Annotated in this window: 100 protein-coding genes, 1 tRNA gene and 2 pseudogenes (1 of these 103 running past the window's edge); 49 read left to right on the forward strand and 54 right to left on the reverse strand. The window is 74.3% G+C overall.

The window, feature by feature from the left end; all coding sequences use genetic code 11:
* The first annotated feature begins 117 nt into the window (after positions 1-117).
* Together ACFYVJ_RS19540 and ACFYVJ_RS19545 are read left to right on the forward strand one after the other, a co-directional pair.
* On the forward strand, positions 118-1,740 hold the full coding sequence (locus ACFYVJ_RS19540) for an FAD-dependent oxidoreductase (protein ID WP_388892986.1): 1,623 nt from the start codon (positions 118-120) through the stop codon (positions 1,738-1,740).
* A 172-nt stretch (positions 1,741-1,912) separates the two neighbouring features.
* Positions 1,913-2,584 (forward strand): FadR/GntR family transcriptional regulator, encoded by a 672-nt coding sequence (locus ACFYVJ_RS19545; RefSeq protein WP_388892988.1) that lies wholly within the window; start codon positions 1,913-1,915, stop codon positions 2,582-2,584.
* A 73-nt stretch (positions 2,585-2,657) separates the two neighbouring features.
* Here the strand turns inward: ACFYVJ_RS19545 and ACFYVJ_RS19550 are convergent, their stop codons facing one another.
* The 6 genes from ACFYVJ_RS19550 to ACFYVJ_RS19575 all read right to left on the reverse strand — a co-directional run bounded on the left by ACFYVJ_RS19550 (position 2,658) and on the right by ACFYVJ_RS19575 (position 9,654).
* On the reverse strand, positions 2,658-3,485 hold the full coding sequence (locus ACFYVJ_RS19550; protein ID WP_388892990.1) for an amidohydrolase family protein: 828 nt from the start codon (positions 3,483-3,485) through the stop codon (positions 2,658-2,660).
* Positions 3,486-3,487: 2 nt separating this feature from the next.
* Positions 3,488-4,453 (reverse strand): aldo/keto reductase, encoded by a 966-nt coding sequence (locus ACFYVJ_RS19555; RefSeq protein WP_388892992.1) that lies wholly within the window; start codon positions 4,451-4,453, stop codon positions 3,488-3,490.
* 10 nt (positions 4,454-4,463) lie between these two features.
* On the reverse strand, positions 4,464-5,525 hold the full coding sequence (locus ACFYVJ_RS19560) for an ABC transporter permease (protein ID WP_388892994.1): 1,062 nt from the start codon (positions 5,523-5,525) through the stop codon (positions 4,464-4,466).
* On the reverse strand, positions 5,522-7,162 hold the full coding sequence (locus tag ACFYVJ_RS19565) for a sugar ABC transporter ATP-binding protein (RefSeq protein ID WP_388892996.1): 1,641 nt from the start codon (positions 7,160-7,162) through the stop codon (positions 5,522-5,524). The genes ACFYVJ_RS19560 and ACFYVJ_RS19565 overlap by 4 nt, the downstream gene beginning before the upstream one ends.
* A 3-nt stretch (positions 7,163-7,165) precedes the next feature.
* A complete protein-coding gene (locus ACFYVJ_RS19570; RefSeq protein WP_388892998.1) occupies positions 7,166-8,212 on the reverse strand; it encodes a sugar ABC transporter substrate-binding protein in 1,047 nt (348 codons plus the stop codon).
* A 122-nt stretch (positions 8,213-8,334) separates the two neighbouring features.
* Positions 8,335-9,654: an enolase C-terminal domain-like protein gene (locus ACFYVJ_RS19575; RefSeq protein ID WP_388893000.1), complete on the reverse strand. Its 1,320-nt coding sequence runs from the start codon at positions 9,652-9,654 to the stop codon at positions 8,335-8,337.
* Positions 9,655-9,915: 261 nt separating this feature from the next.
* Between ACFYVJ_RS19575 and ACFYVJ_RS19580 the strand changes: the two genes are divergently transcribed.
* Entirely contained in the window at positions 9,916-11,136 is a 1,221-nt protein-coding gene (locus ACFYVJ_RS19580) for a PAC2 family protein (RefSeq protein WP_388893002.1), read from the forward strand.
* A gap of 19 nt (positions 11,137-11,155) precedes the next feature.
* On the opposite strand, the gene mshC is transcribed toward ACFYVJ_RS19580, so the two are convergent.
* From mshC to ACFYVJ_RS19600, 4 genes are all read right to left on the reverse strand, one after another.
* Positions 11,156-12,385: a cysteine--1-D-myo-inosityl 2-amino-2-deoxy-alpha-D-glucopyranoside ligase gene (gene mshC / locus ACFYVJ_RS19585; protein ID WP_388893004.1), complete on the reverse strand. Its 1,230-nt coding sequence runs from the start codon at positions 12,383-12,385 to the stop codon at positions 11,156-11,158.
* Positions 12,386-12,512: 127 nt separating this feature from the next.
* The gene (locus tag ACFYVJ_RS19590) at positions 12,513-13,445 is read right to left on the reverse strand and encodes an SCO1664 family protein (protein WP_388893006.1); all 933 of its coding nucleotides are present in this window, start codon (positions 13,443-13,445) and stop codon (positions 12,513-12,515) included.
* A complete protein-coding gene (locus ACFYVJ_RS19595) occupies positions 13,409-13,999 on the reverse strand; it encodes a DUF3090 domain-containing protein (RefSeq protein ID WP_388893008.1) in 591 nt (196 codons plus the stop codon). Before ACFYVJ_RS19595 ends, ACFYVJ_RS19590 begins: the two co-directional genes overlap by 37 nt.
* An 85-nt stretch (positions 14,000-14,084) precedes the next feature.
* A complete protein-coding gene (locus ACFYVJ_RS19600) occupies positions 14,085-14,810 on the reverse strand; it encodes a histidine phosphatase family protein (RefSeq protein ID WP_388893010.1) in 726 nt (241 codons plus the stop codon).
* A gap of 56 nt (positions 14,811-14,866) precedes the next feature.
* On the opposite strand from ACFYVJ_RS19600, the gene corA reads away from it, so the two are divergent.
* On the forward strand, positions 14,867-15,865 hold the full coding sequence (gene corA, locus ACFYVJ_RS19605; RefSeq protein WP_388893012.1) for a magnesium/cobalt transporter CorA: 999 nt from the start codon (positions 14,867-14,869) through the stop codon (positions 15,863-15,865).
* Between the two features lie 75 nt (positions 15,866-15,940).
* On the opposite strand, the gene ACFYVJ_RS19610 is transcribed toward corA, so the two are convergent.
* The gene (locus ACFYVJ_RS19610; RefSeq protein WP_388893014.1) at positions 15,941-16,732 is read right to left on the reverse strand and encodes a ferritin-like domain-containing protein; all 792 of its coding nucleotides are present in this window, start codon (positions 16,730-16,732) and stop codon (positions 15,941-15,943) included.
* 204 nt (positions 16,733-16,936) lie between these two features.
* Positions 16,937-17,986 (reverse strand): LLM class F420-dependent oxidoreductase, encoded by a 1,050-nt coding sequence (locus tag ACFYVJ_RS19615; RefSeq protein ID WP_388893016.1) that lies wholly within the window; start codon positions 17,984-17,986, stop codon positions 16,937-16,939.
* 123 nt (positions 17,987-18,109) lie between these two features.
* Between ACFYVJ_RS19615 and ACFYVJ_RS19620 the strand changes: the two genes are divergently transcribed.
* A complete protein-coding gene (locus ACFYVJ_RS19620; protein ID WP_388893018.1) occupies positions 18,110-19,117 on the forward strand; it encodes an aldo/keto reductase in 1,008 nt (335 codons plus the stop codon).
* A complete protein-coding gene (locus tag ACFYVJ_RS19625; protein ID WP_388893020.1) occupies positions 19,114-21,474 on the forward strand; it encodes a helix-hairpin-helix domain-containing protein in 2,361 nt (786 codons plus the stop codon). Before ACFYVJ_RS19620 ends, ACFYVJ_RS19625 begins: the two co-directional genes overlap by 4 nt.
* A gap of 113 nt (positions 21,475-21,587) precedes the next feature.
* Here the strand turns inward: ACFYVJ_RS19625 and ACFYVJ_RS19630 are convergent, their stop codons facing one another.
* Positions 21,588-22,346 (reverse strand): hypothetical protein, encoded by a 759-nt coding sequence (locus tag ACFYVJ_RS19630; protein ID WP_388893022.1) that lies wholly within the window; start codon positions 22,344-22,346, stop codon positions 21,588-21,590.
* 47 nt (positions 22,347-22,393) lie between these two features.
* Between ACFYVJ_RS19630 and ACFYVJ_RS19635 the strand changes: the two genes are divergently transcribed.
* Positions 22,394-22,582: a DUF5703 family protein gene (locus ACFYVJ_RS19635; protein ID WP_026276372.1), complete on the forward strand. Its 189-nt coding sequence runs from the start codon at positions 22,394-22,396 to the stop codon at positions 22,580-22,582.
* 258 nt (positions 22,583-22,840) lie between these two features.
* On the opposite strand, the gene ACFYVJ_RS19640 is transcribed toward ACFYVJ_RS19635, so the two are convergent.
* The 3 genes from ACFYVJ_RS19640 to ACFYVJ_RS19650 form a co-directional block, all read right to left on the reverse strand.
* A complete protein-coding gene (locus tag ACFYVJ_RS19640) occupies positions 22,841-23,605 on the reverse strand; it encodes a chaplin (protein WP_388893024.1) in 765 nt (254 codons plus the stop codon).
* 141 nt (positions 23,606-23,746) lie between these two features.
* Complete coding sequence (locus tag ACFYVJ_RS19645) at positions 23,747-23,980, reverse strand: chaplin (RefSeq protein ID WP_388893026.1); 234 nt, start codon at positions 23,978-23,980, stop codon at positions 23,747-23,749.
* Positions 23,981-24,163: 183 nt separating this feature from the next.
* Positions 24,164-25,534 carry a M20/M25/M40 family metallo-hydrolase gene (locus ACFYVJ_RS19650; RefSeq protein WP_388893028.1) on the reverse strand — a complete coding sequence of 457 codons (1,371 nt, stop codon included), beginning with the start codon at positions 25,532-25,534 and terminating at the stop codon, positions 24,164-24,166.
* 107 nt (positions 25,535-25,641) lie between these two features.
* Between ACFYVJ_RS19650 and ACFYVJ_RS19655 the strand changes: the two genes are divergently transcribed.
* Positions 25,642-25,729 (forward strand) — tRNA-Leu (locus ACFYVJ_RS19655).
* Positions 25,730-25,855: 126 nt separating this feature from the next.
* Here ACFYVJ_RS19655 and ACFYVJ_RS19660 read toward each other — a convergent pair.
* Positions 25,856-26,722, reverse strand: coding sequence for a GyrI-like domain-containing protein (locus ACFYVJ_RS19660; RefSeq protein WP_388893297.1), 867 nt, complete (start codon positions 26,720-26,722; stop codon positions 25,856-25,858).
* A 119-nt stretch (positions 26,723-26,841) separates the two neighbouring features.
* Here ACFYVJ_RS19660 and ACFYVJ_RS19665 point away from each other — a divergent pair, with 119 nt between their 5' ends.
* Entirely contained in the window at positions 26,842-27,603 is a 762-nt protein-coding gene (locus tag ACFYVJ_RS19665; RefSeq protein WP_388893030.1) for a phytanoyl-CoA dioxygenase family protein, read from the forward strand.
* A 171-nt stretch (positions 27,604-27,774) separates the two neighbouring features.
* Here the strand turns inward: ACFYVJ_RS19665 and ACFYVJ_RS19670 are convergent, their stop codons facing one another.
* Positions 27,775-28,098: a plasmid stabilization protein gene (locus ACFYVJ_RS19670; RefSeq protein WP_388893032.1), complete on the reverse strand. Its 324-nt coding sequence runs from the start codon at positions 28,096-28,098 to the stop codon at positions 27,775-27,777.
* A 164-nt stretch (positions 28,099-28,262) separates the two neighbouring features.
* Between ACFYVJ_RS19670 and ACFYVJ_RS19675 the strand changes: the two genes are divergently transcribed.
* Positions 28,263-28,658, forward strand: a complete 396-nt coding sequence (locus tag ACFYVJ_RS19675) for an SseB family protein (RefSeq protein WP_388893034.1) — start codon at positions 28,263-28,265, stop codon at positions 28,656-28,658.
* A gap of 97 nt (positions 28,659-28,755) precedes the next feature.
* Complete coding sequence (locus ACFYVJ_RS19680) at positions 28,756-29,130, forward strand: VOC family protein (protein WP_388893299.1); 375 nt, start codon at positions 28,756-28,758, stop codon at positions 29,128-29,130.
* A gap of 215 nt (positions 29,131-29,345) precedes the next feature.
* Here ACFYVJ_RS19680 and ACFYVJ_RS19685 read toward each other — a convergent pair whose 3' ends face one another.
* A complete protein-coding gene (locus ACFYVJ_RS19685) occupies positions 29,346-31,217 on the reverse strand; it encodes a transketolase (protein WP_388893036.1) in 1,872 nt (623 codons plus the stop codon).
* A gap of 456 nt (positions 31,218-31,673) precedes the next feature.
* On the opposite strand from ACFYVJ_RS19685, the gene ACFYVJ_RS19690 reads away from it, so the two are divergent.
* Entirely contained in the window at positions 31,674-32,519 is an 846-nt protein-coding gene (locus ACFYVJ_RS19690; RefSeq protein WP_388893038.1) for a SigB/SigF/SigG family RNA polymerase sigma factor, read from the forward strand.
* Positions 32,520-32,570: 51 nt separating this feature from the next.
* Here ACFYVJ_RS19690 and ACFYVJ_RS19695 read toward each other — a convergent pair whose 3' ends face one another.
* Positions 32,571-33,458, reverse strand: coding sequence for an SDR family NAD(P)-dependent oxidoreductase (locus ACFYVJ_RS19695; protein WP_388893040.1), 888 nt, complete (start codon positions 33,456-33,458; stop codon positions 32,571-32,573).
* Positions 33,459-33,551: 93 nt separating this feature from the next.
* Between ACFYVJ_RS19695 and ACFYVJ_RS19700 the strand changes: the two genes are divergently transcribed.
* Together ACFYVJ_RS19700 and ACFYVJ_RS19705 are read left to right on the forward strand one after the other, a co-directional pair.
* Entirely contained in the window at positions 33,552-34,241 is a 690-nt protein-coding gene (locus ACFYVJ_RS19700) for a TetR family transcriptional regulator (protein ID WP_388893042.1), read from the forward strand.
* Positions 34,242-34,325: 84 nt separating this feature from the next.
* Entirely contained in the window at positions 34,326-35,249 is a 924-nt protein-coding gene (locus tag ACFYVJ_RS19705) for an NADP-dependent oxidoreductase (RefSeq protein ID WP_388893044.1), read from the forward strand.
* Between the two features lie 68 nt (positions 35,250-35,317).
* Here ACFYVJ_RS19705 and ACFYVJ_RS19710 read toward each other — a convergent pair whose 3' ends face one another.
* The 5 genes from ACFYVJ_RS19710 to ACFYVJ_RS19730 form a co-directional block, all read right to left on the reverse strand.
* A complete protein-coding gene (locus ACFYVJ_RS19710) occupies positions 35,318-36,169 on the reverse strand; it encodes a PhzF family phenazine biosynthesis protein (RefSeq protein WP_388893046.1) in 852 nt (283 codons plus the stop codon).
* Between the two features lie 138 nt (positions 36,170-36,307).
* Complete coding sequence (locus ACFYVJ_RS19715) at positions 36,308-37,123, reverse strand: SAM-dependent methyltransferase (protein ID WP_388893048.1); 816 nt, start codon at positions 37,121-37,123, stop codon at positions 36,308-36,310.
* A gap of 141 nt (positions 37,124-37,264) precedes the next feature.
* Positions 37,265-38,134, reverse strand: a complete 870-nt coding sequence (locus ACFYVJ_RS19720; protein WP_388893050.1) for an RNA polymerase sigma-70 factor — start codon at positions 38,132-38,134, stop codon at positions 37,265-37,267.
* Complete coding sequence (locus tag ACFYVJ_RS19725; protein WP_388893052.1) at positions 38,131-38,700, reverse strand: carboxymuconolactone decarboxylase family protein; 570 nt, start codon at positions 38,698-38,700, stop codon at positions 38,131-38,133. The genes ACFYVJ_RS19720 and ACFYVJ_RS19725 overlap by 4 nt, the downstream gene beginning before the upstream one ends.
* 141 nt (positions 38,701-38,841) lie before the next feature.
* Positions 38,842-39,741 carry a hypothetical protein gene (locus ACFYVJ_RS19730; protein WP_388893054.1) on the reverse strand — a complete coding sequence of 300 codons (900 nt, stop codon included), beginning with the start codon at positions 39,739-39,741 and terminating at the stop codon, positions 38,842-38,844.
* Between the two features lie 70 nt (positions 39,742-39,811).
* Between ACFYVJ_RS19730 and ACFYVJ_RS19735 the strand changes: the two genes are divergently transcribed.
* Entirely contained in the window at positions 39,812-40,453 is a 642-nt protein-coding gene (locus ACFYVJ_RS19735; protein ID WP_388893056.1) for a helix-turn-helix domain-containing protein, read from the forward strand.
* Entirely contained in the window at positions 40,450-41,709 is a 1,260-nt protein-coding gene (locus tag ACFYVJ_RS19740; RefSeq protein WP_388893058.1) for an MFS transporter, read from the forward strand. Before ACFYVJ_RS19735 ends, ACFYVJ_RS19740 begins: the two co-directional genes overlap by 4 nt.
* Before the next feature lie 48 nt (positions 41,710-41,757).
* On the opposite strand, the gene ACFYVJ_RS19745 is transcribed toward ACFYVJ_RS19740, so the two are convergent.
* Positions 41,758-42,543: an IclR family transcriptional regulator C-terminal domain-containing protein gene (locus ACFYVJ_RS19745; protein ID WP_388893060.1), complete on the reverse strand. Its 786-nt coding sequence runs from the start codon at positions 42,541-42,543 to the stop codon at positions 41,758-41,760.
* Between the two features lie 92 nt (positions 42,544-42,635).
* Here ACFYVJ_RS19745 and ACFYVJ_RS19750 point away from each other — a divergent pair, with 92 nt between their 5' ends.
* Entirely contained in the window at positions 42,636-44,096 is a 1,461-nt protein-coding gene (locus ACFYVJ_RS19750) for an aldehyde dehydrogenase family protein (protein ID WP_388893062.1), read from the forward strand.
* A 37-nt stretch (positions 44,097-44,133) separates the two neighbouring features.
* Here the strand turns inward: ACFYVJ_RS19750 and ACFYVJ_RS19755 are convergent, their stop codons facing one another.
* Both ACFYVJ_RS19755 and ACFYVJ_RS19760 read right to left on the reverse strand, forming a co-directional pair.
* Positions 44,134-44,865, reverse strand: a complete 732-nt coding sequence (locus ACFYVJ_RS19755) for a CoA-transferase subunit beta (RefSeq protein WP_388893301.1) — start codon at positions 44,863-44,865, stop codon at positions 44,134-44,136.
* Between the two features lie 41 nt (positions 44,866-44,906).
* Positions 44,907-45,725: a CoA transferase subunit A gene (locus ACFYVJ_RS19760; RefSeq protein ID WP_388893064.1), complete on the reverse strand. Its 819-nt coding sequence runs from the start codon at positions 45,723-45,725 to the stop codon at positions 44,907-44,909.
* A gap of 152 nt (positions 45,726-45,877) precedes the next feature.
* Between ACFYVJ_RS19760 and ACFYVJ_RS19765 the strand changes: the two genes are divergently transcribed.
* Positions 45,878-46,606 carry a class I SAM-dependent methyltransferase gene (locus tag ACFYVJ_RS19765; RefSeq protein ID WP_388893066.1) on the forward strand — a complete coding sequence of 243 codons (729 nt, stop codon included), beginning with the start codon at positions 45,878-45,880 and terminating at the stop codon, positions 46,604-46,606.
* Between the two features lie 167 nt (positions 46,607-46,773).
* Positions 46,774-47,658: a helix-turn-helix domain-containing protein gene (locus ACFYVJ_RS19770; RefSeq protein ID WP_388893068.1), complete on the forward strand. Its 885-nt coding sequence runs from the start codon at positions 46,774-46,776 to the stop codon at positions 47,656-47,658.
* A gap of 36 nt (positions 47,659-47,694) precedes the next feature.
* Here ACFYVJ_RS19770 and rox read toward each other — a convergent pair whose 3' ends face one another.
* The 3 genes from rox to ACFYVJ_RS19785 all read right to left on the reverse strand — a co-directional run bounded on the left by rox (position 47,695) and on the right by ACFYVJ_RS19785 (position 50,973).
* Positions 47,695-49,122, reverse strand: a complete 1,428-nt coding sequence (gene rox, locus ACFYVJ_RS19775) for a rifampin monooxygenase (RefSeq protein WP_388893070.1) — start codon at positions 49,120-49,122, stop codon at positions 47,695-47,697.
* 171 nt (positions 49,123-49,293) lie between these two features.
* On the reverse strand, positions 49,294-50,283 hold the full coding sequence (locus ACFYVJ_RS19780; protein WP_388893072.1) for an Acg family FMN-binding oxidoreductase: 990 nt from the start codon (positions 50,281-50,283) through the stop codon (positions 49,294-49,296).
* A 30-nt stretch (positions 50,284-50,313) separates the two neighbouring features.
* Positions 50,314-50,973 (reverse strand): TetR/AcrR family transcriptional regulator, encoded by a 660-nt coding sequence (locus ACFYVJ_RS19785; protein ID WP_388893074.1) that lies wholly within the window; start codon positions 50,971-50,973, stop codon positions 50,314-50,316.
* A gap of 76 nt (positions 50,974-51,049) precedes the next feature.
* On the opposite strand from ACFYVJ_RS19785, the gene ACFYVJ_RS19790 reads away from it, so the two are divergent.
* Positions 51,050-52,525: a cytochrome P450 gene (locus ACFYVJ_RS19790; RefSeq protein WP_388893076.1), complete on the forward strand. Its 1,476-nt coding sequence runs from the start codon at positions 51,050-51,052 to the stop codon at positions 52,523-52,525.
* On the opposite strand, the gene ACFYVJ_RS19795 is transcribed toward ACFYVJ_RS19790, so the two are convergent.
* A complete protein-coding gene (locus ACFYVJ_RS19795) occupies positions 52,514-53,599 on the reverse strand; it encodes a DUF6777 domain-containing protein (RefSeq protein ID WP_388893078.1) in 1,086 nt (361 codons plus the stop codon). The genes ACFYVJ_RS19790 and ACFYVJ_RS19795 overlap by 12 nt on opposite strands.
* Before the next feature lie 192 nt (positions 53,600-53,791).
* Between ACFYVJ_RS19795 and ACFYVJ_RS19800 the strand changes: the two genes are divergently transcribed.
* The gene (locus tag ACFYVJ_RS19800) at positions 53,792-54,199 is read left to right on the forward strand and encodes a DUF1992 domain-containing protein (RefSeq protein WP_388893080.1); all 408 of its coding nucleotides are present in this window, start codon (positions 53,792-53,794) and stop codon (positions 54,197-54,199) included.
* Between the two features lie 384 nt (positions 54,200-54,583).
* A complete protein-coding gene (locus tag ACFYVJ_RS19805; protein WP_388893082.1) occupies positions 54,584-56,371 on the forward strand; it encodes a sulfatase-like hydrolase/transferase in 1,788 nt (595 codons plus the stop codon).
* Between the two features lie 60 nt (positions 56,372-56,431).
* Here the strand turns inward: ACFYVJ_RS19805 and ACFYVJ_RS19810 are convergent, their stop codons facing one another.
* Positions 56,432-58,174, reverse strand: coding sequence for a pyruvate dehydrogenase (locus ACFYVJ_RS19810; protein WP_388893084.1), 1,743 nt, complete (start codon positions 58,172-58,174; stop codon positions 56,432-56,434).
* Positions 58,175-58,341: 167 nt separating this feature from the next.
* On the opposite strand from ACFYVJ_RS19810, the gene ACFYVJ_RS19815 reads away from it, so the two are divergent.
* The gene (locus ACFYVJ_RS19815) at positions 58,342-59,529 is read left to right on the forward strand and encodes a thiolase family protein (RefSeq protein WP_388893086.1); all 1,188 of its coding nucleotides are present in this window, start codon (positions 58,342-58,344) and stop codon (positions 59,527-59,529) included.
* Positions 59,530-59,579: 50 nt separating this feature from the next.
* On the opposite strand, the gene ACFYVJ_RS19820 is transcribed toward ACFYVJ_RS19815, so the two are convergent.
* Positions 59,580-59,999 (reverse strand): hypothetical protein, encoded by a 420-nt coding sequence (locus ACFYVJ_RS19820; RefSeq protein WP_101425356.1) that lies wholly within the window; start codon positions 59,997-59,999, stop codon positions 59,580-59,582.
* A 103-nt stretch (positions 60,000-60,102) separates the two neighbouring features.
* Here ACFYVJ_RS19820 and ACFYVJ_RS19825 point away from each other — a divergent pair, with 103 nt between their 5' ends.
* The 7 genes from ACFYVJ_RS19825 to ACFYVJ_RS19855 all read left to right on the forward strand — a co-directional run bounded on the left by ACFYVJ_RS19825 (position 60,103) and on the right by ACFYVJ_RS19855 (position 68,727).
* Entirely contained in the window at positions 60,103-61,026 is a 924-nt protein-coding gene (locus tag ACFYVJ_RS19825) for an LLM class F420-dependent oxidoreductase (RefSeq protein ID WP_388893088.1), read from the forward strand.
* Positions 61,027-61,094: 68 nt separating this feature from the next.
* Positions 61,095-61,784 carry a DNA polymerase beta superfamily protein gene (locus ACFYVJ_RS19830; protein WP_388893091.1) on the forward strand — a complete coding sequence of 230 codons (690 nt, stop codon included), beginning with the start codon at positions 61,095-61,097 and terminating at the stop codon, positions 61,782-61,784.
* 310 nt (positions 61,785-62,094) lie between these two features.
* Positions 62,095-63,645: an ABC transporter substrate-binding protein gene (locus tag ACFYVJ_RS19835; RefSeq protein WP_388893303.1), complete on the forward strand. Its 1,551-nt coding sequence runs from the start codon at positions 62,095-62,097 to the stop codon at positions 63,643-63,645.
* 60 nt (positions 63,646-63,705) lie between these two features.
* Positions 63,706-64,647, forward strand: a complete 942-nt coding sequence (locus ACFYVJ_RS19840; protein ID WP_388893305.1) for an ABC transporter permease — start codon at positions 63,706-63,708, stop codon at positions 64,645-64,647.
* The gene (locus tag ACFYVJ_RS19845) at positions 64,647-66,665 is read left to right on the forward strand and encodes a dipeptide/oligopeptide/nickel ABC transporter permease/ATP-binding protein (protein WP_388893093.1); all 2,019 of its coding nucleotides are present in this window, start codon (positions 64,647-64,649) and stop codon (positions 66,663-66,665) included. The genes ACFYVJ_RS19840 and ACFYVJ_RS19845 overlap by 1 nt, the downstream gene beginning before the upstream one ends.
* A complete protein-coding gene (locus ACFYVJ_RS19850; RefSeq protein ID WP_388893095.1) occupies positions 66,662-67,801 on the forward strand; it encodes an oligopeptide/dipeptide ABC transporter ATP-binding protein in 1,140 nt (379 codons plus the stop codon). Before ACFYVJ_RS19845 ends, ACFYVJ_RS19850 begins: the two co-directional genes overlap by 4 nt.
* Positions 67,798-68,727, forward strand: a complete 930-nt coding sequence (locus ACFYVJ_RS19855; protein WP_388893097.1) for a dihydrodipicolinate synthase family protein — start codon at positions 67,798-67,800, stop codon at positions 68,725-68,727. The genes ACFYVJ_RS19850 and ACFYVJ_RS19855 overlap by 4 nt, the downstream gene beginning before the upstream one ends.
* Before the next feature lie 131 nt (positions 68,728-68,858).
* Here ACFYVJ_RS19855 and ACFYVJ_RS19860 read toward each other — a convergent pair whose 3' ends face one another.
* On the reverse strand, positions 68,859-70,079 hold the full coding sequence (locus ACFYVJ_RS19860; RefSeq protein ID WP_388893099.1) for an exo-alpha-sialidase: 1,221 nt from the start codon (positions 70,077-70,079) through the stop codon (positions 68,859-68,861).
* 230 nt (positions 70,080-70,309) lie between these two features.
* Here ACFYVJ_RS19860 and ACFYVJ_RS19865 point away from each other — a divergent pair, with 230 nt between their 5' ends.
* Positions 70,310-71,533 carry an MFS transporter gene (locus ACFYVJ_RS19865; protein ID WP_388893101.1) on the forward strand — a complete coding sequence of 408 codons (1,224 nt, stop codon included), beginning with the start codon at positions 70,310-70,312 and terminating at the stop codon, positions 71,531-71,533.
* Positions 71,534-71,581: 48 nt separating this feature from the next.
* Here ACFYVJ_RS19865 and ACFYVJ_RS19870 read toward each other — a convergent pair whose 3' ends face one another.
* The gene (locus ACFYVJ_RS19870; RefSeq protein WP_388893103.1) at positions 71,582-73,237 is read right to left on the reverse strand and encodes an FAD-binding dehydrogenase; all 1,656 of its coding nucleotides are present in this window, start codon (positions 73,235-73,237) and stop codon (positions 71,582-71,584) included.
* 151 nt (positions 73,238-73,388) lie between these two features.
* On the opposite strand from ACFYVJ_RS19870, the gene ACFYVJ_RS19875 reads away from it, so the two are divergent.
* The 5 genes from ACFYVJ_RS19875 to ACFYVJ_RS19895 all read left to right on the forward strand — a co-directional run bounded on the left by ACFYVJ_RS19875 (position 73,389) and on the right by ACFYVJ_RS19895 (position 78,162).
* The gene (locus ACFYVJ_RS19875; protein ID WP_388893105.1) at positions 73,389-73,787 is read left to right on the forward strand and encodes a YidH family protein; all 399 of its coding nucleotides are present in this window, start codon (positions 73,389-73,391) and stop codon (positions 73,785-73,787) included.
* Positions 73,784-74,092 (forward strand): DUF202 domain-containing protein, encoded by a 309-nt coding sequence (locus ACFYVJ_RS19880; protein ID WP_388893107.1) that lies wholly within the window; start codon positions 73,784-73,786, stop codon positions 74,090-74,092. The genes ACFYVJ_RS19875 and ACFYVJ_RS19880 overlap by 4 nt, the downstream gene beginning before the upstream one ends.
* A gap of 167 nt (positions 74,093-74,259) precedes the next feature.
* Entirely contained in the window at positions 74,260-75,627 is a 1,368-nt protein-coding gene (locus tag ACFYVJ_RS19885; RefSeq protein WP_388893109.1) for an MBL fold metallo-hydrolase, read from the forward strand.
* Positions 75,628-75,912: 285 nt separating this feature from the next.
* Positions 75,913-76,932, forward strand: a complete 1,020-nt coding sequence (locus ACFYVJ_RS19890) for a phosphotransferase family protein (RefSeq protein ID WP_388893111.1) — start codon at positions 75,913-75,915, stop codon at positions 76,930-76,932.
* 6 nt (positions 76,933-76,938) lie between these two features.
* Positions 76,939-78,162, forward strand: coding sequence for an acyl-CoA dehydrogenase family protein (locus tag ACFYVJ_RS19895; protein ID WP_388893113.1), 1,224 nt, complete (start codon positions 76,939-76,941; stop codon positions 78,160-78,162).
* A 70-nt stretch (positions 78,163-78,232) separates the two neighbouring features.
* Here the strand turns inward: ACFYVJ_RS19895 and ACFYVJ_RS19900 are convergent, their stop codons facing one another.
* Both ACFYVJ_RS19900 and ACFYVJ_RS19905 read right to left on the reverse strand, forming a co-directional pair.
* Entirely contained in the window at positions 78,233-78,826 is a 594-nt protein-coding gene (locus ACFYVJ_RS19900) for a TetR/AcrR family transcriptional regulator (protein WP_388893307.1), read from the reverse strand.
* A gap of 89 nt (positions 78,827-78,915) precedes the next feature.
* Positions 78,916-79,677 carry an SDR family oxidoreductase gene (locus ACFYVJ_RS19905; RefSeq protein WP_388893115.1) on the reverse strand — a complete coding sequence of 254 codons (762 nt, stop codon included), beginning with the start codon at positions 79,675-79,677 and terminating at the stop codon, positions 78,916-78,918.
* A gap of 182 nt (positions 79,678-79,859) precedes the next feature.
* Here ACFYVJ_RS19905 and ACFYVJ_RS19910 point away from each other — a divergent pair, with 182 nt between their 5' ends.
* Entirely contained in the window at positions 79,860-80,321 is a 462-nt protein-coding gene (locus ACFYVJ_RS19910; protein ID WP_388893126.1) for a MaoC family dehydratase, read from the forward strand.
* 18 nt (positions 80,322-80,339) lie between these two features.
* On the opposite strand, the gene ACFYVJ_RS19915 is transcribed toward ACFYVJ_RS19910, so the two are convergent.
* Positions 80,340-81,008, reverse strand: a complete 669-nt coding sequence (locus tag ACFYVJ_RS19915; protein WP_388893128.1) for a TetR/AcrR family transcriptional regulator — start codon at positions 81,006-81,008, stop codon at positions 80,340-80,342.
* Between the two features lie 184 nt (positions 81,009-81,192).
* On the opposite strand from ACFYVJ_RS19915, the gene ACFYVJ_RS19920 reads away from it, so the two are divergent.
* The 5 genes from ACFYVJ_RS19920 (at position 81,193) to ACFYVJ_RS19940 (ending at position 85,853) form a co-directional block, all read left to right on the forward strand.
* Positions 81,193-81,891: a TetR/AcrR family transcriptional regulator gene (locus ACFYVJ_RS19920; RefSeq protein ID WP_388893130.1), complete on the forward strand. Its 699-nt coding sequence runs from the start codon at positions 81,193-81,195 to the stop codon at positions 81,889-81,891.
* Positions 81,892-81,898: 7 nt separating this feature from the next.
* Entirely contained in the window at positions 81,899-82,411 is a 513-nt protein-coding gene (locus tag ACFYVJ_RS19925; RefSeq protein ID WP_388893132.1) for a DUF402 domain-containing protein, read from the forward strand.
* 153 nt (positions 82,412-82,564) lie between these two features.
* A complete protein-coding gene (locus ACFYVJ_RS19930; RefSeq protein ID WP_388893134.1) occupies positions 82,565-83,764 on the forward strand; it encodes a MalY/PatB family protein in 1,200 nt (399 codons plus the stop codon).
* On the forward strand, positions 83,761-85,299 hold the full coding sequence (locus ACFYVJ_RS19935; protein ID WP_388893136.1) for an amidase: 1,539 nt from the start codon (positions 83,761-83,763) through the stop codon (positions 85,297-85,299). The genes ACFYVJ_RS19930 and ACFYVJ_RS19935 overlap by 4 nt, the downstream gene beginning before the upstream one ends.
* Before the next feature lie 17 nt (positions 85,300-85,316).
* A complete protein-coding gene (locus tag ACFYVJ_RS19940) occupies positions 85,317-85,853 on the forward strand; it encodes a GNAT family N-acetyltransferase (RefSeq protein WP_388893139.1) in 537 nt (178 codons plus the stop codon).
* A gap of 195 nt (positions 85,854-86,048) precedes the next feature.
* On the opposite strand, the gene ACFYVJ_RS19945 is transcribed toward ACFYVJ_RS19940, so the two are convergent.
* The 4 genes from ACFYVJ_RS19945 to ACFYVJ_RS19960 all read right to left on the reverse strand — a co-directional run bounded on the left by ACFYVJ_RS19945 (position 86,049) and on the right by ACFYVJ_RS19960 (position 92,023).
* Positions 86,049-86,864 carry a ThuA domain-containing protein gene (locus ACFYVJ_RS19945; RefSeq protein ID WP_388893141.1) on the reverse strand — a complete coding sequence of 272 codons (816 nt, stop codon included), beginning with the start codon at positions 86,862-86,864 and terminating at the stop codon, positions 86,049-86,051.
* Entirely contained in the window at positions 86,861-89,092 is a 2,232-nt protein-coding gene (locus ACFYVJ_RS19950) for a PQQ-dependent sugar dehydrogenase (protein ID WP_388893143.1), read from the reverse strand. Before ACFYVJ_RS19950 ends, ACFYVJ_RS19945 begins: the two co-directional genes overlap by 4 nt.
* Before the next feature lie 383 nt (positions 89,093-89,475).
* The gene (locus ACFYVJ_RS19955) at positions 89,476-90,564 is read right to left on the reverse strand and encodes an alcohol dehydrogenase catalytic domain-containing protein (RefSeq protein WP_388893145.1); all 1,089 of its coding nucleotides are present in this window, start codon (positions 90,562-90,564) and stop codon (positions 89,476-89,478) included.
* A 40-nt stretch (positions 90,565-90,604) separates the two neighbouring features.
* Positions 90,605-92,023 carry an aldehyde dehydrogenase family protein gene (locus tag ACFYVJ_RS19960; protein WP_388893147.1) on the reverse strand — a complete coding sequence of 473 codons (1,419 nt, stop codon included), beginning with the start codon at positions 92,021-92,023 and terminating at the stop codon, positions 90,605-90,607.
* Between the two features lie 184 nt (positions 92,024-92,207).
* Between ACFYVJ_RS19960 and hmgA the strand changes: the two genes are divergently transcribed.
* The 3 genes from hmgA (at position 92,208) to ACFYVJ_RS19975 (ending at position 95,907) form a co-directional block, all read left to right on the forward strand.
* Positions 92,208-93,593 carry a homogentisate 1,2-dioxygenase gene (gene hmgA / locus ACFYVJ_RS19965; protein WP_388893149.1) on the forward strand — a complete coding sequence of 462 codons (1,386 nt, stop codon included), beginning with the start codon at positions 92,208-92,210 and terminating at the stop codon, positions 93,591-93,593.
* Positions 93,590-94,342: a GntR family transcriptional regulator gene (locus tag ACFYVJ_RS19970; protein WP_388893151.1), complete on the forward strand. Its 753-nt coding sequence runs from the start codon at positions 93,590-93,592 to the stop codon at positions 94,340-94,342. Before hmgA ends, ACFYVJ_RS19970 begins: the two co-directional genes overlap by 4 nt.
* A gap of 125 nt (positions 94,343-94,467) precedes the next feature.
* Positions 94,468-95,907: a type ISP restriction/modification enzyme gene (locus tag ACFYVJ_RS19975; RefSeq protein ID WP_388893153.1), complete on the forward strand. Its 1,440-nt coding sequence runs from the start codon at positions 94,468-94,470 to the stop codon at positions 95,905-95,907.
* A 15-nt stretch (positions 95,908-95,922) separates the two neighbouring features.
* On the opposite strand, the gene ACFYVJ_RS19980 is transcribed toward ACFYVJ_RS19975, so the two are convergent.
* A complete protein-coding gene (locus ACFYVJ_RS19980) occupies positions 95,923-96,138 on the reverse strand; it encodes a hypothetical protein (protein ID WP_388893155.1) in 216 nt (71 codons plus the stop codon).
* Positions 96,139-96,215: 77 nt separating this feature from the next.
* Positions 96,216-96,971 carry a TetR/AcrR family transcriptional regulator C-terminal domain-containing protein gene (locus tag ACFYVJ_RS19985; protein WP_388893157.1) on the reverse strand — a complete coding sequence of 252 codons (756 nt, stop codon included), beginning with the start codon at positions 96,969-96,971 and terminating at the stop codon, positions 96,216-96,218.
* 68 nt (positions 96,972-97,039) lie between these two features.
* On the opposite strand from ACFYVJ_RS19985, the gene ACFYVJ_RS19990 reads away from it, so the two are divergent.
* Positions 97,040-98,077: an ATP-binding cassette domain-containing protein gene (locus ACFYVJ_RS19990; RefSeq protein WP_388893159.1), complete on the forward strand. Its 1,038-nt coding sequence runs from the start codon at positions 97,040-97,042 to the stop codon at positions 98,075-98,077.
* Entirely contained in the window at positions 98,074-98,871 is a 798-nt protein-coding gene (locus ACFYVJ_RS19995; RefSeq protein ID WP_388893161.1) for an ABC transporter permease, read from the forward strand. Before ACFYVJ_RS19990 ends, ACFYVJ_RS19995 begins: the two co-directional genes overlap by 4 nt.
* 109 nt (positions 98,872-98,980) lie before the next feature.
* On the opposite strand, the gene ACFYVJ_RS20000 is transcribed toward ACFYVJ_RS19995, so the two are convergent.
* From ACFYVJ_RS20000 to ACFYVJ_RS20015, 4 genes and pseudogenes are all read right to left on the reverse strand, one after another.
* Positions 98,981-99,247 carry a hypothetical protein gene (locus ACFYVJ_RS20000; protein ID WP_078564210.1) on the reverse strand — a complete coding sequence of 89 codons (267 nt, stop codon included), beginning with the start codon at positions 99,245-99,247 and terminating at the stop codon, positions 98,981-98,983.
* 234 nt (positions 99,248-99,481) lie between these two features.
* Entirely contained in the window at positions 99,482-100,429 is a 948-nt protein-coding gene (locus ACFYVJ_RS20005) for a hypothetical protein (RefSeq protein WP_388893321.1), read from the reverse strand.
* Positions 100,430-101,362: 933 nt separating this feature from the next.
* A pseudogene (locus ACFYVJ_RS20010) lies at positions 101,363-101,872 on the reverse strand (helix-turn-helix domain-containing protein); the annotation flags it as partial.
* A gap of 116 nt (positions 101,873-101,988) precedes the next feature.
* Entirely contained in the window at positions 101,989-102,366 is a 378-nt protein-coding gene (locus tag ACFYVJ_RS20015) for a GntR family transcriptional regulator (RefSeq protein WP_101425325.1), read from the reverse strand.
* Positions 102,367-102,442: 76 nt separating this feature from the next.
* Between ACFYVJ_RS20015 and ACFYVJ_RS20020 the strand changes: the two genes are divergently transcribed.
* Entirely contained in the window at positions 102,443-103,348 is a 906-nt protein-coding gene (locus ACFYVJ_RS20020) for a GNAT family N-acetyltransferase (RefSeq protein WP_388893309.1), read from the forward strand.
* Between the two features lie 49 nt (positions 103,349-103,397).
* On the opposite strand, the pseudogene ACFYVJ_RS20025 reads toward ACFYVJ_RS20020, so the two are convergent.
* From ACFYVJ_RS20025 to ACFYVJ_RS20035, 3 genes and pseudogenes are all read right to left on the reverse strand, one after another.
* Positions 103,398-103,943 (reverse strand): annotated as a pseudogene (locus ACFYVJ_RS20025) (NUDIX domain-containing protein); the annotation flags it as partial.
* A 77-nt stretch (positions 103,944-104,020) separates the two neighbouring features.
* Positions 104,021-105,013 (reverse strand): penicillin-insensitive murein endopeptidase, encoded by a 993-nt coding sequence (locus tag ACFYVJ_RS20030; protein ID WP_388893163.1) that lies wholly within the window; start codon positions 105,011-105,013, stop codon positions 104,021-104,023.
* Between the two features lie 26 nt (positions 105,014-105,039).
* On the reverse strand, positions 105,040-106,800 hold the full coding sequence (locus tag ACFYVJ_RS20035; protein WP_388893165.1) for a glycoside hydrolase domain-containing protein: 1,761 nt from the start codon (positions 106,798-106,800) through the stop codon (positions 105,040-105,042).
* 206 nt (positions 106,801-107,006) lie between these two features.
* On the opposite strand from ACFYVJ_RS20035, the gene ACFYVJ_RS20040 reads away from it, so the two are divergent.
* Positions 107,007-110,348: a BTAD domain-containing putative transcriptional regulator gene (locus tag ACFYVJ_RS20040; RefSeq protein WP_388893167.1), complete on the forward strand. Its 3,342-nt coding sequence runs from the start codon at positions 107,007-107,009 to the stop codon at positions 110,346-110,348.
* A 57-nt stretch (positions 110,349-110,405) separates the two neighbouring features.
* Here the strand turns inward: ACFYVJ_RS20040 and ddaH are convergent, their stop codons facing one another.
* Positions 110,406-111,182, reverse strand: a complete 777-nt coding sequence (gene ddaH, locus ACFYVJ_RS20045) for a dimethylargininase (RefSeq protein WP_388893169.1) — start codon at positions 111,180-111,182, stop codon at positions 110,406-110,408.
* 21 nt (positions 111,183-111,203) lie between these two features.
* Positions 111,204-111,413, reverse strand: the end of a protein-coding gene (locus ACFYVJ_RS20050) for a hypothetical protein (protein WP_388893171.1). It continues 816 nt past the right edge of the window; only the last 210 of its 1,026 coding nucleotides appear in the window; the start codon falls outside the window, past its right edge; the stop codon is at positions 111,204-111,206.

Raw genomic sequence — 111,413 nt, forward strand, 5'->3', positions numbered from 1 at the left:
CCGCGCCGCCGAATGGACCCCCCGCATGGACCCCCACACCCGCGACCGCGAATACAACAACTGGCTCAAAGCAGTCCAGCGCACCATGGGCTGGATCGAAGACAAGGAGTAGCGGCGATGACTCTCCCGCAGACCGTCCCGGCGGCGATACCCGCACTCGGGACGCACCCGACTGCCGGCCGCACCCTCGGCCGCGCGGAGTCCCGGGATCTGCTCGACCGGGCCACGTACGACCTCCTGGTCATCGGCGGTGGGATCCTGGGCACCTCGGTGGCCTGGCACGCCGCCCAGTCGGGACTGCGGGTGGCGATGGTGGACGCCGGCGACTTCGCCGGCGCCACCTCGTCCGCGTCCTCCAAGCTCGTCCACGGCGGCATCCGCTACCTGCAGAACGGCGCGGTGAAGCTGGTGGCCGAGAACCACCACGAGCGCCGGGTGCTGGCCCGCGACGTAGCGCCGCACCTTGTCAACCCGCTCCCCTTCTATCTGCCGCTCTACAAGGGCGGCCCGCACGGCGCCGCCAAGCTCGGCGCCGGCGTCTTCGCCTACTCCGCGCTCTCCGGGTTCCGCGACGGCGTGGGCCACCTCATCACCCCCGGCCGGGCCGCCCGGGACATCCCCGCGCTGCGCACCGAGGGGCTGAAGGCGGTCGCGGTCTTCGGCGACCACCAGATGAACGACTCGCGGATGGCGGTCATGACGGTACGGGCCGCGGTCGGCGCCGGCGCCGTCGTCCTCAACCACGCCGAGGTCACCGGGCTGCGCTTCACCCACGGCCAGGTGACGGGCGCGGACCTGCGGGACCGGCTGAGCGGCGACGAGTTCGGCGTCGACGCCCGGCTGGTGCTCAACGCGACCGGGCCGTGGGTGGACCACCTGCGGCGCCTGGAGGACTCGGCCGCGGACCCCTCCATCCGGCTCTCCAAGGGCGCGCACATCGTGCTCAAGCGGCGGTCGCCGTGGCGCGCGGCGATGTCGACGTGGGTGGACAAGTACCGCGTCACCTTCGCGCTGCCGTGGGAGGACCAGTTGCTGCTGGGCACCACGGACGAGCCGTACGAGGGCGATCCGGCCGCCGTGCACCCGACCGAGGGCGACATAGCGCAGATCATCGACGAGGCGTCGCTCTCGGTGCGCGACGACGACCTGTCGCCCGACCTCGTGACGTACGCCTTCGCCGGGCTGCGGGTGCTGCCCGGCGGTCCCGGCGGTACGGAGCAGGCCAAGCGGGAGACGGTCGTCAGCGAGGGCGCCGGCGGGATGCTGTCGGTGGCGGGCGGCAAGTGGACGACGTACCGCCACATCGGCCGGATGGTGCTCCGCAAGCTCGCCAAGGAGCACGGCGGGGCGATCGCCGAGGACATGCAGCCGGTGAAGTCCCTGGTACGCCACACGCCGCTGCCCGGCGTGGCGAACCCCAACGCGGTCGCGCACCGGCTCCTCGTCGACCGCGACCCGGGACACCGCATGGCCCCGGACACCGCCCGCCAGTTGGCCACGCACTACGGCTCGCTGTCGTTCGACATCGCCCGCCTGGTGAACGAGAACCCGGACCTGGGCGAGCGCATCCACCCCGACGGGCCCGAGATCTGGGCGCAGGTGGTCTACGCCCGGGACCACGAGTGGGCCGAGACGGAGGACGACGTGCTGCGCCGCCGTACGACGGTGACGATCCGCGGCCTGGACACCGCCGACGTACGGGCCAGGGTGCGCGAACTCCTCGCGCGCAAGCCGGGCTGAGCCGCGCCGCGGGCCCGGAAGTCCGGGGGGAGAGGCGCCATGGGGGCGCCTCTCCCCTCCCCCGTTTCCGCCTTCCGCCGGATTCGCCGCCCTCCCCTGCTCCGCTCACCCGGGACGCAGGTCATAATGGAAGCGCGCAGACATCGGATGTCTGCGTCAGGGAGGGCGCGAGATGGCGGTCACGGACGAGGCGATCGAGAAGATCAAGGGAATGATCGTCTCCGGCAAGCTGCGGCCGGGCGACCGGCTGCCCAAGGAGAGCGAGCTGGCGGCCGAGCTCGGCCTGTCCCGGAACTCGCTGCGCGAGGCGGTGCGCGCGCTCGCGCTGATACGCATCCTGGACGTACGGCAGGGCGACGGCACCTACGTCACGAGCCTCGACTCCCAACTGCTGCTGGAGGCGATGAGCTTCGTCGTCGACTTCCACCGCGACGACACCGTGCTGGAGCTGCTCGCCGTACGGCGCATCCTGGAGCCCGCCGCCACCGCGCTGGCCTGCGCCGGCATCGAGGAGCCCGAGCTGGACGCGCTGGAGGCGGAGCTGGCGGAGCTGGGCGCCGACCCGTCCGTGGAGGAACTGGTCCGCGCCGACCTGGAGTTCCACCGCCGCATCGTGCAGGCGTCCGGGAACTCCGTGCTCAGCTCGCTGCTGGAGGGGCTGTCGGGGCCGACCGCCCGCGCCCGCATCTGGCGCGGTCTGACGCAGGAGGACGCGGTACGGCGCACGCTCACCGAGCACCGGGCGATCCTGGATGCGATGCGCAGCCGGGACGCGGAGGCGGCCAGGTCGTGGGCGACGGTGCACATCGCCAGCGTCGAGCAGTGGCTGCGCCGGACGCTGTGACCCGGGCGCCGGGAGCCGGGCCGGGAGGGGACGGGCCGGACGGCGGCCGCCCGCCGGGCCCGGCCGCCCCGCCTCAGTCCCCGAGGTAGAGCCGGCGGGCGTTGCCGCCGAAGAACGCCTCCCGCTCCGCCGCCGAGAGGTCCGCCACCGCCTCCTCGGCCAGCTCGACGACCCGCCCGTACTCCGCCGCCAGCGTGCACACCGGCCAGTCCGAGCCGAAGAGGATCCGGCCGGGCCCGAAGACGTCGATCACGTGCCGGGCGTACGGCAGCACGTCCGCCGGCCGCCAGTGCTCCCAGTCCGCCTGCGTGACCAGACCGGACAGCTTGCAGCTCACGTTGGGCAGCCGGGCCAGCCCCGCGACCAGGTCCGCCCACGGCTGCCACTCCCCCGCCGCGATCTGCGGCTTGCCGGCGTGGTCGAGGACGAACCGGGTGTGCGGCACCGCGCGGGCCGCGGCGATCGCCGCCGGCAGCTCGCGCGGCGTCACCAGCAGGTCGTACACCAGGCCGGCCTCCCCCGCGAGGCCCAGGGCCCGCAGCAAGTCGGGACGCTCCAGCCACCGCGGGTCGGGCTCGTCCTCCGCCTGGTGGCGCACCGCCCCGAGGCGCGGGGGCGTGCGGCGGAGGGTGTCCGCGTCCAGTCCCGGCGCGGTCAGGTCGAGCCAGCCGCAGACCAGCGCCACCGGCGGGTCCGGCTCCTCGCACAGCTCCAGCGTCTCCTCGTACGACGACGAGCTCTGCACCAGCACCGTGGCGTCGATACGGTGCTCCGCCAGGTGCGGCGCGAGGTCGGCCACGGTGAAGGTGCGCCGCAGCGGGTCGGCCCAGGAGCCGTCCATCCACGGCTGCGGGCGGCGGCTGATGTCCCACAGGTGGTGGTGGGCGTCGATCCGCGGCACGTTCAGCCTCCCGCGGCCGCGGGCAGCGGCAGGTCGGCGTCGAGCAGCCCGAGTTCGACGAGCGCGGGCCAGAGCGCGTCGGGGATGTCGTACGCGAACATCTCCGCGTTCTCCCGGACGTCCCGCGTCCGGGAGGCACCCGGGACGACGGAGACCACCGCCGGGTGCGCGAACGGGTAGCGCAGCGCCGCCGCCTTCAGCGGCACCCCGAACCCGGCGCACACCTCGGCGATCCCGCGCGCCCGCTCCACCACCTCGGCCGGCGCCTCGCCGTAGTGGAACCGCCCGCCGGGCCGCGGGTCGGCGAGCAGCCCGGTGTTGTAGACGCCGCCGACGACGACGGAGGTGCCGCGCCGCTCGCAGACGGGCAGCAGGTCGTCGTACGCGCTCCGCTCCAGCAGCGTCCAGCGGCCGGCGCACAGCACCACGTCGACATCGAGGTCGGCGACGAGCCGGCCCAGGTGGTCGCTGAAGTTCATGCCGAAGCCGATGGCGCCGACGACCTTCTCGGCCTTCAGCTCCGCGAGCGCCGCGAAGGCCGTCTCGTACACCTGCGGCAGGTGGTTCTCGACGTCGTGGAGGTAGGCGATCTCCACCCGGTCGAGCCCCAGCCGCTCCAGCGACGACTCCAGCGTCGCCCGGATCCCGTCCCTGCTCAGGTCCCACACCCGGCCGCGGGCCGGGGTGCCGACGAAGTCGTGGGCGGGCTCGGTCTCGCCCGGGCCGAGGGGCCGCAGCCGCCGGCCGACCTTGGTGGACACGGTGTACGAGTCCCGCGGCCGGCCCGCGAGCGCACGGCCGAGGCGCTCCTCCGACAGCCCGACGCCGTAGTGCGGCGCGGTGTCGAAGTAGCCGTAGCCGTGCGCGAACGCGGTCTCGACGATCTCCGCCGCGGTGGCGTCCGGCATCGCCCGGTAGAGGTTGCCGAGATTGGCGCAGCCGAGGCCGAGCCTGGGTATGGGGGGCATCCGCCGCCTCTCAGTCCTGTTTCTCGCCGCTGACGAACCGGGAAATGACCAGGGCCACGATGATGATCGCGCCGTTGAGGAACTTCGTCCACTCCGCCGGCACGCCCGCGAGCGTCATCACGTTGATGACGAGCTGGAGCGTCAGCACGCCGGTCAGCGCCCCGAAGAGCGTGCCGCGTCCGCCGCGCAGGCTGATGCCGCCGATGACCGCCGCGGCGAACACCTGGAAGATCATGTCCTTGCCCTGGCCGGCGGAGACCGAGCCGTAGTGGCCGGTGTAGAGGACGCCGGCGAAGGCCGCGAGCATGCCGCCGATGGCCAGCACGATCCAGGTGATGCGGTCGACGCGGATGCCGGCGGCGCGCGCCGCCTCCGGGTTGCCGCCGATGGCGTACAGCGCGCGCCCGTGCCGCAGGTAGCCGAGCATCAGCCCGCCGACGGCGTACAGGCCGAGGCAGACGTAGACGGCGGCGGGCACGCCGAGCCAGCTCTCCTTGCCGAGGTAGGCGAAGGACTCGGGCACCTCGATGATGGACTTGCCGCCCGTGATGCCCTCGTGCAGGCCGCGCAGCATGACCAGCATGCCGAGCGTGGCGATGAAGCCGTTGACTCTGAGCTTGAGGATGAGGAAGCCGTTGAAGAGCCCGATGACGGCGCCGACGAGGAGGCAGAGGAAGATCGACGTGCCGGACGGCAGCAGTTCGATGCCGGTGAACCGGCCGCCCTCGGCGGGCAGTACGAGCCAGAGCGCGATCACCGGCGCGACGCCGATCGTCGACTCCAGCGACAGGTCCATCCGGCCGCTGATGAGGATGAGGGCCTGCGCCAGGACCAGCAGCCCGAGTTCGGTGGACTGCTGGACGACGCCGATGAGGTTGTCGGAGGTCAGGAAGGCGGGCGAGACGATGAAGCCGATCACGCCGAGCACGAAGATGACGGGTACGAGCGAGAAGTCGCGCCAGCGGCCGAGGTCGATCTCCACCCCGCCGAGCTGCAACCGCGGCTTCTTCTCCACCGCCGCTCCGCCCTCGGCCGCGCCGGCCGGCGGCGCTGTGGACGTAGGCCGTGTCATGCTTGCTGCCCCTTTTCCTGCTGGTCCTGCTGGTCGGGCCGAACCGACTGGTCCGCCTGGTCTGGCTGTGCTTGTTGCTCCGGCCGGTCCGTGCCGCTGCCGGGATCCTGCTGCGGGTCGCGGGCTCCTGGTTCGATGCCCTCCATGGCGGCGACCAGTTCCCGGTCGGTCCAGCCGCCGGCGAACTCCGCGACCACCCGCCCGTGGAAGAGCGCGAGCACGCGGTCGCAGACACGCAGGTCGTCCAGTTCGTCGGAGACGATGACCGCGCCGCTGCCGCCGTCGGCCACCCGCCGGACGACGCCCAGCAGGGCGTCCTTGGACTTCACGTCCACGCCCGCGGTCGGCTTGATCGCCACGAGCACGCCGGGGTCCCGGGCGAGCGCGCGGGCGATCACGACCTTCTGCTGGTTGCCGCCGGAGAGCCCGTCGACGTCCTGTCCCGGCCCCGAGGTCTTGATGTCGAGCGACTCGATCATGCGCTGCGCGAACCGGCGGGTGCGCGAGGGCAGCACGGTGCCGTACGGGCCCAGTTGGTCGGCGACGGTGAGCGTGGCGTTCTCCGCGACGCTGCGCCCCGGTACCAGGCCCTGCTCGTGCCGGTCCTCCGGTACGTACCCGATGCCGGCCTCCAGCGCGTGCGGCACGCTGCCGGTGCGCACGGCGGTCCCGCGCACCTCGACCCGGCCGCCGTCCGGCGCCCGCATGCCGACGAGGGTCTCGCCGATCGCCGTGTTGCCGCTGGCGGCGGCGCCGGCCAGGCCGACGACCTCCCCGGCGCGCACGGCCAGGTCCAGCGGCTCGTACGCGCCGGCCACGGCCAGCGCGTGCGCCCGCAGCACGGGCTCGGCGCCGCTCGCCGCCGTCGCCTGCCGCGGGACCGCGGCGGGACCGGCGGCGCCGGCGGGCGCGCCGTCGCCGGTCATCGCGGTGACCAGGTCCTCCTTCGGCAGCCCGGAGACCGGCACGGTGAGGATGTGCCGGGCGTCACGGAAGACGGTGACGGTGTCGCAGAGTTCGTAGACCTCCTGGAGGTGGTGGGAGATGAAGAGGAAGGCGACCCCCTGCCGCTGCAGTTCGCGCAGCTTGCCGAAGAGCCGGTCGATACCGCCGGCGTCGAGCCTGGCGGTCGGTTCGTCGAGGATGATCAGCCGGGCGCCGAAGCTCAGCGCTCTCGCGATTTCCACGAACTGCCGCTGCTCGACGCCGAGATCCTTCGCCCGCGCCGAGGGGTCCACCTCCACGCCGTACGCCGCCAGCAGCTCGCGGGCGCGCGAGCGCAGCCCGCGCCAGTTGATGGCGCCGCCGCCGGTGTAGCGGTTGAGGAAGAGGTTCTCGGCGACCGTGAGGTCCGGGACGATCATGAGCTTCTGGTAGACGCAGGCGACCCTGGCGCGCCACGCCGCCGTGTCGCCGAACCCCGGCGCGGGCGCGCCGGAGAAGGTCACGGTGCCGGCGTCCGGCCGCTCCATGCCGGTGAGCACGGAGACGAGCGTGGACTTCCCGGCGCCGTTGCGGCCGACGAGGGCGTGTGCCTCGCCGGCCGCGACCTCCAGGTGCACGCCGTCGAGCGCGAGCGTGGGGCCGAAGCGTTTGACGACGCCGTCGGCGCGTACGGCGGGGGGCGCCGCGGGCACGGCTCAGCCCTGCTTTTCGAGCTGGTTGGCCCACAGCTCGGGGTCGTCGACGTTCTCCTTGGTGACCAGCGGGGCCGGCAACTGGTCCTCCAGGCCGTTCGGGATCTTGACGATCGTCGAGCCGTGGTCGGTCTTGCCGGGCTTGAACTCCTTGCCCTTCAGCGCCTGCTGGGCGTAGAAGAGCGCGTACTCGGCGTAGAGGTCGGCGGGCTGGGAGACGGTCGCGTCGATCTTCCCGGCGCGGATGGCGTCCAGCTCCTCCGGGATGCCGTCGTTGGAGACGATCGTGATGTGGCCGTCCTCGCCGGCGGGCTTGAGCATCCCCTTCTGCTCCAGCAGCGCCAGGGTGGGCTGCAGGAAGACGCCGCCGGCCTGCATGTAGATGCCGTCGATCGTCTTCTCCTTGGCCAGGACGCTCTGCAGCTTGGCGGAGGCGACGTCGCCCTTCCACTCGGTGGGCAGCTCGAAGACCTCCATGTCGGGGTACTTCTCGTCCATGCACTTCTTGAACGCCACCGAGCGGTCGCGGCCGTTGATGGAGGCCAGGTCGCCCTGGAACTCCACGACCTTGCCCTTGCCGCCCAGTTGCTCGCCGAGGTATTCGCACGCCTTGACGCCGTACGCCTCGTTGTCGGCCCGTACGACCATGTAGACGTCGCCCTTGTCGGGGCGGGTGTCGACGCTGACGACGGGGATGTCCTCCTCCGCCAGCCGCTCCAGGGTGGAGGCGACCGCGCCGGTGTCCTGCGGCGCCATGATGACGGCGTCGGCGCCCTGGTCGGTGAACGCCTGCACGTTGGCGACGAGCTTGCCGATGTCGTTCTGCGAGTTGGTGATCGGCAGGGCGTCGACCACGCCGTCCGAGACGCCCTTCTTCAGGTACTGGTGGTAGGAGTTCCAGAAGTCGCTGTCGGTGCGCGGCATGTCGATGCCGACCTGGCCGTCGCCGCCGGCCGCGTCGTTGCCGCGGTTGCAGGCGGTGAGCGGGGCGAGGGCGAGGAGTGTGGTGCAGGCCGCGACGGCCGTCGTGCGAAGTCTGCGAGTCAGCATGGGAGTCCCGTCCCGTCGTTCGTCTCGGGTATGCGGCTGGGGGGTTCGGCTCGGGCCGCGGCGGGCCGGGGAGCCGGCCGTGCGGCGTGGGGTGCGGTGTGCGGTGCGTCGGGCATGGGGGCTCAGCTCCCCTGTTCCCGCTCGGCCACGGCCTGCCAGACCGGTCCGTCCGGGTAGCGGTGCGCGGCCAGCGAATCGGGGAGCATGCGCGCGGAGAAGCCGGGGGCCTCGGGTGCGCGGTAGCGGCCGTCCACGACGACGGCCGGGTCGGTGAAGTGCTCGTGCAGGTGGTCGACGTACTCGATGACGCGGTCCTCGCGGGTGCCGGAGACGGCGACGTAGTCGAACATGGCCAGGTGCTGCACCAGTTCGCACAGGCCGACGCCGCCGGCGTGCGGGCAGACCGGCACACCGTGCTTGGCGGCGAGCAGCAGGATGGCCAGGTTCTCGTTGACGCCGGCCACCCGGGCGGCGTCGATCTGCACGAAGTCGACGGCGCCGGCCTGGAGCAGTTGCTTGAACATCACGCGGTTGGCGACGTGTTCGCCGGTGGCCACCTTCACCGGCTGCCCGGCGCGGACGGCGGCGTGGCCGAGCACGTCGTCGGGGCTGGTGGGCTCCTCGATCCAGTGCGGCGCGTACGGGGCCAGGGCGGTCATCCAGCGCACGGCGTCGGCGACGTCCCAGCGCTGGTTGGCGTCCACGGCGATGCGCACTTCCGGGCCGACGGCCTCGCGGGCGAGCCGCATGCGGCGTACGTCCGCGTCGAGGTCGCCGCCGACCTTCAGCTTGATCTGGCCGAAGCCCTCGGCGACGGCGGCCTTGGAGAGCTGGACGAGCTTCTCGTCGGAGTAGCCGAGCCAGCCGGGCGTGGTGGTGTACGCGGGGTAGCCCTCGGCGCGCAGCAGCGCGGCCCGCTCGGCGCGGCCCGGTTCCGCGGCGCGCAGCAGGGCCAGCGCCTCGTCGGGGGTGAGGGCGTCGGAGAGGTAGCGGAAGTCGACGAGGGACACCAGCTCCTCGGGGGTCATGCGGGACAGGAACTCCCAGACCGGCAGGCCCGCCTGTCCGGCGGCCAGGTCCCAGGCGGCGTTGACCACGGCGCCCGCCGCCATGTGGATCACGCCCTTCTCGGGGCCGAGCCAGCGCAGTTGGGAGTCGTGGGTGAGGGTGGTGCAGAGCTCGGCCAGCTCGGCGGCGGTACGCGGCGCGGGGCGGCCGACGACGTAGGGGGCGAGGGAGCGGATGGCGGCGGCGGTGACGTCGTTGCCGCGGCCGATGGTGAAGCAGAAGCCGTGCCCCTCGACGCCGGGGTCGTCGGTGCGGATGACGACGTACGCGGCGGAGTAGTCCGGGTCGGGATGCATGGCATCCGACCCGTCGAGCTCCAGTGAGGTCGGGAAGCGGATGTCGGAGACGTCCAAATCGGTGACAGTCGGTCGCATGCAGGCTTCCCTCGCGTCTGGAACATCGGATCTTTCAGCAGTCATCCGATGTATATCGGGGTGGGCTTGCCAACGTCCAGAGGCAGTGAGTGATTTATCCGTACTGACGAGCTGCCAACCCTCCTGAAGGTGCACACCTCGGATGAATCGGTACTCGTGCCGCACGGGATACGGCGCGCCGACGGGGAAGCCTTAGGCTGGGGGCCGCATGTTTCGGAGCACGTGGCCACAGGGGCCGTCACCGCCGGAAGGAGGCGCTGGGTGATCGAGCTGGAGGGGCTGCCCGAGCTGGTCGATCCGGTGATGATCTGCGCCTTCGAGGGCTGGAACGACGCCGGTGACGCCGCCTCCTCCGCGGTCGGCCACCTCGACCGGGAGTGGAAGGGCGAGGTCTTCGCGTCGCTGGACGCCGAGGACTACTACGACTTCCAGGTCAACCGGCCCACCGTCACCCTCCACGGCGGCGTACGGAAGGTCACCTGGCCCACCACGCAGTTGTCCGCGGTACGGATCGCGGACGCCGACGGCAAGGGCAACCCGCGGGACCTGGTGCTCGTCCGCGGCATCGAGCCCAGCATGCGCTGGCGCTCGTTCTGCAACGAGATCCTGGGCTTCGCCCACGAGTTGGGCGTGGAGCTGGTCGTGCTGCTCGGCGCGCTCCTCGGCGACACGCCGCACACCCGGCCGGTGCCGGTGACGGGGGTGACCTCGGATCCGGAGCTGGCGGTGTCCATGGATCTGGAGGAGACCCGCTACGAGGGCCCGACCGGGATCGTCGGCATCCTCCAGGAGGCGTGCACGCACGCGGGCGTGCCGACCGCGAGCCTCTGGGCCGCCGTCCCGCACTACGTCTCCCAGCCGCCCAACCCGAAGGCCACCCTGGCGCTGCTCAACCGGCTCGACGACCTGATCGGCGTGCGCATCCCGCTCGGCGAGCTGCCCGAGGACGCGCGGGCCTGGCAGTTGGGCGTGGACCAACTGGCCGCGGAGGACACCGAGGTCGCGGAGTACGTGCAGACGCTGGAGGAGGCGCGCGACACCGCGGAGCTGCCGGAGGCGTCGGGCGAGGCGATCGCCCGCGAGTTCGAGCGCTATCTGCGCCGCCGGGACCCGGGCGCGGGACCGTACCTGCGCGACCTCTCCGGGCCGCAGCCCCTCGCGGACCTCACGGAGCGGGAGGAGCCGCGGGCGCCGGAGGAGCGCGACGGGGACAGCGAGGACGACGAGGACGGCGGCGGTACGGACGCGGCGGAGGGCGCCGCGGAGCCGGAGGCCGACGGCGCCGGGAAGGACTCCGGGACCGCCGAGGACGACGGGGACACCGGGGCCGCGGAGGACGCGGACGCCACGGAGGGTCCGGACGGCCCGGACCGTAGCGCGGGCGACGGCGCCTCCGACGACGGCACCGACACCGATGCCGGGACCGGCGACCGCAAGCGCCCCGGTCGCGACGGCGAAGGCGAGGCCGGCGGCAAGGACTGACGCCGGCCCGCCCGTACCGCTACAGCGCCACGCCCAGCAGCGCGTCCACCGCCCGCGAGACCACGCCCGGCGCTCCCGTGTCCGTACCGCCCTCGGCGCGCTGCAGCGCCGCCCAGCGGTCCACGGCGGCCAGCGCCGCGGGCGAGTCCAGGTCCTCCGCCAGCGCGGCGCGGACCTCCTCCACGAGCCCTTCCGCGGGCGGCCCCTCGGGCCGGGAGACGGCATCGCGCCAGCGCGCCAGCCGCCGCTCCGCCTGCTCCAGCCCGTGGGCGGTCCACTCCCAGTCCGTGCGGTAGTGGTGGGCGAGGAGCGCGAGCCGTACGGCCACGGGGTCGACGCCGTCGCGGCGCAACTGGGAGACGAAGACCAGGTTGCCCTTGGACTTCGACATCTTCTCGCCGTCGAGGGCGACGAGCCCGGAGTGCACGTACGCCTTGGCGAAGGGGAACTCGCCCGTCAGCACCTGCGCGTGGGACGCGCCCATCTCGTGGTGCGGGAAGATCAGGTCGCTGCCGCCGCCCTGCACGTCGAAGGTCATGCCGAGGTGGTCGAGCGAGATGGCGACGCACTCGATGTGCCAGCCCGGCCGGCCGCGGCCCAGCGAGCCGCCGTCCCAGCTCGGCTCGCCCTCGCGGGCGGCGCTCCAGAGCAGCGGGTCGAGCGGGTTCTTCTTGCCCGGCCGGTCGGGGTCGCCGCCGCGCTCGGCGGACAGCTCCCGCATGGTGGCGGCGTCGAGCCCGGAGACACCGCCGAAGCGGGGGTCGGATTCGACCGAGAAGTAGACGTCGCCGTCGAGTTCGTACGCCGCACCGGCGTCGCGCAGTCGCTCCACGAGGGGCACGATCCGCGGTATCGCCTCCACGGCGCCGACGAACTCGCGCGGCGGCAGGTTCCGCAGGGCCGTCATGTCGTCGCGGAACAGGTCCGTCTCGCGGTCGGCGAGCAGGGTCCAGTCCTCACCCGTCTCGGCGGCCCGGACGAGCAGCGGGTCGTCGACGTCCGTGACGTTCTGGACGTAATGGACCTGCCGCTTGTTGTCCAGCCAGACGCGCTGCACGAGGTCGAACGCGGTGTACGTAGCCGCGTGCCCCATGTGGGTGGCGTCGTAGGGGGTGATACCGCAGACGTAGATGCGGGCCTCCGGGCCGGGATCGAGGGTGACGAGCCCTCCGGTCGCGGTGTCGTGGAGGCGGAGGTCGCGGCCGGTGCCGGGGAGCACCGGGACCTCGGGAGCAGGCCAGGCATGCATGTAAACGAGCGTAACCGGCGGTTGCCTGGTGAAACGACCCGGGCGGCGCGAGGCCGCGGATTCGGACAGGGGTGGGAGGGTTCGTACGGAATACGCCCGCGCGGCACGGGCGCGGGGACCGGCCGGGTCAGACCGGCGGCCAGGGGATGGCGGGCCACTCGCCGCTGGGCTCCGGGTGCCGTCCCGAGGCCAGCAGGGCGGCGGTACGGGCACGCAGCGCGGCCACCTCCGCCGCCGTGATCAGCGGCGCCAGCCGGGCCGCCAGCGGGCCCTCGGGGGCGAGCCCGGCCGCGAGCCGGTGCAGCACCGCGACGGCCTCGGCGGGCAGCGGCTCGCCTGCCCAGCCCCACAGCAGGGTGCGCAGCTTGTCGTCGGTGTGGAACGTCACACCGTGGTCGATGGCGTAGAGCCGGCCGCCGGCGGCGGGCAGCAGGTGGCCGCCCTTGCGGTCGCCGTTGTTGATCACGGCGTCGAGGACGGCGAGGCGGCGCAGCCGGACGTCGTCGGCGTGCACGAGCAGCGCGGGGCGGCCCTCGCCGGTCTCGGCGTAGCCGACGGCCTTCCAGCCGGGTCCCGGCTCGTCGCCCTCGACGAGGGCGAGCAGATCGGCTCCGCCGGGCGCACCCGTGTCGTCCCGTCCCGACTGCCCGTCCGTCCCGTCCGGTGCATCCGGTGCGTCCGTACCGTCCTGCTCGTCCTGCTCGTCCGCGGGCGGGATCCAGAGCTGGCACATGCCCTGGCCGAACGGGCCGTCCCGCAGCACCGTCGGCGGCACCAGCCCCCAGCCGGTGGCCTCCGAGACCTCGTACGCCGCGACCTCGCGCTGCGCCAGCGTGCCCTCGGGGAAGTCCCACAGCGGCCGCTCCCCCGCGACCGGCTTGTACACGCACTCCGCCGTGCGCCCGGCGTGGGCGACGGTGCAGAACAGGACCGCGTTCGACGCGCCGCGGATGCGCCCGGCGACGGTCAGCTCGCCGCCGGTGAGCAGCGCGCGGGCCTCGTCGGACGCCAGGGCGAGCGGGCTCACTCCCCCCGGCGGTATCCGTTCTGGCGCGGACATACGTGTCCCTCCGGGTCGAGCGGCAGGCTGCACAGCGGGCAGGGCGGCCGGCCGGCGTTCACCACGTCGTTGGCCCGCTTGGCGAAGGCGCGCGCCATCTGCCCGGTGAGGCGTACGCGCAGCATCGGCGGGCCGTTCTCGTCGTCCTGCAGCAGCGCCTCCTCGGCCGCCGCCAGGTCTTCGTCGGAGTCGGCGTCCAACTCGACCAGAGCCTGCGCCTCGACGACCATCCGCTCGCTCTCCGCGTCCCACGCCAGGGCCATCGTGCCGACCCGGAACTCCTCCTCGATGGGGGCGTCCAGGGGCGCGGTGTCGGACAGGTCGGCGGGGGCGACGGCCGGCACGTCGCTGGTGCCGCCGCTGCGCCGTACCACCTCGTCGAGAAGCTCGTCGATCCGCTGGGCCAGCGCGGACACCTGCGCCTTCTCCAGCGCAACGCTGGTCGTACGGCCGGACTTGGACGCCTGCAAGAAGAAGGTGCGGCGCCCCGGCAGCCCGACCGTGCCGGCCACGAAGCGGTCCGGCGGGTCGTAGAAGTACACCTCACGCGGCACGTGCTGCTCCGATTACTCGACTCCTGAACGGGATCCGCTGCGGGCCCGATCCGACCACCCTACTGCGCTTGCTGATCATCGGGGATCAACCGGCTCCGGCACCGCCACCGACCTCCGCGGCCGACGCGTCCGCCGCGCTTTCCCGCGCCCCGTCCGCCCCCGGCGCCGCCGCGGGAGGGGGCGGCGCGAGGCCGTCGAGCGACCCGCTGTCGCCGAGCCGGAGCACGAAGGGGCGCAGGGGCGTGTACCGGATCGCGGTGACGGAGGCGGGGCCGACGGCGATGCGCTGGAAGAGGTCCAGGTGCATCCCGAGGGCGTCCGCCACCACGGACTTGATGACGTCGCCGTGACTGCACATCACGTACAGCGCCTCCGGGCCGTGCTCGGCGAGCACGGTGGCGTTCCAGCCCCGTACCGCCTCGACGGCGCGCGCCTGCATCGCGCGCATCGACTCGCCGCCGGGGAACACCGCCGCCGACGGGTGCTGCTGCACGGTGGCCATCAGCGGGTCCTCCGCCAGCTCGGCGAGCTTGCCGCCGGTCCACTCGCCGTAGTCGCACTCGGTCAGCCGCTCGTCGACGTGCACCGGCAGCTCCGGGCGGGCGGCCAGCAGCGGCTTGAGGGTCTCGCGGCAGCGTTCGAGCGGGCTGGTGACCACGGCGGCGGGCGTCAGGGCGGCCAGCCGGGCGGGCAGCGCGGCGGCCTGCTCCGTACCGCGTCCGTCCAGCGCGACGCCCGGGCTGCGGCCGGCGAGCACGCCGTCCACATTGGCCGTGGACCGGGCGTGCCGGAGCAGGAGGAGGGTGGGCATGGCAGCCAGCGTACGTCCTGCGCGACAGGCGGCACGGTTCGGGAAAGAATGACGGTGTGATCGTCGACTGCGCGCTCTACCGGCACGGCCGGCGCGTGCCCGCGCCCGCCGACGTCCCGGCGGTGCTCGCGCAGGCGCGCGTCGACGAGGACACTTTCTGCTGGATCGGGCTCTTCGAGCCGTCGCGCGAGGAGTTCGACGACCTGACCCGGGGGCTCGGTCTGCACCCCCTCGCGGCGGAGGACGCGGTCACCGCGCACCAGCGGCCGAAGCTGGAGGTGTACGACGCGGCGCTGTTCCTCGTGCTCAAGCCCGTGCTCTACGACGACAGCACCGACACCATCACCGTCAGCGAGATCAACACCTTCGTCGGCGACTCCTTCGTGGTCACCGTCCGGCACGGCGAGGCGAACCCCCTCGGCCGGGTCCGGGCCCGGCTGGAGGGGCAGCCGGAGGTGCTGGCGCACGGGCCGACGGCGGTGGTGTACGCCGTGTGCGACGCCGTCGTCGACAACTACCTGGACGTCGCGGACGACTTCCACACCGACCTGGAGGAGCTGGAGGCCGAGGTCTTCCAGCCGAGCGGCCGCGACCCCGGCCGCTCGGCGGGGCGGATCTACGACTTCAAGCGGCAGGCGCTGGAGTTCCGCCGCGTCACCGGACCGCTGGCCGACCCGATCGCGCGGCTGGCGGGATCGGCGCTGCCGTTCGTCAACGAGCGGGCGCGCCCGTTCTTCCGCGACGTCGGCGACCACCTCATGCGCGTCAACGAGCACCTGGAGACCATCGACCGGCTGCTGTCCGACATCCTCGCCGCGCACCTCGCGCGGGTGGGGGTGCAGCAGAACGACGACATGCGGAAGATCTCCGCGTACGCCGCCATGGCGGCGGCGCCGACCGTCATCGGCAGCATCTACGGGATGAACTTCGACCACATGCCGGAGCTGCACTGGACGCTCGGGTACCCGGCGGTGCTGCTGGTGATGGCGTCGGTGGTGCTGTCGCTCTACGTGTTCTTCCGCCGGCGCGGCTGGCTGGGCAGCGGCGGGCGCTGAGGGCCGCGGCCCCGCGGCGGGGTGCCGTTCGTATCGTTCGCAGCGGCTGGGTCGGCTGGGTCGGGTGCGTTCGCGTCAGGCGAACTCGGCCGCGGTGCGCGGCGGCGGCCCGCCGAGGGCGTCGCGGAACTCCGGCATCCGCAGCCTGACCATCCGCCGCCAGCCGCCGGCGCGTTCGTACGCGTAGATCGCGTCGATGCCCGCGGACAGCAGCGCGCGCCTGGCGCGCGACCACTTCAGGATCCGCCCCATGTGCGCCATCACCGCGTGGCTCACGTCCCGGTACACCCGGATCTCCGCCAGCGCCGCCTCGCGCAGCGCCGCCTCGACGCGGCGGCCGTGGCCGTGCGCGGCCATGGTCAGCAGTTCCTCGTGGCAGTAGGCGAGGTGGTTGTCCTCGTCGTGGGAGATCATCCGCACCGCCCGGCCGATGTCCGGGTGGTCGCCGAAGTACCTGAGGAGCATCCGCATCTGGTCCGATGCCCGCTGCTCGGTGACCCTGCTGTGCGCGAGGTACGTGATGATGTCGGCCTCGGTGAGCTGCCCGTCCCGGCGGAGTCGGTCGTGGGCGAGGCCGATGCCGATGCCCTCCAGCAGCATCGTGTAGTCGGTCTCGGCGGGTACGGCCACCGGCTCCAGGCCGCGCTTCTTCATCAGGGCGTTGAAGATGCGGCCGTGCTTGTCCTCGTCGGCGCCGTGCCTGGCCACCTTGGGGGCCAGCTCCCGGTACGAGTCGGGGACGAGGTCGGAGATGCGGGCGTTCTCCCAGCCGCCCTGGGTCTCCCCGGCGGCGGCGATGGAGCAGAACAGCCGGAAGGTGTCGTCGTTGTCGAGGATCTCCTTGTACAGGTCCTTGGCCGAGAGCATGTCACCGTCGCCTTTCACTGCCGGAATACACCCGTATCCGAGTGAATGACGGGGATGGGCATGACGCAACACCCGCGGTGCGCACCATCCGCCATGCGGGCGATCCGTAACCGATGCGGGGGCGGCGCGTTGGGTGGATGACGGCCGTGGCGGGGAGGACCCCGAGCCCCCACCACGGCCGCCCGGTCCGGCCCGCGGGGGGGCTCAGGCGAGGCCGGCGCGCTCCAGCGCTTCCACCCCGGCGCGTACGCCCGCGATGCGCTCCTCCCGCGTGAACCCGGACGGCGCCAGCGACAGCGAGGTCACCCCTGCCTCGGCGTACGCCCCCATCCGGTCGGCGATCCGCTCCACCGGGCCGAGCAGCGTGGTGGCGTCGATCAGGTCCTGCGGCACGGCGGCGGCCGCGGCGGCCTTGTCTCCTGCGAGGTACGCGGACTGGATCTCGGCGGCCTCCCGCTCGTACCCCATACGGCCGGCGAGACGGTTGTAGAAGTTCTGCTTGGCGCTGCCCATGCCGCCGACGTAGAGGGCGGTGTACGGGCGGAAGACGTCGGCGAGGGCCGCCACGTCGTCGCCGAGGGCCAGGGGGACCGTGGGCACGATGTCGAAGCCCGCCAGCTCCTTGCCGGCCTTCGCCCGCCCGGCGCGCACGTGGCGCAGGGTGGTCTCCTCGGCGTGCTCGGGCGAGTAGAAGACCAGCAGGGCGCCCTCGGCGATCTCGCCGGTCTGCTCCAGGTTCTTCGGGCCGATGGCGGCGATGTAGACGGGGATGTGCTCCCGGACCGGGTGCACGGTCAGCTTGATCGGCTTCCCGGCCCCGTCGGGCAGCGGCAGCGTCCAGTGCTCGCCCGCGTACGACAGGCGTTCGCGCGACAGCGCCTTGCGCACGATCTCCACGTATTCGCGCGTGCGGGCGAGCGGCTTGCCGAACTCCACCCCGTACCAGCCCTCGGAGACCTGCGGCCCGGAGACGCCGATGCCGAGGCGGAAGCGGCCCTCGGTGAGCGAGTCGAGGGTGGCCGCGGTCATCGCGGTCATGGCGGGGGCGCGGGCCGGGATCTGGAAGATCGCGGAGCCCACGTCGATCCGCTCGGTCTTGGCGGCGACCCAGCTCAGCACGGTGGCCGCGTCGGAGCCGTACGCCTCGGCCGCCCAGCACACCTCGTAGCCGAGGCGGTCCGCCTCCTGCGCGACGGCGAGGTTGTCGGCGTCCATGCCGGCGCCCCAGTAGCCGAGGTTGATCCCGAGCCGCATGCGGGCCTCCCTGCTCTCCGGCGCCTCGCGCCGAGGTTTCGTACCGGTGGGTAATATATCTGTGCGACTCTAGCGCGGCGGTCCCCGCCGCGCAGCGCGCCGTCCCCAGTAATCTCAACGCCCATGGAGCACAGGCAACTCGGCCGCACGGGCCTTCGCGTCTCCCGCATGGGACTGGGCACCCTCACCTGGGGGCGGGACACCGGGGAGCCCGAGGCGGCCGGACTGCTGAAGACGTTCTGGGAGGCCGGCGGGACGCTCGTCGACACCGCCGACGTGTACGCGGACGGGGGCGCGGAGTATCTGCTGGGACGCCTGCTGGGGAACCTCGTGCCGAGGCGGGACATCGTCGTCGCCACGAAGGCGGGCAGCGTGCCCGACCCCGAGCGCCGCTTCGACACCTCCCGGCGGCATCTGCTGAGCGCGCTCGACGCCTCGCTGGAGCGGCTGGGCACCGACTACGTCGACCTCTGGCAGGTGCACGCCTTCGACCCGTACACACCGATGGACGAGACCCTCCAGGCCCTCGACACCGCCATAGCGAGCGGCCGGGCCCGCTACGCGGGCGTGAGCAACTTCAGCGGCTGGCAGCTCGCCAAGGCCGCGACCTGGCAGCTCGCGGGAGCCGCGGGCGGCGGCGCGGGCGCGGTCGGCGGGCGGACGCGGCTGGCGTCGACGCAGATGGAGTACTCGCTGCTGCAGCGCGGGGTGGAGCGGGAGGTGCTGCCGGCTGCGCTGGACCTGGGCGTGGGTCTGCTGCCGTCGTCGCCGCTCGGCCGGGGCGTCCTGACCGGCAAGTACCGCGACGCCACCCCGCCGGGGTCGCGGCTGGCCTCGGAGCACCTGGCGCCGTTCGTCACGCCGTACCTGGACGAGGAGGCGAGCCGGGTGGTCGAAGCGGTGACCACGGCGGCGGACGGCCTCGCGGTGACGCCGCTGGAGGTGTCGCTCGCGTGGGTACGGGACCGGCCGGGGGTGGCGGCGCCGCTGGTGGGGGCGCGCAACGCCGAGCAGTTGTCGGCGGCGTTGTCGGTGGAGGGTCTTACGCTTCCTGACGAGATCTGCGAGGCGCTGGACGACGTGTCGGCGCCCGTGCACCGCTATCCCGATCAGGACTGGAGCACGCTGTGAACGACGCACCGGAGGCCGCGGAGACGGCGGCGGGGGGCGGTACGGGGCCGGGGGCTGCGGGGGACGGCGGCGGGGGCACGGAGTCCGGGGCAGACGGGGCGCCCGGCGGGACCGGCGGGGACGAGTCGGGCGGGGGCGCGGAGACGGGCGCGAGTGCCGGGGGCGACGCAGGTACCGGGGCCGACGCGAGGGCGGCGGCCGGTGGGTCCGGCGAGGGCGCGGGCGGTGGCGAGGAGCGGCCCAGGCGGGCCGCTGCGCCCGTCGAGAGCGGGGCGGCGCTGACCGGGAAGGCGGCGGAGCTGATGGCCGCCGTGCGGGCCGTGGAGAGCGGCGAGCGGGACGCGGCCGCGTTCTTCTCCACGCCGGTGCGAGCGCCCCGGCCCGCACGGAGCGCGGAGCCGCCGGCCGGGGCGAGGACGGCGCCGGAGGCCGGTGGGGGCGCCGGGGCCGGAAGCGAGCGGGGGGAGCCGGTGCGGGCGCCGGAGCCGAGCGCCGAAGCGGTCGCCGCCGTACGGGTGTTGCTCGCCGGCGCGGGCGCTCCCGAGGATCTTGCGGCGCGGGTCGCGGGGCAGTTCGGCGAAGGTGCGGCGGAGTTGCTGCGTGCGGACCCGTGGCAGTTGCTCGCGGTGCCGGGCGTACGGCCGTCGCAGGCCGACGAGTTCGCCCGCGGGCTGCTGGAGTCCGCGGAGCCCGGCGACGAGCGCCGGGTGGAGGCGCTGGTGGGCTGGCTGCTGGCGCAGGCGGCCCTCAGGGGGCACACCGCGCTGGAGTTCCCGGCGCTGGCGGAGGCCCTGTCGGGGTACGGGGTGCCGGAGGCCGAGGAGGCGCTGCGCGACGCGGCGTCGACGGGCGGCGTGCTCGTCTTCGAGGAGCGCGAGGAGCCGCCCGCCGCGGCCCCCGCACCGGAGGGCGGTGAGGACGCCGAGGAGGAGATTCCCGTACGGCTGCTGCTCGGCCTGGAGCGCTACGCGATGGCGGAAGAGGGCCTGGCGGACGGCCTGTCCCGGCTCGTCAACACGTTCACCGCGCCCCCGGGTTCGGCGGCGGCCGACGCCGACGCCGACGCCGACGCCGACGCCGACGAACAGGGTGAGGACGCCGCCGTGCGCGTCGTCGGCGCCGATGCGTGGGAGGCCGCGGCCGGCACCGCACCGTCGCCGTCGGCCGCGGAGCTGATCCGTGCCGCCGCGGGCAGCGGGCTCGTGCTGCACAGCGGCGGCGAAGCCGCGCGCGCGGAGCCGGCGGCGCTGGTCGCCGCCGCCCGCGCCCTGGGGCTGCGCGCGTACGCGGCGGCCCACACCGACGACGGCCGCACCCGCCTGGCCGCTCTGCTCACCGCGGCGGCCACGGGCCCTGAGGCCGCCGCGGAGGGCCGCTCCGGAACGGGCGCGGGGGACCCGGCCGCCGGCGGAGCCGTGACCGTGCGCGGGCTGCTCTCCGGCCGGGAGGGGCCCGGGCGCGACGCCGACGGCCTGCTCGCCGTCGACGTCCTGGCCGTGCTGGACGCGCCGCAGCTCGACGCCGAGGCCGCCGCCGCCCTCGTCGAGGCCCTGCCCGACGGCGCCCGGCTGGTCCTCAGCGGCGACCCCGGGCTGCTGGAGTCCGCGGGCCCCGGCCGGGTCTACGCCGACGTGGCCGCCGCCCGGGTCTGCCCGCGGGTGACCTCCCGCACCCCCGACCCGGGGCCGATCGGCGAGCTGGTCTCCGGCGTCGGCGCCGGCGAGCTGCAGGCCGTGGCGGCGCCCGGCAAGGAAGTCGTGATCGTCCCGGTGCAGGACCCGGGCGAGGCGGTCCACCGCACGGTGCAGCTCGTCGCGGACTCCGTACCGCGCGCCCTCGGGGTGCCCGCCGCGGACACGCAGGTGATCGCCGTGGGGCACGGCGGCGCCGCGGGCACCCGGGTGCTGAACGCGGCGCTGAAGGAGCGGCTGAACCCCGGGCCCGGCGCGTTCGGCGGCTTCGACGCGGGCGACCGCGTCGTCTACGTCCCCGCCCCCGGCACCGCCGTGCCCGGACTGGTCACCTCCGGTGACGACGCCGGGCTGCACCTCGACTGCGGCGGCACCGCCGTCGTCGTCCGTCCCGACCGGGTCGCCGAGGCCGTACGGCACGGCTGGGCGCTGACCGCGCACCAGGCGGCGGGGCGGCGCTGGCCCGCCGCGGTGGTCGTGGTGCCCGGGGACGCGGAGGCGGCGCTGAGCCGCGCGTGGGCGTACACGGCGTTCAGCCGCGGCGAGCGGCACTTGTCCGTCGTGCACGGCGCGGGCCCCGTGCTGGCCCGGCGCCTCGCGGAGGTGCCCGCCCCGCGGCGTACGACACGGCTGCGCGGCCTGCTCGACACCCAGACGCGGGCCTGACCGCAGAGCCGGCACGGGGCGGCACCGGAGGGCGTCAGACAGCGCTGGACGGCGTCAGGCGGTACGGGGAGGGGCCCGGCGCGTCCGCGCCGGGCCCCTCGACAGCATCGTGCTCAGCGGCCCGTGTCCACCCGCTCCAGCTCGTCGTCGCCGTCGTCCAGGTCGTCGAGCGCATCGACCACCCGGTCGTCCTCGCGCACCTCGGCGTCCTCGTCCTCGATGTCCGCCTCGTCGTCCGCGTCGAAGTCGAGTTCGTCCTCGAACGACGCGCTGACGTCGAAGCGGCAGATGACCAGCTCGGGGTCGACCTGGTCGAACGGTGCCGACAGCCACTCCCCCGGCTCCGCCGGCTCCTCCGCCGCCGCCACCCAGACCGCGGAGTCGCCCTCGGAGAGGCCGAACTCCCGGTGCCGCGAGGCGATCTCGTCCGGTTCGAACTCACCGAAGAGCACGCCGACCGCCGCCGTCAGACTGCTGCCCACGGCCTCCCGGTCCCCGGTCTCGTCCCCGCCCGCGACGTCCGGGTCGAGGTCGGCGATGCGCTGTGCCTGAGCCAGCAGCCGGTGCGGCTCCGCCACGGTGTAGTCCCGGCGGATGAGGACGCTGAGCGCCCCCGGCTCGTCGGGCCCGGTGTAGGCGGGCAGCGTGTCGCTGCTGGGGATCTCGAAGGGGGTCACCTCGTCGTGGACCTCGTACAACACCTCGTCGTACGCCTCGGCTGCCGCTGCCAGCTCCTCGAAGGCGGCATAGACGGCAGAGCCCTCCTCGCCAGACCGGCGCTCGACCGCTTCGAGGTGGCGGTCGATCGCGGCTTTCAGCACCGACGCGGCGGCGCGTACCTCGGCAGCCGTAGGCTGCGCAGCATCAGACATAGTGCAGACGCTATCCGGAGCGAGGCACTTTCCGCACAATGGATGCGATGCCGGAATACGAGTTTCGTGATGTCTATGTGCCGCGGGGAGTCTCACGGGCCGCCGCGGCGAGGCTTCTGACCGACCAAGCCGAGTACGGGCACTGGGAGTTGCACCGGCTCCGGCTGTACCCCGACGGCAGCCGCAGGGCGCGGCTGCGGCGCCGGATCATCAGACAGGTGCGAGCGACGTGGTGAGCCCCGCGGAGGCGCATCCCTAGCGTGGACAAGCCGCTGACCTGCGGTTTCCACGTTGCCCAGGGGGCCGGCGCCGGACGGTGCCGGGCGAGGGCGGGGACGGGCGGGACGACCGAGACGGCGAAGGGGCGGGTCCGGCTGTCAGGACCCGCCCCTGCCGTCGGCTACTTGATCAAGGTGCCGGCCCTGGTCAGGCCGCCTGCCTGCCCAGGGTTGCCTACTTGATCACATTGCCGGCTTGATCACGTTGCCGCGTGCTCAGGCCGCGGACACGCGGGCGCGGCGGTAGAGCACCGCACCGCCCAGCAGCAGGCCGCCGCTGAGCGGGATGAGGGCGCCCACCGGGATCTCGGAGCCGGTCTCCGCGAGCTGCTCGACGGGCGCGCCCGCGTGCGTCTCGTGGTTCGGCGGGGTGTGGCTCCGGTCCTTGGGCTCGTCGGGCCGGTCCGGGGTGCCGGGCTGCTCGGGGGTGTCCGGCACGTCGGGGCGGTCCGGCACGTCGGGCCGGTTCGGCTCCTCCGGCGTCGGCGGCTCCTCGGGCTTGGGCGGCTTCGGGGTGTCCGGGGTGGCGCCGTTGCCGCACTCGTTGCCGAAGGCGGCGTTGCCGACGCCGACGACGTTCGCGGAGTTGCCGCACGCGTTCACCGGGACGTCCACGGGCGCCTGCACCGTGTTGCCGGAGAGCAGGCCCGGAGACTGCGACGACACGCCCTGGGCCGCGGCGCCGCCGGTGGCATGGCCGCCGGTCTCGCCGCCGGAGCCGGACTTCGTGCCGCCGCCGTCGTTGACGCACGTGTTGCCGTACGCGGGATTGAGCAGCCCGACGACGTTCACCGTGTTGCCGCACGCGTTCACCGGTACGTGCACCGGTGCCTGAACCGTGTTGCCTGAGGCGACGCCCGGGGAGTTCTGCGCGGCGCCCTCGGCGCCCGCGTCGGCCTGTGCCGCTGCGCCGCCTACGGCGACCAGCAGGCCGCCCGCGGCGGCGATGGTGAACAGGCCCTTCCTTGCGACATGTCGCATGGGTCTTTCCTGCCTTCTGAGCTCTGGGTACTCGAGCAGGCGGGCCGTCCCCGTCCCGCTCGTCCAAAAAGCCCGTCCGGCCCCGGGGCGCTGCAGCGCGCTCCGGGGCCGTACGGTCACACCCTTACGGGAGGTTCAACGTCACTTGTTGACGCAGGTGTTGCCGAACGCCGGGTTCAGCAGACCGACCACGTTCACGGTGTTGCCGCAGGCGTTCACGGGGATGTGAATCGGGACCTGGACGACATTGCCGGAGATCACGCCCGGGGACTGCACGGCAGCGCCCTGCGCACCCGAGTCGGCAGCGGCGACGCCGGCACCAGCCAGCATCAGACCGCCCGTGGCGGCCGCCGCGGCGACAACCTTCTTGATCATTCTTCCTCCTCATTGACGGTGCGGCCCCAGCAGCGGACCGCACCCAATGCAACGACGAGGGAGGTTTCGAGCTACGCGCTTATCGTGCCATTCACCCGTTTCAGTCCGTTTGGCACAGGTGGCCGATTCGACGGCATGTGCCACCTGTCCGCACCCGCGCTGCCACCGGAGAGAAACCCCGGCTCAGCAGGCGTCGAGGAACCGGTCCAGCACCCTGACGCCGAACTGCAGGCCCGCGACCGGCACCCGCTCGTCGACCCCGTGGAACATCCCGGCGAAGTCCAGCTCCGGCGGCAACTGCAGCGGCGCGAAGCCGAAGCAGCGGATGCCGAGGTCGTCGAAGGACTTGGCGTCGGTGCCGCCGGAGAGGCAGTACGGCACGGCGCGGGCGATCGGGTCCTCCGCCTTCAGCGCCGTCGCCATGGCCTCCACCAGCGCCCCGTCGAAGGTGGTCTCCAGCGCCTTGTCGGCGTGCACGTCCTCGCGCTTGACGCGCGGGCCGAGGATCCGGTCGAGGTCGGCGAGGAACTCCTCCTCGTACCCCGGCAGGAAGCGGCCGTCGACGTGCGCCGTGGCCTGCCCGGGGATCACGTTCACCTTGTAGCCCGAGCCGAGCATGGTGGGGTTGGCGGTGTTGCGGAGGGTGGCGCCGATGATCTTCGCGATGCCGCCGAGCTTGGCGAGGGTGGCCTCCATGTCCTCGGGGTCCAGCTCGACGCCGAGGGCGTCGCCGAGTTCGTCGAGGAAGCCGCGTACGGACTTGGTCAGCCGCACCGGGAACTCGTGCCTCCCCAGCCGGGCCACGGCCTCGGAGAGTTCGGTGATGGCGTTGTCGCGGTTGGTCATCGAGCCGTGCCCCGCGGTCCCGTCGACCGTCAGGCGCATCCAGTGCATGCCCTTCTGCGCGGTCTCGATGAGATACAGCCGCACGTCCTCGTTCACGGTGAACGAGAAGCCGCCGACCTCGCCGATGGCCTCGGTCACGCCCTCGAACAGCTCGGGCTTGGTGTCCACGAGGTGCCTGGCGCCGTAGAGACCGCCGGCCTCCTCGTCGGCGAGGAAGGCGAGCACGACGTCGCGCGGGGGCTTGCGCCCGGTGCGCAGCCGCTCGCGTACCACGGCGAGGGTCATGGCGTCCATGTCCTTCATGTCCACCGCCCCCCGCCCCCAGACGCAGCCGTCGGCGACCTCGCCGGAGAAGGGGTCGTGGGTCCAGTCGGCGGCGTTGGCCGGCACGACGTCGAGGTGCCCGTGGATGAGCAGCGCGGGACGCGAGGAGTCCTCGCCCTCGATCCGCGCGACGGTCGACGCGCGCCCGGGGTGCGACTCGAAGATCTCCGGCTCCAGCCCCACCTCGGCCAGCTTCTCCGCCACGTACTCCGCGGCCGCGCGCTCCCCCGGCCCGGAGTGGTCGCCGTAGTTGCTGGTGTCTATCCGGATCAGCTCACGGCAGAGGTCGACGACCTCGCTCTCCGCGCGCTCGACGGTGCCGCCACGGGCGTTCTCCGGCTGGCTCACGATGCCTCCCTGGCACGTTCGGGGTCCACGCCCCATCCTGCCCCGCCGGACCCCCCGACCCAACCCGCGGGGTGATCGCGGGCCCCCTCGGGTTTGCTAGGGTGTACCGCGTCGCAGCGGCTCCGCCCGCGCGGCATCCACCGGTCCAGGTGGCGGAATGGCAGACGCGCTAGCTTGAGGTGCTAGTGCCCGTATTAGGGCGTGGGGGTTCAAGTCCCCCCCTGGACACCATCCTTGTTCCGACCGTCGCGGATCTCCTTCCTGGCCGTCCCGCGTTCTCCGGGTACTTGATCACGCTGCGCCACGGGCGCTGCCGACGAGCGCAGGGGCGACGGCCGCGGACGCGGCTCGCCGGGATCAACCGGCTTCGCGTTCCACCGGCAGCCACAGCTCGGCATCGGCCTCGCTGCCGTCCGCCGACATCCGGGTGCGAAGGATCTCCGGCCCGGGGCGGCTCCGGTACGGGTTCGAGGGGAACCACTCGGTGAAAACGTCCCGCCACAGCGCCTGGATCGCCTCCGGTACCGGCCCCGAGGTGGTGAACACCGCCCATGTCCCGGCCCGCACGGGCAGCGTGGCCATGCCCTCCGGCGCGACCGCCGAGGTGGCGACCCCGTGGTAGTAGTCGAGGGAGGTGCCCTCCGCCCGGCTGGGATCGAGGTCGTCGCAGACCGCGAGAATGCCGTGCGGCTCCTGGTCGGACAGCTCCTCCAGCAACTCCCTCACCCGGTCGCCGGTCCCGCGGACGAAATCGATGATCGCCTGGTTCGGCCCCGAGTGCACGAGCGGCACCCGGGCCTTCGCCCCGACCACGTGGAACTCCGGCTTGTGCACGACGCGGTAGCGCATACTGCTGCTCCCGCCGACGATGAGGCGGAAGGTCATCCGGGGCTGGGAGCTGAGCGCCGCACCGGTGCGCCGCGCCTCGCCCGGCCCCACGCCGTGCACCGCGCGGAACGCCCGCGCGAACGCCTCCCCCGAGCCGTATCCGTACCGCACCGCGATCTCCAGCAGCGTCCGCTCCCCCGCCAGCACCTCCGCGCCCGCGACGGTCAGCCGACGGCGCCTGACGTACTCCGCCAGCGGCATCCCCGCGAGCGCCGAGAACATCCGCCGCAGGTGGTACTCCGAGGTCGCGGCGACCCGCGCCAGCTCGGCTGCGTCGACGGAGCCGTCGAGCCGCCGCTCGATGTGCTCCATGGCCTGATTGAGCCGCTCCAGCACGCTCGCCTCCAAGATCCCGGCCATCGATTCAATCAGGCGCGGGCCTGAATGCCGCACCCGAGAAAAGCGGTGCGGCAAGTGTCGGGTGACGGGGACGGCCGGCGCCTCACGATGGCGGCATGGACGACACGACCCTGGTATCCCGCTTCCTCAGCGACGGCTTCGTCAAGCTGGAGGGCGCCGTCGCGCCCCGCGTGGCAGCGAGCTGCGCGCGGCTGCTGTGGCGGGAGACCGGCTGCGACCCGGACGACCCGGAGACATGGACGCGGCCCGTGCACTGGGTCGGTGAGATGACACAGGGACCGTTCGCCGCCGCCCCCAACTCCCCCGCCCTGCACCGGGCGTACGACCTGCTGGCCGGCGTGGGCCGCTGGCAGCCGCGCTACTCGCTCGGCACCTTCCCGCTGCGCTTTCCGCACGCGGACGAGCCCGACGACGCGGGCTGGCACATCGAGGGCGGCTATGCGGTGGAGGGCGAGACCTGGCCCTTCACCAATCTCCGCTCCCACGGCCGGGCCCTGCTGATGCTGTTCCTCTTCAGCGAGGTGGGCGAAGAGGACGCCCCGACCCGGATCCGGGTCGGCTCCCACCTCGACGTGCCGAAGGTGCTGGAGCCGTACGGGGAGGAGGGCGCGAGCGGCCTGGCCATCGCGCCGGACCTCGTGGCGGCATCCGCCCACCGGCCCCTGGCCCTCGCCACCGGTTCCCCGGGGGACGTCTTCCTGTGCCATCCGTTCCTCGTCCACGCGGCGCAGCCGCACCACGGGGCACGACCGCGCTTCATGGCCCAGCCACCGCTGATGCCGGCCGCGCCGTACGCACTGGAGCGCGCCGACGGCGCGTACTCACCCGTCGAAATCGCGATCCGCAGGGCCCTGTGACAGCCCACCCCGGGCCGCCCGGCGGCTCCGTCGCGGTGAGTTCCTAGACGGCGGCTTCGACGGCCGTGCCGGCCTGAAGTGGTGGCGGCGCCGTTCGGTGCCGCCGGCCGTCCCCGGCGCCCGCCCGGCCGGGGCGGGGGGTTCGGCCGGGTGGGTGACGGGGGCCGGGGGTCAGCGGGAGAGTTTGCGTTTGAGCTGGGCCTTGTTCATCGAGGAGCGGCCGTGGATGTTGCGGCGCCTGGCCTCCGCGTAGAGCTGGTCGTACGTCGGCCCCGCGGCGCCGCCGTGGGAGCGGAGGCCGCCGCGGCGGGCGGAGGAGACGTCGCGGGTGGCAGTGCGGCTCGCGGTGCGGGCCTCGCCCGTACGGGCGCGCTCCTTGTTCACGGTGCGGGCCGCGATCTCCTTGGCCCGCGCCGGGGTGGCGCCGCGTCTCCGAGCGCCCTTCTCGATGTGCTCGTACTGGCGCTCCCGCTTGGCGCTGGATCCTCTCGGCATGGTTTCTCCCTGCTCGTGGTCGGTTCGACGCCCCCATCGTCAGCCATCTGGGATCCGTGATCAAACGGACAAAAACGTCAGTAGTGCGCTCCGGTTTCAGCCCGCCCGCCCGGGGAACCCGGGCCGAGACCGGCCTCCCGGCACCGCACAGCGAAGGGACACCCATGACGTACCACCCGAACGGTCAGCGCTCTGCCGCGCAGCAGGCGCTGCACACCGTCGTCGAGAACGGTCCGGACCAGGAAGCCCTGCACACGCTGGCCGAGAGCCGGGTGCTGCTGCCCGACCCGGATCCCGCAGCCGAGCCCCCCGGGCCGGCCGAAACGCTGAGCCTGCCGGTGGTGGAGCAGGGCGACGGCACCCGGCTGGTGCCGGTCTTCACCTCCCCTGACCGCCTGGAGCAGGTCTTCCCGGAGATCGAGCGCTACAACGCGGTCGGGCTCGGCGACCTCGCCCGCGGCTGGCCCGAGGACGGCCCGTCGCTGGTCGTCGACGCGGGTACGCCGGAAGAGATGGCCCTGACGGCCGAGGGCGTGCGGGAGCTGCTGGCCAGGGCCTGACCGAGGACTTCGACGTACGCCACCCGTGGGGCACCGGATTGAGCACGTGCCCCGCGGGGCATTCGGCGTGGGTCACGTCGCCGTCAAGGAGGTCGTCATGCCGGTCGCCACTTTTTGCCTGGTCGCGGTGGACTGCCCGGAGCCGCTCCGGCTGGCCGAGTTCTACCGGGGTCTGCTCGGGGGCGAGGTGAGTTCGCGCCGCGACGACTGGTGCGAACTCCTCGCGCCGGACGGCACCCGGCTCGCCTTCCAGCGCGCGCCCGGGCACCGCCCGCCGAACTGGCCGCGAGCCGACGACAACTCGCAGCAACTGCACCTGGATCTGCGGGTCACCGACGTCGAGGCGGCCGAGCGGCACGCGCTGGAGCTGGGCGCCCGGCCGCTGGACACCGACGACGACGGAGGCAGGCGGGACTTCCGCGTGTACGCGGACCCGGCGGGACATCCGTTCTGCTTCGTCTACGGGTCGTAAGCGGGCCGGGGCCGCACCCGATCACGGCCCCGATCACGACCCCGATCACGGCCCCGATCACGACCCCCGATCACGGCACGATCGCGGCACACGGTCCGGCCTCGGCCGAGGGCTGAGGCCGGACCGTTCCGCTCGCCGCCGATCCGGTGCCGATCCGGTGCCGATGCAGTGCCGATGCAGTGGCGATCCGCCGCCGATCCGGTGCCGCTCCCCCGTCAGACGGGCCTGGCGGCCTCCGCGTCGACGAGGTTGCGGGCCGCCGCCGCGATCGCCTCCGCGTCGATGCCCGCCGCCGCGAGCTGCTGCGTCCCCGTCGCCGAGCCGGGCATGGTGCGTACCGCCAGCCGGGCGAGCCGCGGGACTTCGCGGCCGTCGGCGAACACCTCGGCCACCGCGTCGCCCAGGCCGCCCTCCGGGCGGTGGTCCTCGACGGTGAGGATCCGGCCGGTCAGCTCCGCCGCCGCCCGCAGGGCGGCGACGTCGACGGGCTTGACGGAGTACAGGTCGAGCACGTGCGCCCCGATGCCCTCCGCGGCCAGCAACTCGGCGGCGACCAGTGCCTCGTGCACGGTGACCCCCGCCGCGGCGATGGTCACGCTGTCGCCGGGGGTGGCGCGCAGCAGCTTGCTGCCGCCGATCGGGAAGTCCTCGTCGGGTCCGTAGAGGACAGGCCGGGCGCCGCGCATGGTGCGCAGGTAGCGCACGCCGGTCAGCTCCTCGTCCGCCATGGCGGCGACGAGCCGCGCGGTCTGGTTGGCGTCGCAGGGGTGCAGCACCGTGCTGCCGTGCACGGCGCGGAACATCGCCAGGTCCTCCAGCCCCATCTGCGACGGACCGTCCTCGCCGATCGCGACGCCGGCATGCGAGCCGACCAGGCTGAGGTTCGCCCTGCTGACCGCGGCCATGCGCACGAAGTCGTGGGCGCGGGTGAAGAACGCGGCGAAGGTCGCCGCGAACGGTACCCAGCCGCACGCCTGCATGCCGACGCCCGCCGCGACGAGCTGCTGCTCGGCGATGTAGCACTCGAAGTACCGGTCGGGGTGCTCCTTGGCGAAGTACTCGGTGCGGGTGGAGTCGCCGACCTCGCCGTCCAGGGCGACGACGTCGGGCCGGGCCGTGCCGAGCGCCGCCAGCGCCTGGCCGTACGCGTCGCGCGTGGCCACCGGGTCCCCCACGTCGTACCGCGGCAGCAACGGATGCGGCGCCGCCGCGCGCGGCGGCGCGAGCGCGGGCGGCGGGGCGTGCGGCTCGACGCGCAGGTCGCTGGTGCCGCCCAGTTCGGCGATCGCCGCCTCGGGGTCCGGCAGGGGCTTGCCGTGCATGCCCTCCCGGTTCGCCACGGCGGCGACCCCGCTGCCCTTCACGGTGCGCGCGAGCACGGCCGTCGGCCGGTCGGTCACGTCCGCGGCCTCGGCGTACGCGGCGTCGACGGCGGCGACGTCGTGCCCGTCGACCTCGATGGTGTGCCAGCCGAACGCCCGCGCCCGGCGGGCGTACGCGTCCAGGTCCCAGCCGTGCCGGGTGGGCCCGCGCTGGCCGAGCCGGTTCACGTCGACGATCACGGTGAGGTTGCCCAGGTGCTCGTACCCGGCGTGCTCGAACGCCTCCCAGACCGAACCCTCGGCCAGCTCGCTGTCGCCGCACAGCACCCATACCCGGTACGGGAGGTGCGCGAGCCGCTTGCCGGCCAGCGCCATGCCGACGCCGATGGGCGGCCCCTGGCCGAGCGACCCGGTGGCCACGTCGACCCACGGCAGCATCGGCGTCGGATGCCCCTCCAGCCGGCTGCCCAGCTTCCTGAACGTCAGCAGTTCCTCGTCGTCGACGGCGCCGACCGCCTTGAAGGCCGCGTACAGCAGCGGCGAGGCGTGTCCCTTGGACAGGACCAGGCGGTCCGCTCCCGGGTGGTCGGGACGGTCGACGTCGTAGCGGAGATGCCTCGCGAGCAGCACGGCCATCAGGTCGGCCGCGGACATCGACGAGGTGGGGTGGCCGGATCCGGCGGCGGCAGCGGCCCGTATCGCGTCCACGCGCAACTGGCGACCGAGTGCCAGGGAGAGGTCCGGATCCACATCGGCGGAGGTCATGTCGTGCTCCTTGTCCGAGCGGTGTGTGCTGTCCCGGCCCGCGGGCACGGCGGCACGCCTGTCCGGTCACGTACGCGCCGTGCCCCGGCCGGACATTCCGGGTACCACGCTCCGGCGGGTCCTAACGGCCGATCTCGCGACGGCGCCGGACGGGCCACCGTGGGTGGCCGCGGGGTGGCCGAGTGCGATCCTGCGGCGGCCCCGGGAGGCGGGCCGGTGACCGTTCGTGCGGCGTGCCGTACCGGCGTATTCTGGAACAGGCCCTATGAGCCCCGTTTGCATCAGACGGCGTCGGGCAGGCGGCTCACGTGCTTCGGAGCAGAGGCACGCCGCAGGAGTTCACGGCCGCCCCGCCGCCGGCGCTCCGGCCGCGGCCGGTGTCCCGGTGAGCGGTGCCGTACGCCGTCGTCCTCCCCTGAGAATCGCACACGCACGACTCGCCCGAGGGAGGCCCCCGTGGCGCATGTCCGGGCAAGGAAAAAGCACCCGCACCACGACGCACCCGACACCTCCGCGCAGTTCCGCCGGCTCGCCGGGATGGCAGAAGGGCCGGACAAGGAGGCCCTTCGGCAGGAGGTCGTACGCGCGTGGATGCCGATGGCCGCGCGGCTGGCCCGCCGGTTCAGGAACCGCGGCGAGGCGCTGGAGGACCTGGAGCAGGTCGCGCACCTCGGCCTGGTGAAGGCGGTGCGGCGGTACGACGCGGGGCACAGCAGCGCTTTCGAGAGCTTCGCCGTGCCGACGATCGTCGGTGAGCTGAAGCGCCACTTCCGTGACCACATGTGGGGCGTCCACGTGCCGCGCCGCGTCCAGGAGCTGCGCAACCGCGTCCGCAGTGCGGGCCTGTCGCTGGCCGTCACGGCCGACGACCGGTTCCCGGCCACCGCGGACATCGCGGAGGCGGCGGGGCTGACCGAGGAGGAGGTGCGTACGGGCCTGGAGGCGTGGGAGAGCTACGCCACGCTCTCCCTCGACGCCGCCCTGCCCGGCACCGAGGACGGCTACTCGCTGCTCGACACCTTCGGCAGCACCGAGCCAGGCTTCGACCAGGCCGTGGACCGCGAGGCCGTGCGACCCCATCTGAGCCGGCTGCCGGAGCGCGAGCGCGAGATCCTCTACCTGCGCTTCTTCTGCGACATGACGCAGCGGGGCATCGCCGACCACCTGGGCATCTCGCAGATGCACGTCTCCCGGCTGATCAGCCACTCGTGCGCGCGGGTCTGCGAGCGCGTGGAGGCCGACCAGGCCGCCGCGGGCCGGACGCCCGCACCGGACCCGGTCGGCTCCGCCACCGCCGGGTAGTTCCCGCCCGGTGGCGTACGTCCCGCGGCCTACGGCGCCTCGACCGCCGCCTCACCGCGCTGCCGTTCCGCCGGCGGCCGGCGGGAAGGCGACCGGGTAGTCCTCGCCGGCGTCGGCCGACCGGCTCACCGCCTCCCAGGCGGCGGCTTCGGCGAGTTGGCCGCGCGAGTAGTCCTGGGCCATCTCCACCGCACCGGCGCCGATGATGAGGTGCGAGGGCAGCTCGGGCTCCCTGACGAGGCGGACCAGGATGCCGCCTGCGCGGTCCGGGTCCCCCGGCGCGGTGACCCCGGAGAACAAGCGCACCATCTCGCCGACCGTCGCCTCGTACTCCGGCGTGACGTCGGGGATCCGCATCGAGGAGCCGGCCCAGTCGGTCGCGAAGCCGCCGGGCTCCACGACCACGCAGCGGATCCCGAACGGCGCCGTCTCGGCGGCCAGCACCCGGGTGAAGCCGTCGACCGCGAACTTCGCCGCCTGGTACGAGCCGAGGCCCGGGTTGCCGCCGACCCGGCCGCCGATCGAGGAGAACTGCACGATCACGCCGCCGCCCTGCGCGCGCAGGAGGGGGACGGCCGCGGTGGAGACGCGGTAGACGCCCCAGAAGTTGGTCTCGAACTGCTTGCGGAAGTCGTCCTCGGGCGTCGTCTCGACCGCCGAGGCGTTGGCATAGCCGGCGTTGTTGACGACGACGTCGATGCGGCCGAAGCGGTCCGCGCCCGCCTGGAACGCCGCCTGGACGGCCGCGGCGTCCGTGACGTCGAGCGGCACCGGGAGGGCGCGGTCGCCGTACTTCCCGACCAGGTCGGCGAGTTGCTCAGGTCTGCGGGCCGTGGCGACGACCCGGTCCCCGGCCTCCAGGGCGGCGACGGCCAGGGAGCGGCCGAAGCCGCGCGAGGAGCCGGTGATGAACCAGGTGTGGGGCTGCGTCGTCTTCATGTCCCTAGCGAAACATGGTTGCGTTAATATCGCAACACCGTTGCGTTAGATTGACCCTGGGTATCGCAACCGCGTTGCGTTAAGCTGGGGACCGTGACCGGAACCGAGTTCGTACGTGCCCGCAGCCCCGAGGCCAAGCGCGCCCGCGAGGACGCGATCCTCGCCGCGGCCGCCCGGCTGGCCACCGAGCACGGGGTCCGGGAGGTGACCGTCACCGCGATCGCGGACGCCGTCGGCATGCACAAGTCGGCGATGCTGCGCTACTTCGAGACGCGTGAGCAGATCTTCCTGCGGCTGGCGGCCGACGCCTGGCACGCCTGGTCGCAGGACGTCCGCGCCGGCCTCGCGGACGTCCCGGCCGCCGCCGCGGACGACCCGCAGTGGGACGAGAGGGCCCGCGCGATCGCCGACTTGATGGCCGGGTCCCTGGTCGGCCGCCCGCTCTTCTGCGACCTGCTCGCGCACACCGCGCTGAACCTGGAGCGCAACGTCTCGCACGACTCCGTACGGTCCTTCAAGCGGCGGGCCATCGCCGAGGTCGACTCCATAGGCACCGCGCTCAGCGCCGTCACCCCGCTCGACGCCGACCAGGCACGCAGCGTCGTGACCACGGCCACCTCCATGGCGGGAGCCCTCTGGCAGATGGCCGCTCCGGGCACGCAACTGCGCGTCTTCTACCAGACCGACCCCGAGCTCTCGCACTCCGTCGTGGAGGTGCGGCCGCGGCTGACCGACATCCTCTCCGCGCTGCTCGCCGGCTACGCGGACCGCGGCGGCCGTTGAGAGACCGCTCGTCTCCTCCGGGAGAGCACCCACTGTTCAGAGCGGGCAGTCCTCCCCGGCTGCCCGGTGAGGAGCCGGAGACCTGTGCAAGCCATCACCGTCCGCGACCGTGACGCCGGCCCGGCAGGGATGACCCTGACCGACCTGCCGCATCCGCACGCCGCCGAGAACGACGTCATCGTGAAGGTGTACGCGGCCGGGTTCACCCCCGGCGAGCTGGCCTGGCCGGGCACGTGGACCGACCGCGCCGGCCGGGACCGGACACCGAGCGTGCCGGGTCACGAGCTGTCCGGCGTGGTCGCCGAACTCGGCTACGGGACCACGGGACTCACCGTCGGGCAGCGGGTCTACGGGCTCGCCGACTGGACCCGCGACGGCGCCCTCGCCGAGTACACCGCCGTCGAGGCCCGCAACCTCGCGCCGCTGCCCGCCGACGTCGACCACGTCACCGCGGCCGCCCTGCCGATCTCCGGACTCACCGCCTGGCAGGGGCTCTTCGACCACGGCGGGCTCACCACCGGGCAGACCGTGCTCGTCCACGGCGCGGCCGGCGGCGTCGGCTCCGTCGCCGTGCAACTGGCCCGCGAGGCGGGCGCCCGGGTGGTCGGCACCGGCCGCGCCGCCGACCGGGCCGCGGCCCTGGAGCTGGGCGCCGCCGCCTTCTTCGACCTGGACTCGGAGCGGCTGGAGGACGCCGGCGAGTGCGACCTGGTCTTCGACGTCATCGGCGGCGAGATCCTCGCGCGCTCCGCCGCGCTCGTCCGCCCCGGCGGCACGCTGGTGACCATCGCCGAGCCGGTCACAGTCAGGCCCGGCGACGGCCGGGCGGTCTTCTTCGTCGTGGAACCCGACCGTCACCGCCTCACGGACCTGGCGCGGCGGCTGCGGGACGGCCGGCTCAAGCCGCGGGTCGGGAGCGTGCGGCCGCTCGCCGAGGCGGCGGCCGCGTTCACCCCCGGCCGGCGTACCCCCGGGAAGACGATCATCCGGGTCGCCGGCGACGGCTGATCCTCCTCGCCGTCCTCGGACAGCGGCCGGCTGCCGCTTCCACGTGCCGTCGAAGGGCATGACCTCGGTCAGACGGTGACGGTGCCGCGGATGCAGACCGCGGTGGTGCCGCTGACCCAGACCGTGCCGTCCGGGTCAGCGGTGATCCCGATGCCGGCGGTCCTGCCCACCCGGGTGCCCTGCGAGACGCGGTAGGCGGCGGGGGCGGCCCCGGTGCCGGTGAGCCACTGGCCGACTGCGGCGTTCATGCTGCCGCACGCGGGGTCCTCGGGCACGCCCGCGCCGGGGGCGAAGGTGCGCATCTCGTAGCGGTACGGGGAGCCCTGGGGGTACGCGCCGATGGCGCCGACCATCGCGCCCGGAATGAGCGAGAGGTCGGGTTCGAGGGCGAGGACCTCCGCGGCGGTGGCCAGTTGGAGCACGGCCCAGCCGGGCCCGTTGTCGACCCACTGGTGGGCCACGACCCGCTCGCGCGTGATGCCGAAGGCGGCGACCGTACGGTCCAGATACGCGTCGTCGAGCGCCCCCTCGCGGATCCGGGGCGGCGCGGCGAACGCCAGCGAGTCCCCTTCGTGCCGTACGGTCACCAGGCCCGCGCCGCACTCCTGCACGATGCGGCCGGCCCGCCGCGGCCGGCCGCCGCCCTCCAGCCAGGCCCGCGCCGAGCCGAGGGTGGGGTGCCCGGCGAACGGCAGCTCGTCCTGCGGGGTGAAGATGCGCAAGCGGTAGTCCGCCTCCGGGGCGGCCGGCGGCAGCACGAACGTGGTCTCGGACAGGTTCGTCCAGCGCGCCAGCCGCTGCATCTCCTCGCCGGTCAGGTCCGTCCCGTCCAGGACGACGGCAACGGGGTTGCCGCCGTACTCAGTCGCGGCGAAGACGTCGACCTGCGCGAAGGGGCGCGTACGCGGCGGCACGGTCATCGGGAGCCTTTCGCCGGGGCGGGGGTGGATCCATCCCAGCGGTATCCGCGCGGCCGGAACAGGGCCAATCACGGCACAGTGGATCGGACTTGCGCACCCCGCGCGCACGGCTCGGCCGCGCCGCCCCGGGCCGCGGCGTCAGGGCTTTCGGCCCACCGCGCAGACCCGCCAGGGCGCCACCGCGCGGTTCCGGCCCACGGCCGCGTCGTCGGGGCGCCACTGGGCGCAGGGGACGACGCCCGGTTCGAGGATCTCCAGTCCTTCGAAGTAGCCGGCGACGTCGGCGTGGGTGCGGAGCGTCTGCGGGTCCACGCTCGCCTCGTTCCACATCTGCAGTACGCCGTCCAACTCGCCGCTCACGCCCTTGACGGGGTGGGCGAGCGCCAGATAGCTGCCGGAGGGGACGGCCTCGACGAACCGGCGCACGACCTCGCGCGCCTCCGCGTCGTCGACGATGAACTGCACGATCCCCAGCATCATCACGGCGACGGGCCGGCTGAAGTCCAGCGTCTTCGCCGCCTGTTCGAGGATCGCCGCCACGTCGCGCACGTCGGCGTCGACGTAGTTGGTGGCGCCCTCCGGGCCGCTGGTGAGCAGCGCCTCGGCGTACCGCAGCACGAGCGGGTCGTTGTCGACGTAGACGACGCGGGACTCCGGCGCCTGGTCCTGCGCGACCTCGTGGGTGTTGTGGTTGGTGGGCAGTCCCGCGCCGAGGTCGAGGAACTGGCGGATCCCGGCATCGGCGGCGAAGTGGCGCACCGACCGCATCAGGAAGCCGCGATCGGCCCGCGCCGCCTCCACGACGTCGGTCACGACCTCCGCCATCTGATCGCCGACTTCACGGTCGACCTCGTAGTTGCTCTTGCCGCCCAGCCAGTAGTCCCAGACGCGCGCCGAGTGCGGCCGCTGCTGGTCCAGTGACCTGGTTCCGTCGGGTAAGTGCTGCTCGGACATGATCGGCGCTCCTCGTGCGTTCGAATACGGGCTCGACCCGCACCAGTGTGCCGCGGGAGCCGGTCCCCGTCCGGCACTCGGTACAGGAAGCCGGATTCGGCGCAAACCCGGCCCTGCGCCGCAGCGGCCGGCGTTCGTGCGTCACCTGGTGAGGCGGGCGGGGTGGTCGATGCGGGTGAGCTTGTGCGGATTGCGGACGACGTAGATGCGGGTGATCTTCCCGTCGGCCAGTTCGAGGCTCACCGCCGCCGGCTCCCCGTCGAACTCGACCCGGCCGGCGGGGGCGCCGTTGAACCAGACGGCGGCCGTCGCCAGCGCCACCCGGTTCGCGGTCGCGAGCAGCTTCGCCACCGGGTCCGCCCCCCGGATCGGGGTCAGCGCCGCGGCCACGATCCCCCCGCCGTCGGCGACCAGGACCACGTCGGGCGCCATGACCGCCAGCAGCTCCTGCAGTTCGCCGGTGTGCAGCGCGGCCAGGAACCGCTCCACCACCTCCTGCTGCTCGGACGGGCTGACCTGCACCCGCGGCCGGCGGGCCGCCACGTGCCCGCGGGCCCGCCGGGCGATCTGCCGCACGGTGGCCGCCGGCTTGCCGACGGCCTCGGCGATCTCGCCGTACGGCATGTCGAAGACCTCGCGGAGCACGAACACGGCCCGCTCGGTGGGCCCGAGCGTCTCCAGCACGGTGAGCATCGCGATCGACACGCTCTCTGCGAGCACGATGTCCTCGGCCACGTCGTGCGTGGTCAGCAGCGGCTCCGGCAGCCACTCGCCGACGTAGTCCTCGCGCCGCCGCGCCAGCGTCCGCAGCCGGTTGAGGGACTGCCGGGTGACGGTCCGCACGAGGTACGCCCGCGCGTCCCGTACGTCCGACCGGTCGGCGGCGGCCCACCGCAGCCAGGACTCCTGGAGGACGTCCTCCGCGTCCGCGGCGGAGCCGAGGATCTCGTAGGCGACGGTGAAGAGCAGGCTGCGGTGGGTGACGAACGGGTCGTCGGGCGGGATGGTCATGCCCGGCCGGCGGCTTCCGCGCGGCCGGCCAGCGGGATCTCGCACGCCTCGGAGAAGCCCTGCGAGGTGACGCCGTGCGCGGTGTTCGCCCGTGTCGACAGGTTGACGAACCCGACGAACGCGGTCAGCTCCACGAGCCCCGCGGAGCCGAGCCGCGCCAGCAGGCTCGCGGCCTGCGCGTCGGTGACGGCGGTCGGCGTCACCGACATCGCCTCCGCGTACGCCATCACCTCGCGCTCCAGCGGCGAGAACACGTCCGACTCCCGCCACCGCGGCACCTGGCTGGCCTTGGCCAGGTCCAGGTCCTCGTTCTGCGCCTGGAAGTAGCCGACGTCGAGGCACCAACTGCACCCGATCAGCGCGGCGACCGCCATGTGGGCGAACGACTTCAGGCTCGCGTCGACGGCGCGCCAGGAGGCCGCCTTCGCGGCGAACTCCAGATTGTCGACGGCCACGTCGGGGTGGTTGAACAGCACCTCCACCGGCTCGGGCAACTCGCCGAACTGCTGCACCATTGCCTCCCGCATCTCACCGGGAAGCTCCGCCCTGGGAACACGCAACGTCACGATTCTCTCCTCGCTCGAACGATCCGGTCCCCATCCAGACACCGCCCACCCCCGGGGCGTGACACCCGCGGGGCGCGCACTTCGGAAGAGCGGGCCGTGCGTACGGTGCGGGGCGGGCGGAGGCGTTGCCGGCGGCGGTGCTCATGTGCCGGATTCCAGATCCGCCACCTTCGCCGCCGCCTTGTCGGCCGCTCTGCGGGATTCGCGGGTGGCGCGGGTGGTGGCGGTCAGGGTGCGGCGGGCGTGGGTGAGGGCTTCGCGGGCCCGGGTTTCGGCCTGCTCGGCGGAGCGCAACCGGTCGGTCAGGTCGGCGACGCGGGCGGTGGCCTCTTCGAGGCGGGATTCCGCCTTGTCCCGCTGGGATTCGTCGCGGCGCAGGGCCTTGTCCCGGTCGCGGGCCTCGTGCTCGGCGGCCTTCGCCTCCTTACGGGCCCGGGTGAGCTCCTCGGCGCGCGCCTTCGCCGGGTCCTCGACGAGCTTGAGGTGGCGCTTGCGGGCCGGGCGGCGGGAGGAGGCGGGGGCCCGGGCGGTGGTCGCGGTGGTCGCGGCCGTTGCGGCCGTTGCGGTGCCCGGGAAGCCGGGGCGGGTGGTGAGGGGCTTGGCGAGGTGGCCCGCGGCCCACTCGCCGGCCGCGTCCGGGTCGGCGAGGACGGCGTGGAGGGTCGTCTCGACCTCGTGCTGTACGGCGTCGCCGACCGGCTGGCCGGCCTCGGCGGCGAGCCGGCGGGCCTCGCGGGCGAGTTCGGCGACCAGCGCGTTGCGCTGCCGGGTCAGCTCGCGCAGTTGGTCCCCCGCGAGCCGGTCCTGAGCCGCGCGCAGGCCCTCGCCGAGCCGCTGGAGCGCCTCGACCTGGTCGGGCGCGGAGCGGACCAGCAGGTTGCCGGCCCAGGCGGCGAGGGTCGGCTTGCGCAGGGCGGCGATCTGCTTGGCGAGCGCCGGGTCCTTCGCCGTACGCGCCGCGGCGACGTGCCGGCCGCGGGCGGCGACGAACTCGCCCGGCGGCAGCCCGTACAGCTCGTCCGCGACGCTCTCCAGGTCCATCCGCCCCATTCTCCTCCCGGTAGGCCCGCCCGGCTTCTAAAGAAACCTTTCTAAAGCTATCTTTAGATGCATGCCGGACCGCATCGACCTCACCGACCCCCGCGCCCTGCGCGCCTACGCCCACCCCACCCGGATGGAGCTGGTCGGCCTGCTCCGCCGGCACGGGCCGCTCACCGCCACCCGCGCCGCGGAGCTGACCGGGGAGTCCGTCGCCGGGTGCTCGTACCACCTGCGGATGCTCGCCAAGTACGGGCTCGTCGAGCAGAGCGGCGGCGGGCGGGGGCGGGAGAAGCCGTGGCGGGCCACGGCGCGTACGACGCACTGGGAGGCCGCGTACGACGACCCGGCCGCGACCGAGGCCGTCGGGGACCTGACGATGGCGCAGGTCGACGCGTACGTGCGGAAGCTGGGCGCCGCGCTCGCCGTCCGCCACCGGCTGCCGCGCGCGTGGCAGGCGGCGGAGTACTCCGGGGACTGGAGCCTGTACCTCACGCCCGAGGAGCTGACCGGGCTGACGGAGGAGATGACCCGCCTGGTGTCCCGCTACGACGACCGCTTCGAGGACCCGGCACGCCGCCCGGAGGGCGCGAGACTGGTAAGCCTGCTGCGTCTCGCCTTCGTCGACCCCCCGGACGGTGCCCCGGACCCGGCGTCCACACCGCCCCCGCCCGCCCCGGCGGAACACGCCGACCCTCCGCAGCCCCCCTCGTGATCCGCCCCGCCCTGCCCGAACTGCTCCGCGACCGCCCCTTCCGCCGCTACTGGGCCGCCCAGAGCGTCTCCCTCCTCGGCGACGAGGTCCACCGCATCGCCCTTCCCCTCGCCGCCGTACTGCTCCTCGGCGCCGGCGCCGCCGACATGGGCCTCCTGACCGCAGCCGCGCTGCTGCCCGCGCTGCTCTTCTCCCTCCCCGCCGGCGCCTGGGCCGACCGGCGGCGCAGCCGGCGCCGGGTGATGATCGCCGCCGACCTCGGCCGGATGCTCGCCGTCGCCTCCGTCCCCGTCGCGTACGCCCTCGACGCGCTGACGCTCACCCACCTGTACGCGGCGGCTTTCGCCGTCGGCACGCTCGGCGCGCTGTTCAACGTCTGCGCCGGCACCGTGTACGTCGCCCTGCTGCCCGTCGAGCGCTACGTCGAGGGCAGCTCGCTGCTCAACGGCAGCCGGGCGCTGGCGTTCACGGCCGGGCCGGGGGTCGGCGGCGGTCTCGTACAGGTCGCCACCGCGCCGTTCGCGCTGCTGCTCGACGCGCTCAGCTATCTCGTCTCCGCGCTCTTCCTCGGCCGCATCTCCCCCGCCGAACCCCCGCCCGCCGCCCGGGAGAAGAGCCGGGCCACCGCCGGCATCCGGTGGATCCTGCGGACTCCCGCGGTGCGTGCCTGCGCCGCCGCGACGGCGACGCTCAACTTCTTCAACTTCATCTTCCAGGCGCTGTTCGTGCTCTACGCGACCGGGGAACTGGGCCTCGGCCCCGGGCTCCTCGGCCTCGTGCTCGGGGCCGGCGGCGTCGGCGGCCTGCTCGGGGCGGTGCTCGCGGGCAGGATCGCGGCGCGGTACGGGGTGGGGCCCGCGATGACCGCGGGATTCGCCGGCTTCAGCGTGCCGCTCACGCTGATACCGCTGGCCGACGGGCCGACGCCGGTGGTCGCCGGGATGCTGCTGGCCGCGGAGTTCGCCTCCGCGTTCGGCGTGATGATCCTCGACATCTCGGCCAACGCCTACTTCGCCGCCGCCATCCCCGACGACCTGCGCTCCCGCGTCCTCGGTGCCTTCCAGACCGTCAACTTCGGCGTCCGGCCGCTCGGTGCGCTCGCGGGCGGGGCGCTGGGCGCCGGGCTCGGGCTGCGGCCGACGCTGTGGGTGGCGACGGCCGGGGCGGCGCTGGCGGTGCTGTGGCTGCTGCCCTCGCCGGTACCGCGCACGCGGCGGCTGCCCGGTGCGGAGGGCGGGGTGGCGGGGGCGGCGTAGCGCTCCGGTGGCCCCGCGGGGGCACGGCTCGCGTGCGGCCATCGCCGTTCACGGCCGGGTGCGGGTCACCCTCAGGTCCGCCTCGATTCTCGCGACTGCCGCCAGCAGGTGCGGCAGCAGGTCGCGGCGGACGGACTCGACCGAGTTGCGGCTTGCCGGTACGGGGATGTTGACCGCCGCGACCACCGTGCCGTCGCGGTCCCGGACCGGGGCCGCGACCGAGCGCAGGCCCTCCTCCAGCTCCTGGTCCACGATCGCGTAACCCTGCCTGCGCACCCGCGTCAGCTCCGCGCGCAGCGTCTCCGCCGAGGTGACCGTGCGCGGCGTCAGCGGGTCGAGGCGGGCGCGGTCGAGGCGGGCGTCGATCTCCGGCTGCGGGAGGTGGGCGACGATGACGCGGCCGACGGAGGTGACGTACGCGGGGAAGCGGGTGCCGACGGTGATCGAGGCGGTCATGATGCGGCTGGTGGGCACGCGGGCGACGTAGACGATGTCCTCCCCGTCCAGCACGCACAGCGAGGACGACTCGCGCACCTCGGCGACCAGCCGTTCGAGGTGCGGCTCCGCGATCTCCGGGAGCGAGAAGCTCGACAGGTAGGCGTAGCCCAGCTCCAGCACGCGCGGGGTGAGGCGGAAGAGGCGGCCGTCGCTCTGCACGTAGCCGAGGTCGGCCAGCGTGAGGAGGAAGCGGCGGGCCGCGGCGCGGGTGAGGTCGCAGGCGCGCGCGACGTCGCTCAGGGTCAGCTCGGGGTGGTCCGCGTCGAAGGCGCGGATGACCGCGAGCCCGCGGTCGAAGGACTGGACGAAATGGGGTTCCCGGCCCTGCACGTTCATATCTTGCCTCGCCGCTCGCGTCGCATCTATGTTCCCTGTGTGAATTGTCGTTCGCCTCGCGCACACGAGGTTCGGGCAGCGGAGGGGGAGCCGTGAGCGTGCACCGGGACCTCCGGATCGGCGGCAGGGACGTGCCGGCCGCTTCGGAGCGTACGACCGAGGACTTCGACCCGTACACCGGCGAGGTGTGCGCGACGGTGGCCGCCGCCGGCGCGGACGACGTGGCGCGCGCCGTGGGCGCCGCGGAGGCGGCCTTCGCCGACTGGGCCGCGACCGGGCCCGCCGCGCGCCGGCGGGTGTTCCGGCGGGCGGCGGACCTGCTGGAGTCGCGCGCCGACGAGGCGGTGGCGCTGATGGCGCGCGAGGTGGGGGCGACGGGGCCCTGGGCGCGGTTCAACGTCGGACTCGCCGCGGAGTTCCTGCGCGAGACGGCCGCCGCGATGTCCCGGCCGCACGGCGAGGTGCTGGCCACCAACGAGGAGGGCGCGCTCAGCCTCGCGTTACGCGAACCGCTCGGCGTCGTCGCCGCGTTCGCGCCCTGGAACGCGCCGCTGATCCTCGGCACCCGGGCGGTCGCCGCGGCGCTCGGCGCCGGCAACACCGTGGTGCTGAAGGCCAGCGAGCAGGCGCCGCTCTGCGGCGGGCTGTTCGTCGGCGAAGTCCTGTGCGAGGCGGGATTTCCGGACGGCGCGGTCAACGTGCTCACCAACGACCCCGAGGACGCCGCCGCCGTCGGCTCCGCGCTGATCGCGGACGAGCGGGTACGGGCCGTGAACTTCACCGGCTCCACCGAGACCGGCCGCACCGTCGGCGCGCTCGCGGCCCGGCATCTGAAGCCGGCGCTGCTGGAGCTGGGCGGGAAGAACGCGATCGTGGTGCTGGCCGACGCGGACGTCGACCACGCGGTGGACGCGGCCGCGTTCGGCGCGTTCCACAACTCGGGGCAGATCTGCATGTCCGGCGACCGTATCCTCGTCCACGCGTCGCTGGCCGCGGAGTTCACGGAGAAGCTGGCGGCGAAGGCGGCGGGGCTGCCGGCCGGGGATCCGCGGGATCCCGGCACCGTCCTCGGCCCGCTGATCAGCCCGGCGGCGGCGCGCCGGGTCGCGGCGCTGGTCGCGGACGCGGTGGCGCGCGGCGCGACGGTACGGGCGGGCGGCGGGGCCCCGGCGGGGGCGCTGTACCCGGCGACGGTCCTCACCGGGGTGCCGCAGGAGGCGGCGCTCTACGAGGAGGAGGCGTTCGGCCCGGTGGTGTCGGTGGCGGCGTTCGCGGACGACGACGAGGCCGTCGCGCTGGCCAACGCCACGAACCGGGGCCTGACATGCGGCATCCTGACGGAGAACGGCACCCACGGGCTGCGGGTGGCCCGGCGGATCCGTACGGGCATCGTGCACGTCGGCGACCAGTCCATCGCCGACGAGCCCACGGCCCCGTTCGGCGGCGTCGGCGCCAGCGGCTTCGGCCGCTTCGGCGGCCGCTGGGGCCTGGAGGCGTTCAGCAACACCCGCTGGGTCACCCTTGCCACCCGGCACCCGCACTACCCGTTCTAGGGCCGAGTCCGCCACGACGGCCGCGCGGTTGCGGGGGTCAGCTCGCTCCCGCGGACTTCAGGGCACGTAGTGCCGTCAGTTCCTGCGGTGTCGGCTCCGGCGTGGTGCGCGGCGACGGTGCCGTGCGCAGGTCCCAGCCCGTGGCCGCGCGGACGCCCGCCGGGGTGGCGCCCGGGTGGAGGTCGGTCAGCGTCAGCTCCCCCGTGTCCGGGGACGGGCGCAGGATGCCCAGGTCCGTGACGACCGCCGTGGGGCCGCGGCCGGGCAGGCCGAGGCGGGTGCGGGAGCCGGGGCCCGTGCCGTGGCCGACGGTGGTGACGAAGTCCAGGGTGCGGACGAGGCTGCGGGGGGTGTGGCGGAGCACGATGAAGACCTCGCCGCAGTGGGCCGCGATCTCCGGGGCGCCGCCCGCGCCCGGCAGGCGCAGGTCGGGGCGGCCGGGGGCGGTGCGGATGGCGGTGGTGTTGACGTTCGCGTGCCGGTCGAGCTGGGCGGCGCCGAGGAAGCCGACGTCGATGCGGCCGGGCTGCAGCCAGTAGTTGAAGAGCTCGGGTACGGAGACCACGGCGTCGGCGGTGTCGGCGAGTTCGCCGTCGCCGATGGACTGCGGCAGCCGGGTGGGCCTGGCGCCGATCGCGCCGGACTCGTAGACGAGGACGAGGCCGGGATTGGCGGTGCGGCGGGCGAGGTTGGCGGCGGTGCTGGGCAGGCCGATGCCGACGAAGCAGGTGCGGGCGCCGGCCAGCGCGCGGGCCGCGTTGACCGCCATCAGCTCGTCCGCGGTCCACGGGGGCCGCGCGCCCGGCCGCGTCACCGGGCCGCTCCACCGCCGCGTACGTGCTCCTCGAGCCAGGCGGCGAACCCGGCGCGGTCGCGGGAGAGCGCGTCCCAGTCGCGGTAGTAGGCGTTGTCGCGTACGGAGTAGCCCGCCGCGTACGACGGGTGCGCACCGCCCGGCACCTCGGCGACCGCGGTGACGGCCCAGCCCGGCAGCACGACCGCGCCGGGCCGCGGGCGCAGTTCGCCGACGATCTCCTCGACGGTCACCAGCGAGCGCCGGGCGGCGAGCACGGCTTCCTTCTGTACGCCGGTCAGCCCCCAGAACTGCACGTTGCCGGCGCGGTCCGCCTGCTGTGCGTGGATGACCGCGACATCCGGGTTGACGGCCGCCACGGCCGCCAGTTCCTCGCCGGTGAACGGGCAGGTGACGGTGGCCACCGTGGGGGTACGGGCCGCGAGCCCGGTGCCGCGGTAGCCGCGCAGGACGGCGAACGGCAGTCCCGCGGCCCCGGCGACGTAGCGGTTGGCCATCCCGGCGTGGCTGTGCTCCTCGATCTCCAGCGGCCGGGGCCAGCCGTTCTCGACAGCGTCGCGGAACCGGTGCAGCGAGCCGACGCCGGGGTTGCCGCCCCAGGAGAAGACGAGCTTGCGCGCGAGCCCGGCACCGATGAGCTGGTCGTAGACGAGGTCGGGGGTCATCCGTACCAGCGTCAGGTCGGTCGCGCCCCGGCGGATGACCTCGTGCGCCGCCGCGAACGGGATCAGATGCGTGAAGCCCTCCATCGCCACCGTGTCGCCGTCGTGCACCAGCTCGGCCACCGCGTCCCGCAGGCTCAGGATCTCCGCCATGCCACCCCGCTTCCGGGTGTGCGTCCTGCGCACGGATGTTCATCTTCGTTGGGGTCCGAGTCTGGGACCGGCCGTCCGCGCATGTCAACGGGCCCGGCACCGGGGACCGGCGCGGCGCCCGCGGGCGCGCGGCGCCACTACGCTGATCGACGATGTTCAGTCCCGAGGGCCCGACCCTTCTCGAGCTGACCGTGCAGGCGATGTCCTCCACGGAACGCGGCTACGACCTGCTGGCGCCGAAGTTCGACAGCTCGCCGTTCCGCACCCCCGACCGCGTGCTGGACGCGTTCGCCGCCGCCGTCGAGCCGCTGGGGCCGTTCGCGCACGGCCTCGACGTCTGCACCGGCACGGGCGCGGGCGCCGGGATGCTGCGGCGGGTGTGCGAGGAGCGGGTCGTCGGCGTCGACTTCAGCGCCGGGATGCTCGCCGAGGCGCGGCGCGCGTACGCCGGCGCCGCGGACCCGCCCTCGATGCGCTGGGTACGTGCGGACACCCTGGCCCTGCCCTTCGCGCCCGCCTTCGATCTCGCCGTGAGCTTCGGCGCCTTCGGCCACTTCCTGCCCCGGGAGCGCCCGGCGCTCTTCTCGCAGGTCTTCCGGTCGCTGCGCCCCGGCGGGTACTTCGCCTTCCCCGTCCCCGCGCCGCAGCCGGTCGGGTCCCGTGGATACTGGGCGCTGTGGGGGTTCGACGCCGCGATGCGGGTCCGGAACGCGCTGTGGCGCCCGCGGTTCGTGATGTATTACCGCACGTTCCGCCTGCCCGAGGTGCTGGCGGACCTGGAGCGCACCGGGTTCACCGTGGCGACGGCCGCGCTGGAGGAGCTGGGGCGGCGGCCGGACGGCAGTCCGCGCGCCCGCGCGGTGTTCGCGCGGCGCCCCTGAGCGGCGCGGGCGGCTCTGGCGGCCCGGCCGGCAGAAGAGCGTAACGGCCCCGTACCAGAGGCATATTCAACTTCAACAATCGCTTTCCCTGTACACGTTGACTCCTTCGATGCGAGACTGAAGGGCGCGACCTGATCATCCTTGGGAGCCCGATGCACGCGCCAAGCATGTCGGAGACGAATTCGCTGCCGGCCCCGTCCCGAGGCGGCCCCACCGTCCGCCGGATCATCCTCGGCAACAACCTGCGGCGGCTGCGCGAGCAGCGCGGCATCACCTTCCAGGCCGCCGCGCGCACCATCGGCGCCTCGCAGCCCAAGCTGAGCCGGCTGGAGCTGGGGAGGGGCGGCTGCAAGGAACACGACATCGCCGCCCTGCTGACGCTGTACGGGGTGGAGGACGAGGCCGAGCGCGAGCACTACCTCGCGCTGGCCCGCGGCGCCAACACCACCGGCTGGTGGCACCAGTACAGCGACGTGACGCCCGCCTGGATGGAGACGTTCCTCGGCCTCGAAGAGGCCGCCTCGCTGATCCGCTCCTACCAGGCCCAGCGGATCCCGGGACTGCTCCAGACCGCCGACTACGCGCGGGCGTTCGCGCAGGTCGCGTACCCCAACGCGGACGAGGCGGCCATAGAGCGCCACGTCGACCTGCGGCTGCGCAGGCAGCAGATCCTGGGCCACGCCGACCAGCCGGCGCGCTACTGGGTGGTCCTCGACGAGGCCGCGCTGCGCCGTCCGCTGGGCGGGCGCGCGGTGATGCGCGCGCAGATCAAGCACCTGCTGGGGATCCTGGAGCTGTCGAACATCACGGTCCAGGTCGCCCGGCTCGCCACCGGCCGCTTCGCCGCCGTGGTCAGCCCGCTGACGATCCTGCGCTTCGCGGAGCCGGACCTGCCGGACGTGGCGTACATCGAGCAACTGACCAGCGCCCTCTACCTCGACAAGCGCAACGACGTCGAGCGCTACCTGCTCACGATGGACGGCCTGTGCGCGGCGGCGGAGAAGCAGGAGTCGAGCCAGGAGATGCTGGAGCGGTTGCTCGCCGAGTACTGACGCCGGCGCCCGGAGGTCAGGCGGCACGGCCGCAGGTCAGGCGGCGGGCGCGCCGAACCACCGCGGCAGGTGGTCGAGGAGATCGTCCTGGTCGTCCCCGGCCCAGGCGACGTGCCCGTCGGGGCGGAGCAGCACGGCGGGGACGTCCAGTTCAGCCGCGGCGTCGACGACGTGGTCGACGCGGTCCGCCCAACCCGCCGCGGAGAGACGGCCGGTCCGGTCGAGCAGCAGTCCGCGGCCGGCGCGCGTCAGCTCGTACAGCCGCCCTCCGCTCAGCGCGATGTCCCGCAGCCGGCGGCCGAGCAGCGCGTGGCCCGGGCCGAGGTCGTAGCGGATGCCGATCGCCATGACCCTCTCGATCAGATACCGGTGGACCTCCTCGAAGTCCATGAGATCCGCGACCAGCCGGCGTACGGCCTGCGGCCCCGGCTCGGTGGACATCAGCTCCATCTGCGCCCGGGTGAAGTCCAGCACGCCGGCGGCCACCGGGTGGCGCTCGGCGTGATAGCTGTCCAGCAGCTCTTCCGGGGCCCAGCCGGCGATCGCCGCGGCGAGCTTCCAGCCCAGGTTGAACGCGTCCTGGACACCGAGGTTGAGCCCCTGCCCGCCCACCGGCGGGTGGATGTGCGCCGCGTCGCCGGCCAGCAGCACCCGGCCCACCCGGTACCGTTCGGCGAGCCGGGTGGCGTCGCCGAAGCGGGAGAGCCAGCGCGGGGAGTGCACGCCGAAGTCGGTGCCGGAGACGGCCCGTAGCTGCGCCTTGAACTCGTCGAAGGCGGGCGGCACCGAGCGGTCCCCGGCCACCGCCGCGGCCGGCACGCCGACGCGGTACGCCCCGTCCGCCAGGGGCATGAGGCCGAACCGGAGCTGGGTCCTGCGGACTTCGGCCATCACGGCGGTCACCGTCTCCGGCGACGCGGTCAGCTCCATCTCGCCGAGCAGGGTGTCGACCCGGCTGGGCTCGCCGGGGAAGCCGACGCCGAGCAGCTTGCGCACCGTGCTGCGGCCGCCGTCGCAGCCGACGAGGTAACGGGCGCGCAGCGGTGCGGAGCCGGCCGACTCCACGGTCACGCCGTCCTCGTCCTGGCTCAGCCCGACCACCTCGGTGCCGCGGCGGATCTCGGCGCCCACCTCGACGGCGTGCTCCTCGAGCAGCCGGTCGGTGGTGGTCTGCAGCAGGCCGAGGACGTACGCGTGCGCGCTGTCCAGGTGCTCCGGCGCCGGCTTGGCGATGCCGGCGAAGAAACCGCCGACCGGGTGCCGCGTGCCGAGCGCGAGGAACCTCTCCAGCAGCCCGCGCTGGTCCAGCACCTCGGCGCTGCGGGCGTGCAGCCCGAGTGCCCGCACGACCTTCGTCGGCTCCGGCTCCTTCTCCAGCACGACCACGCGTACGCCGTGCAGCCGCAGTTCGGCCGCCAGCATCAGCCCGGTCGGGCCGCCGCCGGCGATGATCACGTCGCTCATGAATCTCCCGTTTCCGCAGGTCCTGGCTTCGGCGGGAGATTCTGCAACAAACCGTGGGTCTTGCCGCAAGCCCCGGGGTGCGCTATACGTTGAGAGTGGCAAGGAGCGCGGTGCTCCTTGCCGTTCGCCGTTTCCAGGGCCTTCGCGTACGTGCGGGGCGGCAGCCGGTGCTCAGAGGATCTCCATGACCTCGGCCAGCGGCCGGCGCGGCGTCGTCGGGCCGCGGGGCCCGAAGCCGATGCGCAGCACCATCTGGACCTGGCCGACATCGGTCAGCGGGTCGCGGACGAGCGCACGCAGGTCGGACCACTCCAGCGCCTCGCTCGTCAGCGAGACCGCGAGCCCGGCGCGGGTGGCGGTCAGCAGCACGCGCTCCAGCGCCTGGCCCGCGCGCAGCCACTCGGCGGGGCTGTCGTGCGCGGTGCCGAGCAGGGCGATGTTCGGCGCGGACTCGAAGGGGGCGCTGGTCCGGCCCGGCGGCTCGGTACGGCCGCCGAAGTCGCGCATCGGGGCGGCGCCGCTGCGGCGCCTGGGGCCGTAGGCGTAGCCGGGGACGCCCTCGTCCGCGGTGTCGGGCCACGGGTGCGTCCAGCGGGCCAGCTCCTCGGCGCGGTCGGGCGTCTCGGCGTCGCGCACCTCGGCGTCCTGCACCAGCTCCAGCAGGGACGCCGCGTGCCAGGCGTCGGGGAAGACCAGCGTCGCGCCCTCGGTACGGGCCGCCTCGACGAGGTCCGTCAGATCGGCGGGCGGTACGGGCTTCTCCGCGAACGGCCAGCGGCTGGAGTGCCGGCGGGGGATCTGCTCCGCCAGCCCGGCGAGCGCCGCGTCGGTCTCCTCGCCGGGCTCCGCGCCGGTGAGCCGGACGGAGGCGAGCAGCAGCGGCTCGTTCGCGGCCGGGAGCAGGTCGGTCCTGGTGTGCCAGCCGGCGGCGGCCGCGGCGACCCGCAGGTTGCACAGCGCGGCGCCGCAGCCGACGTGGAGGGAGCGCCGCTCGGGGTCGGCGGCGGGCATGGCGCGGTCCAGGTCGGCGCGCATCTCGACGGTGCGGCGGCCGAGGTGGCAGCGGAAGTGCCACGGCTGGGCGTTGTGCATGGAGGGCGCGGCGGTCGCGGCGTGTACGAGTTCCGCGGCCCCGGTGGCGTCCAGTGCTCGCGCGGCCATGCTCTCCAGCCTAGGGCCGCGGGCCGCGGCTCACGAGTCGAGCGGCCGGGGGCCCGCCCCCCGCGCCCCCTCCAGCGCCCCGAGGAGCGCCCGGGTGCACACCTCCCGTACCTCCGCCCGCGACGGCTCCCCCCGCTCCAGCCAGTCCAGGACCGCCGCCGTGACGAACGCCAGCCAGCCGTGTACGGCCAGCCGCAGCGCCGCGGGCGCGGGCCCGTCGATCAGCCCGGCGGCGGCCTGGGCGTCGAGGACCGTGACGATCCGGCGCTCCTGCTCGGCGAGGAGCTGCTCGTGGATCTCGCGGATCTCCCGGTCCCCGGTGGCCGAGGCGCGGTGGAAGGCGCGCAGGCCGCGCGCGTGCTCCTCGGCGTAGCGCAGGTACGCCTCCAGCCCTTGCTGCACCTGCCGGCCGACGGGGGTGTCCGGGTCCGGCTCGGTCATGCGCAGCAGGCGCTCGCCCTCGTGCCGGATGACGGCCGCGTAGAACTGCCGCTTGGCCGGGAAGTAGTGGTACAGCAGCCCGCGTGAGACGCCGGCGCGCTCGGCGACCTCCTCGATCCACACGTCGTCGAAGGGCCGCTCGGCGAAGAGCTCGGCGCCGATCCGCAGCAACTGCCGGCGCCGCTCCTCGGTGCCCATGCGGGTGCGCGGGCGCCCCGTCTGCGCACCCCGAGCGCCGGAACCAGCCATCGCGCCACCTTACTTGACACCGGTTCGGCACTGCCGCACGCTGCTTACTGAATCGAGTTCAATAAGGGAGGGCACGATGGCGACGCCGCACTTACGCACCCGTCCCGCACCCTGGCCGGAGCTGGGCCGTATCCCCCACCCCCGCCACCGGCTGCCGGTGGTGGGTGACGTCTTCGGCCTCGACCCCGGCACGCCGGTGCAGGACTCGCTGCGGCTGGCCCGGGAGCTGGGGCCGATCTTCCGGCGCAAGATCTTCGGGCTGGAGATCGTGGTCGTCTCCGGCGCGGACCTGGTCGCGGAGCTGGCGGACGAGTCGCGGTTCACCAAGCGCGTCGTGCTCGCCGTCCACAACCTGCGCGAGGTCGCCGGCGACGGCCTGTTCACCGCGCACAGCCACGAGCCCAACTGGCAGCTCGGCCACGACATCCTCGCGCCCGCCTTCACCCGCGAGGCGATGGAGCGCTACCACCCGGTGATGCTCGCGATGGCCTCCCGGCTCACCGCCGCCTGGGACGCGCACGCCGCCGCGGGCACCGTGGCCGACGTCTCCGCCGACATGACCAAGCTGACCCTGGAGACCATCGCCCACACCGGCTTCGGCTACGACTTCGGCTCCTTCGAGCGCACCGAGCAGCACCCCTTCGTCGCCGCCATGGTCCGCTCCCTGCGCCATGCCCAGGGCAGCGACGTGCCGCGGCCGTTCAGCCCGGTGAAGAGCCGCGGTCCGGGCCGGCGCGGCGGCGCCGACGCCGCGTATCTCACCACCGTCGTCGACCGGGTCGTACGGGAGCGCACCGCGCGCGCCGACCCGGAGGCGCAGGATCTGCTCGGGCTGATGCTCAACACCCGTCATCCGCGCACCGGGGAGCGGCTGTCGCCGGAGAACATCCGCCACCAGATCCTCACATTCCTGGTCGCGGGACACGAGACGACCTCGGGCGCGCTCTCCTTCGCGCTGTACTACCTCTCCCGCCACCCCGAGGTGATGGCCCGCGCCCGCGCCGAGGTGGACCGGGTGTGGGGGCCGGCCGGGGAGCCGTCGTACCGGCAGGTGAGCAAGCTGCGCTACGTGCGCCGGGTGCTGGACGAGTCGCTGCGGATGTGGCCCACGGCGCCCGCGTTCACCCGCGCCGCGCGTACGGACACGATGCTGGGCGGCGTCCACCCGATGCGGGCGGGCGCGTGGGCGCTGGTGCTGATCCCGGCCCTGCACCGCGACCCGGCGGTCTGGGGTCCGGACGCCGACCGCTTCGACCCCGACCGCTTCCTGCCGGAGCGGGTACGGGCCCGGCCCGGGCACGTCTTCAAGCCCTTCGGCACGGGCGAACGGGCCTGCATCGGGCGCCAGTTCGCCCTGCACGAGGCGACGCTCGTGCTGGGCCTGCTGCTGCGCAGGTACGAGCTGCTCGGCGACCCCGGCTACCGGCTGGACATAGCCGAGCGGCTGACGCTGATGCCGCGCCGGTTCACGCTGGCGCCGGTGCGGCGCCGCCCCGCCGCGCCCCGGACGGCGCCGGGGCCCGCGGCGGAGCCGGCGGGGTCACCCGGCTGACGTGGCCGCGCCCGCCGACTCGCCCGCGGAGACGCGCTCGTGGTCCTCTTCCTCGTCGATGCCGCCCGGCAGCGGCGGGGCGGTGCTCGGCTCCCCGGACTCGGTGCCGGGCCCCTCGGACGGGCCCTCGGTGGTCGGCCCGGGGCTGCCCGTGGGCTCGGCGCTGGGGCTGTGGGAGCGGCTGGGCGCCGGCGGGTTGAAGTGGTCCCGCGGCGGCTGCGGCAGCTTCCGGTCCTCGCCGGGCCGCGCGCCGACGGGCCGTTCGAACCACAGGTCGGTGTTGACGTCCACGATGACGAGCCGGGACAGCGCCCCCTGCGCCGGCGTGACCACGACGGTCCGCGACGGCCGGAAGCCGCGCCAGCCCGTGCCGCCGTAGCGGTCGTGGCCGCTCAGCTTCTCCGGCGCCGTGAGCGGGCTGCCGCTCGCGCACCGCACCCGCGGTACGCCCTTGTCGTCCACCATCACGGCGGTGCCGGCCTGCAGTACCGACTGGAACGGGCTCGCCTCGCCGTCCGCGAAGCCGTGGCCGGTCAGGCGGGTGTCGGCGCGTAGCAGCACCGAGGTGAGTTCGCGCAGGAAGCCCGGCAGGTCCCCCTCGTCGACCCGCAGGGTGCGGGCGAACGCCGCCTGCTTGTCGGCGTCGCGGCCGAGGAAGGCGATCTGCTTGTCGACGTCGCAGCTCGCGACGTTCCGTACGCCGCCGTACAGCCCGGCCTTCCCGCCCGACACCGACTGGTGCCTGCTCGGCTCCGCCGGCGGGGGGCTGTCGGGCGGCGCGGCGGTGCGGGAGGGCGACGGCGCGGCGCCGTCGGGCGTCGCGGTGCTCGGGGTGAAGGGGTCGTGCCCGCGGTCCGCGACGGGCTGCAGCACCAGCTCCGCCGCCGGGTCGGCCGCGGCGGCGCTGCCCTGCCCGGGCACGGCGCAGGACGTGGCGGCGACCGAAAGAGCGAGGACGGCGACCGCGGCGCCGGCGAGGTGCGCGGAGCGCGGCAGCCGCGGCGTGGGGCGCGCGGGGCGCGAGGCACGGCGCGGCGGCAGCGGTGCACGGCGCGCGGAACGCAGACGGGGCACGTGGGTCTCCCTCTCGGGGCCGGATGGACACCTTCCGAGGCCATTGTCTGAATTGTTACCAAGGTGTGCGCAAGCTGAGAGCCGCCATCGGCGCGACGCCGCCCGCGCGCCGCGGTCACGGGCTCCGGCGCTACCGTTGAGGTGGGAGAACGGCCGATCGGCCGCCGCCGCGAGCGGAGGGGAGCAGCGCACGTGACCGAACGCAAGCCGCCGGGTGTGAGCTTCGAGTCCTGGATCGACCGGCAGATCCGGGAGGCGGCCGAGCGCGGCGAGTTCGACGACCTGCCGGGCAAGGGCAAGCCGCTCAAGGATCTCGACCGGCCGTACGACGAGCTGTGGTGGGTCAAGGCGAAGATGGCGCGCGAGCAGTTGTCCGCGCTGCCGCCCTCCCTCGCCGTACGCAAGGAGGCCGAGGCCGCGCTCGCCGCCGTGACCAGGGCGCGGAGCGAGAAGGAGGTGCGCGAGATCGTCGCGGAGGTCAACGAGAAGATCCGCGCCGCGCACCGCGCGCCCGCCGTCGGCCCGCCGCTGAAGCTCGCTCCGCTGGACGCCGACACGCTGGTACGGGAGTGGCGTGAGGGACGCGAGGGGCGCAAGTAGCGGGTACGGAGCGACCGGAGGCACGGCCTCCGCGAGCCTCCAACGCGCGCGGAGGCGTCGATCGTTGGTGGTAGTGTCCCCCTCGAAACGTCAAGCCGTACGCAAGCGCACGGGGTAGACGCAGTCCGGGGGGAACTGATCCGTAGGTCACCCCTGCGCGGCCATTCCGCCGTCCCGACCAGACGGCGCGGAAGTAGGACGCCCGGCCATACCCGGATACGGGCGTCTCACACCGCTTCCGGCCCGGATTCCGCCACGGCGGACCCGGCAGCCGGACCTGTTCACCCCGGCGGGTGACGCGGCCCGGGACACTGCGCGCCCGCCCCGCCACCGCCTCCGGACGGCGCTGCTCATCGGCACCAGTCGTCCGAGAGGGGGAGCCGGTTGACCACCCGACGGCAGTTCCTCGCCGCCTCGGCCGCGGGCATCGGCGTCGCGGCGCTGACCCCCGCCCCGCTCGCCGCCGCGCCGGGCAGCCCGCGCGGCGACCGCCCCAACATCGTGCTGATCGTCGCCGACGACCTCGGCTACGGCGAGCTGGGCTCGTACGGCCAGCAGCTCATCCGCACCCCCCACCTGGACCGGCTCGCGGAGGACGGGCTGCGGTTCACCGCGGCGTACGCCTCCGCGCCGGTGTGCGCGCCGTCGCGCGCCTCGCTGCTGACCGGCCTGCACAGCGGCCGGGCCCGGGTCCGGGAGAACCCGATGCGCGGCATCCAGCCCTCCATCGGCGACGCCGACACCACGGTCGCCGAGCTGCTGCGGGCCCGCGGCTACCGCACGGCGTGCATCGGCAAGTGGGGCTTCGGCCCCGAGGAGCCCGACCAGCACAGCCACCCCAACTACCGGGGCTTCGAGGAGTTCTACGGCTATCTGACGCACCGGCACGCGCACTACTACTTCCCGCAGTACCTCTGGCACAACAGCCGCCGCGTCCCGCTCGCGGGCAACGGGGACGGCGGGCGCGGCACGTACGCGCCCGAGCAGTTCTCCCGGCGCGCCCTGCAGTTCATCCGCAACCACGCCGAGGAGCCGTTCTTCCTCTACCTCTCCCCCAACGTGCCGCACGCCCCGAGCACGGTGCCCGACACCGGCGAGTACAGCGACACGGACTGGAAGCCGGAGGACAAGGGGCACGCCGCGCAGGTCGCGAACTTCGACCGGATGGTCGGCCAGGTGATCGAGGAGCTGTACGAGCAGCGCATCGCCGAGGACACCGTGGTGATCGTCACCAGCGACAACGGCCGGCACGAGGAGGGCGGCGTGACGCCGGCGCTCTTCCAGCGCGAGCGCGGGCTGCGCGGCTACAAGCGGAACCTGTACGAGGGCGGCATCCGGGTGCCGCTCATCGCCTGGTCCCCGTACCGCATCCGGCGCGGCGTGGTGAACCGGCCGACGCCCCACATAGACCTGCTGCCCACCCTCGCCGAGCTGGGCGGCGCCCCCGCGCCCCGGGACGTCGACGGGCTGTCCCTCGCCCCGCTGCTCACCGGCACCGGGCCCGCGCCCCGGCACGAGTTCCTGTACTGGTACCGCAACGAGCGGGCCTCCACGCCGCTGGCCCGCGCCGCCGACCACGACCGGATCGGCCGGATCTCCGAGGCGGTGCGGGCCGGCGACTGGAAGGCGGTGCGCTTCGCGCCGGGCAAGGACCGCGGGGCGCCGGACGCCCGCTGGCAGGTGGAGCTGTACAACCTGGCGGACGACCCCGCCGAGTCCGTCGACCGGGCCGCGGACCGGCCGGACATCGCCGCCCGGCTGGTACACGTCATGCGCCAGGAGTGGCGCGACACATACGACCGCGAGCCCTTCGGCGTACGCATCGGCGCCCCGCCCTACGCCGAGCCGGGCCGGGTGCTGACGGTCACCGCCACCCTGCACAACGGGTCCGGCGCCCTGTGGACCGAGCCGCGGGTGCAGTTGCAGGTCCCCGAGGGCTGGAAGGTGCGCGCCGCGACCCGCAGGCCGCGCGGCCGGCTCGCGCCGGGCGCCGAGGTGGTCACCCGCTGGCGGGTCACGCCGCCGGAGGGCGCTCCCGCGGGCCGCTGGGAGCTGAGCGCGCGGGCCGTCGCGCGGTGCGCGGGCGCGCCGCTGACGTACCGCACGCGGCAGGCGCTGCTCACCCCGCCGGCGAAGGGCGGCTACTTCGGCGACCTGCCCTGGCTGACCTGAGGGGCCCCCGCCGTACGGACCGGGCGGGCGCCCGGCGCGTACGGCGGGAAGGCCGCGCGGTCAAGGGCGGGGGATGTTGCGGAGGTTGGAGCGGGCCAGGTCGAGCATCGTGCCGACGCCGCCCTCCAGCACCGTGCGCCCGGCGGCCAGCGCGAAGCCGCGCACCTGCTCCAGCGTGATCCGCGACGGGATCGACAGCGCGTTGGAGTCGGTGATCAGCTCGACCAGCGCGGGGCCCTTCGCCGCCAGCGCCTCCCGCAGGGCGCCCTCGATCTCGCCGGGCTTCTCCACCCGCCAGGCGGGGATGCCGACGCCGCGGGCGATGGCGGAGAAGTCGACCCTGCTGTGGTCGGTGCCGTACGCGGGCAGGCCGTCGACCAGCATCTCCAGTTTGACCATGCCGAGCGAGGAGTTGTTGAACACGACCGTCTTGACCGGCAGGTCCTGCTGCTTGACGGTGATCAGCTCGCCGAGGAGCATGCCGAGGCCGCCGTCGCCGGAGAGCGAGATGACCTGGCGGTCGCGGTCGGCGCTGGCGGCGCCGATGGCGTGCGGCAGCGCGTTGGCCATGGAGCCGTGGGTGAAGGAACCGATGACGCGGCGGCGGCCGTTGGGCGTGAGGTAGCGGGCGGCCCAGACGTTGTTCATACCGGTGTCGACGGTGAACACGGCGTCGTCCGCGGCGAGCGTGTCCAGCAGCCGGGCGGCGTACTCGGGGTGGATCGGGACGTGCTTGTCGACGTTCGAGGTGTACGCCTCGACGACCTTGGTCAGCGACCGTTCGTGCTTGCGCAGCGTGGCGTCGAGGAAGCGCCGCTCGCGCTTCTCGCGCAGCAGCGGCTGCACCGCCTCCAGGGTGGAGGCCACGTCGCCGTGCACGGCGACCTCCAGCGGCGTACGGCGGCCGAGGCGGGTGGCGTCGATGTCGATCTGGACGGTCTTGGCCCCGGGAAGGAAGGCGTCGTACGGGAAGTCGGTGCCGAGCATCACGACGAGGTCGGCCTCCTGGAGCGCGTCGTAGCAGGCGCCGTAGCCGAGGAGGCCGATCATGCCGACGTCGTACGGGTTGTCGTACTGGATCCACTCCTTGCCGCGCAGCGTGTGCCCGACGGGCGCCTTGACGGTCTCGGCGAGCCGCATCACCTGCGCGTGCGCGCCGCGGACGCCCGCGCCGGCGAACAGGGCGACGCGGTCGGCGGCGTTGAGGGCGTCGGCCAGCTCCCGCACGGTCTGCGGGTCGGGGACGATGGCGGCCGGGCGGACGCAGGGGACGGTGTGCCCGGTGGGGTTGGCGGCCTGCTTGTCGGCGATGTCGCCGGGCAGGACGAGCACCGCGACCTCGTTGGCGCCGACGGCGTGCTGGGCGGCGATCCGGGCGATGCGGGGCATCTGCTCCGGCTGGGAGATCAACTGGCAGTAGCCGGACGCCTGGTCGAAGAGCTTCTCCGGGTGGGTCTCCTGGAAGTAGCCGCTGCCGATCTGGGTGGACGGGATGTGCGAGGCGATGGCGAGGACGGGGGCGCCGCTGCGCTGGGCGTCGAACAGGCCCTGGATGAGGTGGGTGTTGCCGGGTCCGCAGGAGCCGGCGCAGGCGGCGAGCTGCCCGGTCACCTGCGCCTCGGCGGCGGCCGCGAAGGCGCCGGCCTCCTCGTTCTGCACGTGCACCCACTCGATGGCCCCGTCGCTGCGGCGGATGGCGTCGACCAGCGGGTTGAGACTGTCGCCGACGACGCCGTAGATGCGCTTCACGCCGTACTGGAGCAGGACCTCCACGAGCTGGTCGGCAACCTTGGCACTGCTCATCGTGCTCTCCTCGCATCGGCTTCGCGGGCGTCCGGGACAACGTGTTCGATCGTAAGCGATCACCGTGGAAGCGGGCGGATGGTGCTTCGCGGGGCATCCTGGCCGCGGACCGGGGCGCGGGCTATAGTCCGAAACTAGCGCCGCTAGTTTCAATGGGGAGGCCCGCCGTGCGCACCGTCCATTTCGCCGCCGCCCGCCGCACGCCGATCGGGAAGCTGCGCGGCTCGCTGTCCGCCGTGCGCCCCGACGACCTCGCCGCGGGGGTGATCCGCGGGCTCCTCGACGGCGTTCCCGCGCTCGACCCGGCCCGTATCGACGACGTCTACTGGGGCGCCGCCAACCAGGCCGGCGAGGACAACCGCAACGTCGCCCGGATGGCCGCCCTCCTGGCCGGCCTGCCCGACTCGGTCCCCGGCGCCACCCTCAACCGGCTCTGCGCCTCGGGCCTCGAGGCCGTCACGACCGCCGCCCGCGCCATCGCCGCCGGCGAGGCGGACGTGGTGCTGGCCGGCGGCTCGGAGTCGATGAGCCGCGCGCCGTTCGTGCTGCCCCGGCCGGACGAGGCGCTGCCGCGGGCGATGGCGACGGCCGACACCCGGCTGGGCTGGCGGCTGGTCAACCCGCGGATGCGGGACCTGCACGGGCTGCTCGCGATGGGCGAGACGGCGGAGGAGGTCGCCGGGAAGTACGGGGTGGGGCGGGCGCGGCAGGACGAGTTCGCGCTGCGCAGCCACGGGCGGGCCGCGGCGGCGCGGGCGGCAGGGCACTTCGACGCGGAGCTGCTGCCGGTCGTACGACCCGACGCCGGCCCGGTGACGGCGGACGAGTGCATCCGCGAGGACACCTCGGCGGGGCAACTGGCGAAGCTGAAGCCGGTGTTCCGCGCGGGCGGCAGCGTGACCGCGGGCAACTCCTCGCCGATGAACGACGGGGCGGCGGCGCTGCTGCTGGTCAGCGAGGAGGCGCTGGCGGACCTGGGCCTGGAGTCACTCGGCCGGTACGCGGCCGGGGCATCGGCCGGCGTCCACCCCGACGTCATGGGCATCGGGCCGGTGCCGGCGACGCGCAAGGCGCTGGACCGGCTGGGCTGGTCGGTGGCGGACGTGGAGACCGCCGAGCTGAACGAGGCGTTCGCGGCGCAGTCGCTGGCGTGCGTGGACGAGCTGGGGCTGGACCCCGAGACGGTCAACCCGGACGGCGGTGCCATCGCGCTGGGCCACCCGCTGGGCTGCTCGGGGGCGCGGATCCTGACGACGCTGCTGCACCGGATGGTGCGTACGGGCGCGCGGCGGGGGCTGGCGACGATGTGCGTCGGGGTGGGACAGGGCTCGGCGGTGCTGGTGGAACGGGCCTGAGGACCGGGCTCGCGCGACGCGGTGCACGGCATGAAGGGGTGCTGCGGCGATCAGTCCGCCGCGCCCTTCGCCGCCCAGGTCTCCCACTCCGACGGCGGGTTCCCGAGCACGGCCGCCCGGCGCCGTAACGCCGCCTCCTCGTCGGTGTGCATCGCGTGCGCCAGCCGGTCGGTGCCCTCGCCCGACTCGGCGAGCGCCCGGATCACCGCGTCCCGCGTGCCCTCGATCCGGGGCGCGATGCGCTCCAGGTCGCGCAGGGCGGCGTACCAGTCGCCCGGGATGGGCGCGGGGCCGCCGGCGTCGCGGGAGTTGACGCCCGTACGGAGCATGCCGAGGGCCCACAGGCAACTGTCGACGATCTCCGCCAGCAGCCGGGCCTCGCGGGTCAGCGCCGTGGTCTCCTCGGGAGTCAGCCGGACCGTGAACTCCAGTCCGTCGTCCCCTTCCGGCGCGCGGTAGACGACCGTCATCCTGACCCCCTAGCGGCAAGCCGGGCAGTGCGGTGACTGCACTCTATGCACCGCCGCCGTGCCCCGGGAAGCCGCCGGGCACGGCTGGCGCACAATGGCTCCCATGGATCTCCGCATCTTCACAGAACCGCAGCAGGGCGCCTCGTACGAGACCCTCCTGACCGTGGCCCGCGCCACCGAAGACCTCGGCTTCGACGCCTTCTTCCGCTCCGACCACTATCTGAAGATGGGCGACGTCAGCGGCCTGCCCGGGCCGACGGACGCCTGGGTGACGCTGGCGGGCCTGGCCCGCGAGACCCGCAGGATCCGGCTCGGCACGCTGATGACCGCCGCGACCTTCCGGCTGCCGGGGCCGCTGGCCATCCAGGTGGCGCAGGTGGACCAGATGTCCGGCGGGCGGGTCGAGATGGGCATCGGGGCGGGGTGGTTCGAGGACGAGCACACCGCGTACGGGATCCCGTTCCCGAAGGAGAAGTTCGCCCGGCTGGAGGAGCAGCTCGCGATCGTGACGGGGCTGTGGGGCACGCCGACCGGCGACACCTTCAGCTACTCCGGCGCGCACTACGAGCTGAAGGACTCCCCCGCGCTGCCGAAGCCGGTGCAGGCGCCGCTGCCCGTGCTGATCGGCGGCATGGGCCCGAAGCGCACCCCGGCGCTGGCCGCCCGCTACGCGGCGGAGTTCAACGTGCCGTTCAGCTCGGCGGAGGACACCGAGCGGCAGTTCGGCCGGGTCCGCGAGGCGGCCGAGGCGGCCGGCCGGGCGCCGTCCGACCTGGTGTACTCCAACGCGCTCGTCGCCTGCGTCGGCAAGGACGACGCGGAGGTGGCGCGGCGGGCGGAGGCCATCGGCAGGCAGGTGCCGGAGCTGAAGGAGAACGGCCTGGCCGGCACCCCGGCGGAGGTGGTCGAGAAGATCGGCCGCTACGGCGCGGCCGGCTCGCAGCGCTTCTACCTCCAGATCCTCGACCTGTCCGACCTGGACCACCTGGAGCTGATCGCGGCCGAGGTACTGCCGCAGGTGTCGTGACCCGGGGGCGGCGGCCCGGCCCGTAAAACCCCTGGCGGGCGGCCGCGCGGCCCGGCGAGGATGGCCGGGTGGAGCGCGGCGGACTGCTGGTCGAAAAGCACACCATCCTCGCGGTGGTGGCGGGTTCGCGCGCCTTCGGCCTGGCGACGCCGGCGTCCGACACGGACCGGCGCGGGGTGTACGTCGCGCCGACGGAGTGGTTCTGGCGGCTGGAGAAGCCGCCGCCGCACTGGGAGGGGCCGCTGCCCGAGCAGTTCAGTTGGGAGGTGGAGCGCTGCTGCGCGCTCGCGCTCGACGGGAATCCGAACCTGCTCGAAGTGCTCCACTCCCCGCTGGTCGAGCGGTGCACCCCGCTCGGCGCGGAACTGCGCGAGATCAGCCCGGCGTTCCTGTCCCGGCAGCTCCACCGCACGTTCGGCCGCTACGCGTACCGCCAGCTCGCCCGGGCCCGCGCGCGCCGTGAGCGCACCGGCGAGGTGCGGTGGAAGCACGTGGCGCACCTGCTGCGGCTGCTGCTGAGCGGGGAGGCGCTGCTGCGTACGGGTGAGCTGTGCGTCGACGTCGGCCCGTACCGCGAGCGGCTGCTCGCGGTCGGGCGCGGCGAGCTGACCTGGGACGAAGTGACGGTGTGGACCGCGGAGCTGGCCACCCGCCTCGACGGGGCCCTGCCCGCGAGCCCCCTGCCGGAGTCCCCGGACCGGCTCCGCGTGGAGTCCTGGCTCACCTCCGTCCGCCACCGCAACCTCCCCACTCCGTGACTCCCGCCCCGTCGAGCGCAGCGGCCTGCGCTGCCGGCGCGCGCGGCTCGGGCGGCTCGGGCGGGATCGACACCCGATAACGCTTGCCGCCGACCTCTTGACCTGCCTCCCGGCCAACTTCTATGTTCACCGCCAAGAGGTAGAACGTAGGACCTCCCACGACCCCGCCTTTCCCCGGGACAGGGACAGGCGCGGCGCCATCTCCTGTTTTTCCCCTCCTGGAGGCACCGTGAGCGACGTATCACCAGAGCCGGGCGTCGACCGCCGGCGAGTGCTGCAGTACGGCGGGGCGCTGAGCGCCTTCGGCGTCATGGCGCCGGCGCTGGCCGCCTGCTCCGGAGGTCCGGACTCGACCTCGGACACCGGCGGGGGCGGCGGCGGGGACTCCGTCACCGCCGTCATCGGATACGGCAACGACCAGAGCTGGGACCCCACGCTGACCGCGTCCGCGTTCTCCGTGGCGGCCAACCACCACATCTTCGAGGGGCTGCTGGACACCGACCCCATCACCCGCGAGCCCTTCCCCGCGCTGGCGACCGAGCTGCCCGCCGACACCGGCGCGGACACCTGGTCGTTCACCCTGCGCGACGGGGCGACGTGGCACGACGGCAAGCCGGTCACCGCCGACGACGTCGTGTTCACGTTCGACCGGATACTCGACACCAAGACCCAGACCCTCACCCACGGGTTCTTCGCCGGCTGGCTGAAGGAGGTCAGGAAGACCGGGGACAACACCGTCGACCTGGTGCTCGCCTTCCCCTTCCCGGACGGTCTCTCCCGGCTCACCCTGGCGAAGATCCTGCCCAAGCACATCCTCGGCAAGTCCGGCGCCTGGAAGGACCTGGACACCGGCCTGCCCGAGGCCGCCGTCGGCTCGGGACCGTACAAGATGACGGCCAACCAGCCGCTGTCGAACACCTCCTTCGAGGCGTACGCGGACTACAACGGCCCGCGCAAGGCGAACTTCAAGAAGATGAACTGGCTGTCCATCGTGGACGCCGCCCCCCGGGTCGCGAAGATCTCCGGCGAGAGCGCGGGCGCGCAGATCTCCGACAACATCCCCTACGCCAACGTGAAGCAGTTGGAGCAGGACGGCCTCACCGTCGAGGGCGGAGCCGGGATGAACCACATGTTCCTGCTCTTCAACACCGAGCGGGCCCCCTTCGACGACGTACGCGTGCGCCAGGCGCTGCACTACGCCATCGACACCGACAAGATGATCGAGGCCGGTCTGAGGGGCTACGGCAAAGCCGCCAGCTCCTTCCTCGACGAGGGCAACCCCACGTACCGCGCGGCCAAGACCGTCTACGGCTACGACCCGGACAAGGCCAAGGCGCTGCTGAAGGACGCCGGGGTCAGCGGGCTGAAGGTGACGCTCATGGCGTCGACCGTGAGCTGGATCGCGGACTGCATCCCGACCATCAAGGAGTCCTGGGACGCCATCGGCGTGGAGACCACGCTCGAACCGCAGGAGACCTCCGCCCTCTTCACCAAGCTGGACCAGAAGGCGAACTACCAGGTCGTCGCCTCCGCCTCGAACCCCAACCAGCTCGGCATCGACGCGGATCTGATCCTCCGCTACAACTACACCGCCGAGAACGTCTGGATGGACTACTCCCGCTGGGCCCAGGCGTCACAGGCCAAGCAGTTGTTCCGGCTCATGGACGCGGCCACGCGCGAGCCGGACCAGGAGAAGAAGAAGCAGATGACGCAGGAGTACCTGGACGTCATCGCCGAGAACGCGGTCATCTACCCCGTGGTCCACACCGAGCTGCTCACCGCCTGGGACGACGGCGAGATCACCGGGATCCAGCCGCAGCCCTACCCCGGCATCAACCTCCTCAAGGCCAAGCCCGCGTAGGGCGGGGCCGTCACGGTCAGTCAAGGCTAGGAGCTCACGTACGTGGCCCAGATCGCCAGGATGCTGCTACGCCGCATCGCCCTGCTCGTCCCGCTGATGCTCGGGATCGTGCTGTTCGTCTTCCTCGTCATGCGCTTCTCGGACATCGACCCGGCGGTGGCGAACTTCCAGGGTGCCAACCCCACCGAGCAGCAGCTTGAGGACTACCGCGAGGAGCACGGGCTCAACGACCCCCTGCCCGTCCGCTACGCCGCCTTCGTCGGCGACCTGCTCAAGGGCGACATGGGGCTCAGCGCGCTCAACGGCAGGCCGGTCATCGACCAGGTGACCACCGCGCTGCCCCTGACCATGCAGCTCACCTTCCTCGGGCTCGCCATCGCGATAGTGCTGTCGGTGCTCTTCGGGGTCACGGCCGCGATCTACCGCGACCGGATCCCGGACCAGGTGATCCGCATCGTCTCGCTGATCGGCGTCGCCGCGCCCGCCTTCTGGGTGGCGCTGCTGCTGATCCAGTACCTGGCGGTGGACTGGGGGTGGTTCCCCTCCGGGGGGTACGTCAATCCCGGCGACTCCTTCACGGGCTGGCTCAAGACCATGACGCTGCCGGCCATCGCGCTGTCGCTGCACGTCGCCGCACAGCTCACCCGCATCGTCCGCACCGCGGTGGTGGAGGAGCTGGACAAGGACTACGTCCGCACGGCGATCGGCAGCGGCCTGCCGCCGGTCGTCGTGGTCGGCCGCAACGTGCTGCGCAACGCGCTGGTCAACCCGCTGACCGTGCTCGGCCTCCGGGTCGGCTATCTGCTCGGCGGCGCGGTCGTGATCGAGACGATCTTCTCGCTGCCCGGCATGGGCACCTTGATGATCAACGCGGTGAAGAACGGCGACCCCGCGGTCGTCCAGGGCGTGGTGCTGACCGTCGCCGTCGCCTTCGTCGTCGTCAACCTCGTGATCGACATCCTCTATCTGCTGGTCAACCCCCGACTGAGGAGTGCCGCCTGATGCTCGCCACCCTCGGGGGCCGCCAGAAGCTCACGGAGCGGCTGTCCCGGCCCGGCCTGCGGCTCCGCGGGCTCTCCCGGCTGCCCTGGACGTCCCGGATCTCGCTGGGCCTGCTCACCCTGGTGGTGCTGGTCGCGGTGTTCGCGCCGCTGCTCGCCCCGCACGACCCGCTGGACCAGCAGGCGCAGTCCGGCGGCACCGGACACCCGTCCGCCGACCACTGGATGGGGCAGGACAGCCTCGGCCGCGACATCCTCAGCCGGCTGATGTACGGGGCCCGCTGGTCGCTGATCATCGGGCTGGGCGCCACGCTGCTCGCGCTGGTGGTGGGCGCGGTACTCGGGGCGATCGCCGCCACCTCCCGCAAGGCGGTGGACGAACTCGTCATGCGCTGCCTGGACATCGTCATGGCGTTCCCGGGGATCGCGCTGGCCGCGGTGCTCGTCGCCGTCTTCGGCGGCAGCATCCCGGTGCTGGTGTGCGCCATCGCGTTCCTGTACGTGCCGCCGATCGCGCGGGTCGTCCGGGCCAACGTGCTGGACCAGTACGGCGAGGACTACGTGACCGCGGAACGGGTCATCGGGGCCCGTACGCCGCACATCATCGTCAAGCACGTCGCCATCAACTGCGCCGCGCCGATCCTGGTGTTCTGCACCGTGCAGGTCGCCGAGGCGATCGTCTTCGAGGCGTCGCTGTCCTTCATCGGCGCGGGCGTCCGCCCGCCGGACCCGTCGTGGGGCAGCGTCATCGCGGACGGCAAGAACATGGTGCTGCTCGGCGGCTGGTGGGCCACGGTCTTCCCGGGCCTGCTCATGCTGCTGACCGTGCTGGCGCTCAACATCCTCTCCGAGGGCATCTCGGACGCCTGGGCGGCGCCCGCCTCCCGGCGGTCCGAGAACGTGGCGGTCAAGAAGGCCGGCGCCGAGGACCGGATCGAGGCCGCGGTGCCCGGCACCGGCAAGGTGCTGGAGCTGCCGGGTCTCGCCGAGGCCGCACGCCGGCTGCGTGCACGGGCCCGGCCGCTGCCCGGCGGCGAGCCGGTGCTGGCGGTCAGGGACCTGGCCATCGGCTTCGACAAGCGGCACGCGGGCGTGGACATCGTCGACGGCATCAGCTTCGACGTCAGGCCCGGTGAAGTCCTCGGCCTCGTCGGCGAGTCGGGCTGCGGCAAGTCGCTGACGGCGCTGACGGTGATGGGTCTGGAGCCGGCCGGCGCGCGGGTGCGCGGCAGCGTCGTCTTCGACGGCCGGGAGCTGGTCGGCCTGCCGATGCGGGTACGCCGCAGGCTGCTCGGCCACGAGATGGCGATGATCTACCAGGACGCGCTCAGCTCGCTCAACCCGGCGATGACGATCCGCGCCCAGCTCAAGCAGTTGATCCGGCGCGGCGGTACGCGCACCGCGACCGAACTGCTGGAGCTGGTGGGCCTGGACCCGGACCGTACGCTGCGCAGCTATCCGCACGAACTGTCCGGCGGGCAGCGGCAGCGGGTGCTCATCGCCATGGCACTGTCGCGCAACCCGAAGCTCATCGTCGCCGACGAGCCCACGACCGCGCTCGACGTCACGGTCCAGGCGCAGGTCATCGAGCTGCTGCTGCGGCTGCGCGAGGAGCTGGGCTTCGCGCTCATCCTGGTCAGCCACGACCTGGCGCTGATCTCGGACGTCACCGACCGGGTGGTCGTCATGTACGGCGGGCAGATCGTCGAGACCGGCGTCACCGCCGACCTCGTCGAGACGCCCTCCCACCACTACACCCGCGGGCTGCTGGGCTCCGTGCTGTCGCTGGAGTCGGCCCAGGAGCGGCTGACGCAGATCCGCGGCGTCGTGCCCTCGCCGGCCGACTTCCCGGCGGGCTGCCGGTTCGCCGACCGCTGCCCGATGGCGAGCGGCGCCTGTCTGGACACCGCGCCCGAACTGGTCGGCGAGGAACGCAAGCACGAGGTGGCGTGCCACCACCCGGCGGTCGAGCCGGCGGTCGCCGCCGCGGGCGAGGCGGAGAAGGAGGCGCTGCGATGAGCGCGAAGGACAGCGGCGGCCCGGGGCCGATCGGCGAGCTGGCCAGCGAGCCCCTGGTCGAGGGCGACTCGCTGGTCGAGGGCGGCGGTGCGCCGCCGGCGCTGATCACCGTACGGGACGCGCACGTGGTGCACCGGGCGCGCACCGGCGGCCTGTTCGCCCGCGACCGGGTGTACGCGCTGACCGGCGCGGACCTGACGATCGCGGCGGGCGAGACGGTCGGCGTGGTCGGCGAGTCCGGCTGCGGCAAGTCGACGCTGGCGAAGGTGCTGGTCGGGGTGCAGGAACCGACGGCCGGCACGGTGGAGTTCCGGGGCCGCGACATCTGGAAGATGGACGGCGGCGAGCGGCGTACGGCCATCGGCACCGGCGCGGGCATGATCTTCCAGGACCCGTCGACGGCCCTCAACCGGCGGCTGCCGATCCGGCAGATCCTCCGCGACCCGCTCGACGTGCACCGCCGCGGCACCTCCGCCCAGCGCACCGAGCGGGTGCGGGAGCTGATGGCCCTCGTCGGCCTGCCGCCGGTGCTCGCGGACGCGCTGCCGGGCCAGTTGTCGGGCGGGCAGCGGCAGCGGGTGGCCATCGCCCGCGCCCTGGCGCTGGAGCCGGACCTGGTGGTGGCCGACGAGCCGACGTCCGCGCTGGACGTGTCCGTACGCGCGCAGATCCTCAACCTGCTGCTTGATCTGAAGGAGCGGCTGAACCTGGCGCTGGTGTTCGTCTCGCACGACATCCAGACGGTGCGGCGGATGAGCGACCGCGTCATCACCATGTATCTGGGCAGGATCGTGGAGGAGGCGCCGGCGGTGGCGCTGGGCTCCGGCTCGGACTCCCCGGCGGAGCACAGCACGGACACCGCCCGGCACCCCTATACGCGGGCGCTGTTCTCGGCGACGCCGGGGCTCCTCGACCCCATCGACCCGATCCCGCTCGTCGGCCCCGTGCCGTCGGCGACCCGGCCGCCGAGCGGCTGCCCGTTCCGTACCAGGTGCTGGAAGGCCACGGCGGAGTGCGCCGCGGCCATGCCGGAGGTCACGCAGGCGGCGCAGTCCCACCGGTTCCGCTGCCACCATCCGGTGGCCGCCGGGGAGAGCACCCGTGATCTCGTGATCCAAGCGAAGGAGAGCGCATGACCCGTCCCACCCACCTGACCGGCGTCGTACCGCCCGTCTGCACCCCCCTGACGCCGGACGCCGAGGTGGACACCGCCTCGCTGATCAGGCTGGTGGACTTCCTCGTGGCGGGGGGCGTCGACGGGCTCTTCGTGCTCGGCTCGTCCTCGGAGGCCGCCTACCTCAGGGACGAGCAGCGCAGGGCCGTGGTGGACACGGTGGTACGGCACGTCGGCGGCCAACTGCCCGTGCTCGCCGGCGCGATCGACATGACCACGCCGCGCGTGCTCGACCACGCCCGCGGCGCGCTCGACGCCGGCGCGGACGCGCTCGTCGTCACCGCGCCGTTCTACACCCGTACCCACCCGGCGGAGATCGACCGGCACTACCGCGAGGTCGCAGGCCGCACCGGCGCGCCGGTCTACGCCTACGACCTGCCGGCGTCTGTGCACACCAAGCTCGGCCACGACCTGGTGCTCGAACTCGCCGCCGACGGGGTGCTGGCCGGGCTGAAGGACTCCAGCGGCGACGAGACGGGGCTGCGCCGCGTCATCGTCGGCGTCCGGGACAAGGTCGCGGGCTTCTCCGCGCTGACGGGCTCCGAGACGATGGTGGACAGCGCGCTGGCGATGGGCGCCCACGGCGTCGTCCCCGGCCTCGGCAACGTCGACCCGCACGGCTACGTACGGCTGTACCGCAGCGCGCGGGAGGGCGACTGGGAGTCGGCCAGGACCGAACAGGAGCGGCTGCTCGCGCTCTTCGGGATGGTCAGGAGCGGTGACCCGGCGCGGATGGGCATGAGCTCGTCGGCGCTCGGGGCGTTCAAGGCGGCCCTGCATCTGCGCGGGGTCATCGACTGCCCGGCGACGATGCTGCCGCAGATCCCGCTGGACACCGAGGAGGTGCGGCGGGTGGAGAAGCACCTCGCCGCCGCGGGGCTGCGCTGACGGGCCCCGGCACCGTACGCCGGCGGGAGGGGCGGGCCAGGGGGATGGCCCGGCGCCCTCCCGCCGGTCTTTCGGCTCCCGCCGGCGGCGACCGGCCGGCCGTCAGGCACCGCCGGTCGCCGCCGGGGGCGTCAGCCGCCGAAGTTCCGCAGGTCCAAGCGGCGGAACTCGATCGTCTCGTAGGACCCGGCCGCGCCCGTCTCGTACAGCACCCCGATCGTCTGGCCGTTGACCTGCACCAGGTCCGAGTAGGCGGCCGGCTGCTGCGACAGCGTCGTCACCTTGGTGAAGTTGCGCCCCGCGTCGTCGCTGCGCCAGACCGCCATCTTCTCCCGCTTGACGGGGTTCGAGGGCCCGGAGAAGATCAGCGGCGCGTGCCGCCCCACGGGCTGCAGCACGCTCGCCTGGACGACCGGTACCTCGTTGAGGTCCGGCTGCACCTGGTACGGCCGGTCGAGGCTCGTGCCGCCGTCGCTGGAGTAGGAGTCGAGGCGGTTGCCCGGAGTGGTGCCGTTCTGGTCGCGGGTGCTGAAGTACAGGCGGCCGTCGGGCAGTTCCGCGGCGATGTTCTCGTTGCTGTTGATCTCGCCCTCGTACCGGTCGTCGATGAAGCCCATCTTCCAGGTGCGGCCGCCGTCGTCGCTGTAGATGGCGTGGGCGCCGTAGTACTTGGCCTCCTGCCCGGTGTCCGCGGAGCCGGCCGGCGGGGCGGTGGAGTGGTTCGACGGGATGACGAGCCGGCCGCGGTTCGGGCCGTGCTTGAGGGCGACGGCGTGGCCGGGCCCGGTCGCGTACCAGCGCCACTGCGGCAGCTTGACGTCGGCGGTGATCTCCCGCGGCTCGCCGAAGGTGCGGCCGTCGTCGGTGGAGCGCTGCACGAAGACCCGCCGGCTCTGCTCGGCGGTGACCTCACCGCGCATGATCTGCGCCTCGGTGACCTTGCCGCTGTTGAACGAGGTGACGAGCACCAGGTCGCCGGTCTTCGGGTCGACGACGGGCGCCGGGTTGCCGCGGGTGTCGCCGCCGCCGGCGGCGACGACGGACATCGGGCCCCAGGTGCAGCCGCCGTCCTCGGAGCGGCGGACGACGACGTCGATGTTGCCGGTGTCCCCGGCGCCGCCGACGCGGCCCTCGGCGAACGCGAGGAGGGAGCCGCCGCGGGTCTTCACGGTGGCCGGGATGCGGTACGTGTCGTACCCGCCCTCGCCGGATCTGTAGGGGACGGAGGAGGTGCAGCGGGCCTTGCCGGACGCCGTGGCCCCGGCGTCGGCCGCCGCCGTGCCGGGGCCCGCGGCCAGAGTGCCGAGGAGGGCGGTCGCGGAGAGGAAGAGAAGGCTGGTCGAGGTGCGCATGGGGCGACTCCGAAGTCATGGGACGTAGGAGGTGGGATGTCCGATCGCAAAACGTAGAGGGCGCGGCGGCGGGAGGCAAGACCCCGGACGGCGGGAAAGATCGCACCAACGTGCGGGCGCCCGGGTGTTCGTGTGCGATCGTGAGCGGGAATCGAGCTGGTTGGACAGGGGAGACGGGCGCTGCGGGCCCGGGCACCGAGCGGGCGGAACGGGCAGGCGGAGGAGGCCGGGTGGCGAGCACGGGCGAGATACGGCGGGCGCGGTACGCCGTCGCGGCGGTGTTCGCCGCGCACGGCGCCGTCACCGGCAGCTTCGCCACCCGGGTCCCCTGGGTGCAGGACCACGCCGGGATCAGCGCCGGGCAGCTCGGCCTCGCGCTCGCGATGCCCGCCCTCGGCGCCGCCACCGCGATGCCGCTCGCCGGCCGGATCAGCCACACCTTCGGCGCCCGCCGCGCGCTGCGCGGGCTGATGGTCATGTGGTGCCTCGCGCTGATCCTGCCGGCCCTCGCCCCCGGGCTCGCGACGCTCTGCGCGGGCCTGTTCGTGTACGGGGCGACCGCCGGCATGGCGGACGTCGCGATGAACGCGCTCGGCGTCGACGTGGAACAGCGGCTCGGCCGCTCGATCATGTCCGGGCTGCACGGCATGTGGAGCGGCGGCGCGCTCGCGGGCTCCGCGGCCGGCACCGTCGCCGCGCACACCGAGCTGGACGGCCGGGTGCACTTCGCGATCGCGGCCGCCGTCCTCACCGCGGTCTCGGTCGTCGCCTGCCGCTGGGTGCTGGCGCCCGTCGCGCACGCCGACGAGGAGCCGCCGCCGCACTTCGCGCTGCCGCCGCGCTCGGCGCTGCTCATCGGCGCGGTCGGGTTCTGCGCGGTCTTCGCCGAGGGCGCCAGTCTGGACTGGTCGGCGGTCTACCTGCGCGACGAGATGGGCTCCTCCCCCGGCCTCGCCGCCGCGTGCACCACCGGCTTCGCGCTGACGATGGCGGTGGCCCGGCTGGTGGGCGACGCGGTGGTCGAACGCCTCGGCCCGGTGCGCACGGTGCGCGCGGGCGGGGTGCTGGCGACGCTCGGCGGGGTGCTCATCGTCACCTCGTCCGCCGCGGCGCAGGCGATGGCCGGGTTCGGGCTGCTGGGCCTGGGCATCGCGGTCGTCGTACCGGTGGTCTTCGCGGCCGCGGCCCGGTCCGCCAACGCGCCGAGCCAGGCGATCGCGGGGGTGGCGACGATCATGTACGCCTCCGGGCTGATCGCCCCGGCGGCGATCGGGCAGGTCGCGGACGCGACGTCGCTGACCGTGTCGTTCGGACTGGTGACGGTGCTGGCATCCGGGCTCATCGCGGGCGCGGGGCTGCTGCGCGGGCGGCGCTCGGAGACGAAGGCCAAGGCGGCAGGCGCCGTACCGGATCCGGCGCCCGCGCCGGGCACGGACACGCAGCCGGGCACGTAAACCCGTACGCGCCCTCGGCCTTCAGCGCACGGCCGTCAGCGCCCGCCCTCAGCCCACCGCCTTCGCCGCCGCGCGGCCCGCGGCCCGGCCGGAGAAGAGGCACCCGCCGAGGAACGTGCCCTCCAGCGAGCGGTACCCGTGGACGCCGCCCCCGCCGAAGCCGGCGGCCTCCCCGGCCGCGTACACGCCCGGCAGCGGCTCCCCGCCCTCGGCGAGCACCCGCGACGACAGGTCCGTCTCCAGCCCGCCGAGGGACTTGCGGGTGAGGATGTTCAGCCGTACGGCGATGAGCGGGCCGTTCTTCGGGTCCAGGAAGCGGTGCGGGGAGGCGGCGCGGATGAGCTTGTCGCCGAGGAAGTTGCGGGCGCCGCGCACCGCGGTGATCTGCATGTCCTTGGTGTAGGCGTTGTCGATCTCGCGGTCGCGGGCGGTGAGCGTGCGGCGCAGCGCCTCCTCGTCGATGAGCTTGTCGCCGGTCAGCTCGTTCATCCGGCGGACCAGGGTGGCGAGGTCGCGTTCGACGATGAAGTCGACGCCGTTGTCCATGAACGCCTGTACGGGCGCGGGCGCCCCGGATCCCGCCCGGCCCAGCACGTCGCGCACGCTCTTGCCGGTCAGGTCGGGGTTCTGCTCGCTGCCGGAGAGCGTGAACTCCTTCTCGATGACCTTCTGGCTGAGGACGAACCAGGTGTAGCCGTGGCCCGACTTCATGATGTGCTCCAGCGTGCCGAGCGTGTCGAAGCCCGGGAACAGCGGCACCGGCAGCCGGCGGCCGGTCGCGTCCAGCCACAGCGACGAGGGTCCCGGCAGGATGCGGATGCCGTGCCGCGCCCAGATCGGGTTCCAGTTCTCGATGCCCTCGGTGTAGTGCCACATCCGGTCGCGGTTGACGAGCCGGCCGCCGACCGCCCCGGCGACGTCGAGCAGCAGCCCGTCGACGTGCGCGGGGACGCCGGAGAGCAGCTTCTCCGGCGGGGTGCCGAGGCGCTTGGGCCAGTGGGCGCGGACGAGGTCGTGGTTGCCGCCGATGCCGCCGGAGGTGATGATCACCGCCTGGGCGCGCAGCTCGAAGGTGTCGGCCACCTCCCGGCCGCTGGCGGTGCCGCGCGGGGCGTCGCTGGGTTCGAGGATCTCGCCGGTGACGGTGTCGACGGCGCCGCCGCTGCGGGCCAGTCCGGTGACGCGGTGCCGGAAGCGCATGTCGACGCGGCCCAGTTCCGCGGCCTCGCGCACCCGCCGCTCGAAGGGGGCGACGACGCCGGGTCCCGTGCCCCAGGTGATGTGGAAGCGGGGTACGGAGTTGCCGTGGCCCTCCGCGTCGTAGCCGCCGCGCTCGGCCCAGCCGACGACCGGGAAGAACGACATGCCCTGCGCGCGCAGCCAGGCGCGCTTCTCGCCGCTGGCGAAGTCGACGTACGCCTCTGCCCACTTGCGCGGCCAGTGGTCCTCCGCGCGGTCGAAGCCGGCGGTGCCGAGCCAGTCCTGCCAGGCCAGCTCGCGGCTGTCGCGGATGCGCAGCCGGCGCTGCTCGGGCGAGCCGACGAAGAACAGGCCGCCGAAGGACCAGTGCGCCTGGCCGCCGAGCGCCTGTTCCGGCTCCTGGTCCAGCAGGATGACCTTGCGTCCGGCGTCGGCCAGCTCCGCGGTCGCGGCGAGTCCTGCGAGCCCCGCTCCGATCACGATGACGTCGGCGTCGTAGACCATGGCTGCCGCCCCTTCGAAGGTTACCGGTCGGTTCAGATCCTGTTGACTGGGCGCCCGCCCGTCAACCGCCGGGCGCCGGGCACTTTCCCCGGCCGCGGACGGGGCGGGTCGGCCGGGGGGTGCGCGGGGGCGTTCGGTTAGGGTCGGGGCCGTGAGCGACCCCGAACGTCCGTCCGCCGTGCGGCTGTGGTTCTCGCCCCGGCGGCTGCGCGCGGAGGGCCGCACGCCGGACTACCGCTTCTCGCTCGCCAACGAGCGGACGTTCCTCGCCTGGGTGCGGACCGCGCTGGCGCTCGTCGGCGGCGGCATCGCCGCGGACCAGTTCCTCACCGAGATGTCCCGCCCCTTCCGTACGGCCATCGCCGCGGTGCTGCTCGCGGGCGGGGCGGTCTGCGCGGTACGGGCCGTCAACCACTGGATCCGCTGCGAGCGCGCGATGCGCCGCGGCGAGGACCTGCCGGAGTCCCGCTTCCCCGGGCTGCTCGCCGTAGGCACGGCGGTGGCGGCGGTGGTGCTGATCGTCGTGGTGCTGGTCGGGGCCGGGCGGTGAGCGGCGCCCGGGACCCCGGGGCGCAGCCGGAGCGGACGCGGCTCGCGTGGCGGCGCACGACGCTGGCGTTCGCGGTCGTGGTGGTGCTGGAGCTGCGGCGGGTGGTAGCCGAGGGCGGCTCCGCGGGCGGGTACGCGGGGCTGTCGCTGGCGCTGTGCACGTGGCTGGCGTTCCTGGCGGTGGGCCAGCGCCGGATAAACCAACTGGCCGCCGCCGCACCGGCGGCGATGACCCCCGGGCTCGCGCTGGGCGCGGGCCTGTGCCTGGTGGCGTCCGCGACGTCCGCGGCCGTGCTGCTCATCTGACGCCGCCGTGGCCGCCGCCGGTACGCCCCCGCGTCCGAGCGCTCCGTCCGTACGCCCCGCCTCCGCTTCCGCGGCGCCGGCGGCGCGCCGTCCGTGCCGGCGCCTGGTCCTAAGCTCGCAGGCAGCACCGCAGCGCGGGCAGGAATGGTCTTGAGGGGGACATGCGCATGGGCGTGACCGTGCCACTGATCGTCGTGATGGGGGTGTCCGGCTGCGGCAAGACCACGGTGGGCCGGGAGCTGGCCGAGCGGCTGAACGTGCCGTACGCGGACGGCGCCGACATCGGCCGGGAGGCCGGCCTCTACCCCGCGGGCGGCGAGCCGCCCGACGAGGCCGTCGCCCGCTGGCTCCGCAGACGGGCCGCGAGCGGCGGCGTCGTCAGCCGGCCCGCGCTACGCCGCCGCGACCGCGACCGGCTCGCGGCGGCCGTGCCGGGGCTGTACTTCCTGCACCTGGACGGCTCGCGGCAGCTCGTCGGCGCGCGGCTGGCCGAGCGCAAGGAGCTGTTCGTGCCGCACGACGTGCTGGACGCGCAGTTCGCCGCCCTCGAACCGCTGGCGCCCGACGAGCACGGGGCGGCGGTCGGCATCGACGGCACCCCGGCGCAGATCGTCGACCGCGCGGTCGACGCCGCGCGCACGCCGTACTGCGTGCAGCTCGCCACCGGCGTGCACGCCTACGTCCAGCCGGACGGCGGCTGGTGCCTGAGCAACGCGGGCTTCGTCAGCGACGGCACGACGACGCTGCTCGTCGACACCGCCGCCACCGAGCCCCGGGCGAAGCTGCTGCGCGAGGCGGTCCTGGCCAGCGGGGCGCCCGACCCGGCGCTCGTCGTCAACACCCACCACCACGGCGACCACACGTACGGCAACAGCGTCTTCGCGCCCGCCACGGTCATCGGCCACGCCGCGTGCCGGCGGCAGGTGCTCGCCGCGGGGCGCCATCTGGAGCTGCTGTGGCCGGAGGTGGAGTACGGGGACGTGCGGCTGACGGCGCCGGACATGACGTACACGGAGTCGATGACGCTGACCGCGGGCGGCGCGGAGGTGCGGCTGCTGCACCCGGGCCCCGCGCACACGGTCGGCGACACGGTGGTCTGGCTGCCGGAGCAGCGGGTCGTGTTCGCGGGGGACATAGCGCTGTGCGGCGGTACGCCGTTCGTCGCGTTCGGCTCGCTCGGGGGGTCGCTGCGGGCGCTGGAGCACCTGCGGTCGCTGGGCGCGGAGACGGTGGTGCCGGGGCACGGGCCGGTGACGGACGCGGGGGTGTTCGACGCGGTGGAGCGGTACCTGCGGTACGTCGGCGAGCTGGCCGCGCAGGGCCGCGCGGCGGGCCGGACGCCGCTGCAGACGGCGCGGGCGGCGGACCCCGAGGCGTTCGCAGAACTGCGCGAGCCGGAGCGGCTGGTGGCGAACCTGCACCGGGCGTACAGCGAGCTGGCCGGCGAGCCGGAGGGCCGGCCGCTGGACGCGGCGGAGTACTTCGCGGACATGGCGGCGCTGAACGGCGGCGAGATGATGCCCTGTCATGCGTAGCGCCCGCGACGCGCGCGGCGGCGGGCCACGGCGGCCGGATCCCGGAACGTACGAGTGCGGCCGGACGCGACCCGCGGAGTCCGGCGTGCACGGCCCGCGCCGCGGCCGTTACCGGACCGCGCCTGCGGCGCACGCGGGAGCGGCCCGTGCACCGGCCGCCGGGTCATGCCTGCTGTCGCATGGCCCGCCGGCTGCACGCCTGCGGTCGCGGGCGGTGCGGTCTGGACTGCATACCGACCGGTCGGCATTATGGTGGCCCGCCGACCCGCCCCCGGAGGACCCCGTATGAGCGACGACCACCCGCCCGGCCTCAACCCCGGCGCGCTGCGCCGGTACCTCGACACGCAGCTCCCCGGGCTCGTCCGCGGCGGGCTCCACGCCCGGCTCATCGAGGGCGGCAGGTCCAACCTCACGTACGACGTCACCGACGGCACCGGCCGCTGGGTCGTCCGCCGCCCCCCGCTCGGCCATGTCCTCGCCACCGCGCACGACATGGCCCGCGAGCACCGCGTGCTGACCGCCCTGCACCCCACCCCCGTCCCCGTACCGCGGACGCTGCTGCTCTGCACCGACGAGACCGTGCTCGGCGCCCCCTTCTACGTCATGGAGTACGTCCCCGGCACCGTCTACCGCACGTCGGGGCAGCTCGCGCCGCTCGGCCCCGCGCGCACCCGCGCCGTGGTCGAAGGGCTCGTCGACACCCTGGTCCGCCTGCACGCCGTCGACCCCGCCGCCGCGGGGCTCGCCGGCTTCGGCCGCCCCGACGGCTTCCTGGAACGCCAGCTCCGCCGCTGGAGCAAGCAGCTCGACGCCTCCCGCAGCCGCGAGCTGCCCGGCATCGACGAACTGCACGACGCCCTCGCACGCGACCTGCCGCCCGCCGTCGCACCCGCCGTCGTCCACGGCGACTACCGCCTCGACAACGTCCTCGTCGACGCCGCGGGCACCGTGACCGCCGTCCTGGACTGGGAGATGTCGACGCTCGGCGACCCGCTCACGGACCTCGGCCTGCTCGCCATGTACAGCACACCGGCCGGCGCCGACTCCCCCATCGCCACCACGACGGACGCCCCGGGACACCCGGCCGCCGCCGAGATCGTCGCGCGCTACGCCGAACGTTCCGGCCGCGACGTCTCCCGCGTCGCCTGGTACACGGCCTTCGCGTACTTCAAGCTCGCCGTGATCCTGGAGGGCATCCACTACCGCTTCACGCTCGGCCAGACCGTCGGCGCCGGCTTCGACCGCATCGGCGAGCTCGTGCCCCGCTTCATCGCGGGCGGCCGCATCACTCTGCAGGAAGGCTGACCGGCCATGGACTTCGCACTCGACGCGCGCACCGAGGAACTGCGCGAGCGCCTGCTCGCGTTCATGACCGAGCACGTCTTCCCCTCCGAGCCCGTCGCCGCCGCGCAGCTCGCCGGGCAGGACGATCCATGGGTGCACCCGCCGGTCGTGGCCGAGTTGCGCGCCGAGGCGCGCAGGCGCGGGCTGTGGAACCTCTTCCTCCCCGACACCGGGTACGGGGCGGGCCTGACGAACCTGCAGTACGCGCCGCTCGCCGAGATCACCGGCCGCAGCCCGCACCTGGCGCCGCTGGCGCTCAACTGCAGCGCGCCGGACACCGGGAACATGGAGCTGCTGGCCCAGTTCGCCACCGCCGAGCAGCGCGCGCGGTGGCTGGAGCCGCTGCTGGAGGGGCGCATCCGCTCGGCGTTCGCGATGACCGAGCCGGCGGTCGCCTCCTCCGACGCCACGAACATCGAGACCAGGATCGAGCGGGACGGCGACTCGTACGTCCTCGACGGCCGCAAGTGGTACATCTCCGGGGCGATGAACCCCGACTGCGCGGTGTTCATCGTCATGGGCAAGACCGACCCGCACGGCACCGATCCCCGCCGCCAGCAGTCCATGGTCCTGGTGCCGCGCGACGCCCCCGGCCTCACCGTCCGCCGCGCCATGCGGGTCTACGGCTTCGAGGACCATCTGCACGGCGGCCACGCCGAGATCGTGCTCGACGGCGTACGGGTCCCGGCGGCGAACCTCGTCGGCGAGGAGGGCGGCGGCTTCGCCATCGCGCAGGCGCGGCTGGGCCCCGGCCGCATCCACCACTGCATGCGGCTGATCGGCATGGCGGAGCGGGCGATCGAGCTGATGTGCCGGCGGGCGGTGGAGCGTTCGGCGTTCGGCAAGGAGCTGGCGCGGCAGGGCGTGGTGCAGACGTGGATCGCGGACGCGCGGGTGGCGGTGGAGCAGTTGCGGCTGCTGGTCCTGAAGACCGCGTGGCTGATGGACACGGTCGGCAACCGCGGCGCGCACACCGAGATCCAGGCCATCAAGATCGCCGTGCCCCGGGAGGTCACCGGCATCCTGGACCGCGCGGTCCAGTTGCACGGCGCGGCGGGCGTCAGCCAGGACACGCCGCTGGCCGAGCTGTGGGCGTCGGCGCGCACGCTGCGGCTGGCGGACGGTCCGGACGAGGTGCACCAGCGGTCGCTGGCCCGGCGCGAGCTGCGGAAGTACGCGCCGGGCGGGTGAGCGTGCGCCGTACGGGCAGGGTGCGCGTGGCTCCGTACGGCCGCGCCCCTTCCGCCCTCCGGCTCCGGCGCTATGGGCGCAGGGCGCGCATCAGCAGCTCCGCCAGGTGGTCGCCGACGTCTCGCGCCGACATCGGCCCGTCCGGGCGGTACCAACTGCCCAGGTGGTGCAGCGCGCCGAAGTGGTAGTCGACCACCAGGTCGGCCGGGGTGGCGGTGGAGAACACGCCGCCGGCCTGGCCCTCCTCGATCAGGCCGCGGAAGCGCTCGTGGTAGCGGCGCCGCTCGGCCCGAACCTCCTTGTACTTCTCCGGGCTGAGCATGTGCATCGAGCGGAAGAAGATGAGGGCGTCCTCGTGGTGGTCGACGGTGGTGACCACCACGTCCGCCGCTGCCTCCCGCAGCCGCTGCTCGACCGGGGCGTCCAGTGCGGCGAAGTGGTCGAGGCGCTCCTGCTGGAGCCGCAGCAGGCGGCCGTAGATCTCGTGCAGGAGGTCGTCCTTGGAGCCGAAGTAGTGGTAGAGGGCGCCCTTGGTGACGCCCGCGGCCTCGACGATCTCCTGCACCGAGGTGCGGTCGAAACCCCGCTCCGCGAAGAGCCTCGTGGCGGCGGCGAGCAGCCGCTCCGGCACCGTCCCGCTGTTCCCGCCCGTCGTCGTCGCCATGTCCTCGCCCTTCGTCGTCCCGGCCTCCAGTGTCGGTCCCGGCACCCCGGCCCGTCCCGGCCTCCCGGAAGGTCCCCGGGCCGCCCGGGTCAGCCCCGGCCCTCCTCCAGTGTCCGCTGCAGCCGGTTCATCCCGCTCAGCCAGCGGTCCGGGTCGGTGGCGCGCAGCGCGCTGTGACCGGCGACCTCGGCGTGCGGCAGGATCAGGAACCGGTCCTCCGCGATGCCGGCCAGTACGGCGTCGGCGACCTGCGCCGGCTCGATGGCGCCGGGGACGAGGACGAGGTCGCCCGCGGCGCCGGTGGCGCGGAGCATGTCGGTGCGTACGCCCTGGGGGCAGACCGCGTGCACGGAGATGCCGCGGTGGCGGTACGTCAGGGAGAGCCACTCGGCGAAGGCGAGCGCGGCGTGCTTGGTGACCGCGTACGGGGCGGCGGCGACCATCGACAGCAGGCCGGCGGCCGAGACGGTGGCGACGAACCGGCCCTCGCCGCGCTCCAGCCACTCCGGCACCAGCTCGCGCGCGGCGCGCACGTGGGCCATCACGTTGACGTCCCAGGCGGCGGACCACTCGTCGTCCGGGGCCTCGGGGCCGCCGCCGGCGGCGAGGCCGGCGTTGGCGCAGAAGAGGTCGACGCCGCCGAGCGCCTCGCGGGCGGCGGGTACGGCGCCGGAGGCGTCGCCCGGCAGCGCCACGCCGCCGATCTCGGCGGCGACGGCGCGGGCTCTGGCGGCGTCCAGGTCGTTGACGGCGACGCGGGCGCCCTCGGCGGCGAGCCGCCGCGCCAGCGCCGCGCCGATGCCGGCGCCGCCTCCGGTGACCACTGCCCGCGCGTCCCGCACGCTGCCCACGGTGCCCGCCTCCCCACGGTTGCCGGTACGGCGCAGACTAACCGGTCGGTATGCCGGGGGGAAGGCCGCCGGCGCGGGTCCGCCCCCGGCGCGGGGCCGTTGACACGGCCCCGTAGCCCGACCATGCTAAGCAGTCGCTTAGACGATCCCGACGCACCCTCGCCCGCCCCGGGAGGCACGCCATGGCAGAGCCCCGCACGTTCACCTCGGTCGAGGAGCTGAAGGGCGCGGTGGGCGAGGAGTTGGGGTATACGGACTGGGTCGAGATCGACCAGCGGCGCGTCGACCTCTTCGCCGAGGCGACCGGGGACCACCAGTGGATCCACGTCGACCCGGAGCGGGCCGCCGGGGGCCCGTTCGGCGGGACCATCGCGCACGGCTACCTCACGCTCTCGCTGCTGCCGCTCTTCGGCCCGCAGCTCATCGACGTCGCCGGCGTGCGCATGGGCGTCAACTACGGCACGAACAAGGTCCGGTTCCCCGCGCCCGTGCCCGTCGGCTCCCGGCTGCGGGCGTCCGCGACGATCACGGACGCCGCCGAGGCCGGGGACGGCGTGCAGCTCACCCTGCGGTACACGGTCGAGCGCGAGGGCGGCGAGAAGCCCGTGTGCGTCGCGGAGTCGGTGGTCCGCTACTACTTCTGACCACCCGCCCCCGGCCGGCTACTTGCGGGCGCCCCGCTTCCGGCCGCTCCGCTTCGGTGCTGCCGGCGCGGCCGGTGCGGCCGGTGCGGCGACCATCCGGCCGACCAGGTCCGCGTACAGCGCCGCCAGCTCGTCCGGCGGCCTGCTGCCCGACGCGCTGAACCACCGGGCCACGTCCACGCACAGCGACAGCACCGCCAGCGCCGTCCCCGGCACGTCGGCCACCGCGAACTCGCCGTCCCGTACGCCGTCCTCGATGATCCCCCGCACCAGCCGGTCGATGTCCCGCCGCAGCGCGACGATCTCCGCGTAGTGCTCCTCGCCGAGGGCCGCCAGCTCGTACTGCACCACGCGCGCCGTCGTGTGGTGCTCCGCGTGCCAGCGCGCGAAAGCCCGTACGGCGCGCGCCAGCCGCTCGCCCGCCGGGCCCTCGGACTCCGCCGCCGCGGCGATGATCGCCCGCGCCCGCTCGTGGCCGACCCGGCTGATCCGGAAGAGCAGCTCTTCCTTGGTCTTGAAGTGGATGTACAGCGCGGCAGGGCTCATCCCGGCGCGGCCGGCGATGTCGCGGGTGGTGGTGGCGTGGTAGCCGCGCTCCGCGAAGGCTTCGACGCCCGCGGTGAGCAGCCGCTGCGCCGCCTCCGGCTCGACGCCGCCCCAGGCCGCGGGCTCCTGGCCGTCCTGCATACTCGCTCTCCGCTCTCCCGGGTGCAGCGGAGAACACCCTACCCCCGGTACTGAGCAAGCGCTTAGGGCCGTGCGGGCCGGGCGTGACACCCGCCGCCCGGCCGCGGCGGGCCCTCGGATCCGGCCCGTGACCTCGCCATTGGAGCCGCTGGTTTCCGCGGCGCGCGCCTCTAAAATGTGCCGCATGGCCCGCCCCCGCAAGCCCCTGCTGAGCCGCGAGCGCATCGTCACGGCGGCGCTCGCCCTCGTCGACGCCGAGGGGCTGCAGGCCGTGTCCACCCGGCGGCTCGCGGCCGAGTTGGGGGTCAGCGGCCCTTCGCTCTACAACCACTTCACGACGAAGGACGAACTGCTGGACGCCGCGGTCGACGCCGTGGTCGCCGAAGTCGACCTGTCGATGTTCGCGGACGGCCTGCCGTGGCCCGAGGCGCTGCTGGCCTGGGCGAGGTCGTACCGGGCGGCGCTGGCCGCGCACCCGAACATCGTGCCCGTGCTCGCCCAGGGGCCCGGCCGCAGGCCGGCGGCGCTGCGGCTGGCGGACGCCGTCTTCGGCGGCATGGTCGCGGCGGGCTGGCCGCCCGCGCAGGCCACCCGGGTCGGCGCGCTGATGCGCTACTACGTGGCCGGATCCGCGCTGGGCTCGTTCGCGGGCGGCTTCGTCGCCGACCCGGCGGCGTACGACCCGGCGGACTACCCGCACCTCGGCCGGGCGCATCTGCTGGCGGAGCACCGCCGGGAGGTGGACGAGGGCGCGTTCGAGTCCGGGCTGCGAGCGCTCGTGGACGGGCTGAAATTGCAGTTCGCCCAGCTCAGCGGGCAGCCGTCGATCCGGGGCGGGCCCGGCGCGGGGGTGCCGCCCGCCGGGCCGCGGGCGGGGCTATGATCCCGCAATGGCCGACCTGGTACGCGTGATCTACCGCAAGTACGACGGCACCCTCCACTGGAACTCGACCATGCGCCGGCTCGGCGAGGACGAGCACGGCGTGTGGCTCGGCCAGCCCCCGGGCGGCACGACACGCAAGGGCACCGGCCCGCCCGTGATCTTCGAGTGCGCGCACGTGGCGCTCTTCCCCCGCGACGCCTGGTGGACCGCCGAGTTCAACGCCCCGCCGCGGCGCACCGACCTCTACGCGGACATCACCACGCCGCCGCGCTGGCGCTCGGCCGCCGAGGTCACGATGGTCGACCTGGACCTCGACGTCGCCCGGCGGCGCGGGGAGCACGAGCCGCGGCTGCTGGACGAGGACGAGTTCGCCGACCACCGGGTGCGCTACGGCTACTCGGCGGAGACCGTGGCGCAGGCGACGGCGTCGGCCGAGTGGCTGATGGCGGCGGTGGCGGCGGGCGCGGAGCCGTTCGCCGGGGCGTACCGGCACTGGCTCGAACAGGTGGCGGACGGCTAGCTCGGACCGCGCGTCCCGGCCGGCGGGCAGCCCTCGCGCCGGGAGGCGTGAATTCGCAGGTCCGGTGTCGGTGGGCCGACCTACCATGGCGGGCATGGCCGAGTCGAACACCTTCGTACGCCCCCGCCCGCCACGCCCCGCCGGCGGGCGCCGATGAGCGCCGGGACGCAGGCCGCCCCGGTGGCCGATCCGCTGCGCGGGCCGACGCTCGCGGAGCTGCGCCGGCGGACGTCGGTGAAGTGGCGGGCGTACCCGCCCGACGTGCTGCCGCTCTGGGTCGCCGAGATGGACACGCAGCTCGCCGCGCCCGTCGCCGAGGCGGTGCGCACGGCGATCGACCTGGGCGACACGGGGTACGCGACCGTCGAGCCGTACGCGGAGGCGGTGGCGGAGTTCGCCGGGCGCCGCTGGGACTGGCGGGTGCCGACCGATCGGATAGCCCTGGTGCCGGACGTGATGCGCGGCATCGCCGAGGTGCTGAAGCTGGTCACGGCCCCGGACGACGTGGTCGTCGTCAACTCCCCGGTCTACCCGCCGTTCTACGCCTACACCGAGCACATGGGCCTGCGCGTGGTCGAGGCCCCGCTGGGCGGGGACGGGCGCATCGACTTCGCCGCGCTGGCGGAGGCGTTCACCGCCGCGCGCGCCGGCGGTCACCGCGCGGCGTACCTGCTGTGCAGCCCGCACAACCCGACCGGCACCGTGCACACCGCCGCCGAGCTGGCGCGGGTCGCCGCGCTCGCCGGGGAGCACGGGGTGCGGGTCGTCGCCGACGAGATACATGCCCCGCTCGTGCCGCCGGGCGCGCGGCACGTCCCGTATCTGACCGTGCCGGGCGCGGAGCGCGGGTTCGCGCTGCTGTCGGCGTCCAAGGCGTGGAACCTCGCGGGGCTGAAGTCCGCGGTCGCCGTCGCGGGCCCGGAGTCGGCGGGTGAACTGGCGCTGCTGCCGCAGGAGATGTCGCACGGAGCGAGCCACCTCGGCGCCCTCGCGCACGTGGCCGCGTTCCGGCACGGCGGCCCGTGGCTGGACGCGCTGCTCGCCGGGCTCGACGAGAACCGGCGGCTGCTCGGGCGGCTGCTGGCGGAGCGGCTGCCGGGGGTGGGGTACCACGTTCCGGACGGTACGTTCCTGGCCTGGCTGGACTGCCGCGCGCTGGGGCTCGGGGACGATCCGGCGGCGGTGTTCCTGGAGCGCGGGCGGGTGGCGCTGGCGTCGGGCATCCCGTTCGGCACGGGCGGCGCGGGGCACGCGCGGCTCAACTTCGCCACCTCGCCCGAGGTGCTGACCGAGGCGGTGGACCGGATGGCCACCGCCGTGGACGCGTCGCCCGAGCCGGAAGGCAGGCCATGACCGACGACATGACGGCGGACCGCCGGGACGACAAGGCGGCCGGCAAGCCCGGCCGCGCGGCACGGCGCGGCGCTCCTGGCGCGGGAGCGCGTACGGCCGGGGCCGCGACGCCCGCGGACCGCCCGCCTGTGCACGCCTTCCGGGACGACGCCCTCGGCGCGCACGACGCCGTCGCCCTCGCCGCGCTCGTCCGCGACGGCGAGGTCGGTGCCGGGGAGCTGGCCCGGGCCGCGGTGGAGCGGATCCGGCTCGTCGACCCCGAGTTGCACGCGGTCGCCGTGCCGGCCTACGACACGTACGAGACGGGCGGTGCGGCCACGGGACCGCTCGCGGGCGTGCCCACGCTCCTGAAGGACAACACCGACTACGGCGGCCTCCCCACCGGCCACGGCAGCGCTGCCTTCACGCCGCAGGCCGCGCCGCGGCACGCGCCGTTCACACGCCAGTTCCTGAGCACCGGCATGACGTTCCTCGGCAAGACCCGGCTGCCGGAGTTCGGCTTCAACGCCAGCACCGAGTACGAGGACGACGAGCCGGTCCGCAACCCCTGGCACCCCTCCTACTCCCCCGGCGGCTCCTCCGGCGGCAGCGCCGCGCTCGTCGCCGCCGGCGCCGTGCCGATCGCGCACGCCAACGACGGCGGCGGCTCCATCCGCATCCCCGCCGCGTGCTGCGGGCTCGTCGGCCTCAAGCCGACCCGGGGCCGGGTCGTGGCCAACGAGACGGGCCGCAGGCTGCCCATCGACATGGTGGGCGACGGGGTGCTGAGCCGGTCCGTGCGCGACACCGCCGCGTTCCTCGCCGCGGCAGAACGGCACTGGCGCAACCCGCGCATGCCCCCGCTGGGCCTGGTCGAGGGCCCGGGCACGCGCCGGCTGCGGATCGGCCTGGTGGCCGAGTCGCCGACCGGCACGCCGACCGACGCCGCCACGCGCGCGGCCGTCGCGGCGGTCGCCACCGCGCTGTCGGGGCAGGGCCACACCGTCGAGACCTACGCGCTGCCGCTCGACGGCCACTTCGAGCAGGACTTCATCGCGTACTGGGGGCTGCTCGCGTTCCTCGCCGGCGCGGGCGGCCGGTTCGTGTACGACCGGCACTTCGACGCGCGCCGGATGGACGGCCTCAGCAAGGGCCTGCGGTCGACGTACCTGCGCCGGATGCACACCACCCCGGCGTTCCTGCGCCGCCTGCGCCGCGCGGCGGACGAGGCGTACGACGCGGCCCTCACGCGCTACGACGTGCTGCTGTCCCCGGTCCTCGCGCACACCACCCCGCGCCTGGGCCACCTGTCGCCGAACGTCCCGTACGAGGAGCTGCTGAACCGCCTGCGCGCGTACGTGGCCTTCACCCCCATCAACAACATCAACGGCAGCCCCGCGATCTCCCTCCCCGCCCCGGCCACGGAGCCCGCGCCCGCGGGCGGCATACCGGTGGGCGTGATGCTCTCGGCGGCCCACGGTGACGAACGCACCCTGCTGGAGCTGGCCTTCGCGCTGGAGGCCGACCTGCCCTGGCGCCGGATCCAGGACGCCTGAGAGAACGGGGAAGCCGGATGGTCTTCGGAAAGCTGGTGAAGCTGCGGGCGTTCGAGCCCGCGGAGGCGGACGCGCTGTGGCGGTGGAACCACGACCCCGACGTGATGCGCTGGATGGACGACGGCTACGCGGCGTCCCTGGCGCGGGTCCGCCGGAACCTGGAGGAGCGCCCCCCGAACGTGTACGGCGACGTGCTGTACGCGGTCGAAGTGCTGGCCGACGGCGCGCTGATCGGCCTCGTCCGGCTGCGCGACGCCGAGCCCGAGACGGGCCTGGCTGAGCTGGACGTCTACCTCGGCGAGAAGGAGTACTGGGGCCGCGGTTACGCCACCGACGCGCTGCGCGCGGTATGCCGCTTCGGCTTCGAGGACATGCGGCTGCACAAGATCTCGCTGACGGTGGTGACCGAGAACCACGCGGCGATCAGCGTGTACAAGAAGGTGGGCTTCGTGGAGGAGGGCCGGCTGCGGTCCGTGTTCCGGCGGGACGGGCGCTGGTACGACCAGTTCACGATGGGGCTGCTGGAAGGCGAACTGCTGGACGACAGGCCGTAGCACCGGCACCGGGCACCTGCCCCGGCACGGCACCGGCGCACCGGGCACCTGCCCCGCACGGACCAGGTGCCCGGCCGGGACGGCCGGGCACCTGGGTGCGGCGGGGGTGGATCGGCGTTCCGCCCCGCGCCGGCCGGCCCGGGGGCCGGGCCGTCGCCGCCGCCCCTCGCGACGGCGACGGGTCTCGGGGCGGGCTCAGCCGCAGTCGGCCTCCACCGCGCCCGCCGACCAGCGGACGCCGCCGAGGAGGTGGCGGACGAAGTCCGGCTCCGCGTACGACTCGGCGGTGTGGCCGCCGCCGGTGTAGAACGACCGGCCGCCCTCGTACTCCTGGCACCAGGCGATGGGGTGGTCCTCGCCCATCTGCCCGCCGCTGTAGGTCGACTCGTCGAGCGTGGCCAGCACGTGCGCGGTGTCGCGCGCGTTGGCCCGGTAGTCGTACCACTCGTCGTTGCGGACCCACTGGTCGTCCAGGTGCGCGGTGGCGTCGTGCGCGTGGTCCTCCACGTTCACCGTGGCCTGCTGGATCGCCGGATGGGAGGCGAACCAGGCGCCGACCAGCTCGCCGTAGAACGGCCAGCCGTACTCGGTGTCGGCGGCGGCGTGGATGCCCATGTAGCCGCCGCCTCCCCTGATGTAGCCCTCGAACGCGGCCTGCTGGGTCCCGTCGAGCACGTCGCCCGTCGTGTGCAGGAAGACGACCGACTCGTACTGGGCGAGGTTCGCCGCCGTGAACGCCCCCGCGTCCTCCGTGGCCGTGACCGAGAAGTCGTTCTCGGTGCCCAGTTCGGTGAGCGCCGCGACGCCCTCGTCGATCGAGTCGTGCCGGAAGCCGGCCGTCTTGGAGAAGACCAGCACGTCGAAGGCGGCGGCCTGCTCGGCGGCGGGCGATGCCGGTGCGGGTGCCGCCGTCGCGCCGCTTGTCGGTAACGCCGCCGCGGCGCACAGCAGTGCGCAGGCCGCGGCCGGGATGGCGAGCCGCCCGGCCCGCCGCTTCTTGTTGTCGGTCACTGTTCGCCTCCGGATCCGAGGGTGAAGGAGTCGACGGTGAAGGGCGCGTCGCCCGCGCCCGTGAAGACCAGTTGCAGCGTCGTGGTCTCCGCCGGCGCGTCGGCCAGCGTGGTGGTCACGTCCTCGTACGCGTCCGCGCCCCCGGTCGCCGGCACGTCGGCGGTGCCGAGCAGCGCGCCGTCCGGCGCCCCGGCGCGTACCTCGATCGCACCGCCCGCCGCCGCCGCGGCCACGCGGGCGGTGAACTCGCCGTCCTCGACCAGGTACGGGCTGAACGCGATCCAGTCGCCGTCGTCGATGCCGCCGAGGCGCGCGCCGCCCTCCGCTGCCGCGGCCTGCTCGGCCTCGACGCCCTCGGCGGTCTTGAAGTGCTCCGCCTGCCGGTGCCGGGGCTGCGCGAGGTGCTGGTCGGTGACGGTGGTGCCGTCCGCGTCGGTGTACTTGGCGGTGAAGACGCCGAAGATGTTGGCGCTCACGTCGTGTCCGCCGTCCGTGGGCGTCTGCAGGGTGCCGGAGCAGCCCGCGGCGGACGCGAGGTGGTGGGCGTGCGAGTCGTGGCCCAGCAGGTAGTCGAGGGTCACCTTCGAGCAGTCGACCTCGCCGCCGCCGGGATCGGTCACCTCGATCTCGAACGGCACGGCGTCGCCGAACTCGAAGAGCTGCCCGTCGCCCGGCAGCCGCAGCTCCACGGAGGCGGCGCTCTCGGCCGGCGCGCTGCCACTGTCCGCGCCGCCCGCCTTCACCACCTCCGGCTTCCCGCCCGCCTCGGCTCCGGCCGCCTGCCCCGCCGGTACGTGCTCGATGCGGTAGAGCGCGCTTGAGGCGTCCCCGCTGCCGAAGCCGGTGCCGTAGTCCAGGACGTACAGCGCGCCGTCGGGGCCGAAGGCCATGTCCATCACCTGCGTGCCGGACCAGGGGAAGGCGTTGATGGACTGGACCCCGCCGGAGCCGTCGACCTTGATGTTCTTGATCCAGCGGCGGCCGAATTCGCCGGCGAAGTAGTCGCCGTCGAACTCCTCGGGGAACTTCACGGCCGAGTCGAGGCCCGCGTCGTAGTTGTAGACGGGGCCGCCCATGGGGGATTCCGAGCCGTTGCCGAACTCGGGGACGGAGTTTCCGTCGTAGGGGATCCACGCCGCCTGGGCGGGCGGCAGTTCGGTCAGTCCTGTGTTGTGCGGCGAGTTGTTGACGGGCGCGCCGCAGTTGTACGTGCCGCCGGAGGAGCCGTTGCCGAAGTCGTATTCGACATAGGCGTCGTTGTCGCCGGTGCAGTAGGGCCAGCCGAAGTTGCCGGGCTCGGTGATGCGGTTGAACTCGACCTGGCCGCCCGGGCCGCGGGTGGCGCTGGCGGTGCCGGCGTCGGGGCCGTAGTCACCGAGGTAGACGACGCCGGTCGCTTTGTCGACGCTCATCCGGAACGGGTTGCGGAAGCCCATGGCGTAGATCTCGGGCCTGGTCTTCTCCGTGCCGGGCGCGAAGAGGTTGCCGTCCGGGATGTCGTACGAGCCGTCCGCGTTGACCTTGATCCGCAGGACCTTGCCGCGCAGGTCGTTGGTGTTGCCGGCGGAGCGCTGGGCGTCGAACGCGGGGTTCCGGTCGGCGCGTTCGTCGATCGGCGTGTAGCCGTCGGAGGCGAAGGGGTTGGTGTCGTCGCCGGTGGACAGGTACAGGTTGCCCTGCGCGTCGAAGTCGATGTCGCCGCCGACGTGACAGCACTGGCCGCGGGAGGTCGGGACCTCCAGCACGGTGACCTCGCTGCCCATGTCCAGCGTGCCGTTCGCGCTCAGCACGAACCGCGAGAGCCGGTTCACGCCGTCGAAGCGGGCGAAGTCGGCGGGGCTGCCGGTCTCGGGGGCGCCGCCGCCGGGGGTGTTCAGGGGCGGGGCGTAGAAGAGGTAGACGAAGCGGTTGGACGCGAAGCCGGGGTCGGCGGCGACGCCTTGCAGGCCCTCCTCGTCGTTGGTGTAGACGGGGAGCTTGCCCGCGATGCTGGTGTCGCCGTTGGCGTTGGTCAGGCGCAGCGTGCCGTCGCGCGCGGTGTGCAGCACCGACCTGTCGGGCAGTACGGCCAGCGACATGGGCTCGCCCATGTCGGGAACGCCCTTGGCGAGTTCGACCTGCCGGAACTCCGCCGCCGCGGCCCGCGGCGGGGCGGCCGTGGCCGTCTGCGTGACGGTGAGCGCGACCACGCCCGACGTCACGAGCAGGCCGCCTGACAATGCGGCCATGACCTTTCTCAGTTTCCTGTGCACGCGCTTCCTCCGTGGAGAGGTCGGTGGGGGGTTGCACAGGCGCGCGCCGTCGCGCCACGGGGCGGCGTCGTCCTCAGGAGGGGGGTGACAACGCAGTCCCGGTCTGACCGGTCCGCATCAAGTTAACTTCTTTTCGTCACTCTGGGAACTGCTTCGACTCCACCGCAAACAAACTTTATCCACCAAGAGTCCAAAGCGCGGGGAGAGTTGCGGGAAAGCGCATCCGGTCACCCTCGCGCCTCCAAGAAGTGAAGGCGGGGGCGTTGTCGCAGCTTGATCGTCAGGGCACTTTCTTTCCGCCCGCCGTGCGGGCCGTCAAGTAATCCGGCTGACGGCGTTCAGAACACCGCTGACGGTGTTCAGAACACCACGAGCGCCCGGCCCCCGCGCCCCGCCTGCATCGCGTCGAACGCCGCCGGGATGCCGTCGAGCCCGATGCGGGCGGTGACGAGCCCGCCCAGGTCCAGTTCCCCCGCGCGTACGTGCGCGGCGATGGCGGGCAGGTCTCGGGCCGGGTCGCTGTTGCCGTAGACGCAACCGGCGAGCGTGCGGCCGAAGTAGAACAGCTCCAGCGCGGAGAACGACACCCGCTCCTCCTGGCCGCCGATGCCGACGACCGTCGTCCGCCCGCCGCGCCGCGTGCTGGACCAGGCGGTGCGTATCGACTCCGCCCGGCCGGCGCACTCGATCGCCACGTCGACGCCGATCCCGGCGGTCAGCGTACGGATCCGCTTCGCGGTGTCGCGCTCCCCGCCCGGCGCGGCGAGGACGAAGTCGGTGGCCCCCACGGCGCGCGCCAGTTCCTCCTTCGCCGGCGACACGTCCACCGCGACGAGCGGTCCGGCGCCCGCGATCCGGGCGGCCTGCAGTACGGCGAGCCCCACGCCGCCGGCGCCGAAGACGGCGACAGACTCCCCGGCCCGTACCGCGGCGGCGTGGTGCACGGCGCCCCAGCCGGTGAGCACGGCGCAGCCGAGGAGCGCGGCGTCGGCCAGCGGCACCCCGGCGGGCAGGGGCAGCAGGGCGCGCGCGGGCACGACGGTCTCCTCGGCGAACGCGGCGGTGCCGAGGGCCGGGTAGAGGCCGGCGCCGTCGCGGGTGGCGTACGGCTCGGCCGCGGCGGCGCCCGCGGCGGCGCACAGCCACGGCTCGCCGAGCCCGCAGTAGTGACACGCGCCGCAGGAGGGCGCCCAGTTGAGCACCACTTCGTCACCGGGGGCGACGCCGGTGACGCCCTCGCCGACGCCGACGACGGTGCCCGCGCCTTCGTGGCCGAGGACCGCGGGTACGGGCTGGCGCAGCGTGCCGTTGGCGAGGGAGAGGTCGGAGTGGCAGACGCCGGCGGCGGCGAGGCGGACGCGCACGTGGCCGGGGCCCGGGGCGGGGATGTCGATGTCGGCGAGTTCGAGCGGGGAGCCGATCGCGGGCAGGACGGCGGCGCGGGTCATCGGGGGCTCCGTATCTCCGGGTGGCGGCGGGGTGCGTACGTCAGAACTGCAGCGACTTGGTGTGCAGGAACTCCGCGAGCCCTGCCACCCCCAGCTCGCGGCCGATGCCCGACTGCTTGTGGCCGCCGAACGGCGCCAGCGGGTCGAACTTCCCGCCGTTGACGACGACCGTGCCGGTCTCCATCCGCCGGGCGAACGCGGCCGCCTTGGCCTCGTCTGCCGCCCATACGGCGCCGGCCAGGCCGTAGACCGTGCCGTTGGCGATGCGCAGGGCGTCGTCCTCGTCCTCGTACGGCATGATCGCCAGCACCGGGCCGAAGATCTCCTCCTGCGCGATGGTCATCTCGGGGGTGACGTCGGCGAAGACGGTGGGCTGGACGAAGTAGCCGCGCTCGCGGCCCTCGGGGGCCCCGGCCCCGCCGGCGAGGAGCACGGCGCCTTCCGCGGTGCCGCGCTCGATGTAGCCGCGGACGCGCTCGCGCTGTGCGGCGCTGACGACGGGCCCGAGGCGGGTGGCGGGGTCGCGGGGGTCGCCGGGCGCGTACTTGGCCAGGGCGGTGGTCGCCAGGGTGAGCGCCTGGTCGTAGGCGGCCCTGTGGACGAGCATCCGGGTCCACGCGGTGCAGGTCTGGCCGGAGTTGGCCATGACGTTGGCGACGCCGGCGCTGACGGCCCTGGCGAGGTCGGCGCCCGGCAGGATGACGTTCGCGGACTTGCCGCCCAGCTCCAGCGCCACCGGCTTGACCGCCGCGCCCGCCGCCGCGGCGACGGTCCGGCCGACGGCGGTGGATCCGGTGAACGACAGGAAGTCCGTGCCGGGGTGCTCCACCAGCGCCCGGCCGGCCTCGGCGCCGTACCCGGTGACGACGTTGAGGACGCCGGGCGGGAAGCCGGCCGCATCGACGGCCTCGGCGAAGATCCGGGCGACCAGCGGGGTGTTCTCGGCGGGCTTGAGGACCACGGTGCAGCCGGCGGCGAGCGCGGGGGCGGCCTTGGCGACGATCTGGTGGAGCGGGTAGTTCCACGGCGTGATCGCGCCGACGACGCCCACGGGCTCGTGCAGGACGGTGGCGGTCCCGGCCTTCTCCTCGTACGGGTAGGAGGCGCCGATCTCCGCGTACGAGGCGGAGACGGCGACCGGCACCGCGGCGTGCACCTTACGGCTGAACGTCAGCGGCGCGCCCAGCTCCGCCGTGACCGTGGCGGCGACGTCCTCCGCCCGGGCGGCCAGCACGTCGCTGAGCGCACCGACGCGCGCGGCCCGGCCGGCGGGCGGGGTCGCCGCCCAGCGGGGGAACGCGGCGCGGGCAGCGGCGACGGCGGCGTCCACGTCGGCGGCGGTGCCGGCCGGGACGGTGGCGATGACCTGCTCGTCGGCGGGGTCGACGACCTCGATGACGCCGCCGCCGGCGGCGGGCCGCCAGCGGCCGTCGATGAACATGCCGTCGTGAGCCTGCATCGGTACGTCTCCCGGTGGGTCGGCGGTGTGCGTACGGCACCAAACTAGCGCCGGTAGTTTTCGGCGCCCAGGCCGTCCGGGGGTGCGGTGGGTCACGCGCGCCGGGTGGCGCCGCCGGCGTCCACCTGAGACCATTCCTATGGTCCCCTATAGGAATGGTGAAGAGAAGGCGGGCGGTACCCCCATGACCAGCAGCGCAGAGCAGGCACGGGCAGGGCAGGGACGGGCGGGCGAGACAGGCGGGGAGCAGGAGCGCGCCGAGCGGGCGCGCAAGACCGCCGAGGGGCTGTCGTACCTCTCCGGCTTCGGCAACCAGCACAGCTCCGAGGCCGTCCCCGGCGCCCTGCCCACGGGCCGCAACTCCCCCCAGCGCGCGCCCCTCGGGCTCTACGCCGAGCAGTTGTCAGGCTCCGCGTTCACCGAGCCCCGCGCCCACAACCGGCGCTCCTGGCTCTACCGCATCCGCCCCTCCGCCGCCCACCCCCGCTTCGTCCGCGCCGACAACGGCGCCCTGCGCACTGCCCCGTTCGCCGAGGCGGTCCCCGACCCCAACCGGCTCCGCTGGAACCCGCTGCCCGAACCCCCGGCGGGCACCGACTTCCTGGCCGGCCTGTGGACCCTCGGCGGCAACGGCGACGCCACCCAGCGCACCGGCATGGCGGTCCACCTCTACGCCGCCAACGCCCCCATGGACCGCGTCTTCTCCGACGCCGACGGCGAACTCCTCGTCGTCCCCGAGCACGGCGGCCTGCTGCTGCGCACCGAACTCGGCCTGCTGCGCGCCGAGCCGGGACACGTCGCCCTCGTGCCCCGCGGCGTCCGCTTCCGCGTCGAGCCGCTGACCGCGGGCGCCACCGTGCGCGGCTACGTCTGCGAGAACTACGGCAGCCCCTTCGTCCTCCCCGACCTCGGCCCCATCGGCGCCAACGGCCTGGCCAACCCCCGCGACTTCCTCGCCCCCGTCGCGGCGTACGAGGAGGCGGCCGGCCCGGTCGAGGTCGTCAGCAAGTTCTGCGGCAACCTCTGGACGGCCACGTACGACCACTCTCCGCTCGACGTCGTCGCGTGGCACGGCAACCATGTCCCGTACGTCTACGACCTGCACCGCTTCAACGTCATCGGCACCATCAGCTACGACCATCCCGACCCGTCCATCTTCACCGTCCTCACCTCGCCCTCCGACACCCCGGGGCTCGCGGGCGTCGACTTCGTCGTCTTCGCGCCGCGCTGGCTCGTCGGCGAGGACACCTTCCGGCCGCCGTACTTCCACCGGAACGTGATGAGCGAGTACATGGGCCTCGTCGAGGGCGCGTACGACGCCAAAGCCGAGGGCTTCGTGCCCGGCGGCGGCTCTCTGCACAACATGATGTCCGCGCACGGCCCCGACCAGGAGACCTTCGACCGTGCCTCGGCCGCCGAGCTGAAGCCGCAGAAGATCGACGACGGGCTGGCGTTCATGTTCGAGACCCGCTGGCCGGTCACGCTCACGCCGCAGGCGCGGGACGCAGAACACCTCCAGCAGGGCTACGACGACGTGTGGCGGGGGCTGCGGCAAGAATTCAGGCCATGACCGGCCTCTTCGCCCCCGACTCCCTCCAGCTCAACCGCAAGCTGCCGCTCTGGTACCAGGTGTCGCAGTCCCTGCGCGCCTCGATCCTCGGCCGCCCCCCGGACGCGCCGCTGCGGCTGCCGACGGAGGAACGGCTCGCCGAGCACTACGGCGTCAGCGTGCTCACGCTCCGCCAGGCGCTCAAGGAGCTGGAGGAGGAGGGCCTGATCACGCGGCACCGGCGGCGCGGCACGTTCATCGAGGCCGCCGCCCGGCACACCGCCCCCGTCCGGCTGCTGGGCTCGGTCGACGCGATCGTCGCCCAGCAGTCGGGCGACCGCACGACGCTCCTGGCCCACGGCCCCGCCCCGGTCCCCGCGGACCTCGCCGGGTACTTCCCGGATCTCGCCGAGGCCATGACGTACCGCAGGCTGCGCCACGACGGCACCACCGGCGAGGCCACCAACTGGGCCGACAACACCGTCCACCCGGAGGCGGCGGCCCGCATCGACCCGGCGGACCTGGAGCGCTGGCCGATGACGAAGGTCCTCCGCGACCGCGCCGGCATCCGCATCGCCCGCATCACGGACACGGTCACCGCCACGCTGGCGGAACCGGAGACGGTCGAGCTGCTCGGCGTCCCGCTGCTGAGCCCGATCCTGCACTACACCGGCGTCACGTACGACGACGGCGGCAGGGTGGTGGACGTGGCCCGGATCCGCTACCGCGGCGACCGGTTCTCGTTCAGCGTGACCCTGGAGGCGCCGTAAGGCACCGCGGTGCACCTGGCGTCCGACAACGCGCGACGGGACGATGACGGCGCCTGGGATGTCGCACCGGGATCGTAGGATGCGAAGCGCCCTGCGGGGCTCGGGGATCGAGGGGAGGTCGCGGGATGGGCGGTTCGGCGGACGGTGGTCCGGCCGTGGCGGAGCCCGCCGCGGCCGCGGCGGAGGAGCCGGCGGAGGGCCCGGTGGAGGAGCCACCGGCGGAGGAGCGGCCCGCGCACGCGCACTCCGCGGCGGACGCGCCCGCGGCCCCCGCGCCGCGGCGGGCCGTGGTCAAGCCGCGGGCACCCGCCGACGGTGCAGCGCCCGCCCCGGCCCGGGAGCCCGCCGAAGGCGGCTCCGCCCCGCTGCTCGCCGATCTCATGCCCTGGGGCGTCGCCCCGCTGCGGCCCGGGCGGGGGTGGGTCATGGCCCCCGACGCCGCCTCGTTGCGGCGGCGGTGGGATGCGCTCGTACGGGCCGAAGGCGACGAGCGGGACGCACTCTTCCGGGCGACGCGGGCGCGGACGACGCACAGCGCCGTGGCGCAGTTGCCCGGCCGGGCCGCCGGGACCGGGCGGCTGGCGCGGGCGGCGGGGCCGTGCCCCGAGCCGGTGCGGGTGCTGCACGGGGCGTACGACCAGCAGTGGCTGATCCCCGACAACCGGCTGCTCGACGCCGCCCGCCCCGAGTTGTGGCGGGTCGCGGACGACCGGCAGTTGTTCGCCGTCGAGGCGGGGTACGTCACGCCGGTTCCCGGCGGGTCAGGCGGGCTCGCCGTGGTCGCGTCCGCGCTGCTGCCGGACGGGCGGTCGCCCGCCGGACGGCCCGGCCGGATCCGGCCGCTGTACCGGCGCCCCCGCGGCCGGGAGCCCAACCTCCCGCCGCGGCTGCTGCGTTGGCTGGGCCGGCGGCTCGGCGGCAAGGTCGGTCCGGAGGACGTGTTCGCCTGGGTGCTGGCCACCGGGCGGGCCACCCCGCGCGGTTGTGCGGTGCCGCTGACCGCGGACCCCGAGGCATGGCAGGCGGGCGTGACGCGCGGGCGGCGGCTGCTGGAGGTGCAGCTCCGCGGCGCCCGCGGCGGCGGAAGGCCCCGGCTCCCGGGCGGCCGGCGGCCGTACGTGCGGGCGGCGATACCGCCGTGGCCCGCGGAGGTGTCGTACGACCCGGAGGAGGAGGCGCTGCTCCTCGGCGAGGGCCGCATCTCGCCCGTGCCGCGCGGCGCATGGGAGTTCACGGCGGGCGGCGTCCCCGTGCTGGAGCAGTGGGTCGCCGCACGGCTGGAGCCCGCCGAGCCGGGGACGCTGGCGGCGATACGGCCCGCGGCGTGGCCGCAGGAGTGGACGTCGGAGCTGCTGGAGCTGATCACGGTGCTGGCGCTGCTCGCGGAGGCGGCGGAGCCGGGCGCGGACGAGGCGCGGGCCAGAGACGGCTCGTACCCCGCGGAGATCACCGCGGCCGAACTCCACGAGGCCGGCATCCTCCCCGCACCACCCTCGGCCCGCCGCCCGGCATCGGTGCTGGACCACCACGAGGAGGGCCCGGAGGGCCAGTTCGCCCTGCTCTGAGCGGGCGCCGGGGCGCTAGCCGCCCTCCTCCGGCGCCGCCCCCGTGCTCCGCAGCGGCGCGGTGCGCGTGGCGGCGTCGGTCGCGCTGTTGACGACGTACGAGAGGGGGGCGCCGGGCGCCGCGGCCGGGCCCGGCGTGCCGCCCGTCGCGGCGGCGCCGGGCACGAGCACGATCGCGGCGGTCGCGGCCAGGCCGAGCGGCAGGGCGAGCAGGCGCCGGGAGAGATGCACGGCAGAGCAACGTAATCCCGGGACGGGACGCCTTCAAGAGGGCGTCGGGCACCGCCGGTCGACCTGGCGGAACTCCGTCACTCCGGCCCGCCGGAGGTCTCGAAGCCGTCCAGCACCCGTCCCAGCATCCGCTGGAACGCCGCCTCGTAGTCCCCCGGTTCCGCCGCCTGGGCCAGGGTCGCGGCCAGGTGCGGGTACTCGCCCGTCGCCAACTGCCCCGCCAGATACGCCCCCCGGACCGCCTGTTCCTCCGCCTCGGTCCACGGCAGCGCGCGGGCCCGTTCCGCGAGGGCGATCTCGAACGTGACGTAGCTGGTCACCGATGCCGTGACCATCGCGACCAGCTCCATCTTCGTGCCCGGTGGCACGTCCAGGCCCGCCAGGGCGGCGAGGAACCGGTCGAGGTAGCGCAGCGCGTGCGGCGTGAACCCGTACGCCGTGGTCGCGGTGAGCCGCGGCAGCCAGGGGTGCCGGCGCATCAGGTCCCGCGACTGCTCGGCCAGCGCCAGCACGTCGGCGCGCCAGTCGCCGGTGAGGGGCACCGTCAGGTCGTACTCGGCGCTGACCGCGTCGACCATCAGCTCGTGCAGGTCCTCCTTGCGCGGCACGTAGTTGTAGAGCGACATGGTGCCGCTGCCGATCTCGGCGGCGACGCGGCGCATCGAGACCGCGTCGAACCCGTCCGCGTCGGCGATACGGACCGCGGCGGCGGCGATCGCGGCGCGGCTGTGCGCCGGGCGCGGGCCGCGGCCCGCGCGCTCCGGGCGGGTCCAGATCACCTCGGGGGTGGCGCCGCGCGCCGACCCGTCGGCGGCTCGTCCGCTCGCTGCCATCGCTGCCTTCCTCGGGCCGTCGGGTGCCGGTTTACGTACAGCGTACTGAGTCGGTTATGCTCGGCCGCATGACAACTACGTACGCTGTACTTAGTGAGGCGCTGGAGAAGCGCTACGGCGACGTCCACGCCCTCCGCGGCCTCGACCTCGCCATCCCCGAGGGCACCGTTTGCGGCCTCCTCGGCCCGAACGGGGCCGGCAAGACCACCGCCGTACGCGTGCTGACCACGCTCGTCGCGCCGGACGGCGGCACCGCGCGGGTCGCCGGGCACGACGTCGCCGCCGAGCCGGCCGCCGTGCGCCGGGCCATAGGCGTCACCGGGCAGGCCACCTCCGTGGACGACGACCTGTCGGGGCGCGAGAACCTGCGCCTCTTCGCCCGGCTGCTGCGCCTGCGCGGGCCCGCGGGGCGGGAGCGGGCGGACGAGCTGCTGGCGCGGTTCGGCCTCGCGGAGGCCGCCGACCGGCCGGCCCGTACGTACTCCGGCGGCATGCGGCGGCGGCTCGACCTGGCCGCCAGCCTGCTGTCCCGGCCGCGGGTGCTCTTCCTCGACGAGCCGACCACCGGGCTCGACCCGGCCAGCCGCGAGCAGATCTGGGCGGCGGTGCGCGAGCTGGCGGCGGCGGGTACGACGGTGCTGCTGACGACGCAGTACCTGGAGGAGGCGGACCGGCTGGCCGACTCGGTGGTGGTCGTCGACCACGGCCGGGCGGCCGTCACCGGCACGCCTGACGAGCTGAAGCAGCGCGTGGGCGCGTACGCGGAGGTGGTCGTGGCCGACGAGACGGCGCTCGCGGCGGCGGCCGTGGTGCTCGGGCCGCTGACCGGCGGCGAGCCGCGGCTGGACGCCGAGCGGCGCGCGGTGGGGGCGGCCGCGTACGACCCGGAGCTGACGCTGCCGCGCGTGGTGCGGGAGCTGGACGCGGCCGGGGTGCCGGTGGTCGACGCGACCCTGCGCCGGCCGACGCTTGACGAGGTGTTCCTGCGGCTCACCGGGGCGGACGCCGCCGGGACCGCGAACGAGGCCGACGCGACCGCGCAGGGCTCCGGCGCGCCGGCGAAGGCCGCGGGCGCGACCGCGACCCCGAAGGAGGAGGCGGCATGAGCGACCTCGCGTACGACGGCATGGCCATCGTCGGCCGCCAGTTGCAGCGCGCCCGGCGCAACCCCGCGCTGCTCGTCATCACCCAGGTGATGCCGCTGACGCTGCTGCTCTTCTTCGGCTACGTCTTCGGCAACTCGGTCTCACTCCCCGGGGACGCCGACTACCGCACGTACATCGTCCCGGGCCTCTTCGCCACCACCGCCGCCGGCGGCCTCGTCACCGGCATGCTCCAGGCCGCCGTCGACACGGGCCGCGGAGTCACGGAGCGCTTCCGGGCGCTGCCGATCAGCCGGGCGGCGGTGCCGCTGGGGCAGGCGGTGGCGGACGTGTTGCTGTTCGCCGTGGGGCTGGTGCCGCTGGTCGCGGTGGGCTACGCCGTGGGGTGGCGGAACGACGGCTCCGCGGCGGCGACGGCCGGGGCGCTGGGGCTGCTGCTCCTGCTGCGGTTCACCTCGGTGTGGATCGGGATCCACCTCGGCATGGCGGTGGGCAACGAGGAGGCCGCGGGGCAGTTGGCCAGCACGACGTTCATGCTGCAGTTGCTGTCCAACGCGTACGTACCGACCCTCGGCATGCCGGGCTGGCTGCGGGCGGTGGTGGAGTGGAACCCGCTCAGCGCGTACGTCACCGCCGTACGGGATCTGACGGGCAGCGCGCCGCCGGGGCTGGACGACGCGCCGGGCGCGGCATGGCCGATGACGCATCCGGTGGCGGCGGCGCTGGTCTGGTCGGTGGTGCTGCTGGCCGTGTTCGTACCGCTGGCGGTGCGGCGCAGCGCGCGCGGACGGGGCTGAGACACGCCGCTGCGGGTCTGTTCGGGTGGGGGTGCGAACGGACGCGGGCAGCGATCGGGGCGGGCGCGGCATGCCGGGTCGCCGCGCCCGCCCCGATACGGGCTGTCTGTCAGCTCCGGCGGTTGCCGAAGAGGGTGCGCCGCAGCTTCCGCAGCGGGGCGAAGAGGGAAACGCGCGCCATACGGCCCGGCTTCGCGGCCCTGTCCTCGCGTGCGGTCAGCTCACGCATCAGCATGGTGGCGCTGTCCGTGTCCCCCTGGGGGGCGGCGGGTCCGCCGAGCACGGCTAGATGCCGGTCGACGCGTGCCCGCGACGCAGTGCTCCCGCAGTTGATCGCAGGAACTCGCGCTTTGCCGCGCATTGCTATCTGATCCATGACACTCCCCACCCTTACGAGGGCTCCCGGCCCGGGCAGGCTAACCCTATCGTCTGCCTGCGTCACATGCGCATCCCCCACACGGGAATCATCCCCAATTCCCGGCCCAGAACGCGGTCTTGACCTGGAGAACCGTTTCATCTGGCTGGAATACGCCCCTCGGCGGTGGATCCCCTTCCGCTTCTTCCGGTTCTTCCTCTTCCTCCGGGCCGGCCGGCTCGGCGGCCGGGGCGGCTACGGCGCCGGGGACGCGGACTCGTCCGCGGGGACGTCGACCGACTCCGTGTACCAGGAGCCGTTCAGGGTGTCGTAGCCGTACAGCGGGCGGCCCTTGAGGGAGCTGGTGCGGAACGGGGCGCCCTGGTCGTCGAGGCGTACGACGCCGGAGTCGTCACCGCTGCTCCACTCGACCTCCAGGTACCAGCGGACGTCGTAGTCCTCGGTGCCGGCGTGGATGAGGAGGGACAGCGGATCGTCGTCGGTGACGCGGAACGGCAGCGCCGGGGGGTCCCATTTGTGCGTGGAGTCACCGCCCTGCTGGGGCTTGAGAACGGGGCGCGGCTTGTCGAGATCGACGCGGTACGCCGCCTGGGTGACCTCGCCGCCGCAGCCGCTGGACATCGCGAACGCGCTCCACGGCAGCGGCGTGCCGGTCGAGGTCTTGCGTACGTGGACGGCGTTGATGGTCACCGGCTCGTCGCCGCGGGGCTCGAGGGCGGCCTCGATGTTCGTGGTCCCGCCGTGGACGGCGCCCTGGCTGGAGGCCCACGCCTCGGCGTCCTGCGCGATGGGCGGGGGCGGCACGTCGTCGGGCGACTTGTCGACGAGGTAGCGGTGGTCGCAGCCGTTCGACCAGACGTGGGAGCGGACGGACCAGGCGAGGGGGGTCCGCACGGCGGACGAGTCCTTGCCCGCGGGCCCGGCCCCGCCCTTGCGGGGCTTGGCACCCGGGGTTGCGCCCGACTCCGTATCCCCACCGCCGCCGGCGGGCGAGGGCTTGCGCCGCTCGGAGGGCTCGGCGGACCCCTCCTTCTCCACGGTCTCGCCTCCCTGCGCACCGCCGCCACCGCGACTCCCGTCGGCGACGACGCCGCTGGCGGGCCCGGGTCCCCCGTCGGCGCGGCCTTCGCCGGTGGACCCGCTGGAGGTGGCCACGAACGCCACGAGCGCAGCGGCCGCCACCCCCACCCCGGGCACCCCCACCCGCCGCCACCGCCGCCCGCGGCGCTCAGCCGAAGACGCGGAACCGCGACCGAGGCGCAACGTGCCGGCGAAGCGGCGCTTTTCGCCGGAGCCGGAGCCGGAACCGCTGCCGCCGCCGCGGGCCCCGCGGGCGGGCGAGCCGGGGGAAACGGGAGTCGCCGCGTCACCGCCCCCGCCTTCACGGGCGGCGGAGCCACGGGAGGAGGAAGCCGAAGGCCCATCGGCGGCCGGCCCGCGCGCGCCGGAGCCGCCGCGTGCGGCAGCCGCCCCAGCGCCCCCGGCGATGGACGGCCCGACGGCGGAGCCCGTCGCGTCACCCCTGTCGGCAACCCGGGCGACCGCACCGCCGGAGGCGGTGGGCAGCGCACGCGGCGCGTCCGGGTCCGGCGCCTCATCGGCGTCGGCGCCCGGGGCGTCCGTGCCGCCGGAGGCCGCGGGGCCTGCGGCTGAAGCCGCCGCGGCCGCCGCGGAGTTCGCCTCGTGCACATCGCCGGTGGCACCGCCACGTGCGTCATCCGCTGCCGCCTCGGACCGGCCTGCTGCTTCGCCGGGTCCCGCGGTCTCGCCGTCGTACGTCGCGGAATCGGAGTCCAGGCCCCCCGGTGCATCCGGTGCATCCGGTGCATCCGGTGCATCCGGCGATCGCGGCGGTGCCGGTCGCCGGTCCGTTCCACCACGCCCCGCGCTCGCCGCGGGCGTACCGCGACCCGCCGCACCGCCACGCGCCGCCGCATCGCTGCCCCGGCCTCCCGGCCTCGCACCAGCCGGTCGGCCCGCCGCTTCCCCACGCCCCGGGCCCGCCGCAGACGACCCGCGGCCCGTGCCCTGCGTCGGTTCTCCCGCCGCCCACGACGGGGTCGACCCGCGGCGGGTGCCGTGGACGCGATGCCAGCGGCGGTGGAGTTCGACGAGTTCTTCCGGGGTAGCACCACACAGGCGGGCGAAGCGCTCCGCCGGCGCGTAGCTCGACGGGACCGCGTCGCCGTTGCAGTAGCGGTGGAGGGTCGACGTGCTCACGTGGAGGCGCGCCGCCAGCGACCCGTAACTGCGCCCCGAGCGCTGCTTCAACTCGCGCAACAGCGCCGCGAACTTCTCCGTCGCCGCGTCTTTCACGTCCCGCCCCCGTTCCGACGCGTTCCACCCTAGTCCTGTCCGTGCTGGTCGGTGGCCGGATTCCCGTTCCAGCTTCCCGTTTCCACCCGGAGCGCTTGCGGCCGGTTCCCCCCGGTCCGCAGGCTTGTCACCAGCACCAAGCCAAGCCCCAGCACCGAAGCGGCGCGGCGCCGGGCGGAGTACGGGGGTATCCGCTCGGCGCCGCGCGACGGCCTCCCGGGCCGGGTCGGTTCGCGGGCGGCTCCGGGTGCGGTCTGCGTACGTCGTCGGCTCGGCCCTTGGTGGGCCTCGTCGGCCGGGCCGTCGCACGCCGACCGCCCGCCCGGCGCCGTACCGCGGGCACAACGGCCCGGCCCGGGTGACGAGGCCCCAGGTTCGGCGTGTACCCCCGAGGACCCGGACCGGGTCCCTAGCCCGGTGGGGTCCTACGCGCCGGCGTAGGCGGCGCGCAGCGCCTCTTCCACCGCGGTCAGCGCGGTTCCGTGGTCGAGTCCGAGGCGCTGCGCCCGCTGCGCGTACACCTGTGCGGCGGCGGCCGCCTCGCGCTGTGCGGCGTCGCCGGCGGCGGCCACGTAGCTGCCGTGCCGGCCGCGGGTCTCGATCACCCCGTCGCTCTCCAGCGCGCGGTACGCCTTGGCGACGGTGTTCGGGGCGAGGCCCAACTGCTCGGCAAGGCCCCGGACGGTGGGCAGTTTGGTGCCGGCCGGGAGTACGCCACCGCGGGCCTGGGCGGAGATCTGGGCGCGCACCTGCTCGTACGGTGCCTCGGGCGCCTGCTGGTCGACGAAAATCTGGATGGTCACGGACACATTGTGGTCCGCGTGGCGAAATTCGCACGACAGCGGCACCCCCGTCGCCGTACGGTGCGGCGCCATGAGTGTGCTCGTACGCGACTTCCGCCCCGAGGACGCCGGCGCCGTCGCCGAGGTGCAGCGGGCGGCGGTGCCGTTCCTCGTCACCACCCCCGAGTCGGTCCGCTGGAGCGTGGCGTCCGCGCCGCCGCAGAAGCTGCTGCGCTCGCTGGTGGCCGAGGCCGGCGGGCAGATCGTCGGCGAGTGCGACGCCCACGTCATGTACGACAGCAGCACGCCGGGGCAGGGCATAGCGCAGCCGCACGTGCACCCCGGGCACACCGGCCGCGGCGTGGGCGGCGCGCTCCTCGCGGCCGCCGAGGCGCATCTCGCCGCGCAGGGCGCGACCACCGTCTACACCTGGGTGTACGACACGGAGCGCGACCTGGGCTTCGCCGAGCGGCGCGGCTACCGCCGGGGGCGTACCGGCCGGATCCTCCACCTCGACCTGGGAGCCGCCCTCCCGCCGCGGCGGGAGCCGGCCGCCGGCGTGGAGCTGCGTGCCTACGCGGACTTCGACGACCCCCGGCCGCTGTACGAGGCGGACGCGGAGGCGGCGCTGGACGAGCCGAGCGACACGCCGGCCGACGCCATGTCGTACGAGCACTGGCTCGACCACACCTGGCGCGAGCCGCTGCTGGACCACGACCTGACGATCGCCGCCCTGGTCGACGGCGAGGTGGCGGCGTTCAGCCTGGCGGAGACCGACGGCCGCACGCGCTATCTCTCCGGGATGACCGGCAGCCGCCGGGCGTTCCGCGGCCGCGGGCTGGCGAAGCTCGCCAAGCACGAGTCCCTGCGGCGGGCGCGGGCGGCCGGGTACACCGACGCGTTCACGGGCAACGACAGCGACAACGAGCCGATGCTGGCGATCAACCGCTGGTTCGGCTACGAGCCGTTCCTGACCGAGCTGCGCTGCGTCAAGGACCTCTGAGGACCCCGCCCGGCGTCACACCCCGCCCGTGATCACACCCCGCCCGGCGTCACGGCGGGCCCGCCGTCTGCGGCAGCACCACCGCCCGGTCCGGTATCCCCGGGTCGTACGCGAGGGGGTCGTCCGCCTCGTGCCAGTGCACGACGAACCGCTCCCCCGCCCGGAACGCCTCCAGACCCGCCCGGCACGACGCCACCAGATCGTCCGGAAGCGCGTCCAGCGGATACCAGCCGATTTCCGCGCACTTGTCCGGCTCCGCGTTCACCACCCGGGCGCCGGGCGGCAGTTCCGCGGCGAAGAACCACCCCATCCGGGACCGGCCCGCCGGCGGCTTGTGCTGCATGACGAGCGCCACCGCGACCTGCTCCGGGACGAGCACGAGGCCGATCTCCTCCGCGGCCTCGCGCAGCACCCCGGACCGCACGTCCTCGCCGTCCTCCAGATGGCCGCTCGGCATGTTCAGCAGGCCGTCCGCGTAGCCCGTGCCGGCGCGGCGGGCCAGCAGCACCTCCGGCGCGGGGGTGCGCCGGAGGAGCAGCAGGTGCACGTCCACGATCTCCCGGTGGCGGTCGGGCCGCTCCAGCCGGGCCACGCGCTCGCGCGGTGCGCCGTCGGTCACTTCTGCGCTCATGCGCCGATCCTCGCAGCCGCCACTGACAGGCGGCTTGGCGCTCAGCAGTCGTAGAGCGCGTTCCCGTGGACCGCCTCGCAGTAGCGCACGTGCAGGTGGTTGTCGTGGTTGGCGTACTGCGTGACCAGGCCCTCGGAGATCAACTGCGGATCGTTGAAGAAGATCAGCTTGATGTGCCCGGGGGCCGAGGCGCGGATGGCCCTGACCAGTTCGCGGGTCGCCGCGCGGTCGTAGCTGGCCGACTGCCAGGTGATCCGCCCGGCGGTGCACTGGGCGGAGTCCGTGCGGATCGGCCAGACGTCGAAGTCGAGCCCCAGCTCGTGGCTGGCGTGGCCCGGGATGTCGCCGCCGTGCTCGAACCCGCTGTCGCCGACCGGCAGCTTGCCGTTGCCGGTGCCGGCGAAGGAGGCCGCGGCGGCCTCCAGTTGGGCGACGGCGGCGGAGGTGCCCCAGTGGGCGTTCGCGTTGCCGTCCGGGCTCTGGCCGCACATCGTGCTGCCGAAGCTGGTGTTCTCGTAGTGCCAGAGCAGGTTCTTCCAGGTGACGGGGCCGACGATGCCGTCCACGCCGATGCCCGCGTGGCCCTGGAAGGTCCGTACGGCCGCGGTCGTGGCGGCGTCGAAGGTGCCGCTGACCGTGAGCCCCGCGCCGCGCTTGGCGTTGAGCGCGGACTGCAGGGCCCGGACGGCTCCGCCGGTGTCGCCCTGGCGGATCGTCGGGGTCAGCGCGCCCCAGGTCTGCGGGCCGACGATGCCGTCGACGCCGAGGCCCTTGGCGCTCTGGAACTGGCGCACCGCGGTGTTGGTGGCGGGGCCGAACACCCCGTCGGGCGAGACCGAGACGCCCTGTCCGGTCAGCAGGTGCTGGAGCGCGAGGACGTCGGTGCCCCTGTTGCCGCTGCTCTGCGTCGGGAAGGCGGCCTGGGGGTACGCGTACGCCGGCGAGCCGAGGCCCAGGAGCAGGGCGGCCACGGTGGCGACCAGCGCGGCCAGCCGGAACAGGGGTCTGTTCTTGCGTTCGTTCGTCTTCTTCATCGCGTTCTCCTCCGCGGAATCGCCGGTCACTTGCCTGCCTGCAGCGCGCCCCAGGTCGCCGGGCCGACGATGCCGTCCACGCCGAGCCCGCGGCCGCTCTGGTAGTCGCGTACGGCCGTCTGCGTACCGGGGCCGAAGATGCCGTCGATGCCGACGGTGCGGCCGAGCGCGGCGGTCAGGGCGCGCTGGAGCCGGGTGACCGCGTCGCCGGTGGAGCCGTTCTGCAGGGTGGGCGTGGTGCCGCGGGCCAGCAGCGCGGTCCAGGTGCGGGGGCCGATGACGCCGTCCGCGGTCAGGCCCCTGGCGGTCTGGAACGCCTTCGTGGCGGTGACGGTGCCGGCGTCGAAGGTGCCGGTCGGGGTGGCGCCGCCGGGGTCGTGTCCTGCCGCCTCCAGGAGGCACTGGGCGGCGTCGACCAGGGCGCCCGTCGAGCCGGAGCGGATGGTCCCGTAGGCGTTGAAGCTCAGGTTGGCGGTGGTGCAGGTGACGGGCGGCGGGGTGCCCTTGCCGACGTCGAGGTAGTTGCGGTCGATGTGCAGGCGCTGGCCGCCGTACGTCTCGTAGACCTCGCCGACGTACTGGTGGATGCGCTGGTGGCCGGCCCAGTAGGAGTCCGGGACGTACGAGCCGGCGTCGGTGTCGGCGACGCCGTTCCACCACGCGAACCACAGGTGGTCCACGCGCAGGTAGCGGGTGTCGTCGTAGACGCTGGCCGCGTCCCGGATGCCGGAGGAGGCGCTGGAGTACAGGCCGGAGAGGTAGCCCTTGGCGTGCAGGCCCTCGGTCCAGCCGGAGACGTAGCTCATGACCGCGGCCTTGCAGGAGGCGGTCGAGGTGTAGCCCTCGATGTCGGAGTAGAGGGCGCTGCCGGCCGGGATGCCGAGGCTCTGGGCGGCGGTCACCGAGGCGTTGGCGGCGCTGACGCCCTGGGCGCGGGCGGTGACGGGGTCGGACGACATCTTGTTGGAGAAGCTGCTGCAGGGCGCCTGGCGGCCGACGTCGATGGGGATGAGGTGCCAGCCCTTGTTCGTCTGGTTCGTCACCCAGCTCGCGGTGAGGTTGGGCTGCGCGCAGGCGCGGGTGGCGCCGGAGATGTAGACGCCCACGGCGCGGTACGGGGAGCCGGCGAGCCAGGCGTCCATCGCGGTCTGCGAGGGCGCGGCGCAGGCGTCGAAGCCCTGGCCGCGGAAGTCGCCGGGCTGCGGCCCCGCGGCGGCCGCCGGCCGCGCGGCACCCTCCGACGGAGCGCCGGCGGCGGGCAGTTCCGTGCGCTCGGCGGCGGCCGTCAGCTCGGCGCCGGCGAGGACGTCGCGTACCAGGTCCTCGGTCGCGGGCCCGTGCGCGGCGGTGACCAGGACGCCCGCGTCCTCGACGGCCACCTGGATCGCGCCGTCGCGGGACTTCGCCGCGGGCGCCGTCGCGCTGCCGCGCGGGGCGACGGCGGTGGCCGCGGTGGTCTGCCGCGCGGCCCCGGCGTCGATCGGCTCCACGACGAGCCCGGCGGTACGGCCCTTGAGCCCCGGCGGGCAGGAACTCTGGTCGCCGGGCTCGCCGAGGTAGACGGCGGGGCGGTCGAAGCGGATGCATGCGCCCGGCTCCGCGGCGAGGTCGACGACCCGCCACCCGGCCGGGACGGTGACCTCGTAGCCGCGGTAGTCGACGGTTCTGCCGGTGTCGGGCGGGGGCGCGGCGGCGGCCGGGCCCGCGGCGGTGAGCCCGCCGAGGGTGACGAGGGCCGCCAGGCCGGCGAGCAGGGGGCGCCAGGACCCCGTACGGCTGAGTGACATCGCGAATCGCTCTCCTACTGCGGTGGGGGCTCCGGTCGCGGGACGGCACTGCGGCACGTGTCTACGCGATGGCCGGAGCGCGCCGGTTGCGCGCCGGTTGCGCGCCCCCTGCCTGCCACGACACGGGTGACCTTGACATGTACCGCCCAGTAGAAGGATGGTGACGCCGAAGCAGCTCACGACGACCGTGACCAGGGGACGGTGTGATGCGCTATCGGGTCCTCGGCAGGCTCGACGTCTGCAACGGCACGCGGTGGATCACGCTGAACGCCGCGAAGCAGCGTGCTCTGCTCGCCCATCTGCTCATCAACGCGGGCCGGTTCGTCCCCGCGGACGCGCTCATCGCGGAGCTGTGGGGCGACGACGTGCCGGATTCGGCCGCCAAGTCACTCCAGGTCTACGTGCACCGGCTGCGCCGTGCGCTGGGCGGCGACCCGGAGACGTTACACACCCGCCCCGGCGGCTACGAGCTGGCCGTCGAGCCCGACGGGACCGACGCCGCCCGGTTCGCCACCCTGGCCGCCGCCGGGCGGGCGGAGCTGGCCGACCGGCGCCCCGCCGCGGCCGTGGAGACGCTGACCGAGGCGCTGGGGCTGTGGCGCGGTCCGGCGTTCGCCGACGTGCCGGCCACCGATGCCGTACGGGCCGAGGCCGCGCGCCTGGAGGAGAACCGGCTGACGGCCTGGGAGGACCTGACCGACGCGAAGCTGGCCGTCGGCCGGCACCCCGAACTGGCCGCGGAGCTGGGCGCGCTGCTCGCGCAGCACCCGCTGCGGGAGCCGCTGTGGGGCCGGCTGATGCTGGCGCTGCACCGCGCCGGGCGGCGCTCGGACGCGCTGCGCACGTACGCGCGGGCCCGCCGGATGCTCGCGGACGAGCTGGGCGTGGAGCCGGGGGCGCAGTTGCAGGAGGTGCACGCGGCGGTGCTGGCGGGCGGTCCCGAGCCGGCGCCGCGGCCCGAGGCCGCGGAGCGGCCCGCGTACTGCCAACTGCCGGCGCGCATCCCGGACTTCGTGGGCCGGCGGGAGCAGTTGGTGCAGGTGCTGCGGTGGCTGGGACGGCCGGAGGGGGCGGCGGACCGCGAGGCCCCGGGCTTCGACGCGTGGCAGGTCGACGCGCGTCACCCCGCGCCCCGCACGGTCCTCGTCACCGGCGTCGCGGGCGCCGGCAAGTCCACGTTCGCGGTGCACGCGGCGCATCTGCTCCGCGACGCCTTCCCCGACGGCCAGTTGCACGCCGACCTGCGGACCGCGTCCGGCCACCCGGCCGACACCGGCGACGTACTGGCCTCCCTGCTCAAGACGCTCGGCATGACCGGCGCCGGCATCCCCGAGAGCCTGGAGGAGCGGGCCCGGCGCTACCGCGCCGAACTCGCCGACCGCCGCGTGCTCGTCGTGCTCGACAACGCGGGCTCCGAGCGGCAGATCCGCCCCCTGCTGCCCGGCACCGGCGACAGCGCCGTGCTCGTCACCAGCCGCGCCGCCCTCGCCGGCCTCGAAGGCGCGCTGCGCGTGGAGCTGGGCCTGCTCAGCGACGCGGAGGCGCTGGAGCTGCTGGCGCGGGCGGCCGGCGACGACCGTACCCGCCGCGACCCCGCGGTCGCCGCACGGATCGCGGCGCAGTGCGGCAACCTGCCGCTCGCACTGCGCATCGCGGGCGCCCGGCTGGCCACCAGGCGGCACCTGTCGCTGCCTCGGCTGGCGGACGCGCTGGCCGACGAGCGGCGGCGGCTGGACGAGCTGGTCGCGGGCGATCTGGAGGTACGGGCCAGCGTCACGCTGGGCTACGCGGCGCTCGACCCGGCGGCGCAGCGGGCGTTCCGGCTGCTGGGCCTGCTGGACGTGCCGACCATGCCCGGCTGGGTGGTGGCCGCGCTCCTCGGCGACGCGCCGTGCGGAGCGGCCGGAGACGAAGCGGCCGGACGCGGGACGGGCGGAAGCGACACGGTCCACGGCGGCCGCCCCCCGGCCGATCCCGCGGCCCTCGCCGAGCGGTCCCTCGACGCACTCGTCGACAACCACCTCGTCGAGGTCCACGCCTCCGACCCCGCCGCGGAACCCCGCTACCGCCTCCACGACCTCCTCCGCCTCTACGCCCGCGAGCGCGCCCACGCCCAGGAGCCGCCCGCCGAACGCGCCGCTGCCCTCGGCCGCGTCCACACCGCCTACCTCGACCTCGCCCGCCGCGCCGACGACGCCCTGTCCTCCGGCTTCTCCGGCCGCGTCAAGGTCCCGGCCCCCGGCCACAGCCCGCCTGCGGCCGAGGCGGCCCGGGTCGCGGCGGAGCCGCTGGCCTGGCTGGAGACCGAACGGACCACGCTGCGCGCCCTCGTCCGCCAGGCGGCCGACGCCGGCGACGCGGGCACCGCGTGGCGGCTGGCGGCGGCGCTGGCGGCGTTCTTCGAGTCGTCCGCGCACTTCGACGACTGGCGCGAGACGCACCGTACGGCGCTGGCGGCGGCGACCGCGGCCGGCGACCGGCTCGGCGTCGCCGTCCTGCACCGCAACCTGGGCGAGCTGGAGACCGTGCAGGACCACTACGGCGAGGCGGTGGTGGCGTTCAAGCGGTCGCTGAAGGAGTTCGCGGCGCTGGACCGCCCGCGCGCCGTCCCCCGCGCGAAGCCGGGCGACCACCCCCGCGACCCGGCCCACGACCCGGCCCGCGACGGCCGTACGGACACCGGCGGCCACCACCCCGCGGAATCCGCCGCCGCGGCGGGCCTCGGCGTGCTGCTGCGGCTGCGCGGGCAGTACGCGCAGGCCGCCGCCTGTCTGCGCCGCGGCATCGAGCGGGCCAGGGCGGGCGGCAACGTGCGGTCCGAGGCGTACGCGCGATGCGGCCTCGGCACCGTCCATCTGGAGTGCGGCGAACCGGTCGCCGCCCGGCGCGAGTTCGACCTCGCCCTGGCCCTCGCGCAACAGGACGGCTACCGGCACGGCGAGGCGTCCGCCGAGCGCAACCTCGGCCTCGCCGACCTCGCCGTCGGCCGCGTGCACGCGGCGGCGGCGCGGATGCTGCGGAGCTGCGAGCTGGCGGTGGAGAGCGGCGACCGGGTGGGCGAGGTGCACGCGCTGCAGTGGCTCGGGCATCTGACGGACGTGGCCGGGGAGCCGGCGCGCGGGGAGCGGATGCTGGACGAGAGCCTGGCGGCGTACCGGCGGTTCGGCGAGCGGTTCGGCGAGGCGCTGACGCTGCGCGCGCAGGCGGACCTGCTGCTGCACGCGCACCGGCCGGCGGAGGCCAAGGCGACGGCGCGGCAGGCGCTGTCCATCTGGCGGCACCTCGACACCCCGTACTGGACGTCGCGCACGCTCGACGTGCTCGCCGCCGCGCACGCGGCGGCGGGCGGCGCGGGGGGTGAGGTGGCGGCCGCCAGGGTACGTCGTCAGGCATCGGCTCTACGCGCGTCAGTCGGCCTGCCCGCGGCCCTCCGGGCCCCCGTCGCCGCGGGCCGCCGCCTCGGCGGCCACCTCACCCCGCCCCCGGACCCGGCCCCGTCCTTCCGCACCCCGCGCGACCCGCTGCGGGTGGCGGCGGAGAGCCGCTGAGCCCGCGCCCGGCGGCGGGAGCACCCCGCCGCCGCCGCGGCCGCGGCCGCGGCCGCCTCAGGCGTACAGGCCGCGCATGCGTACCGACAGGCAGGTCACCGAGCCTTCGAGCTTCTCGAACTCGCTGATGTCCACCGGCACCGGCGTGTAGCCCAGCTCCTCGTACAGCGCGGCCGTCTGCGGCGCGCTCGCCGCCATCAGCAGCGCCCCGCCGCCCAGCAGGATGACGTGCGCCCCTGCGGCCTCCGGCACCTCGATGCGGCCCGGGAAGAGCTCGGGTGTGTCGATCAGCCCGGCGTGGGTGGCGAAGGTGCCGTCGGGCAGGGCGGTGATGCCGGACTTCAGGTGCAGCACCCTGGTGACCGGGACGGTGACGACGCGGGCGCCGAGCGGCTCGAAGCAGGCGCGGAGCTGCCGGACGCCGTCGGTGTTGGTGCGCCCGCCGAGGCCCACGTAGATGGTGTCGCCGACCTTGAGCACGTCGCCGCCGTCGAGCGTGCCGGGCGCGTGGACCCGGTTCACGGAGCAGCGCATGAGGCTCACGGCGGCCTCGGTGCCGCGGGTCTCCGGCTTGCGGGAGTCGGCGCCGGGACGGGTGACGAGGGCGACGTTCTTGTACATCACCACCGTGTCCTCGACGAAGACCGCGTCCGGGCAGTCGTCCGCGGGCTCGACCTCGGCGGTCTCCCAGCCGTGCAGTTCGAGGGCGGCGACGTAGGACCGCCACTGGGCGAGGGCCCGGTCCGCGTCGACCGGCGTGCGGTCGATGTGCGTGACCAGGCCCTCGGCGAGACGGGGTCCGGGACGGCGTACGAGAGCTTTCCTGCTGCGCATGGAGCAGGTCTACCACGGCCGTCAGTGGCTGTGACCGCCGCCGTCCGCCTCGTCCTGCCCGCTCTCCGCGCCCTGCCCGCCGTCCGCGCCCTGCCCGCTCGCCCCGCCGCCACCGCCGCCCGCGGTGACCGTGAAGGCCGCGGTGCGCACCTCGCCGTCGTGCTTGAAGTCGAGGAACAGCCGGTACGAACCGGTGCTGGGCGCGGTCGCGGAGAACGCCACCTCGGGGCC

The sequence above is a fragment of the Streptomyces sp. NPDC004134 genome (assembly GCF_042874195.1).
Lineage (GTDB): Bacteria > Actinomycetota > Actinomycetes > Streptomycetales > Streptomycetaceae > Streptomyces.

Bases quoted from the DNA above. Each gene is read 5' to 3' on its own strand.
- ACFYVJ_RS20000 (WP_078564210.1), bottom strand. From the start codon at position 99,247: ATGGATCAGATAGCAATGCGCGGCAAAGCGCGAGTTCCTGCGATCAAC.
- ACFYVJ_RS19825 (WP_388893088.1), top strand. From the start codon at position 60,103: ATGGATCTCCGCATCTTCACAGAACCGCAGCAGGGCGCCTCGTACGAG.
- ACFYVJ_RS19560 (WP_388892994.1), bottom strand. From the start codon at position 5,525: ATGACACGGCCTACGTCCACAGCGCCGCCGGCCGGCGCGGCCGAGGGC.
- ACFYVJ_RS19990 (WP_388893159.1), top strand. From the start codon at position 97,040: ATGACAACTACGTACGCTGTACTTAGTGAGGCGCTGGAGAAGCGCTAC.
- ACFYVJ_RS19835 (WP_388893303.1), top strand. From the start codon at position 62,095: ATGGCGCCGGCGCTGGCCGCCTGCTCCGGAGGTCCGGACTCGACCTCG.
- ACFYVJ_RS19860 (WP_388893099.1), bottom strand. From the start codon at position 70,079: ATGCGCACCTCGACCAGCCTTCTCTTCCTCTCCGCGACCGCCCTCCTC.
- ACFYVJ_RS19615 (WP_388893016.1), bottom strand. From the start codon at position 17,986: ATGCGGCTCGGGATCAACCTCGGCTACTGGGGCGCCGGCATGGACGCC.
- ACFYVJ_RS19810 (WP_388893084.1), bottom strand. From the start codon at position 58,174: ATGAGCAGTGCCAAGGTTGCCGACCAGCTCGTGGAGGTCCTGCTCCAG.
- ACFYVJ_RS20035 (WP_388893165.1), bottom strand. From the start codon at position 106,800: ATGTCACTCAGCCGTACGGGGTCCTGGCGCCCCCTGCTCGCCGGCCTG.
- ACFYVJ_RS19745 (WP_388893060.1), bottom strand. From the start codon at position 42,543: ATGAACGTGCAGGGCCGGGAACCCCATTTCGTCCAGTCCTTCGACCGC.
- ACFYVJ_RS19955 (WP_388893145.1), bottom strand. From the start codon at position 90,564: ATGACCCGCGCCGCCGTCCTGCCCGCGATCGGCTCCCCGCTCGAACTC.
- ACFYVJ_RS19975 (WP_388893153.1), top strand. From the start codon at position 94,468: ATGGGCGGTTCGGCGGACGGTGGTCCGGCCGTGGCGGAGCCCGCCGCG.
- ACFYVJ_RS19870 (WP_388893103.1), bottom strand. From the start codon at position 73,237: ATGGTCTACGACGCCGACGTCATCGTGATCGGAGCGGGGCTCGCAGGA.
- ACFYVJ_RS19545 (WP_388892988.1), top strand. From the start codon at position 1,913: ATGGCGGTCACGGACGAGGCGATCGAGAAGATCAAGGGAATGATCGTC.
- ACFYVJ_RS19675 (WP_388893034.1), top strand. From the start codon at position 28,263: ATGACGTACCACCCGAACGGTCAGCGCTCTGCCGCGCAGCAGGCGCTG.
- ACFYVJ_RS19995 (WP_388893161.1), top strand. From the start codon at position 98,074: ATGAGCGACCTCGCGTACGACGGCATGGCCATCGTCGGCCGCCAGTTG.
- ACFYVJ_RS19950 (WP_388893143.1), bottom strand. From the start codon at position 89,092: ATGGCCGCATTGTCAGGCGGCCTGCTCGTGACGTCGGGCGTGGTCGCG.
- ACFYVJ_RS19820 (WP_101425356.1), bottom strand. From the start codon at position 59,999: ATGACGGTCGTCTACCGCGCGCCGGAAGGGGACGACGGACTGGAGTTC.
- ACFYVJ_RS19910 (WP_388893126.1), top strand. From the start codon at position 79,860: ATGGCAGAGCCCCGCACGTTCACCTCGGTCGAGGAGCTGAAGGGCGCG.
- ACFYVJ_RS19710 (WP_388893046.1), bottom strand. From the start codon at position 36,169: ATGACCGTGCCGCCGCGTACGCGCCCCTTCGCGCAGGTCGACGTCTTC.
- ACFYVJ_RS19670 (WP_388893032.1), bottom strand. From the start codon at position 28,098: ATGCCGAGAGGATCCAGCGCCAAGCGGGAGCGCCAGTACGAGCACATC.
- ACFYVJ_RS19610 (WP_388893014.1), bottom strand. From the start codon at position 16,732: ATGCTCTCGGCCAAGGACCTGTACAAGGAGATCCTCGACAACGACGAC.
- ACFYVJ_RS19600 (WP_388893010.1), bottom strand. From the start codon at position 14,810: ATGCCCACCCTCCTCCTGCTCCGGCACGCCCGGTCCACGGCCAATGTG.
- ACFYVJ_RS19665 (WP_388893030.1), top strand. From the start codon at position 26,842: ATGGACGACACGACCCTGGTATCCCGCTTCCTCAGCGACGGCTTCGTC.
- ACFYVJ_RS19640 (WP_388893024.1), bottom strand. From the start codon at position 23,605: ATGCGACATGTCGCAAGGAAGGGCCTGTTCACCATCGCCGCCGCGGGC.
- ACFYVJ_RS19925 (WP_388893132.1), top strand. From the start codon at position 81,899: ATGGCCGACCTGGTACGCGTGATCTACCGCAAGTACGACGGCACCCTC.
- ACFYVJ_RS19575 (WP_388893000.1), bottom strand. From the start codon at position 9,654: ATGCGACCGACTGTCACCGATTTGGACGTCTCCGACATCCGCTTCCCG.
- hmgA (WP_388893149.1), top strand. From the start codon at position 92,208: ATGACCAGCAGCGCAGAGCAGGCACGGGCAGGGCAGGGACGGGCGGGC.
- ACFYVJ_RS19770 (WP_388893068.1), top strand. From the start codon at position 46,774: ATGTCGGAGACGAATTCGCTGCCGGCCCCGTCCCGAGGCGGCCCCACC.
- ACFYVJ_RS19540 (WP_388892986.1), top strand. From the start codon at position 118: ATGACTCTCCCGCAGACCGTCCCGGCGGCGATACCCGCACTCGGGACG.
- ACFYVJ_RS19890 (WP_388893111.1), top strand. From the start codon at position 75,913: ATGAGCGACGACCACCCGCCCGGCCTCAACCCCGGCGCGCTGCGCCGG.
- mshC (WP_388893004.1), bottom strand. From the start codon at position 12,385: ATGCATGCCTGGCCTGCTCCCGAGGTCCCGGTGCTCCCCGGCACCGGC.
- ACFYVJ_RS19720 (WP_388893050.1), bottom strand. From the start codon at position 38,134: ATGACCATCCCGCCCGACGACCCGTTCGTCACCCACCGCAGCCTGCTC.
- ACFYVJ_RS19695 (WP_388893040.1), bottom strand. From the start codon at position 33,458: ATGAAGACGACGCAGCCCCACACCTGGTTCATCACCGGCTCCTCGCGC.
- ACFYVJ_RS19635 (WP_026276372.1), top strand. From the start codon at position 22,394: ATGCCGGAATACGAGTTTCGTGATGTCTATGTGCCGCGGGGAGTCTCA.
- ACFYVJ_RS19715 (WP_388893048.1), bottom strand. From the start codon at position 37,123: ATGTCCGAGCAGCACTTACCCGACGGAACCAGGTCACTGGACCAGCAG.
- ACFYVJ_RS19760 (WP_388893064.1), bottom strand. From the start codon at position 45,725: ATGGCGGAGATCCTGAGCCTGCGGGACGCGGTGGCCGAGCTGGTGCAC.
- ACFYVJ_RS19555 (WP_388892992.1), bottom strand. From the start codon at position 4,453: ATGCCCCCCATACCCAGGCTCGGCCTCGGCTGCGCCAATCTCGGCAAC.
- ACFYVJ_RS19650 (WP_388893028.1), bottom strand. From the start codon at position 25,534: ATGGGGCGTGGACCCCGAACGTGCCAGGGAGGCATCGTGAGCCAGCCG.
- ACFYVJ_RS19970 (WP_388893151.1), top strand. From the start codon at position 93,590: ATGACCGGCCTCTTCGCCCCCGACTCCCTCCAGCTCAACCGCAAGCTG.
- ACFYVJ_RS19620 (WP_388893018.1), top strand. From the start codon at position 18,110: ATGGAGCACAGGCAACTCGGCCGCACGGGCCTTCGCGTCTCCCGCATG.
- ACFYVJ_RS19590 (WP_388893006.1), bottom strand. From the start codon at position 13,445: ATGTCCGCGCCAGAACGGATACCGCCGGGGGGAGTGAGCCCGCTCGCC.
- ACFYVJ_RS20040 (WP_388893167.1), top strand. From the start codon at position 107,007: ATGCGCTATCGGGTCCTCGGCAGGCTCGACGTCTGCAACGGCACGCGG.
- ACFYVJ_RS19940 (WP_388893139.1), top strand. From the start codon at position 85,317: ATGGTCTTCGGAAAGCTGGTGAAGCTGCGGGCGTTCGAGCCCGCGGAG.
- ACFYVJ_RS19790 (WP_388893076.1), top strand. From the start codon at position 51,050: ATGGCGACGCCGCACTTACGCACCCGTCCCGCACCCTGGCCGGAGCTG.
- ACFYVJ_RS19985 (WP_388893157.1), bottom strand. From the start codon at position 96,971: ATGGCAGCGAGCGGACGAGCCGCCGACGGGTCGGCGCGCGGCGCCACC.
- ACFYVJ_RS19630 (WP_388893022.1), bottom strand. From the start codon at position 22,346: ATGTCTGATGCTGCGCAGCCTACGGCTGCCGAGGTACGCGCCGCCGCG.
- ACFYVJ_RS19840 (WP_388893305.1), top strand. From the start codon at position 63,706: ATGCTGCTACGCCGCATCGCCCTGCTCGTCCCGCTGATGCTCGGGATC.
- ACFYVJ_RS19845 (WP_388893093.1), top strand. From the start codon at position 64,647: ATGCTCGCCACCCTCGGGGGCCGCCAGAAGCTCACGGAGCGGCTGTCC.
- ACFYVJ_RS19930 (WP_388893134.1), top strand. From the start codon at position 82,565: ATGAGCGCCGGGACGCAGGCCGCCCCGGTGGCCGATCCGCTGCGCGGG.
- ACFYVJ_RS19645 (WP_388893026.1), bottom strand. From the start codon at position 23,980: ATGATCAAGAAGGTTGTCGCCGCGGCGGCCGCCACGGGCGGTCTGATG.
- ACFYVJ_RS19915 (WP_388893128.1), bottom strand. From the start codon at position 81,008: ATGCAGGACGGCCAGGAGCCCGCGGCCTGGGGCGGCGTCGAGCCGGAG.
- ACFYVJ_RS19755 (WP_388893301.1), bottom strand. From the start codon at position 44,865: ATGGCGGTCAACGCGGCCCGCGCGCTGGCCGGCGCCCGCACCTGCTTC.
- ACFYVJ_RS19935 (WP_388893136.1), top strand. From the start codon at position 83,761: ATGACCGACGACATGACGGCGGACCGCCGGGACGACAAGGCGGCCGGC.
- rox (WP_388893070.1), bottom strand. From the start codon at position 49,122: ATGAGCGACGTGATCATCGCCGGCGGCGGCCCGACCGGGCTGATGCTG.
- ACFYVJ_RS19895 (WP_388893113.1), top strand. From the start codon at position 76,939: ATGGACTTCGCACTCGACGCGCGCACCGAGGAACTGCGCGAGCGCCTG.
- ACFYVJ_RS19765 (WP_388893066.1), top strand. From the start codon at position 45,878: ATGTTCAGTCCCGAGGGCCCGACCCTTCTCGAGCTGACCGTGCAGGCG.
- ACFYVJ_RS19855 (WP_388893097.1), top strand. From the start codon at position 67,798: ATGACCCGTCCCACCCACCTGACCGGCGTCGTACCGCCCGTCTGCACC.
- ACFYVJ_RS19735 (WP_388893056.1), top strand. From the start codon at position 39,812: ATGCCGGACCGCATCGACCTCACCGACCCCCGCGCCCTGCGCGCCTAC.
- ACFYVJ_RS19730 (WP_388893054.1), bottom strand. From the start codon at position 39,741: ATGGACCTGGAGAGCGTCGCGGACGAGCTGTACGGGCTGCCGCCGGGC.
- ddaH (WP_388893169.1), bottom strand. From the start codon at position 111,182: ATGCGCAGCAGGAAAGCTCTCGTACGCCGTCCCGGACCCCGTCTCGCC.
- ACFYVJ_RS19680 (WP_388893299.1), top strand. From the start codon at position 28,756: ATGCCGGTCGCCACTTTTTGCCTGGTCGCGGTGGACTGCCCGGAGCCG.
- ACFYVJ_RS19960 (WP_388893147.1), bottom strand. From the start codon at position 92,023: ATGCAGGCTCACGACGGCATGTTCATCGACGGCCGCTGGCGGCCCGCC.
- ACFYVJ_RS19785 (WP_388893074.1), bottom strand. From the start codon at position 50,973: ATGGCTGGTTCCGGCGCTCGGGGTGCGCAGACGGGGCGCCCGCGCACC.
- ACFYVJ_RS19920 (WP_388893130.1), top strand. From the start codon at position 81,193: ATGGCCCGCCCCCGCAAGCCCCTGCTGAGCCGCGAGCGCATCGTCACG.
- ACFYVJ_RS19780 (WP_388893072.1), bottom strand. From the start codon at position 50,283: ATGGCCGCGCGAGCACTGGACGCCACCGGGGCCGCGGAACTCGTACAC.
- ACFYVJ_RS20030 (WP_388893163.1), bottom strand. From the start codon at position 105,013: ATGAAGAAGACGAACGAACGCAAGAACAGACCCCTGTTCCGGCTGGCC.
- ACFYVJ_RS19885 (WP_388893109.1), top strand. From the start codon at position 74,260: ATGGGCGTGACCGTGCCACTGATCGTCGTGATGGGGGTGTCCGGCTGC.
- ACFYVJ_RS19900 (WP_388893307.1), bottom strand. From the start codon at position 78,826: ATGGCGACGACGACGGGCGGGAACAGCGGGACGGTGCCGGAGCGGCTG.
- ACFYVJ_RS19850 (WP_388893095.1), top strand. From the start codon at position 66,662: ATGAGCGCGAAGGACAGCGGCGGCCCGGGGCCGATCGGCGAGCTGGCC.
- ACFYVJ_RS19685 (WP_388893036.1), bottom strand. From the start codon at position 31,217: ATGACCTCCGCCGATGTGGATCCGGACCTCTCCCTGGCACTCGGTCGC.
- ACFYVJ_RS19570 (WP_388892998.1), bottom strand. From the start codon at position 8,212: ATGCTGACTCGCAGACTTCGCACGACGGCCGTCGCGGCCTGCACCACA.